Annotated in this window: 96 protein-coding genes, 1 tRNA gene and 5 pseudogenes (2 of these 102 only partly in view); 54 read left to right on the top strand and 48 right to left on the bottom strand. The window is 72.8% G+C overall.

Annotated elements, in window-relative coordinates; genetic code table 11:
* Positions 1 to 796 carry the 3' portion of a DUF3097 domain-containing protein gene (locus OG617_RS03625; RefSeq protein WP_405098642.1) on the top strand. Its footprint begins 20 nt before the window's first position, so only the last 796 of its 816 coding nucleotides appear in the window; its start codon lies off the left edge, out of view; the stop codon is at positions 794 to 796.
* A 167-nt stretch (positions 797 to 963) separates the two neighbouring features.
* Here OG617_RS03625 and OG617_RS03620 read toward each other — a convergent pair whose 3' ends face one another.
* A complete protein-coding gene (locus tag OG617_RS03620; protein ID WP_405098640.1) occupies positions 964 to 2,280 on the bottom strand; it encodes a serine hydrolase domain-containing protein in 1,317 nt (438 codons plus the stop codon).
* A 110-nt stretch (positions 2,281 to 2,390) separates the two neighbouring features.
* Between OG617_RS03620 and OG617_RS03615 the strand changes: the two genes are divergently transcribed.
* From OG617_RS03615 to OG617_RS03600, 4 genes are all read left to right on the top strand, one after another.
* The gene (locus OG617_RS03615; RefSeq protein ID WP_405098638.1) at positions 2,391 to 2,864 is read left to right on the top strand and encodes an NfeD family protein; all 474 of its coding nucleotides are present in this window, start codon (positions 2,391 to 2,393) and stop codon (positions 2,862 to 2,864) included.
* 5 nt (positions 2,865 to 2,869) lie between these two features.
* Positions 2,870 to 3,976, top strand: coding sequence for an SPFH domain-containing protein (locus OG617_RS03610; protein WP_405098636.1), 1,107 nt, complete (start codon positions 2,870 to 2,872; stop codon positions 3,974 to 3,976).
* 151 nt (positions 3,977 to 4,127) lie between these two features.
* The gene (locus OG617_RS03605) at positions 4,128 to 4,946 is read left to right on the top strand and encodes a hypothetical protein (RefSeq protein ID WP_405098634.1); all 819 of its coding nucleotides are present in this window, start codon (positions 4,128 to 4,130) and stop codon (positions 4,944 to 4,946) included.
* Between the two features lie 143 nt (positions 4,947 to 5,089).
* Complete coding sequence (locus OG617_RS03600) at positions 5,090 to 7,276, top strand: transglycosylase domain-containing protein (protein ID WP_405098632.1); 2,187 nt, start codon at positions 5,090 to 5,092, stop codon at positions 7,274 to 7,276.
* Positions 7,277 to 7,348: 72 nt separating this feature from the next.
* On the opposite strand, the pseudogene OG617_RS03595 reads toward OG617_RS03600, so the two are convergent.
* A pseudogene (locus tag OG617_RS03595) lies at positions 7,349 to 7,865 on the bottom strand (thiamine pyrophosphate-binding protein); the annotation flags it as partial.
* Positions 7,866 to 7,921: 56 nt separating this feature from the next.
* Between OG617_RS03595 and OG617_RS03590 the strand changes: the two are divergent.
* Complete coding sequence (locus OG617_RS03590) at positions 7,922 to 8,794, top strand: TrmH family RNA methyltransferase (protein WP_405098629.1); 873 nt, start codon at positions 7,922 to 7,924, stop codon at positions 8,792 to 8,794.
* A gap of 24 nt (positions 8,795 to 8,818) precedes the next feature.
* Here the strand turns inward: OG617_RS03590 and OG617_RS03585 are convergent, their stop codons facing one another.
* Together OG617_RS03585 and OG617_RS03580 are read right to left on the bottom strand one after the other, a co-directional pair.
* The gene (locus OG617_RS03585) at positions 8,819 to 9,856 is read right to left on the bottom strand and encodes a hypothetical protein (RefSeq protein ID WP_405098627.1); all 1,038 of its coding nucleotides are present in this window, start codon (positions 9,854 to 9,856) and stop codon (positions 8,819 to 8,821) included.
* 1,285 nt (positions 9,857 to 11,141) lie between these two features.
* Positions 11,142 to 12,425 carry a serine hydrolase domain-containing protein gene (locus tag OG617_RS03580; protein ID WP_405098625.1) on the bottom strand — a complete coding sequence of 428 codons (1,284 nt, stop codon included), beginning with the start codon at positions 12,423 to 12,425 and terminating at the stop codon, positions 11,142 to 11,144.
* Positions 12,426 to 12,545: 120 nt separating this feature from the next.
* Here OG617_RS03580 and OG617_RS03575 point away from each other — a divergent pair, with 120 nt between their 5' ends.
* On the top strand, positions 12,546 to 14,414 hold the full coding sequence (locus OG617_RS03575) for a PucR family transcriptional regulator (RefSeq protein WP_405098623.1): 1,869 nt from the start codon (positions 12,546 to 12,548) through the stop codon (positions 14,412 to 14,414).
* A 168-nt stretch (positions 14,415 to 14,582) separates the two neighbouring features.
* On the opposite strand, the gene OG617_RS03570 is transcribed toward OG617_RS03575, so the two are convergent.
* On the bottom strand, positions 14,583 to 15,935 hold the full coding sequence (locus tag OG617_RS03570) for a hypothetical protein (RefSeq protein WP_405098621.1): 1,353 nt from the start codon (positions 15,933 to 15,935) through the stop codon (positions 14,583 to 14,585).
* An 87-nt stretch (positions 15,936 to 16,022) separates the two neighbouring features.
* Here OG617_RS03570 and murD point away from each other — a divergent pair, with 87 nt between their 5' ends.
* Positions 16,023 to 17,381 carry a UDP-N-acetylmuramoyl-L-alanine--D-glutamate ligase gene (gene murD / locus OG617_RS03565; RefSeq protein ID WP_405098619.1) on the top strand — a complete coding sequence of 453 codons (1,359 nt, stop codon included), beginning with the start codon at positions 16,023 to 16,025 and terminating at the stop codon, positions 17,379 to 17,381.
* Here murD and OG617_RS03560 read toward each other — a convergent pair.
* From OG617_RS03560 to OG617_RS03545, 4 genes are all read right to left on the bottom strand, one after another.
* On the bottom strand, positions 17,378 to 18,355 hold the full coding sequence (locus tag OG617_RS03560; RefSeq protein ID WP_405098617.1) for an NAD(+)/NADH kinase: 978 nt from the start codon (positions 18,353 to 18,355) through the stop codon (positions 17,378 to 17,380). The two genes, murD and OG617_RS03560, sit on opposite strands and share 4 nt — an antisense overlap.
* A 276-nt stretch (positions 18,356 to 18,631) precedes the next feature.
* Positions 18,632 to 19,237 (bottom strand): DUF6114 domain-containing protein, encoded by a 606-nt coding sequence (locus OG617_RS03555; RefSeq protein ID WP_405098615.1) that lies wholly within the window; start codon positions 19,235 to 19,237, stop codon positions 18,632 to 18,634.
* 1 nt (position 19,238) lies between these two features.
* On the bottom strand, positions 19,239 to 19,868 hold the full coding sequence (locus OG617_RS03550) for a DUF6230 family protein (protein ID WP_405098613.1): 630 nt from the start codon (positions 19,866 to 19,868) through the stop codon (positions 19,239 to 19,241).
* A gap of 230 nt (positions 19,869 to 20,098) precedes the next feature.
* Positions 20,099 to 20,887, bottom strand: a complete 789-nt coding sequence (locus OG617_RS03545; protein WP_405098611.1) for a TetR/AcrR family transcriptional regulator — start codon at positions 20,885 to 20,887, stop codon at positions 20,099 to 20,101.
* Between the two features lie 469 nt (positions 20,888 to 21,356).
* Between OG617_RS03545 and OG617_RS03540 the strand changes: the two genes are divergently transcribed.
* Positions 21,357 to 22,031 (top strand): Tat pathway signal sequence domain protein, encoded by a 675-nt coding sequence (locus tag OG617_RS03540; RefSeq protein ID WP_405098609.1) that lies wholly within the window; start codon positions 21,357 to 21,359, stop codon positions 22,029 to 22,031.
* A 59-nt stretch (positions 22,032 to 22,090) separates the two neighbouring features.
* Here the strand turns inward: OG617_RS03540 and OG617_RS03535 are convergent, their stop codons facing one another.
* Positions 22,091 to 23,110 (bottom strand): hypothetical protein, encoded by a 1,020-nt coding sequence (locus OG617_RS03535; RefSeq protein ID WP_405098607.1) that lies wholly within the window; start codon positions 23,108 to 23,110, stop codon positions 22,091 to 22,093.
* 263 nt (positions 23,111 to 23,373) lie between these two features.
* On the opposite strand from OG617_RS03535, the gene OG617_RS03530 reads away from it, so the two are divergent.
* Together OG617_RS03530 and OG617_RS03525 are read left to right on the top strand one after the other, a co-directional pair.
* Entirely contained in the window at positions 23,374 to 24,681 is a 1,308-nt protein-coding gene (locus OG617_RS03530; RefSeq protein ID WP_405098605.1) for an aspartate aminotransferase family protein, read from the top strand.
* Between the two features lie 58 nt (positions 24,682 to 24,739).
* Complete coding sequence (locus OG617_RS03525) at positions 24,740 to 26,224, top strand: CoA-acylating methylmalonate-semialdehyde dehydrogenase (RefSeq protein ID WP_405104093.1); 1,485 nt, start codon at positions 24,740 to 24,742, stop codon at positions 26,222 to 26,224.
* Here the strand turns inward: OG617_RS03525 and OG617_RS03520 are convergent.
* On the bottom strand, positions 26,196 to 27,569 hold the full coding sequence (locus OG617_RS03520; protein ID WP_405098603.1) for an acyltransferase: 1,374 nt from the start codon (positions 27,567 to 27,569) through the stop codon (positions 26,196 to 26,198). The genes OG617_RS03525 and OG617_RS03520 overlap by 29 nt on opposite strands.
* Before the next feature lie 155 nt (positions 27,570 to 27,724).
* On the opposite strand from OG617_RS03520, the gene ngcE (OG617_RS03515) reads away from it, so the two are divergent.
* The 5 genes from ngcE (OG617_RS03515) to OG617_RS03495 all read left to right on the top strand — a co-directional run bounded on the left by ngcE (OG617_RS03515) (position 27,725) and on the right by OG617_RS03495 (position 32,439).
* Positions 27,725 to 29,140, top strand: a complete 1,416-nt coding sequence (gene ngcE / locus OG617_RS03515; protein ID WP_405098601.1) for an N-acetylglucosamine/diacetylchitobiose ABC transporter substrate-binding protein — start codon at positions 27,725 to 27,727, stop codon at positions 29,138 to 29,140.
* The gene (locus tag OG617_RS03510) at positions 29,137 to 30,045 is read left to right on the top strand and encodes a carbohydrate ABC transporter permease (RefSeq protein WP_405098599.1); all 909 of its coding nucleotides are present in this window, start codon (positions 29,137 to 29,139) and stop codon (positions 30,043 to 30,045) included. The genes ngcE (OG617_RS03515) and OG617_RS03510 overlap by 4 nt, the downstream gene beginning before the upstream one ends.
* Positions 30,042 to 30,956, top strand: coding sequence for a carbohydrate ABC transporter permease (locus OG617_RS03505; RefSeq protein ID WP_405098597.1), 915 nt, complete (start codon positions 30,042 to 30,044; stop codon positions 30,954 to 30,956). The genes OG617_RS03510 and OG617_RS03505 overlap by 4 nt, the downstream gene beginning before the upstream one ends.
* Before the next feature lie 747 nt (positions 30,957 to 31,703).
* Complete coding sequence (locus OG617_RS03500; protein WP_405098595.1) at positions 31,704 to 31,934, top strand: hypothetical protein; 231 nt, start codon at positions 31,704 to 31,706, stop codon at positions 31,932 to 31,934.
* Between the two features lie 289 nt (positions 31,935 to 32,223).
* The gene (locus tag OG617_RS03495) at positions 32,224 to 32,439 is read left to right on the top strand and encodes a hypothetical protein (RefSeq protein ID WP_405098594.1); all 216 of its coding nucleotides are present in this window, start codon (positions 32,224 to 32,226) and stop codon (positions 32,437 to 32,439) included.
* Here OG617_RS03495 and OG617_RS03490 read toward each other — a convergent pair.
* A complete protein-coding gene (locus OG617_RS03490) occupies positions 32,409 to 33,398 on the bottom strand; it encodes an N-acetylglucosamine kinase (protein WP_405098592.1) in 990 nt (329 codons plus the stop codon). The genes OG617_RS03495 and OG617_RS03490 overlap by 31 nt on opposite strands.
* Positions 33,399 to 33,594: 196 nt before the next feature.
* Here OG617_RS03490 and OG617_RS03485 point away from each other — a divergent pair, with 196 nt between their 5' ends.
* From OG617_RS03485 to OG617_RS03460, 6 genes are all read left to right on the top strand, one after another.
* Positions 33,595 to 34,551 carry a MurR/RpiR family transcriptional regulator gene (locus OG617_RS03485; RefSeq protein WP_405098591.1) on the top strand — a complete coding sequence of 319 codons (957 nt, stop codon included), beginning with the start codon at positions 33,595 to 33,597 and terminating at the stop codon, positions 34,549 to 34,551.
* On the top strand, positions 34,548 to 35,297 hold the full coding sequence (locus OG617_RS03480) for a sugar isomerase domain-containing protein (RefSeq protein WP_405098589.1): 750 nt from the start codon (positions 34,548 to 34,550) through the stop codon (positions 35,295 to 35,297). Before OG617_RS03485 ends, OG617_RS03480 begins: the two co-directional genes overlap by 4 nt.
* A 25-nt stretch (positions 35,298 to 35,322) precedes the next feature.
* Positions 35,323 to 36,735 carry an N-acetylglucosamine/diacetylchitobiose ABC transporter substrate-binding protein gene (gene ngcE / locus OG617_RS03475; protein ID WP_405098588.1) on the top strand — a complete coding sequence of 471 codons (1,413 nt, stop codon included), beginning with the start codon at positions 35,323 to 35,325 and terminating at the stop codon, positions 36,733 to 36,735.
* 42 nt (positions 36,736 to 36,777) lie between these two features.
* Positions 36,778 to 37,719, top strand: a complete 942-nt coding sequence (locus tag OG617_RS03470) for a carbohydrate ABC transporter permease (protein WP_396682215.1) — start codon at positions 36,778 to 36,780, stop codon at positions 37,717 to 37,719.
* 12 nt (positions 37,720 to 37,731) lie between these two features.
* Positions 37,732 to 38,688: a carbohydrate ABC transporter permease gene (locus OG617_RS03465; RefSeq protein WP_405098586.1), complete on the top strand. Its 957-nt coding sequence runs from the start codon at positions 37,732 to 37,734 to the stop codon at positions 38,686 to 38,688.
* Between the two features lie 263 nt (positions 38,689 to 38,951).
* A complete protein-coding gene (locus OG617_RS03460; RefSeq protein ID WP_405104092.1) occupies positions 38,952 to 40,637 on the top strand; it encodes a bifunctional 3'-5' exonuclease/DNA polymerase in 1,686 nt (561 codons plus the stop codon).
* Between the two features lie 165 nt (positions 40,638 to 40,802).
* On the opposite strand, the gene OG617_RS03455 is transcribed toward OG617_RS03460, so the two are convergent.
* The gene (locus OG617_RS03455; RefSeq protein ID WP_405098585.1) at positions 40,803 to 41,423 is read right to left on the bottom strand and encodes a TetR/AcrR family transcriptional regulator; all 621 of its coding nucleotides are present in this window, start codon (positions 41,421 to 41,423) and stop codon (positions 40,803 to 40,805) included.
* A gap of 93 nt (positions 41,424 to 41,516) precedes the next feature.
* Between OG617_RS03455 and OG617_RS03450 the strand changes: the two genes are divergently transcribed.
* The 4 genes from OG617_RS03450 (at position 41,517) to OG617_RS03435 (ending at position 46,091) form a co-directional block, all read left to right on the top strand.
* On the top strand, positions 41,517 to 42,527 hold the full coding sequence (locus OG617_RS03450; protein WP_405098583.1) for a hypothetical protein: 1,011 nt from the start codon (positions 41,517 to 41,519) through the stop codon (positions 42,525 to 42,527).
* 92 nt (positions 42,528 to 42,619) lie between these two features.
* The gene (locus OG617_RS03445) at positions 42,620 to 43,213 is read left to right on the top strand and encodes an NTP transferase domain-containing protein (protein ID WP_396674556.1); all 594 of its coding nucleotides are present in this window, start codon (positions 42,620 to 42,622) and stop codon (positions 43,211 to 43,213) included.
* A gap of 204 nt (positions 43,214 to 43,417) precedes the next feature.
* The gene (locus OG617_RS03440) at positions 43,418 to 44,446 is read left to right on the top strand and encodes a phosphotransferase (RefSeq protein WP_405098580.1); all 1,029 of its coding nucleotides are present in this window, start codon (positions 43,418 to 43,420) and stop codon (positions 44,444 to 44,446) included.
* Positions 44,447 to 44,834: 388 nt separating this feature from the next.
* Positions 44,835 to 46,091 (top strand): glycosyltransferase, encoded by a 1,257-nt coding sequence (locus OG617_RS03435; protein WP_405098578.1) that lies wholly within the window; start codon positions 44,835 to 44,837, stop codon positions 46,089 to 46,091.
* 122 nt (positions 46,092 to 46,213) lie between these two features.
* Here the strand turns inward: OG617_RS03435 and OG617_RS03430 are convergent, their stop codons facing one another.
* The 4 genes from OG617_RS03430 to OG617_RS03415 form a co-directional block, all read right to left on the bottom strand.
* Positions 46,214 to 47,023 carry a metal-dependent hydrolase gene (locus OG617_RS03430; RefSeq protein ID WP_405098576.1) on the bottom strand — a complete coding sequence of 270 codons (810 nt, stop codon included), beginning with the start codon at positions 47,021 to 47,023 and terminating at the stop codon, positions 46,214 to 46,216.
* A 143-nt stretch (positions 47,024 to 47,166) separates the two neighbouring features.
* Positions 47,167 to 48,885 carry a serine/threonine-protein kinase gene (locus tag OG617_RS03425; RefSeq protein WP_405098574.1) on the bottom strand — a complete coding sequence of 573 codons (1,719 nt, stop codon included), beginning with the start codon at positions 48,883 to 48,885 and terminating at the stop codon, positions 47,167 to 47,169.
* Positions 48,886 to 48,966: 81 nt separating this feature from the next.
* Positions 48,967 to 50,298, bottom strand: a complete 1,332-nt coding sequence (locus OG617_RS03420) for a glycosyltransferase family 4 protein (RefSeq protein WP_405098572.1) — start codon at positions 50,296 to 50,298, stop codon at positions 48,967 to 48,969.
* Positions 50,299 to 50,437: 139 nt separating this feature from the next.
* Positions 50,438 to 52,381, bottom strand: a complete 1,944-nt coding sequence (locus tag OG617_RS03415; RefSeq protein ID WP_405098570.1) for an amylo-alpha-1,6-glucosidase — start codon at positions 52,379 to 52,381, stop codon at positions 50,438 to 50,440.
* Between the two features lie 42 nt (positions 52,382 to 52,423).
* Between OG617_RS03415 and OG617_RS03410 the strand changes: the two genes are divergently transcribed.
* Entirely contained in the window at positions 52,424 to 55,210 is a 2,787-nt protein-coding gene (locus tag OG617_RS03410) for an MGH1-like glycoside hydrolase domain-containing protein (protein ID WP_405098568.1), read from the top strand.
* Positions 55,211 to 55,234: 24 nt separating this feature from the next.
* Here OG617_RS03410 and OG617_RS03405 read toward each other — a convergent pair whose 3' ends face one another.
* A complete protein-coding gene (locus OG617_RS03405; protein WP_405104135.1) occupies positions 55,235 to 56,224 on the bottom strand; it encodes a transporter in 990 nt (329 codons plus the stop codon).
* Positions 56,221 to 57,108: an ABC transporter ATP-binding protein gene (locus OG617_RS03400; RefSeq protein ID WP_405098566.1), complete on the bottom strand. Its 888-nt coding sequence runs from the start codon at positions 57,106 to 57,108 to the stop codon at positions 56,221 to 56,223. Before OG617_RS03400 ends, OG617_RS03405 begins: the two co-directional genes overlap by 4 nt.
* Before the next feature lie 121 nt (positions 57,109 to 57,229).
* Between OG617_RS03400 and OG617_RS03395 the strand changes: the two genes are divergently transcribed.
* Together OG617_RS03395 and OG617_RS03390 are read left to right on the top strand one after the other, a co-directional pair.
* A complete protein-coding gene (locus tag OG617_RS03395; RefSeq protein WP_405098564.1) occupies positions 57,230 to 57,892 on the top strand; it encodes a response regulator transcription factor in 663 nt (220 codons plus the stop codon).
* The gene (locus OG617_RS03390) at positions 57,892 to 58,977 is read left to right on the top strand and encodes a sensor histidine kinase (RefSeq protein WP_405098562.1); all 1,086 of its coding nucleotides are present in this window, start codon (positions 57,892 to 57,894) and stop codon (positions 58,975 to 58,977) included. The genes OG617_RS03395 and OG617_RS03390 overlap by 1 nt, the downstream gene beginning before the upstream one ends.
* 61 nt (positions 58,978 to 59,038) lie before the next feature.
* On the opposite strand, the gene OG617_RS03385 is transcribed toward OG617_RS03390, so the two are convergent.
* Positions 59,039 to 59,446, bottom strand: coding sequence for a four-helix bundle copper-binding protein (locus tag OG617_RS03385; RefSeq protein WP_396682188.1), 408 nt, complete (start codon positions 59,444 to 59,446; stop codon positions 59,039 to 59,041).
* A gap of 134 nt (positions 59,447 to 59,580) precedes the next feature.
* Between OG617_RS03385 and OG617_RS03380 the strand changes: the two genes are divergently transcribed.
* On the top strand, positions 59,581 to 60,279 hold the full coding sequence (locus OG617_RS03380; RefSeq protein ID WP_396682328.1) for an HAD family hydrolase: 699 nt from the start codon (positions 59,581 to 59,583) through the stop codon (positions 60,277 to 60,279).
* A gap of 438 nt (positions 60,280 to 60,717) precedes the next feature.
* On the opposite strand, the gene OG617_RS03375 is transcribed toward OG617_RS03380, so the two are convergent.
* From OG617_RS03375 to OG617_RS03360, 4 genes are all read right to left on the bottom strand, one after another.
* Positions 60,718 to 60,993, bottom strand: a complete 276-nt coding sequence (locus OG617_RS03375; RefSeq protein ID WP_405098560.1) for a hypothetical protein — start codon at positions 60,991 to 60,993, stop codon at positions 60,718 to 60,720.
* Between the two features lie 47 nt (positions 60,994 to 61,040).
* Positions 61,041 to 61,472, bottom strand: coding sequence for a hypothetical protein (locus OG617_RS03370; RefSeq protein ID WP_396682184.1), 432 nt, complete (start codon positions 61,470 to 61,472; stop codon positions 61,041 to 61,043).
* 231 nt (positions 61,473 to 61,703) lie between these two features.
* Positions 61,704 to 62,405: a VOC family protein gene (locus OG617_RS03365; RefSeq protein WP_405098557.1), complete on the bottom strand. Its 702-nt coding sequence runs from the start codon at positions 62,403 to 62,405 to the stop codon at positions 61,704 to 61,706.
* Positions 62,406 to 62,448: 43 nt separating this feature from the next.
* A complete protein-coding gene (locus tag OG617_RS03360; protein ID WP_405098555.1) occupies positions 62,449 to 63,027 on the bottom strand; it encodes a DsbA family protein in 579 nt (192 codons plus the stop codon).
* Between the two features lie 277 nt (positions 63,028 to 63,304).
* Here OG617_RS03360 and OG617_RS03355 point away from each other — a divergent pair, with 277 nt between their 5' ends.
* The 4 genes from OG617_RS03355 (at position 63,305) to OG617_RS03340 (ending at position 67,829) form a co-directional block, all read left to right on the top strand.
* The gene (locus OG617_RS03355; RefSeq protein WP_405098553.1) at positions 63,305 to 64,852 is read left to right on the top strand and encodes an N-acetylmuramoyl-L-alanine amidase; all 1,548 of its coding nucleotides are present in this window, start codon (positions 63,305 to 63,307) and stop codon (positions 64,850 to 64,852) included.
* 853 nt (positions 64,853 to 65,705) lie between these two features.
* Positions 65,706 to 66,392, top strand: coding sequence for a HEAT repeat domain-containing protein (locus OG617_RS03350; RefSeq protein ID WP_405104091.1), 687 nt, complete (start codon positions 65,706 to 65,708; stop codon positions 66,390 to 66,392).
* Complete coding sequence (locus OG617_RS03345) at positions 66,386 to 67,387, top strand: MerR family transcriptional regulator (RefSeq protein ID WP_405098551.1); 1,002 nt, start codon at positions 66,386 to 66,388, stop codon at positions 67,385 to 67,387. Before OG617_RS03350 ends, OG617_RS03345 begins: the two co-directional genes overlap by 7 nt.
* Complete coding sequence (locus OG617_RS03340; protein ID WP_405098549.1) at positions 67,332 to 67,829, top strand: hypothetical protein; 498 nt, start codon at positions 67,332 to 67,334, stop codon at positions 67,827 to 67,829. The genes OG617_RS03345 and OG617_RS03340 overlap by 56 nt, the downstream gene beginning before the upstream one ends.
* Positions 67,830 to 67,848: 19 nt before the next feature.
* Here OG617_RS03340 and OG617_RS03335 read toward each other — a convergent pair whose 3' ends face one another.
* Entirely contained in the window at positions 67,849 to 69,006 is a 1,158-nt protein-coding gene (locus tag OG617_RS03335; protein ID WP_405098547.1) for a winged helix DNA-binding domain-containing protein, read from the bottom strand.
* A 102-nt stretch (positions 69,007 to 69,108) separates the two neighbouring features.
* Between OG617_RS03335 and OG617_RS03330 the strand changes: the two genes are divergently transcribed.
* Positions 69,109 to 69,867, top strand: a complete 759-nt coding sequence (locus tag OG617_RS03330) for a HipA family kinase (RefSeq protein ID WP_405098545.1) — start codon at positions 69,109 to 69,111, stop codon at positions 69,865 to 69,867.
* Complete coding sequence (locus tag OG617_RS03325) at positions 69,864 to 70,232, top strand: DUF3037 domain-containing protein (protein WP_405098543.1); 369 nt, start codon at positions 69,864 to 69,866, stop codon at positions 70,230 to 70,232. The genes OG617_RS03330 and OG617_RS03325 overlap by 4 nt, the downstream gene beginning before the upstream one ends.
* Before the next feature lie 231 nt (positions 70,233 to 70,463).
* On the opposite strand, the gene OG617_RS03320 is transcribed toward OG617_RS03325, so the two are convergent.
* Both OG617_RS03320 and OG617_RS03315 read right to left on the bottom strand, forming a co-directional pair.
* Entirely contained in the window at positions 70,464 to 71,054 is a 591-nt protein-coding gene (locus tag OG617_RS03320; RefSeq protein ID WP_405098541.1) for an HAD family hydrolase, read from the bottom strand.
* Positions 71,055 to 71,114: 60 nt separating this feature from the next.
* Positions 71,115 to 71,603, bottom strand: coding sequence for a GNAT family N-acetyltransferase (locus OG617_RS03315; protein ID WP_405098539.1), 489 nt, complete (start codon positions 71,601 to 71,603; stop codon positions 71,115 to 71,117).
* 109 nt (positions 71,604 to 71,712) lie between these two features.
* Between OG617_RS03315 and wrbA the strand changes: the two genes are divergently transcribed.
* Positions 71,713 to 72,333 carry an NAD(P)H:quinone oxidoreductase gene (wrbA, locus tag OG617_RS03310; RefSeq protein WP_405098537.1) on the top strand — a complete coding sequence of 207 codons (621 nt, stop codon included), beginning with the start codon at positions 71,713 to 71,715 and terminating at the stop codon, positions 72,331 to 72,333.
* A gap of 94 nt (positions 72,334 to 72,427) precedes the next feature.
* Here wrbA and OG617_RS03305 read toward each other — a convergent pair whose 3' ends face one another.
* Positions 72,428 to 74,377, bottom strand: coding sequence for a chorismate-binding protein (locus OG617_RS03305; RefSeq protein WP_405098535.1), 1,950 nt, complete (start codon positions 74,375 to 74,377; stop codon positions 72,428 to 72,430).
* 281 nt (positions 74,378 to 74,658) lie between these two features.
* Here OG617_RS03305 and OG617_RS03300 point away from each other — a divergent pair, with 281 nt between their 5' ends.
* From OG617_RS03300 to OG617_RS03290, 3 genes are all read left to right on the top strand, one after another.
* Positions 74,659 to 76,071, top strand: coding sequence for an FGGY family carbohydrate kinase (locus OG617_RS03300; RefSeq protein ID WP_405098533.1), 1,413 nt, complete (start codon positions 74,659 to 74,661; stop codon positions 76,069 to 76,071).
* 213 nt (positions 76,072 to 76,284) lie between these two features.
* Positions 76,285 to 78,813 (top strand): nitrate- and nitrite sensing domain-containing protein, encoded by a 2,529-nt coding sequence (locus OG617_RS03295; protein ID WP_405098531.1) that lies wholly within the window; start codon positions 76,285 to 76,287, stop codon positions 78,811 to 78,813.
* Between the two features lie 5 nt (positions 78,814 to 78,818).
* Positions 78,819 to 79,232 (top strand): roadblock/LC7 domain-containing protein, encoded by a 414-nt coding sequence (locus OG617_RS03290; protein ID WP_396682321.1) that lies wholly within the window; start codon positions 78,819 to 78,821, stop codon positions 79,230 to 79,232.
* A gap of 110 nt (positions 79,233 to 79,342) precedes the next feature.
* Here OG617_RS03290 and OG617_RS03285 read toward each other — a convergent pair whose 3' ends face one another.
* Positions 79,343 to 80,845 carry a GH1 family beta-glucosidase gene (locus OG617_RS03285; RefSeq protein ID WP_405098529.1) on the bottom strand — a complete coding sequence of 501 codons (1,503 nt, stop codon included), beginning with the start codon at positions 80,843 to 80,845 and terminating at the stop codon, positions 79,343 to 79,345.
* Between the two features lie 915 nt (positions 80,846 to 81,760).
* Here OG617_RS03285 and OG617_RS03280 point away from each other — a divergent pair.
* On the top strand, positions 81,761 to 84,658 hold the full coding sequence (locus tag OG617_RS03280; RefSeq protein WP_405104090.1) for a glycoside hydrolase family 48 protein: 2,898 nt from the start codon (positions 81,761 to 81,763) through the stop codon (positions 84,656 to 84,658).
* A 282-nt stretch (positions 84,659 to 84,940) separates the two neighbouring features.
* On the opposite strand, the gene OG617_RS03275 is transcribed toward OG617_RS03280, so the two are convergent.
* Positions 84,941 to 85,684: a DUF3159 domain-containing protein gene (locus tag OG617_RS03275; protein ID WP_405098527.1), complete on the bottom strand. Its 744-nt coding sequence runs from the start codon at positions 85,682 to 85,684 to the stop codon at positions 84,941 to 84,943.
* Between the two features lie 85 nt (positions 85,685 to 85,769).
* On the opposite strand from OG617_RS03275, the gene OG617_RS03270 reads away from it, so the two are divergent.
* Complete coding sequence (locus OG617_RS03270) at positions 85,770 to 86,657, top strand: phosphatase PAP2 family protein (protein WP_405098525.1); 888 nt, start codon at positions 85,770 to 85,772, stop codon at positions 86,655 to 86,657.
* Between the two features lie 27 nt (positions 86,658 to 86,684).
* Here the strand turns inward: OG617_RS03270 and OG617_RS03265 are convergent, their stop codons facing one another.
* Positions 86,685 to 87,137, bottom strand: a complete 453-nt coding sequence (locus tag OG617_RS03265) for a YbhB/YbcL family Raf kinase inhibitor-like protein (RefSeq protein ID WP_405098523.1) — start codon at positions 87,135 to 87,137, stop codon at positions 86,685 to 86,687.
* 89 nt (positions 87,138 to 87,226) lie between these two features.
* Between OG617_RS03265 and OG617_RS03260 the strand changes: the two genes are divergently transcribed.
* From OG617_RS03260 to OG617_RS03250, 3 genes are all read left to right on the top strand, one after another.
* Positions 87,227 to 87,898, top strand: coding sequence for a maleylpyruvate isomerase N-terminal domain-containing protein (locus OG617_RS03260; RefSeq protein ID WP_405104089.1), 672 nt, complete (start codon positions 87,227 to 87,229; stop codon positions 87,896 to 87,898).
* Between the two features lie 193 nt (positions 87,899 to 88,091).
* Positions 88,092 to 89,045: an LLM class F420-dependent oxidoreductase gene (locus OG617_RS03255; protein ID WP_405104088.1), complete on the top strand. Its 954-nt coding sequence runs from the start codon at positions 88,092 to 88,094 to the stop codon at positions 89,043 to 89,045.
* 31 nt (positions 89,046 to 89,076) lie between these two features.
* The gene (locus tag OG617_RS03250; protein WP_405098521.1) at positions 89,077 to 89,868 is read left to right on the top strand and encodes an SDR family oxidoreductase; all 792 of its coding nucleotides are present in this window, start codon (positions 89,077 to 89,079) and stop codon (positions 89,866 to 89,868) included.
* A gap of 129 nt (positions 89,869 to 89,997) precedes the next feature.
* Here the strand turns inward: OG617_RS03250 and OG617_RS03245 are convergent, their stop codons facing one another.
* The 5 genes from OG617_RS03245 to OG617_RS03225 form a co-directional block, all read right to left on the bottom strand.
* The gene (locus OG617_RS03245) at positions 89,998 to 92,406 is read right to left on the bottom strand and encodes a transglutaminaseTgpA domain-containing protein (protein WP_405098519.1); all 2,409 of its coding nucleotides are present in this window, start codon (positions 92,404 to 92,406) and stop codon (positions 89,998 to 90,000) included.
* A complete protein-coding gene (locus OG617_RS03240; protein ID WP_405098517.1) occupies positions 92,382 to 93,632 on the bottom strand; it encodes a DUF58 domain-containing protein in 1,251 nt (416 codons plus the stop codon). Before OG617_RS03240 ends, OG617_RS03245 begins: the two co-directional genes overlap by 25 nt.
* A gap of 16 nt (positions 93,633 to 93,648) precedes the next feature.
* Positions 93,649 to 94,650 carry an AAA family ATPase gene (locus OG617_RS03235; RefSeq protein WP_405098515.1) on the bottom strand — a complete coding sequence of 334 codons (1,002 nt, stop codon included), beginning with the start codon at positions 94,648 to 94,650 and terminating at the stop codon, positions 93,649 to 93,651.
* 27 nt (positions 94,651 to 94,677) lie between these two features.
* Positions 94,678 to 97,314 (bottom strand): fibronectin type III domain-containing protein, encoded by a 2,637-nt coding sequence (locus OG617_RS03230; RefSeq protein WP_405098513.1) that lies wholly within the window; start codon positions 97,312 to 97,314, stop codon positions 94,678 to 94,680.
* A 153-nt stretch (positions 97,315 to 97,467) separates the two neighbouring features.
* Positions 97,468 to 98,502, bottom strand: coding sequence for a hypothetical protein (locus tag OG617_RS03225; RefSeq protein WP_405104087.1), 1,035 nt, complete (start codon positions 98,500 to 98,502; stop codon positions 97,468 to 97,470).
* A gap of 25 nt (positions 98,503 to 98,527) precedes the next feature.
* Here OG617_RS03225 and OG617_RS03220 point away from each other — a divergent pair, with 25 nt between their 5' ends.
* Positions 98,528 to 98,812: a hypothetical protein gene (locus tag OG617_RS03220; RefSeq protein WP_405104134.1), complete on the top strand. Its 285-nt coding sequence runs from the start codon at positions 98,528 to 98,530 to the stop codon at positions 98,810 to 98,812.
* A 1,451-nt stretch (positions 98,813 to 100,263) separates the two neighbouring features.
* On the opposite strand, the pseudogene OG617_RS03215 reads toward OG617_RS03220, so the two are convergent.
* Positions 100,264 to 100,446 (bottom strand): annotated as a pseudogene (locus OG617_RS03215) (hypothetical protein); the annotation flags it as partial.
* A 224-nt stretch (positions 100,447 to 100,670) separates the two neighbouring features.
* Between OG617_RS03215 and OG617_RS03210 the strand changes: the two are divergent.
* Positions 100,671 to 100,754 (top strand) — tRNA-Leu (locus OG617_RS03210).
* A 2-nt stretch (positions 100,755 to 100,756) separates the two neighbouring features.
* Here OG617_RS03210 and OG617_RS03205 read toward each other — a convergent pair.
* Together OG617_RS03205 and OG617_RS03200 are read right to left on the bottom strand one after the other, a co-directional pair.
* A complete protein-coding gene (locus tag OG617_RS03205; protein WP_405098511.1) occupies positions 100,757 to 101,446 on the bottom strand; it encodes a zinc ribbon domain-containing protein in 690 nt (229 codons plus the stop codon).
* Positions 101,447 to 101,451: 5 nt separating this feature from the next.
* A pseudogene (locus OG617_RS03200) lies at positions 101,452 to 101,538 on the bottom strand (hypothetical protein); the annotation flags it as partial.
* Positions 101,539 to 101,830: 292 nt separating this feature from the next.
* Here OG617_RS03200 and OG617_RS03195 point away from each other — a divergent pair.
* From OG617_RS03195 to OG617_RS03180, 4 genes are all read left to right on the top strand, one after another.
* Positions 101,831 to 102,667 carry an IS5 family transposase gene (locus OG617_RS03195; RefSeq protein ID WP_405098509.1) on the top strand — a complete coding sequence of 279 codons (837 nt, stop codon included), beginning with the start codon at positions 101,831 to 101,833 and terminating at the stop codon, positions 102,665 to 102,667.
* Complete coding sequence (locus OG617_RS03190) at positions 102,664 to 103,071, top strand: hypothetical protein (RefSeq protein ID WP_405098507.1); 408 nt, start codon at positions 102,664 to 102,666, stop codon at positions 103,069 to 103,071. Before OG617_RS03195 ends, OG617_RS03190 begins: the two co-directional genes overlap by 4 nt.
* A 246-nt stretch (positions 103,072 to 103,317) precedes the next feature.
* The gene (locus tag OG617_RS03185; protein ID WP_405098505.1) at positions 103,318 to 104,157 is read left to right on the top strand and encodes an IS5 family transposase; all 840 of its coding nucleotides are present in this window, start codon (positions 103,318 to 103,320) and stop codon (positions 104,155 to 104,157) included.
* A 267-nt stretch (positions 104,158 to 104,424) separates the two neighbouring features.
* A complete protein-coding gene (locus OG617_RS03180) occupies positions 104,425 to 104,598 on the top strand; it encodes an NUDIX hydrolase (protein ID WP_405098503.1) in 174 nt (57 codons plus the stop codon).
* Positions 104,599 to 104,789: 191 nt separating this feature from the next.
* On the opposite strand, the gene istB is transcribed toward OG617_RS03180, so the two are convergent.
* From istB to OG617_RS03165, 3 genes and pseudogenes are all read right to left on the bottom strand, one after another.
* Complete coding sequence (istB, locus tag OG617_RS03175) at positions 104,790 to 105,554, bottom strand: IS21-like element helper ATPase IstB (RefSeq protein WP_405104086.1); 765 nt, start codon at positions 105,552 to 105,554, stop codon at positions 104,790 to 104,792.
* An 80-nt stretch (positions 105,555 to 105,634) separates the two neighbouring features.
* Positions 105,635 to 106,862 (bottom strand): annotated as a pseudogene (gene istA / locus OG617_RS03170) (IS21 family transposase); the annotation flags it as partial.
* 183 nt (positions 106,863 to 107,045) lie between these two features.
* A complete protein-coding gene (locus tag OG617_RS03165) occupies positions 107,046 to 107,642 on the bottom strand; it encodes a hypothetical protein (protein ID WP_405104085.1) in 597 nt (198 codons plus the stop codon).
* Between the two features lie 298 nt (positions 107,643 to 107,940).
* Between OG617_RS03165 and OG617_RS03160 the strand changes: the two genes are divergently transcribed.
* From OG617_RS03160 to OG617_RS03150, 3 genes are all read left to right on the top strand, one after another.
* Positions 107,941 to 108,681, top strand: a complete 741-nt coding sequence (locus OG617_RS03160) for a glycosyltransferase family 2 protein (protein WP_405098501.1) — start codon at positions 107,941 to 107,943, stop codon at positions 108,679 to 108,681.
* Positions 108,672 to 109,349, top strand: a complete 678-nt coding sequence (locus OG617_RS03155; protein ID WP_405098499.1) for a hypothetical protein — start codon at positions 108,672 to 108,674, stop codon at positions 109,347 to 109,349. Before OG617_RS03160 ends, OG617_RS03155 begins: the two co-directional genes overlap by 10 nt.
* 90 nt (positions 109,350 to 109,439) lie before the next feature.
* Positions 109,440 to 110,663: a glycosyltransferase gene (locus tag OG617_RS03150; protein WP_405098497.1), complete on the top strand. Its 1,224-nt coding sequence runs from the start codon at positions 109,440 to 109,442 to the stop codon at positions 110,661 to 110,663.
* Between the two features lie 235 nt (positions 110,664 to 110,898).
* On the opposite strand, the pseudogene OG617_RS03145 reads toward OG617_RS03150, so the two are convergent.
* From OG617_RS03145 to OG617_RS03120, 6 genes and pseudogenes are all read right to left on the bottom strand, one after another.
* Positions 110,899 to 111,280: pseudogene (locus OG617_RS03145) on the bottom strand (hypothetical protein).
* Complete coding sequence (locus OG617_RS03140) at positions 111,277 to 111,423, bottom strand: LD-carboxypeptidase (protein WP_405098495.1); 147 nt, start codon at positions 111,421 to 111,423, stop codon at positions 111,277 to 111,279. Before OG617_RS03140 ends, OG617_RS03145 begins: the two are co-directional and overlap by 4 nt.
* Positions 111,424 to 111,490: 67 nt before the next feature.
* Positions 111,491 to 112,498, bottom strand: coding sequence for an IS3 family transposase (locus OG617_RS03135; RefSeq protein ID WP_405104084.1), 1,008 nt, complete (start codon positions 112,496 to 112,498; stop codon positions 111,491 to 111,493).
* A 14-nt stretch (positions 112,499 to 112,512) separates the two neighbouring features.
* Entirely contained in the window at positions 112,513 to 112,944 is a 432-nt protein-coding gene (locus OG617_RS03130; RefSeq protein WP_405098493.1) for a hypothetical protein, read from the bottom strand.
* Positions 112,945 to 113,157: 213 nt separating this feature from the next.
* Complete coding sequence (locus OG617_RS03125) at positions 113,158 to 113,409, bottom strand: hypothetical protein (RefSeq protein WP_405098491.1); 252 nt, start codon at positions 113,407 to 113,409, stop codon at positions 113,158 to 113,160.
* Positions 113,406 to 113,690 carry the 3' portion of a transposase gene (locus OG617_RS03120; protein ID WP_405098489.1) on the bottom strand. The gene runs 18 nt beyond the window's last position, so only the last 285 of its 303 coding nucleotides appear in the window; its start codon lies beyond the right edge, outside the window; the stop codon is at positions 113,406 to 113,408. The genes OG617_RS03125 and OG617_RS03120 overlap by 4 nt, the downstream gene beginning before the upstream one ends.

The following is a 113,690-nucleotide window of genomic DNA, read 5'->3' as shown; positions in this document are numbered from 1 at the left end:
GGACGTGTTGGCGGGGGACTGGCGGCGGCGGAAGGCGACCCCCGAGGTGGACGCCGAGCCCGATCTCGTGGTCGAGGACGCCGAGTCCGGGTTCTGCGGCGCGGTGGTCGGCTTCGAGTCCGGCGCGGTGGTGCTGGAGGACCGGCACGGCCGGCGGCGCAACTTCCCGCTGTTGCCGGCGGCCTTCCTGCTCGACGGGCGGCCGGTCACGCTGCGCCGTCCGGCCCGCTCGCCCGTGCCGGCGGCCCGCCGGCGCACCGCGTCCGGCTCGATCGCGGTCGACGGCGTGCGGGCGCAGGTGGCCAAGGCCAGCCGGATCTGGGTCGAGGGCGTGCACGACGCCGCCCTGGTCGAGCGGATCTGGGGCGACGACCTGCGCGTCGAGGGCGTGGTGGTGGAGCCGCTGGACGGCATCGACGAGCTTTCCGCGCAGGTGCGCGACTTCGCCCCCGGCCCGTCCCGGCGGCTCGGCGTGCTGGTCGACCACCTGGTGCCCGGCTCGAAGGAGAGCCGGATCGTGGCCCGGGTGAACTCCCCGCACGTGCTGGTCACCGGCCACCCCTACGTAGACGTGTGGCAGGCCGTCAAGCCGGCCGCGCTGGGCATCGCCGCGTGGCCGGTGGTGCCGCCGGGGCGGCCGTGGAAGGAGGGCGTCTGCGCGGCCCTCGGGGTGGCGGAGCCGGCCGACATGTGGCGGCACATCCTGTCCCGGGTGGACAGCTTCGCCGACGTGGAAACCCCGCTGATCAACGCCATGGAACGCCTGATCGACTTCGTCACCACCCCCACCTCCTGACCCACCCCACCCTCACCCCACCCCACCCCACCCCCACGTGCGGTGATCAAGAGCTTTGCGTCAGGAATCGTGCTGGACCTGACGTAAAGCTCTTGATCACCGGGGCGGGAACGGGTGGGGGTGGGGTGGGGTGGGGTGGGTGGGGTGGGGGTAGGCCGGGGTGGGGGTTAGGGCTGGTTGTCGGGGGTGCGGGTCAGGACGAAAGTGGCCAGGTCGAGGGCGACCGGGTGGCCCGTGGGGTTGCGGAGCACGGTGAGGATCTCGCCGTGCTCCGGGCCGGAGAGGCCCCGCCAGCGGTCCGGGCCCTCCTGGGTGAACCGCATGACCGGGTTGCCGATCGGGCCGGCCCGCAGTTCGCCGGCGGCGGCGTCGGCGCTGAACTCGAACTCGGCGCCCATCCACCACCAGCGGCCGGTTAGCTCGGCCAGCTCGGCCGGGGGCGGGGCGTCGGTCGGGCGCCACGGCTCGACCGGGTCCGGCAGCGCGTCCAGGACGGTGGTCAGCACCTCCCGGCCGAGGCCGCCGACGTGGCCGACCCGCAGGCCGTACGAGTTGGCGAAGCCGACCACGGCGGTGCGGGTGGGGCGGTGCACGGCCAGCCCGGCGACGTACCCGGGCATCGACCCGCCGTGGCCGACGTACACCCGGTCGCCGGCCCGGTTCAGCTCGACGCCGAGGCCGTGTCCGCTGGTCCACGAGTCGAGGTCGCTGATCACCACCGGCGCGCACATCTCGGTGAGTGTCGCCGGGGCGAGGACGGCCGGGTCGGGGTCGGCCAGGAACGCGGCCCACCGGCCGAGGTCGGTGATCGTCGACCAGAGCTGCCCGGCGGGGGCCATCGCCCCGGTGTCGGTGCGCGGCTCCTCCCGCAGCGTGTCGTGCCACGGGTGCACCACGTACCCCCGGGCGAACGGCTCGGCGGCCTGGTACGTGGTGCGGGTCATGCCCAGCGGCTCCAGGATGCGCTGCCGGAGCAGGTCGAACCAGCCTGTCCCGGTGATCGCCTCCAGCACGCCGCCGAGCAGCCCGTACGCCAGGTTGGAGTAGTGGTAGGCCTGGTGCGGCGGGTAGGCGATCTTGTGTTCGCCCACGCCGGCCAGCACGGACGCCAGGTCGCCGACCTCGACCCGCTCCCACCAGGGGCCGTCGGGCTCGCGCTGGAGGCCGCTGGCGTGGCCGAGGAGCTGGCGCAGGGTGAGCGCGCCGACCCCGGTGCCGGGCAGGTGCGCGTCGAGGGGGTCGTGCAGGGCCAGCGTCCCGGCGTCGCGCTGCTGCATGACCAGCACCGCGGTCATCGTCTTGGTGATCGAGCCGAGCCGGTACTGCCGGTCGGCGTCCGGCCGGGGGTGTTCCCCGGCGGCGGCGACGTGGGCCAGTTCGCCGTCGCGCACCACGCCGAGCACGAGCGACGGGGTACGCCCGGCGGACTGTGCCCGGGCGACGGCGGCGTCGACTCCTCGGGCGGTCTCGGATGGCAGCGACACGGTTCCTCCACTGACTCTCGGACGCCGGCGGCGCCTCATGAAACGGCTGCCGCCGAGCTTACTGATCTTGCCGAGGGGCCGCGCGTGCCGCGACGTGTCACTCTTGGGTGGTGGACGCGGTCTTCTGGGTCGTACTGGGTGTGGTGTTGGCGGTCGCCGAGATCTTCACGACGACGCTGTTCCTGATCATGTTCTCGGTCGGCGCGTTCGCCGCCGCCGGGGCCGCGGCCCTGGGCGCGCCGACCGCCGTCCAGGCGCTGGTGTTCGCGGTGGTCTCGGCGCTCACGGTGGCGGTGGCCCGGCCGGCGATCCGCCGGCACGCCCGCTCCGCCGAGGAGAGCGGCGAGCAGGCGTTCGGGGTGGAGGCGATCGAGGGGTCCACCGCCCTGGTGCTGGAGCGGGTCGACGCCGACCAGGGCCTCGTCAAGATCGGCGGGGAGATGTGGAGCGCCCGGTCGTACGACGCGACGCAGAGCTTCGTCCCCGGTCGGCGGGTGCGGGTGATAAAGGTCCAGGGCGCGACGGCCCTGGTGTGGGATGACGACGTTTCCACCTCGGGTGAGCTGCCCGAAGCGAGAGGGTGAAGGGTATGGAATTTGTGACGGTGCTGTTGGTCGCCGTGGCGTTGATCGTCATGGTGACCCTGGTCAAGGCGGTGCGGATCGTGCCGCAGCAGCGCCAGGACGTGGTCGAGCGGCTCGGCAAGTACAAGCGCACCTTGAACCCGGGCCTGAACCTGCTGGTCCCGTTCGTCGACGCGGTCCGTACCAAGGTCGACATGCGGGAGCAGGTGGTCAGCTTCCCGCCGCAGCCCGTGATCACCTCGGACAACCTGGTGGTGTCGATCGACACGGTGCTCTACTTCAAGGTCATCGACGCGGCCCGCGCCACGTACGAGATCTCGAACTTCCTCCAGGCCATCGAGCAGCTCACCGTCACCACCCTGCGTAACGTGATTGGCTCGCTGGACCTGGAGCGGGCCCTGACCAGCCGGGAGGAGATCAACCGGCACCTCTCGGGTGTGCTGGACGAGACCACCGGCCGGTGGGGCATCAAGGTCACCCGGGTGGAGATCAAGGCGATCGAGCCGCCGGCCAGCATCCGCGACTCGATGGAGAAGCAGATGCGCGCCGAGCGGGACCGCCGGGCGGCGATCCTGACCGCCGAGGGCCACAAACAGTCGCAGATCCTGACCGCCGAGGGCGACAAGCAGTCCGCGGTGCTGCGCGCCGACGGTGACCGGCAGGCCCGGATCCTCCAGGCCGAGGGCCAGGCGAAGGCCATCCGGACGGTCTTCGACGCGATCCACCAGTCGAACCCGAGCCAGAAGGTGCTCGCCTACCAGTATCTTCAGGCGCTGCCGCAGATCGCCAACGGCACGGCCAACAAGGTCTGGATCATCCCGGCCGAGCTGACCAAGGCCCTGGAGGGGATGGGCGGCGCGCTGGGCGGGCTGAGCCAGATGGTCGGCGACCAGCCCACGCCCGAGGCGGCCGACCACGCGAGCGCCGTCGAGCGGGAGGCCGCCGAGGCCGCCCAGGCCGCGGCCGCCGCCGCCCGGCAGATCCACGACGAGGTACGCGTCGCCGAGGCGCAGGCCACCGGCGGCCACGGTCCGCAGGGGCTGCCGGCCCCCGAGCCGGTGTCCCCGGGGAGCCTGCTGCAGGACCCGGCCGACCAGCGCGAGCGGGGCTGACGACCACCCGGGCGGGGCCCGGGGCGGAATGCGAATTTCCCTCATGCGGCGCTCCGGCACCTGACACGATCGGTCCGAAGGACGGGTGGTGACCAGGAGCCGGGGCGCCGCGGCGCGTCCCGCCCCGCCGACCAGCGCAGCGAGGTGACGCATGAAGAATCCCGCGGACAAGCTCTTCTCCAGCACCCCGGTGCCCGGTGCGCACGACCCGGCCGGGCCGATCGGCACCCGACGCACCGGGGGCGGGTTCGGGGTGCTGCCGTTCGTCGGCGAGCCGACGCCCGCCCGTCCCGCGACCGACGCCACCTGGGCCTGGTCGCTGCGCCGCTTCGGCCGCGCCGCCGTCTGGCTGCTGCCGGCGTACGCGGTGCTGTACGGCGTGGTCGCGATGGCCAGCGACGGCGGGATGGGCAACGCCCCGTACCCGGCCGACGGGGGGCAGCTCTACCTGATCGGCTGGGTCGCCGCCGTCTGGCTCGGGCTGCTCGCACTGCTGGCCCTGACCGGCCTCCTCGCCGCCACCCGTAGTCGCCGGGTGGCCGCCGCGGGGCTGCTGGTCAGCGTCGCCGGCACCGTGCTCATGCTGCCCTTCGCCGGGCTGACCGAGCAGGCCCCGGTCTTCGGCACCACGGCCCGCACGCTCGTGCTGGTCGGGGCCACCTGCTACACGGTGGGCTGGTTCCTCACCGGATGGGCGGTGGCCCGTTCCGGCATGTTCAGCATCGGCGACGGCACGATGCTGATGATCGCCGCCCCGCTGGTCGGCATCGGCGGAGCGCTGATCGGGTCCTTGCAGACCTTCGGGGCGATCTTCGTGCTGATCGCCGGCATCGGCATCGGGTACCGCTCCGGCCGCCTGGTTCCCGCCGCGATCGCCCGGGACGCGGCCAGCGCCAGCGTCGCCACCGCCACCGCCCCGGGCGGCGGCGCGCCCCGGGGCCCCGGCGGCGGCCCGCTCGCCGCTGGCTGACCCGGTCTCCCGTGGGCCGGTCGCGAGGTTCGTCCCGAAACCCGCCGCCCAGGTGGGGAAGCGCCTGGCAGGACGCGGTGAGTTACCTGACAATCGCCCCCCGAGGTGGCCGGATCGCGGCTTTCGTGGCAATCCTTGGCTCCATGCCGCCACCCCGGTCGCCGCTGTCGCGGCTGTTCACCGTGCTGCTCGCCGGCGTGCTCGCCGGCCTCGTCCTGGCGGTCGCGGCGCTGCCGGGCAACCTGCTGCTCGGCTTTGCCGCGAAGTCGGCGATCGGGTCGTACGCTGTGCTGCCCGAGGCGCTGCGCACCCCGATCACCCCGCAGCGGTCGTACCTTTACGCCAACGACGGCAAGACGCTGATCACCACGTTCTACGACGTCAACCGCACCGACGTGCCGCTGGCCGAGATCGCCCCGGTGCTGCGCCAGGCCATCGTGGCGGCCGAGGACCAGCGGTTCTACTCGCACGGGGGTGCCGACCTGCGCGGCCTCGCCCGAGCCCTGGTCGCCAACGTCAGGGGCGGCGGCACCGAGCAGGGTGGCTCCACGCTGACCATGCAGTACGTCCGCAACGTGCTCAAGACCGACCCGGACCGCACCGCCGAGGAGCGGCAGGCCGCCACCGAGCAGACCGTCGGGCGCAAGCTCCAGGAGATCCGGTACGCCACGGCGCTGGAGCAGCGGCTCAGCAAGGACGAGATCCTCAACGGCTACCTCAACATCGCGTACTTCGGCTCCGGCGCGTACGGCATCGCGGCGGCCAGCCAGCGCTACTTCGCCAAGTCCCCGGCCGAGCTGACCCTGCCCGAGGCGGCCCTGCTCGCCGGCCTGGTCCAGTCGCCGGACGCGTACAGCCCGATCGACGGCGACGCCGACGCGGCGCTGTCCCGGCGCGGGTACGTGCTCGACGCGATGGCCGGCACCGGCGCGATCAGCGCCGAGCAGGCCACGGCGGCCAAGGCGGAGAAGCTGGCGCTGAGCCCCACCCGGCAGCCCAACGGCTGCACCGCCGTGGCGCAGGGCCACGACGACTGGGGCTTCTTCTGCGACTACCTGCGCCAGTGGTGGCTCACCCAGCCCGCGTTCGGCGAGACCGTCGAGGAGCGCGAGCAGGCGCTGCGCCGGGGCGGCTACACCGTGGTCACCTCCCTGGACCCGAAGATCCAGGCCACGGCGCAGCAGCAGGCCACCGCCGTCTACGGGTACGACAACAAGCGGGCCCTGCCGATCGCGGCCGTGCAGCCCGGCACCGGCCGGGTGCTCGCCATGGCGGTCAACCGGCACTACAGCCTGGAGGACAACCCGGACGGGCAGGCCAACCACCCCAACACCGTCAACCCGCTGATCTCCGGCGGCGGCGGCGTCGACGGGTACCAGGCCGGGTCGACGTTCAAGCTGTTCACCATGCTCGCCGCCCTGGAGAACGGCAAGCAGCTCGCCACCGGCTTCGACGCGCCCAGCCGGCTGCCCACCCGGTACGCCGCCGAGGGCGCGGGAAGCTGCGACGGCAAGTGGTGCCCGGCGAACGCGAACCCGCAGTGGATGGACGGCTACCGCACCATGTGGGACGGCTTCGGCCGCTCGGTGAACACGTACTTCGTCTGGCTCGCCGAGCAGGTCGGCCCGGCGAAGGTGGTGGAGATGGCCCAGCGCCTCGGCATCACCTTCCGGGCCGGCTCGGACGCTGCCTTCGCGGAGGACAACGCGGCCAACTGGGGCTCGTTCACCCTCGGGGTGGCCGCCACCACCCCGCTCGACCTCGCGAACGCGTACGCGACCGTGGCCGCCGAGGGGACGTACTGCGCCCCGCTGCCGGTGGTCTCGGTGACCGCCGCCGACGGCGACCGGGTGCCGGTCGGCGACCCGTCCTGCCGCCAGGTGCTCGACGCCGACGTGGCCCGGGCGGCCACCGACGCGGCGCGCTGCCCCGTTGGCCAGCAGACCACGTTCGGCCAGTGTGACGGCGGCACCGCGACCTCGGTGGACCGGATCGTCGGCCGGCAGGTCGCCGGCAAGACCGGCAGCTCGGAGGAGAACGCCACCGAGACGTTCGTCGGCTTCACCCCGCAGGTCGCGGTGGCCGGCATCGCCGCCAACCCGGACGACCCGGGCGACTCGGTCGGCTCGGCCGTGCAGGCGAAGGTGATCGGCGCGGTGGCCCGGACGATCCGTACGGCGGTCGACGGCCAGCCCGTGCGCGAGTTCACCCCGCCCAGCCGGGAGCTGGCCGGCGAGGTGCACCGCCCGGAGCCGCCCCGCCCCACCCCGTCCCGCCAGCAGCAGGACGACCCGGTGAACCCGCTCCGCTGGTCGAACCGCCGCGGCTGAGGGTGCGCGGCGGTGGCCGGCACGTGCTCAGCGCCGGCGGCCTTGCGGTGCGGGGCCTTTTGCGGTGCGGGGCCGTTCAGCCGCCGTCCGGCAGGCCCGGTCCACCAGGTGCCGCACCTGGGAACGGGTCGTCGAGCTGGGCCAGGAACGCCGAGGCGACATCCTTGTAGAGGGCGAGCAGGTCGATCTCCTGGTAGTAGCTGCCGCCCTCGGCGGTCAGCGCGGTGTTCCCGACCAGGGCCACCACCGGCTGGTGGTCCAGCTTCGCGTCGTACAGGCCGTTGAGCAGGTGGACCGCCCCGGGGCCGCTGGTGACCAGGGCGCAGCCGAGCGGGCCGCCGCCGTACTTCACGTGCGCCGAGGCGGCGAAACCGGCGGTCTCCTCGTGCCGCACCTGGACGAACTCCGCCCGCCCGGCGGCGCGTTGCAGCGCCGAGGTCATGCCGTTGATGCCGTCGCCGGGGAGGCCGAAGTACCGGCGTACGCCCCACAGGGCCAGCCGGGCCACGATGTGGTCGGCGACGGTGGCGCCCTTCGGCAGGCCGCCCTGTCCGTCCGGCGTCGGCCCGCCGGCCTGGTTAGCGCTCACCCGTCAGGTCCCTCCGGTCGCGTCCGCTGCCCTCGGGCACGTTCCCCGTCGTACCCGTGGAAAACGCCGCGGGGCGACCGGCGCGCGGTGCCGGCGGCGCGGTCCGGCAGAATCGCCGGGTGCCCGTCCACCAGATCACCGATCCCGACGACGACCGGATCGCCGACTACCGCGCCCTGACCGACGTGGAGCTGCGCACCCGGTGGGAGCCGCCGCACGGCCTGTTCATCGCCGAGGGGGAGCTGGTGCTGCGCCGGGCGCTGCGGGCCGGCTACCCGGCCCGGTCGTTCCTGGTCGACGCCAAGCGCGTCGACCAGCTCGCCGACCTCGACACCGGCGACGCCCCCGTGTACGCGGCCACCCAGGAGGTGCTGGAGCGGGCCACCGGCTTCCACGTGCACCGGGGGGTGCTCGCCTCGTTCCACCGCAAGCCGCTGCCGGACGCGGCCGAGGTGCTCGCCGACGCCCGGCGGGTGGTGATCCTGGAGGACGTCAACAACCACACCAACCTGGGCGCGATCTTCCGGGCCGTGGCCGCGCTGGGGGTGGACGCCGTGCTGCTCTCCCCGTCCTGCGCCGACCCGCTCTACCGGCGCAGCGTCCGGGTCAGCATGGGGGAGGTCTTCGCCGTGCCGTACGCCCGGCTGGCACCCTGGCCGGACGCGCTCGCCGACGTGCGGGCGGCCGGTTTCGCGGTGCTGGCGCTGACCCCCGCGCCGGACGCGGTGCCGATCCAGCGTCTCGACGCCGCCGCCCGGGCCCGCTCGGCGCTGCTGCTCGGCGCGGAGGGGGCCGGGCTGACCCGGGCCGCGATGGACGCCAGCGACGTGCGGGTGGTGATCCCGATGCGGCGCGGGGTGGACTCGCTCAACGTGGCCGCCGCGACCGCTGTTGCCTGCTGGGAGCTGAGCCGCGACGACCCGGCATGAGCGTTCAACACCAGTCAGGAGGTGTCAGCCTTTGATGGAGTTGGGTATCACCGGAACGGAGATCGAGACGCCCGTGCCCTTGGCGAGATCTGGCAACTGGATGCGGGTGATCTGGATCTCGGGGCGCGTGGTCCGCTTTCCGACGCTGTCGGCCTCTCTCTTGACCGGGAAGAACGGCAGGTCCAACCAGAATTTCGCGAACGCACGCCATGCGGCGGTCTCGCGCTCCGTGAGCTCGGCCACCTTGTCGCTGTCGTTGAAGTCCTCGGCGACGTCCTGCTCACCAGCGACGTTGAGCGCCTTGGCGAGGGTGAGCACCATGGCTTCGAACCTGTCGACGGGAATGGCCTTGCCGAGGCCCCATCCATCCCGTGTCCCGTTCAGCCGGATCCGGTCCGCTTCGGTGATGTCCCTGTCCTGCTCTTTGCCGATGATCAGGCCGTTGTTGTCCTTGCCCGTCCACCAGTTGGCGAAGTAAGCGCCCTGGTAACCCTGGCACAGGTAGCGATTCCCGTTCGAGTGGACCTCAAGTACGAATGTGTGGACCAAGGGAAAGGTGCAGTCGAGGAGCAGGATCTGCCCTTGTTGCGGCATTGCGCTGAGAGCCTGCCTCGCCGCTTCGCCCTTGCCGGCGGGGAACGTCAACCGTTCCCCGCTCGTGATCCCGTCCGCGAGTTGGGGGTGGAGTTTTTTCAGCTCGAACAGGATGTTGTCGGAGGTCTTGCCGCAGTTGGCCCAGTTGACGCTGCCCATGGCCATGTTGAAGCCCTCTTTGCTGTGGGCTTTCACCTCCTCCATGTGGCTGGCCCCGAGGAGCCCGCCGGTCTTGATATTGGAGTGAGCGGCACGTACGGCCGCCGGCCAGGACGGGAAGGTTTCCTTCTTTCCCGGCCCGGACCAGGTGATCAACTGGTCGAGAACTGCTTGTTTGGTGGAATTATCGAGGGTGTCCCCGGTTGATTCGGCGAACTTGGTGAATGCGCTCTCAATGTCTTTGGCGTATGGAGCTATCGCGCCCTCGACGCTCAGGTCGGGGATCGGTACCTTGTTGATGTAGAGCAATTCCGCTCCTCGGAGTGACTTCTCGACGTTGGTGTCGCCGACAATACCGAACAGCGACGTACCTTTGCCTCACGAATCACTTTCTGTCCAGAATCCGTCAGTACCCGTCGGGTGTTTGTGGGACTGAATGAACGTTTCCGAGTGACGGGGTGGCTGTCGTTTTAGGCGGTCCGTCTCGGCTCGATGTGGAGGATGACCAGGGTTGCGGTGATCGATGTCCCCGATCTTCCAGGGACGTGGGCTGACCTTGCGGAGGGTTTTGAAGGTCACCTTGAGCAGGCTGTTGCCGTGTTCGCCGACCGCCGCGCGAAGCCGGTTGTGGGCGTGGTTGAACTGCTGCTGGACGTTGGGGTGTCCTATGGGTTTCGTCAAGCGGCGATGGGTGCGGCTGGGCGGAGCCGGTCGATGGCGCCACCGTTCCCCTCTCCACTGTCCACGCGGGGACCGGCGGCAACGGTGGTGCCGCGACGTCACGCCCCGCCTCGCGCCGAACACCGCCCCGCCCCGCCTCGCGCCGAACACCGCCCCGCCCCGCCTCTGTCGCGGCGTGAACTTCGCCTACCGCCCCCTGGATCTTGGACGGTTTCCGGCAACAGGGGACGAGAACTGTCCAAGAACCGCGATTCCTCACGCCGGGGACTTCTGATTTGGGCTCCAAAGATCAACAGCCCTGTTTTACGTCACTCTGCCGTGCGAGGTTATTTCCTGGAGTCGCGGCTTGCTGAGCGGATCGAGGAGAGTGTTAATCGGGATTGCGGTTCCTCTGGTGGCTGCCGCTGAGCCACGAGGAGGCCCGCGCCATCGCCCTGCGGATGAGCCGATGACGCACCGGATGATTCCGCACGTACCGATGCGCCCGCTCTGGCGGTGCCGTAACTGCGGCGCGGAGTGGCCCTGCCAGCCGGCCCGGCTCGGCCTGCTGGTGGAGTATCGGGGCGACCATACGGCCCTGCTGTTCTACCTGAGCGGGCTGATGGCCGAGGCCCGCGCCCAGCTCGTCCAGCTCAACCCCGAACGCGTCCTCAACCTGCAGGAGCGCTTCCTCAACTGGGCGCGGGCCCGAGACTGGGCGGCGGCCCGTGCGGGACTGATATCACGGAGGGTAGCGTTTCGCCCGTGTTCCCTACCGTCCGTGAGGTGCTCGCGTTGGACCCGGTCCGCTATGGCGCGCCCCGCCTGGTCGCCGGGGAGTCCGGTCTGGACCCGCCCGTTCCGGGTCGCGGGACGGGCGTCCCCCTCCCCGCGCCGGCGGCGGGCGGCGTTCCGCCCACCGCAGGCAGCCGGGTCAGGCGGTGAAGTACGTCGGCCAGAAGTCGTGGGTCGGCCAGCTCGTCACGGCGCTCGCCGCCGTCCACAACGCGGAGTCGATCGGGGCGTAGCTCAGCCCGGAGGGATCGTCGCGCCGGTTGAACACCGCCGCCCAGCTCAGCCCGTGGTACGTGCGGACCAGCAGGCTGTACGTACCGGCGAAGCTGCCGGTGTGCCAGATGTTGCGTCCGGTGCCGCCGGTGACCGGGCGGACCGCCCAGCCCATCCCGTAGTACCAACCGTCCGGGTTCACCCCGAGCCCGGCGGGCGTGGCGAAGACCTGCCCGGTCGAGGTGCTGTTCAGCACCGGGCTGCCGCTTTCGAACGCGCGGGCCCAGCGGACCAGGTCGACCGCCGAGGCGAGCCAGCCGCCGTTGGCGTCGTGCAGCCGCATGCTGAACGTGCCGTACGGGGCGTTGACGACCGTGCCGGAGTTGTCCAGCACGGTCTGGCCCGTGTACTGGGACTCGTAGCCGACCTCGCCGCTGTGCCGGCTGATCGTCCACCCGGTCGCCATCCGGGTGATGCCCAGCGGCGCCAGCAGCTTCTGCCGCACGTACGTCTCGTAGGGCAGGCCGCTGACCTTCTCCACGATCCGGCCGGCCAGCAGGTAGCCGTAGTTGCTGTAGGAGACCGTCGAGCCGGGGGCGTGCGACAGCGGCTGGCCGGACATGAACCGGATGACGTCGGCGTGCGTCAGCTCCATCGGCACCCCGAGCGAGCTGGCGATGACCCGGTCCTTGAACAGGGGGTCGAACGCGGTCAGGTCCCGGTTCCAACCGCCGGTGTGCTGGAGCAGCCGCCGGAGGGTGACCTGGGGCAGCCGGGAATCGGTCGCCTGGCCGGCCGGCGGGGTGAACTGGAGGAACTTCGTGATCGGGTCGTCGAGGCCCAGCTTGCCGTCCTGGGCCAGCCGGACCAGCGCGGCGGCGGTCAGCGACTTGGAGAGGCTGGCCACCCGGAACAGCGAGGTCGGCTGGATGAGCTGGGGGGAGTTGTCGCCGTATCCCCGGGCGAGCACCAACCGCCCCTGGTAGGTGACCGCGAGCTGCCCGGCGGATATGTGCCTGGCCTGCATGAACGCCTTCATCGCGTTGTCGAACGCGCTCAGCGCGGCGACCGTGGTGCCGGTGGCGGTCCAGGTGTCCGGCACCGCCTGGGCCGCCGTCGCGCCCACCCCGAGCGCCCCCAGAGCCCCCGCCCCCGCGGCGGCACCCACCAGCTTGCCGAACCCGCGCCGGCTGACAGTTGTCCCGTCCATGCCGCTCCTTCCGATTGGTCGTGGTCGAAAGGCACCGTACTGCACAAGATCGATGTCAGGGGGGCACGGCCGACCGGTTGGTGGTACAGGATCGACGTCACGGACGGTAGCGTGTCGCCCGTGTTCCCTACCGTCCGTGAGGTCCTTGCGTTGGACCCGGTCCGCCATGGCGCGCCCCGCCTGGTCGCCGGGGAAGCCGGCCTGGATCGGCCGGTGCGCTGGGTGCACGTGGCCGAGGTGCCGGACATCGCCACCCTGCTGCGCGGCGGCGAACTGGTGCTCACCACCGGCATCGGGCTGCCCGCCGACGACGACGGCCTGCGCGTGTTCATCGGTGCACTGGCCGACGTCGGGGTCTCCGGTCTGGTGGTCGAGCTGGGCCGCCGGTACGTCAGCGGCGTGCCCCGGGTGATGGCCGCCGCCGCCGAACGGCGCGGCCTGCCGCTGGTGGAGCTGCGCCGGGCCACCCCGTTCGTCCGGGTGACCGAGGCCGTGCACGCGCTGATCGTCGACGCCCAGCTCACCGAGTTGCGGGCGACCGAGGAGATCCACCAGCGGTTCACCGAGCTGTCGGTAGAGGGCGCCGGCCCGGCGGAGGTGGTCCGGCAGGCCGCCGAGCTGTCCGGCTGCCCGGTGGTGCTGGAGAACCTGTCCCGGCAGGTGCTCGCGTACGACCCGGCGGGGGAGAGCGCCGCGCTGCTGCTGGACGGCTGGGAGCAGCACTCGCGGCGGATCAGCCCGGCCGGGCGCACCGCGTACGACCAGGACAGCGGCTGGCTGGTGACCACCGTCGGGGCCCGGGGGCAGGACTGGGGTCGACTGCTGCTGCGCTGGCCGGCCGGCAGCGAGCTGACCACCCCAGCACCGGTCCGCGACGGGGTGCCGGACCCGGAGGCGGGTCGGATCGGGCCGGGCGCACCGCCGACCCGGCTGACCATCCTCGTCGAGCGGGCCGCCTCCGCCCTCGCGCTGGGCCGGCTGATCCGCCGCGACGCGGAGGGGCTGGAGCGGCAGATCCACCGGACCCTGCTCACCGCCCTACTGGACCACTCCCGCCCCGTCGACGAGGTGGCCCTGCGGGCCCGGGCGCTCGGCGTGGCGCTGGAACGCCGGCACCTGGTCGGCGTGGTGGTGCGGTACCGGGCCGACGAGCCGGCCGCCGAGGTCGGCAGCCCGGGCGAGTCCGGCCCGGTCGATCCGGAGGCCGGGCCGGCCCGGCTGCGGGACCTGTCCGAGGCGGTCGGGCAGGCCCTGCGCGAGGCGAAGCTGACCGGGCTGAGCAGCGCCATCGACGACCAGGCCGTCGGCGTGCTGCTCGCCCTGCCCGACGCGGCGGCCGAGGAGCGGGCGTTGGCCGCCTTCGCCGCCGCGCTGCGTCGCAACCGGATGGACGCCGCCCCGCCCCGCCCGCCCGACGCCGTCCCCGCCCGCCCGGGCGTGCCCGCCTCGGGCGTCGGTTCCGCCCGGCCGGGCGGCGTCACCGGCCCCGCGGCCCAGGCCTGGCCCGGTGTACCCCCGCAGGCTCGGACCGCCGGGCCGGCCGCGGTGATCGTCGCCGCCGGGTCCGGGGTGGGCAGCCTGCGGGAGGCACGCCGCTCGCTGGTCGAGGCGCGGCAGGTCGCCGACGCGGCCCGCCGGGACCGCCGGGACCTGCCGATCTTCCGGCTGCCGCACGTCGGGCTGGCCGGCCTGTTGCACCTGCTGCGGGACGAGCCGCGGTTGCAGACGTTCGTCGAGCGCGAGCTGGGCGCACTGCTGGCGTACGACGCCCGGCACCCCCGGGAGCAGTTGCTCGGCACCCTGCGGGCGTACCTGGAGCAGGGCCGGAACAAGTCGGCGGGGGCCGCCGCGGCACACCTGTCCCGGCCCGCGTTCTACGAGCGGCTGGCCCGCATAGCCCGCATCCTCGATGTCGACCTCGACTCCGTGGAGGCGTGCCTCTCCCTACACGTCGCCCTGCTCGCCCTGGACGCCGTCCGCACCCCCTAACCCCACCCCCACTGCCCCGCCCCCACCGCCCCGCCCGGCCCAGCCCGCCCTCCGCGTTGATCAAGAAGTTTGCGTCGGGGATTCGGCCGTTCCTGACCGAAACCTCTTGATCAACGCGGCGGGTGGGGTGGGGTGGGGGTGGGGGTGGGGGTGGGGGTGGGGAGGGGGTCAGGGGGTCAGGGGGGTTAGGGATTTGGTGTAGGGCGGGGGGATGTGGTTGGGGCCGCCGGGGGTGAAGACGTCCGAGTTGGCTGCCGCCGACCAGGCGGTCTCGGGGACCGCGTCGACCAGGGCGCGGACGACCGGGGCCTCGCGCCACTGGTCCTGCTCGGCCAGCAGGCTGAGGGCCACCACCGACTCCTCGACCTCGCCGACGCACTCGAACGGCTTGTGCCCGTCCACGCCCAGCAGCTCCCGGTACCCGGGGATCTGGGCCTCGTCGGCAAGCAGGTCACCGCCGAAGATGTGGATGATCCGCTCGCGCGGCATGAACGGCGCCATGGCCAGGAAGACGAACCGGCACTTCGGGCAGTCGCGGCACCACCGCTCGCTCGCGTCGCGCAGCTTGAACGCGGCGTTGCAGCTCGTCACCACGTCGTCGTACCGGTCGATCGCGGCGAACAGCCGGGCGATGTGCAGCTCGGACAGCGAGCGCAGCAGCGAGAAGTACGGCTCGGTGAGCCCTGCGTGCTCGGCCAGCGCCGCCCGCAGCAGCCCCTCTGCCTCGACCCCCTTGGACCACTGGTGGTTGATCTCGTGCCCGTTCCAAACCAGGTTCGGGTCGGACGCGGACCGCTCGTTGGACATCACCACCGGGCCGAGGCCGTTGAGCACCGCCGTGGCGACCGCGATCAGCGAGTTGATCGCGGTGACCGGGATGTGGCCGTTGCGCGCGCCGGCCGCGTTGAGGTCGAACAGCACCGGGTCGAGCCGCCGTCGGGCGGCCAGGGGGGCCAGCCCGGACGCCTCGTTGACCGAGACGATGACGTGGTTCGGGTTCACCGAGAACGGCACCGGGTCGAAGCCGGCCCGGCGCAGCGCCTCCAGGCTGACGATGGAGTCCTTGCCGCCGCCGACGGCCGACAGTGGGCGCAGGTCGGAGTTGTCGTACTCGCGGGCGGGCGACACCGAGCCCGGCGGGACCTCCGGGACCAGCTCCAGCACGTGCGGGAGCTGGTTGCGGTACGCGTACTCGGCGAGGCCCCTGGTGTAGACGGCGGTGACCAGCTCGGCGGCGGCCGGGCCGAGCGGCGCCGGCAGCGCCAGCCGGGGCGGCGCGGCGGCCTTGTAGTAGCTGACCCCGGCGACGACGTGCAGCAGCTCCAGGACCCGGCCCAGGGTGGCCACCGTCTCGTCCGAGGGCGGCTCGACCGGCAGCGGCAGGGTGATCACCTCGGTGAACCGCTGCTCACCGTCGGGGCCGGTGAGGGCGTAGTCGAACAACGCCTCTCCGGTGGAGAGGTCGATCGAGTAGGACGGGAAGGTGAAGGCGTCCATCCGCCGGAGCTGCTCGTTGGGCACACGCCATACTAGGCCCTGGTTCGTCCGGCCGTGTCCGGCTGCGCCGGACCGGGCCGCCGACCGACCCCAGCCCTGAGGAGATCACTCGTGCGCCTGTCTGACCTGCGCGGACGTACCGTCGCCGTCTGGGGCACCGGCCGGGAGGGCCGGGCGGCGGTGACCGCGATCGCCGCGCACGGCCCGGCCGGCCTGGTCGCCGTGGACGACAGCGCCAACTTCCTCGCCCTGCCGTGGGACGGACTGCTGGCCGAGGCGGCCCCGCTGGTCACCGGCGACGAGGGCCTCGCCCGACTGGCCGCCGCCGACGTGGTGGTCCGTTCCCCCGGGGTGCCGAACACCCACCCGTGGATGGTCGAGCTGCGCCGCCGGGGCGTCACCGTCACCCAGGGCAGCGCGCTGTGGATGGCCGATCACGCCCGGCGCACCGTCGGGGTGACCGGCAGCAAGGGCAAGTCCACCACGTCCAGCCTGATCAGCCACCTGTTCGCCGCGGTCGACCGGCCGAACGTCTTCGGCGGCAACATCGGGGTGCCGCTGCTGGACCTGCCCGAGGCCGACCTGTACGTGCTGGAGCTGTCCAGCTACCAGTGCACCGACCTGACCGACTCGCCCCGGGTCGCGGCGGTCACCGCACTCTTCCCCGAGCACCTGGACGCGCACGGCGGCGAGCGGGAGTACTACCGGGACAAGCTCAACCTGCTGGCGTACGGGCCGGAGACCGTGGTGGTCAACGGCGCCGACCCGCGGCTCGTCGCCGAGCTGGGCGCCCGGCCGGCCGTGCGCGCCGGCTCCCCGGACACCACCCACGTGGCCCCCGGCCCGGACGGCGCGCCCTGGTTCCACCTCGCCGACCGGCCGCTGTTCCCCCGCGCCGTGCTGCCCCTGGTGGGCCGGCACAACGAGGGCAACCTGTGCGTCGCCCTCGCCGTGCTCGACGCCCTCGGCGTGGACGTGGTGGCCCGTAGGGACACCCTCGCCGTGGCGGTCGCCGGGTTCCAGGGGCTGGCCCACCGGCTCACCGAGATCGCCGACCCGTCCGGGTTGACCTTCGTCGACGACACCCTGGCCACCAGCCCGTACGCGGCGATGCACGCGATCGACGCGTACGAGGGGCGGCCGTTGACGGTGATCGTCGGGGGCACCGACCGGGGGCTGGACTACACGCCGCTGCGCGAGCACCTGACCGAGCGGGAGCTGACCGTGCTCGGCATCCCGGAAAGCGGGGAGCGGATCGTGGGCGCCCTCGCCGGGTTGCCGAAGGTGCGTACCGAGGTGGTCGAGGACCTGGTCGCCGCCGTGCGCCGGGCCCGGCAGCTGACCCCGGCCGACGGGGTGGTCCTGCTCTCCCCGGCCGCGCCCAGCTACGGGCGGTTCCGCAACTTCGAGCACCGCTCCGAGGTCTTCGCCGAGGCGGTCCGGGACACCGCCGCCCACGCCGCCGGTTAGTCCGAAGAGGTTGCCTCGTCCCGCGACTCCCGCATCTGCCTGGCGCGCTCCCGCAGGTGCTCGGGTACGAGTTCGAGCAGTTGGTCGGGGCGCAGCGGCAGGTCGAGGAGGCTGAGCTTGACGCGGTTGCGTCGCCCGAGGGCGGCGGCGTCGAACCGGACCACGTTGACGACGTCCGGTCGCAGCCGCAGGGTCACGTGGCCCCTGGGCCCGACCCGGCTGACGGCCGCGCCGTCGAGGGACATCCGTAGGCTCTCGTCCTCGGAGGGGTTGCGGAGCGTGACGGTTTCCTCGCCGCCGAGGACGATGGTGCGGCTGATGCCCGACATGGGCGCCACCGGCGTCAGCCCGATCGCGGGGATCGCCGGGGAGATGACCGGTCCTCCCGCGGCGTAGTTGTAGGCGGTGGAACCGGTGGGTGTGCACGCGATCACCGCGTCACAACGGTAGTAGCCGTGGCGGATGTCGTTGATCTCCAGGTCCAGGCTCACCGCCATCCCTGGACGTTCGCCGGTGAGCACGATGTCGTTGAACGCGGTCGCCGGTCCGAGGGAGCCGGTGTCGCCGTCGACTTCCAGGCAGCTGTGTGGTTCGAGGCTGAACCGGCCGTCGACCATCTCGTCGAGCGCCGCGGGCAGCTGCGCCGGGGAGACCTCGATGAGGAACCCGAGGTTGCCGTGGTTGACGCCGAGCACGGGAGTCTGCCGTCCCGCCATCAGACGCATGGCGCCGAGCATGGTGCCGTCCCCGCCGAGGCTGATCACGGCGTCGACGCGCTCGACGAACTCCTGGTCGTCCATGGCCAGCACGCCGTCGCCCAGCCGCGCGGCGTCGCCCGGACGCGCCACGACGGGTGAGCCGTGCCACGCGGCGGCCCGCGTCACCGTGGCGACCGAATCGCTGACGTCGTTGCGCGGATGAATCACCAGGCCCAGGACGAATGGCTCCCGTCCTGGTGTGGGCACGTCGGTCATGCTTCTCCCGTCCCGGGCGGGCCGGTCTGTCCGCAGGGCCACCCCGATCAGGGCACAGGTTACGCACCGGACGGCCCGGGGGTCCGCATCACCGGGAAAGCCGTCCCCGGTCGGTTCGCTCGCGTAGTGCCTGCTCACCGCGTCGGGGGGCGGGCGCTGGGCCCGCGCACCCGGCTGGCGCGCGTTCCCTGGCCGAAGGCGCCGGACCCAGCCGGACCCGGCCGGACCTGCCGGATCCCGCAGGACCCGGCCCCGGCCGGGGCGTCAACCGGCGTGCTACGTCTGGTCGACCCCTCGCCAGTGTCGCCCGTCGGTCACGGGGGTGGGCTCCGGCACGGTGAGAGCCTCCGGGTCGGTGGGAGCCTCCGGGTCGGAGAAACCCTCCGGGTCGGCGGGGACGTCTGGGTCGCCCACCGGGGCAACTGCGGTCGCGGCGGGGTGGGTCGCCGGGGCGGTGCCGGGGCGGGGCGTTCTGACCGGGGTCCAGGCGAACGCCAGGCAGCCGCCGACCAGCGCGAGCAGCATCCCGACGAAGAACCCGCCCAGGTTGGAGGTCAGCCAGGAGACCAGGGCGAGCACCAGGGAGACCAGCGCGTAGAAGACCCGCTGGGGTGGGTGGGCCACCAGCAGCACGCCGCAGAGCAGCAGGATGACCGGCCCGAGGTAGCCGGCCAGCCCCTGCGGCCCGATGTGCAGGATCACCGGCAGCGGGGCGCGCAGGGTCAGCAGGATCTCGGCGCCGCCGAGGGCGACCAGCAGCCCGCCCCAGAAGGGGCGGCTGCGCCGCCAGGCCCGCCACCGGCCGCCCCGCGTCGCGCCGGCCATGTGCGCCCCGCCACCACGCCCCGCGCCGACCACGCGCGCCCCGCCACCGTCGGTCAACTCAGCATCCTTCGGAGGTGAACCGCATCCGCAGGTTCGGCAGGGTGAAGACTGCGGCCGTGGTCGCGTAGTTGTTCTGCCGCAGGTCGGTGATGGTCACCGTGTCGGCCTGCTGGCCGAAGACCCCCGGGTTGCCCCGGACGCCGGGCACCTGATCCAGCGTGCTGGCGTCCTGCCCGATGTCGATGGACTTGAACGAGGCGTTGCCGGAGAGCTCGTCCGAGTCCACGACCAGGGTGCGGGCGCTGACCGGCTTGCCGTCGCCGCCGGCGGTGAGCTTCATGTACATGCCGCCGAGGTTGATGCTCTGGCACAGGTTGGTGAGTTCGGCCTTGTCGATCGCCGAGACGATCACGACGACCTGGCCGCCCGTGTCGCCCTGGTTGGGGCTGTCCTCGATCATCTGGTCGAGGGTGGCGAACTGCTCGAACCCGGTCCCGCTGAGCTTGTCGGCGGTGACCACGAAGGGCATTCCGGAGATCGCGAACTGGGCGCTGAGCACCCCCTGGGCGGTGAGCATCACCATTCCTGCGGCGCCGGCGCCGACGACGGCCAGGCTGGCCGCGAACCGGCGCCAGCGCACGCCGCTCTGGGGCGGGACCGGCTCGATGGGTACGGTGTCGTCCGACATGACGGCTCCTCTTCGAGATCGATTCGTCCGCGACAATGCGATGAACGCGCCGCGGATCATTGGAGATGATCTGAATTGGTTGCGCGTTGAGCTGTTCGGGTCGCTGCCCCGCGAAGTTACCGCTGAGTAAGGGGCGGGTCAAGATTAATGACCGGTGGAATCGGTGGATCTGCGAAATGCGGCCAATAGTGAGAAACCGCAGCGGTTTCTGATCGTGGCTGGCGGGTCGGTCAGGCGCCCCGCCTGGGCGGGCGGGCCGGGTCGGCCGCGCAGGGGGCCGTGACGCCAGGGGTGGCATCCGCGCCGGCGGTCCGGGCGGCCCGCCCGCCGGCGGCCGGGCCGAGGAACGGTGCCGTCATGGCGTACGTCAGTGCCGGCAGGAGCTGGGGAAGCTCCGCCGTGCGCCCCTGGGCGACCCGCTGCCGGACGGTGGTGTGGATGCCGCCGACCACGGCGGTGACCAGCAACTCGTCGTCCTGTTCGGTCAGCGGGGACCGGGGGCGGGGCGGGTGGAAGAACCGGTGGAACTCCGCCAGCAGCAGGTCCCGCTCGTCCCCGGCGGCCGGGCCGGCGGCGTCGATCTCCACCAGCGCCATCCGGGCGAACGCGGGCACGCTGGCCAGCACCTCCAGTAGGGTCCGCAGGGTGGCCCGGGCGGCGTCCGTCCAGTCCGGCCCGGCCGCGGCGTAGGCGTCATCCATCAGGCGCAGCAGGACGGCGGTGCCGTGTCGGTAGGTGGCCAGGAAGGCGTCCTCCTTGCCGGCGAAGAGGGCGTAGAAGGCGGGGCGGGTCACCCCGGCCGCGCGGCAGATGTCGGTGACCCGGGCGTTGTCGTAGCCCTTCGCCGCCACCTCGTGGACGAGCCCGTCGAACAGTCGGTCGCGCTGGGTCGCCGCCACCACCTCGGCGGACAGGCGGCGCGGGCCGCGTTTGATCGCCCGTTCGGGGTCGCGGCCGGGGCGGGCTCCGGGCAGGGGGGTCGCCCCGGTCGCCGGGTGGGGCGCCAGCGACATTGACATCGACCTCCATGAATCGACGATTGACTTTGCGACCCTCCGGGGTTTATAACTTCACCACGTTGAGTTCCGGTCGTGTCACTCATGGTCATCTTTTTTGATGGTCGCACCGAGCAGCGCCGAAGGAGGGCTCGATGTTCGCCATTATCGCTGACCGCACCCTCGCCCCCAAGGCCGGAAGGGCGCAGGTGACGCGGCTGCGCCGCAGTGCGCCAGCCCGCACCGCCCGCTGACCGTCCGGAAGGACTCGGGCCGCCCGGTGGTTCACCGGTCGCCCGGCCACCGATCCGCGCACGTCGCGCCGCCCCGGCGGCGCCTACCCCGTCGCCGGCCGTCCCCGGCGACGGGCCCACCGGCCGCGACCGTCCCTGCGCGGTCGTCCCCGAGCGGCCGTCCGGTCGCGCCCGGTCCACGCCGGGCACGTTGACCCCGGTCGGCCGCCACCGTCGCACCACCGTCGAAAGGACCCACCATGCCCAGGTTCGGACGCGCCGCCGTCGGCCTCGCCGCCGTCGCGCTGCTCGGCTCCCTCGTCGCGGCGGCCCCCGCCGCCGCGGCCCCGCCCGCCCCCCTCGCCAACACGGTGCTCACCACCGGCAGCGCGGCCGGCACCGCCGCTGCGGTCGGGGACGTGTTGCAGGCCAGCCTGAAGGCCAGCACGACCGCCAACTTCTACTCGACCGCCACCGGCACCACCGGCGTGAAGTGCGCCGCGTCCAGCTTCAGCGCCAAGGTGCTGACCAACCCGGCCGCGCCGGGGACCGCCACGGAGAGCCTCACCGCGCAGAGCTTCACCAGCTGCACCACGAATGTGGTCGGCACGCTCGGGGTGAACAGCGTGACCGTCGACAACCTGCCGTACTCCGTCTCCGTCACCAGCGCCGGCGCGGTCACCCTCACCGGGCCGATCCAGAGCACCGTCTCGCTGCGCACCCTGCTCGGCAACATCATCTGCGTCTACAAGGCCAACGGCAACGTCGTGAAGGGGACGGCGTCCAACGCCACCACCTCGATCGCCTTCGTCAACCAGCCCTTCACCAAGTCCTCCGGGCCGGGCACCTGCTTCTCGGCCGCGTACTTCAGCGCGACGTACTCGCCGATCCGGGACACCACCCAGGCGGGCAGCCCGATCGTCTACGTGAACTGACCCGCGCACCCGGTCCGGGTCGGCGTCCGACACCCCGTCGGGCGTCGGCCCGCGCCGCCTCAGCCCGCGGCGAAGCTCGCGTGCAGGGTGCGCATCGACCGGATCGCCGAGCGGATCTCCTGAAGGTGGCGGCCCGGGGTGAGCGCCGGCTCGGGCAGCCCGGCCAGGTCGGGCACGTCCGGGTCGACGCCGACGGTCTCGATCGCGCACCCGTACGGCACGGCGAGGGTGCGCAGCGCGTCGCAGTGCTGGAACGGCACGTAGATCGGCGCGGTGACCACCAGCACCGGATCGCCCGGCGAGAGCCGCACGTGCTCGGCCCAGAACCGTTGGGTGTCGGCCGTGTGCGCCCGCCGCCGGTCCGGCTCGCTGGACGGGGCGGCGAGCACCCGCACCGGGGGCAGCCCCGCCGGCCGGTAGGTCCGCGAGGACCAGGAGTGGTGCGGGTGCCCGGCGTCCGCCCCGTCGGACGTGGCCGGCCCGGCCACCCGGAACGCCAGCCGGACCGCCGCGTCGAGGGCGTCCACCTCGGTGTCGCCACCCGTCACGCCCGCCTCGGCCAGCGCCCGCAGCTCGGCGTCGGACAGCGGACGGAAGCTGCCCAGCACGGCCACCTCGCCGGCCACCCGCGTGCCGGAACGCAGCAGGTGCGCGGCGTACCCGACCCGGCGCAGGCAGGCGTGCGCCAGCCCGCCGAGGACGACCAGGTGGGCGTACCCGGGGCGGGCCGGCGGGACCGGACGGACCAGGCCGAGCGCGGACGCCGCGGCGAGCACCAGCCCGGCGGTGCGCGGGTCGAGGGCCGGCTCCCGGGCCTCGGGGCGCTCCCGGCCGCCCCGGAAGTCCCAGTGCCGGGCGGAGAAGTCGTCCAGCCACGCCAGCACCGTCGCCAGGTCCCCGGCCGGCCAGTCCCCGCCGAAGCGCGCCACCAGCTCCCGCAGCGGCGGCGACGTCACCCAGGACCGCACGCCGTCGGTGATCTCCTGCCGGGTCGTGCCCGCCCCGCCGCCGGGCAGCGCCACGTCGGCGTCGGCGTGCCGCGGGCGCGGCGTCGACAGGTCGTCCGGGATGATCGGCACCCGCCGGATCGTACCGGCACCCGCCCGCCCCCGGGCCTCGCGATCAGGTCGGCGCGCCGACCGGCCCCGCTGCGGAAAGAGTCGTGCCGGCCGGCTTTGACAACCGGAAACGCCGCTTCGATGCCCGGAGTGCGTCGGAAACCGTGGCCTTCGGTTGACGTGGTGTCAGGCGGCGGCCGGCGGTGCGCTACACAGTGGCAGTTGTCCCCGCGTCGTCCGGGTGGGAGCGTGCGGTGACCGCCAACGCCTGGAGGGTGCGACGAATGACCGACGACCTGCTGGCCCGGCATCGGGCCGTGCTGCCGTCCTGGATGCCGCTCTACTACGCCGAGCCGATCGAGCTGGTCGCCGGCTCCGGTCGCCGGGTCACCGACGCGCGGGGACGCAGCTACCTGGACTTCTTCGGTGGCGTGCTGACCAACATGATCGGCTACGACATCCCGGAGATCCGGGAGGCCGTCGAGCGGCAGCTCCGCACGGGCGTCGTGCACAGCTCCACGCTCTACCTGATCCGCCAGCAGGTCGAGCTGGCCGAGAAGGTCGCCCGGCTCTCCGACATCCCCGACGCCCGGGTGTTCTTCACCAACTCCGGCACCGAGGCCAACGAGGCCGCCCTGCTGGCCGCCACCAACCACCGCCGCTCGCACCAGATCCTCGCGGTGCGCAACAGCTACCACGGCCGGTCGTACGCGGCGATGGGCGCCACCGGCAACCGGAGCTGGTCGGCCAGCGCGCTCAACCCCCTCCAGGTGGCCTGGCTGCACTCCGGCGAGCGGCTGCGCGGCCTGCTGTCCCGGCTCGACCCGGCCGACCGGGTCGACGCGGCGGTGGAGGACCTGCGCGAGGTGCTCGCCACCCAGACCGCCGGCGACGTGGCCTGCCTGATCGCCGAGCCGATCCAGGGCGTCGGCGGTTTCGTGCACGGCCCGGACGGCCTGTTCGCCGCCTGGAAGAAGGAACTCGACGCCCACGGCATCCTGCTGATCTCCGACGAGGTGCAGACCGGCTGGGGGCGCACCGGCGAGCACTTCTGGGGGTACCAGGCGCACGGCGTCACCCCGGACCTGCTCACCTTCGCCAAGGGCATCGGCAACGGCTTCGCCCTGGCCGGGGTGGTCGGCCGGGCCGAGATCATGGAGTCGGTGCCGGCGATCAGCTTCTCCACCTTCGGCGGCAACCCGGTCTCCACGGCCGCCGGCAACGCCGTCCTGGACTACCTGCTCGACCACGACCTTCAGGCCAACGCCGCCCGCACCGGGGCGATCCTCGCCGACGGCCTGCGCGCCGCCGTGGGCGGCCTCGACTGCGTCGCCGAGGTACGCGGCAAGGGGCTGATGCTCGGCGTCGAGTTCGTCCACCCCGGCGGCGTCGAACCCGACGCGACGCTGACCGCGCGGGTGTTCGAGGCGTGCCGGGCCGGCGGCCTGCTGGTCGGCAAGGGCGGCCTGTACGGCAACGTGCTGCGGATGGGCCCGCCGCTGACCCTCACCGAGGACGAGGCCCGCGAGGGGCTGGCCATCCTCGTCGACGCGATCCGCGCCTCGGCGACGGCACCGGAGGCGGCGGCGTGAACCGCACCTCGGCGGCGGCGCCCGGGGCGGCGGCGTGAGCGCGGCGGGGGACGGGCCGGTGACCGGGCACTTCGTCGACGGCAGGCGGGTCGACGGCACGTCCACCCGGCGCGGCGACGTCTTCGACCCGGCGACCGGCCGGCGTACCGGGCAGGTGGCGCTGGCCTGCGCCGCGGACGTGGCGGCCGCGGTGCGGGCCGCCGGGCGGGCCGCGCGGAGCTGGCGGGACGTCTCCCTGGCGAAGCGGACGGCCGTGCTGTTCGCCTTCCGCGAGCTGGTGAACGCCCGCCGGGACCGGCTCGCCGAGGTGATCACCGCCGAGCACGGCAAGGTGCTCGCCGACGCCGCCGGCGAGGTGCAGCGCGGCCTGGAGGTCATCGAGTACGCCTGCGGCATCCCCTCGGCGCTGCGCGGCGGGTTCAGCGAGAACGTCTCCACCGAGGTCGACTCGTACAGCCTGCGCCAGCCGCTCGGGGTGGTCGCGGTGATCTCCCCGTTCAACTTCCCGGTGATGGTGCCGCTGTGGTTCGTCCCGGTCGCGGTGGCCTGCGGCAACGCGGTGGTGCTCAAGCCGAGCGAGAAGGACCCGGGCGCGGCGCTGCTGCTGGCCGAGTGGTTCGCCGAGGCCGGCCTGCCCGACGGGGTGCTCAACGTGGTCAACGGCGACGCCGAGGCGGTCGACGCCCTGCTCGACCACCCCGACGTGCGGGCGGTGTCGTTCGTCGGCTCCACCCCGGTCGCCCGGCACGTGCACCAGCGCGGCACCGCCGCCGGCAAGCGGGTGCAGGCCCTCGGCGGGGCGAAGAACCACATGGTGGTGCTCCCGGACGCCGACCTGGACCTGGCCGCCGACGCGGCGGTCAACGCCGGGTTCGGCTCGGCGGGGGAGCGGTGCATGGCGATCTCCGCGCTGGTCGCGGTGGAGCCGGTCGCCGACGCCCTGGTGGCGCGGATCGCCGAGCGGATGGCCCGGCTGCGCACCGGCGACGGCCGGCGGGGCTGCGACATGGGCCCCCTGGTGACCGCCGCGCACGCGGCCAGGGTGCGCGGGTACGTCGAGGCGGGGGTGGCCGCCGGGGCGGTCCCGGTGGTCGACGGGCGGAACGTCGCCCCGGACGGGGACCCGGCCGGGTTCTGGCTCGGCCCGACCCTGTTCGACCGGGTCACCCCGGACATGTCGATCTACACCGACGAGATCTTCGGCCCGGTGCTCGGCGTCCTGCGGGTCGGCTCGTACGACGAGGCGGTGGACCTGGTCAACGCCAACCCGTACGGCAACGGCACGGCGATCTTCACCAACGACGGCGGCGCGGCCCGGCGCTACCAGCACGAGGTGGAGGTCGGCATGGTCGGCATCAACGTGCCGATCCCGGTGCCGATGGCGTACTACTCGTTCGGCGGCTGGAAGGCGTCCCTCTTCGGCGACCTGCACGCCCACGGCGCCGACGGGGTGGCGTTCTTCACCCGTGGCAAGGTGGTCACCAGCCGGTGGCTGGATCCCCGGCACGGCGGGGTCAACCTCGGGTTCCCCACCCAGACCTGAGCAGCCGCAGCAGCCCCGCCCCGGCCAGGTACGCGACCAGCGCCGGGGCGGGCAGCCCCAGCGGCGCGGGCGTGCTCTTCGGGGTGACGGTGTTGACCAGCAGCCCGCCGAGCACGGCGACGTACCCGGCGACCACCAGCGCGGTCCGGGCCGGCCGGCGACCCGTCGACCGCCCCCCGGCCGGGTGGCGCCGGCCGGCACGTGCCTCGACGGGCCCGAAGACGGCGACCAGGCCGGCCAGCACCAGGGCGAGCAGCAGCAGCCACGGCACCCGCCAGGCGTACCAGGCCGCGGTCCCCGCCGCCGGGGTGGGCAGCAGGCCGACGGCGTCCAGCAGGCCGATCAGCAGCAGGGCGGCGGTGAGATGCCAGAGGAACACGGTCAGCACCACGGAGTTGACGGCGATCACCGCCTGCCACGGGCCCGGCCGGCGCAGCCACCGCCGCGCCGGTTCGCGCAGCAGCAGGATCAGCCCGAGCTGGGCGGTGGCCAGGGCGAGCAGTGCCAGGCTGGGCGGGCCGGTGTTCTCCAGCCGCTGGCCGGGCACGTGCAGCATGGAGACCGGGTACGGCCCGATCGTGGTGAGCAGCAGCAGCGCGCCGAACCCGCCGACCAGCATGGCCGTCGCCGCCCGCCGCGAGGTCGGCAGGGGGTGCCGGGCGCGGTCCCGTCCCGGGTCCCCGGTCGGGCGGGCGTGGGCGTCGTACCAGGCGAAGCCGACCTGGTGCACGGCGAGCCAGCCGGCCAGGTGGTTGCCGGTGGCCAGCGCCGCCGGCCCGGCCAGCCGACCCAGGTCGCCGAGGGCCACCAGCCCGGTCAGCGCCACCGGCACGGCGAGCCCGAAGCGGCGGTGCAGCGCGTGCATCGGCGGGGTGAGGGCCACGACGGCCAGGTAGGGCACGAGGAACCACAGTGGGATGGTGGCGAACCAGACGACCTCACGGACCTGGGCCGGGTCGATGCCCCACAGGTGGGCGCCCGCCGCGCCGACGGCCAGGACCACCAGCAGGACGGTGGTCGGCGGCACCAGCCGGGCGCTGCGGTCGAGCAGCCAGCCGGTGGCGTTGCCGCCCCGGCCCCGGTGCGCGGTCAGCGAGGCGGCGTTGGCGAACCCGCCGACCAGGAAGAACACCGGAAGCACCTGGGCGACCCAGGTCAGCGGGTACGCCCACGGCAGGTCGCTGAGCGCCGAGTGCCCGGTGGGCCGCCCGTCGGCGCCCCGGCCGATCACGGTGACGCCCCAGTGACCGACGACGACCATCCCGATCGCGACCGCCCGGAGCAGGTCGACGTAGCGCTCGCGCCCTGCCGGCGTGCGCTCGGCGAGCTGCCGGAGACGGCGCATGGGCTCAGGCTATGCCAGCCCGGGTCGCCCGGTGGTGATAACGGTTCGGCGGCCAGGGCTTGAAGTCGACGCGCTCCTGCCGTAGAAATTCTTCAGTCGACTTCAGTGACGTGAAGAGAAAAAACAGATCCGCCGGGACGATCCGAGGAGCAACGATGGACAGGCGTGACATCCTGCGACGCAGCGCCGCCGCCGGCCTGCTGGCCACCCCCGCCGCCGGCCTGCTCGCCGGCTGCGCCACCTCCGGTGGCGACGACTCCGCCGACGCCAAGGTGTACAAGGGCACCAAGTCCGCGCAGAACCCGCTCGGGGTCGCCGAGGACGCCCCGCTGGAGGTCGTCATCTTCAACGGCGGCTTCGGCGAGGACTACGCCAAGGCCCACGAGGCGATGTACACCGCGAACCACCCGAAGGCCAAGATCAAGCACTCGGCCACCGCGGAGATCAGCAAGACCCTCCAGCCCCGCTTCGTCGACGGCACCCCGCCGGACGTGGTGAACAACTCCGGCGCCGGGCAGATCGACTTCAACGGCCTGGTCTCCCAGAACGCGCTCGCTGACCTGGGCGAGCTGCTGACCGCCCCGAGCCTCGACGTCCCCGGCAAGACCGTCAAGGACACGCTGCTGCCGGGCGCGGTCGAGGTCGGCTCGTACGACGGCAAGTTCCTGGTGATGAACTACACCTACACCGTCTACGGCATCTGGCACTCCACCAAGCTCTTCGCCGACCGCGGCTGGGAGTACGCCAAGACCTGGGACGAGCACATCGCCCTGTGCAAGAAGATCAAGGCCGCGGGCATCGCCCCCTGGACGTACGCCGGCAAGCACCCCCGCTACATGAGCTGGCCGGTGATCTCCACCGCGATCAAGTTCGGCGGTCCCTCGGTCGCCACCGCGATCGACAACCTGGAGCCGAACGCCTGGAAGTCCGACGCGATGAAGGCCGCGGCCGACGCCTGGTACCAGATCGTCAAGGACAAGTTCATCCTCGACGGCACGCCCGGCCTGGACCACGTCCAGTCGCAGACCGCGTGGTGCCAGGGCAAGGCGGCGTTCATCTCCTGCGGCTCCTGGCTGGAGAGCGAGCAGAAGGCGGTCACCCCGGCCGGGTTCAACATGACCGTCGCGCCCACGCCGAGCCTGGGCAGCGGCGACAAGCTGCCGTTCGAGGCGGTCCGGGGCACCGCCGGCGAGCCGTTCATGGTGCCGGCCAAGGCGAAGAACCTCGCCGGCGGCCTGGAGTACTTCCGCACCATGCTGTCGAAGCAGGGCGCCCAGGACTTCACGAAGAAGGTCGCCAGCCTCACCGTGGTCGCCGGGGCCTCCGACGGCGTCGAGCTGCCGTACGGGCTGACCACCGTGGTCAAGGCCCTGGAGGCGTCCGGCACCAACGGCTTCAACTGGGTCTACAACAACTACTACCGCAAGCTGGAGCGCAACCTGGTCGACGCCGCCTGCGGCGAGTTCTTCAGCGGGCGGATCAGCCCGGCGGAGTTCCTCGACCAGTGCCAGAAGGGCGCCGACTCGATCGCCGCCGACACCTCGATCAAGAAGTACAAGCGGTCGGCGTGAAGCACGGCAGGCTCCCGCTGATCGTCACCTTCCTGGTACCGCCCCTGCTGCTCTACGTCGTCTTCGTCGTGTCGCCGTACCTGCAGGCGTTCCAGATCTCCACCACGGACTGGCTCGGCTACTCGGCCGAGGCCAACCCGGTGGGCATGGCCAACTTCCGGGCCCTGTGGCACGACGACTACGTGTGGAACGCGCTGAAGAACAACGCGATCCTGCTCGCCCTGGTGCCCGTGTTCACCATCGCGTTCGGGCTGTTCTTCGCCACCATGCTCAGCATGGGCGGGCGCCGGGGCCGGGCCGGGGTCACCGGGGTGCGCGGCGGCGCGTTCTACCGCACCGTCTACTTCTTCCCGCAGGTGCTCTCGGTGGTGATCATCGCGGCGCTGTGGAAGGAGGTCTACCACCCCACGAGCGGCCTGCTCAACGGCATCCTGGGGACGGTGGGGGTGTCCGGACCGGCCTGGCTGGGCGACCCGGACTTCGCCTTCTGGTGCGTGCTGGCGGTGATGGTGTGGTCCAACGTCGGGTTCTACGTGGTGCTCTTCGGGGCCGCCATGTCGGCGATCCCGAGGGAGATCTACGAGGCGGTGCTGCTCGACGGGGCGTCCCGGTGGGCCACCCTGCGTCGGATCACCATCCCGCTGCTCTGGGACACCGTGCAGGTCGCCTGGATCTACCTGGCCGTCGCGGCCCTGGACGGGTTCATCCTGGTGCAGCTCATGACCAACGGCGGCCCCAACTTCTCCTCGGATGTGATCGGGGTGCGGATGTACGACACGGCGTTCGGCAGCGAGACCAAGTTCGGCTACGCGTCGGCGATCGGCGTGGTGATGTTCTTCCTGACCCTGTCGGTGGCCGTGCTGGCGCTGCGGGTCAGCCGGCGGGAACGGATCGAGCTGTCATGACCGCTCTGGACAGGCCCGTCGGCGTGGTCGTCGACGGTGACCGGGACGCCCGGGACGCCCGGGAACCCCGGCCGGTGCGCCGCGAGCGGGGCGTCGTGAACTTCCTCTCGCACGGCTTCCTGCTGTTCTGGGGCGCGCTGACCGTGCTGCCGCTGCTGTGGATGTTCATCAGCTCGTTCAAGACCAACGCCGAGATCATCGCCGACCCGTGGGGCCTGCCCGGCGCGCTGCGGTTCGACAACTGGGCCCGGGCCTGGACCGGGGCGCACATCGGCCGGTACTTCCTCAACAGCGCCGTGGTGGTCACCGGCTCGGTCGCCCTCACCATGCTGATGGGGGCCACCGCCGCGTACGTCTTCGCCCGGTACGAGTTCCGGGGCCGCCAGCTCGCCTACTACCTGTTCGTCGGCGGGCTGATGTTCCCGGTCTTCCTGGCCCTGGTGCCGCTGTTCTTCGTGGTCCGCAGCGCCGGGCTGTTCGGCACCTGGACCGGGCTGGTGCTGGTCTACGCGGCGTACTCGTTGCCGTTCACGGTCTTCTTCCTCACCGCGTTCTTCCGCACCCTGCCAACCTCGGTGGCGGAGGCGGCGCTGGTCGACGGGTGCGGCCACTTCCGGCTGTTCTTCCGGGTGATGCTGCCGATGGCCCGGCCGGGACTGATCAGCGTCGCCATCTTCAACTTCCTCAGCCACTGGAACCAGTTCCTGCTGCCACAGGTGCTGCTCCAAGGCGACGAGTCGAAGTGGATGCTCGCCCAGGGCCTGGCCGCCCTGTCGATCAGCCAGGGGTACGCCGGCGACTACGCCCAGCTCTTCGCCGGCCTCACCATCGCGGTGATCCCGGTGCTGGTGGTGTACCTGCTCTTCCAGCGTCAGGTGCAGTCCGGCCTCACCGCCGGCCAGCTCAAGTAGTTGACCGGTTGCCGCCGCGAGCGATTCTGGCGCGGCGTCCCCACCCAACGTGCGGCGGGTCGGCCCGGCGGCCGTGGTCCCGGCCGACCCCGCCGCCGGTCGGCTCACCCGGACTGTCGTCGCTGCCAGCCGGCTCGGGGGCACGCCATCGATCAGGCGTGCATATCGACCCTCCCTTGCCGTGATCCATTGTTCGGCGGCAGGGGTCCTCGCCGACCGTCGCCGTCGCCTGTCGGCCATCCCGGCGGTCACCTACCACTCGGCTTGCGACGTGGCGGTGGGGGACGGCACACCCCGCACCGAATATCGCCTGGTTCGACGCGTGGCGCGACGGCGTGTACGGCGAGGCGTTCTACAAGTACGCGTGGCCCAACGACGGTTCGTCCAATCAGATCGAGCAGGGTCATTGCGTTGTCGCGGGTGCGGTCCCTGGTCGGCCCGGTTACCGTGGCCGGGGCGGAGCTGTGGGCGAGGCGGTCGATGCGGTGCCTTTGGAGCTGAGTCGTTTACGTCATCAACGCCGGTCGGGCCACCGCCGTCGGGTTACCCACCGCCCCGTCGGGTCGTCGCTTGCGGTCGCCGAGCGCGCCGAGGGTGGCTGATGTCGTATCCGACTCAGCTCCATAGGCACCGGGAGGCACACCCGCCGTGGAGCGGCGCCCACACCAGGAACCCCAAACCTCCTGATCGAAGCGCTCCCGCCCGACTTCGCAATCGCCCTGCCAGGGCGAGTGCGACCAGAACCACGTGCACCTGGCCGGTTCGGCCATCGCCCGGGACGCCCCCGAGGACGAGCACGGGTACTCGTCGGTCGCCTGTCACGAGGCGGGGCACCCGCTCGGCTTCAAGGGCCACCAGGGTCCTCCACCGGCCAACCAGCGCGACTGCATGGCGGGCGGGGACATCGGCACCGTCCGGTCGACCGACGCCATCTACAGCGCCCACCACACGTCCGACTTCAACGCCCACTACGACTGAGGGGCAATCCATGCGACAGCGAAACTCACGTGCGCTGGGCGCCGTCCTGACCGCCGCGTGTGCGATCACCCTTTTGCCGGGCTGCGGGGACGGCGCGGCCCGCACGTCGGACGAGGCCGGCGTCAGCGCGTCTGCGGTGGAGCCCCGGGCAATACGCCGTTGAATTCAATGGACGTGTTCGAGCTTGAAGTGCCACGGGGGCGAAAACGTCGACAACGGGCATCCCAAGAATTGCACCGATGACGATCATTTCAGCCATTCCGTCGCGTGCTGGAAACCGTACGGTGACGTGCTCTGGATTTCCAACAACAGCACGCTCGGCAGCACGCTATACCGGCAGGGCACCTGCACCTTCACCTCCAACGGTTGGGGGTACTGCAACAAGGACATGTACGAGGGCAGCCTGATCAAGCTCCGGGTCTGCGACAGTCCCAATTCGGAACGGCGGGCGTGGGTCGTGCTCGACCGGCGCTGTCATCTCGTCGGCGGCACCAGCAGCGGATGAAGCGCCGTCGGGTCGGTGACCTCGGGCAGGTCCCGGGCGGCGAGCCAGGCCGCCGCCGCGGCCCCGTCGCCGGCGGTGCGCAGCGGCGCGTCGGGCCATCGCCGGCCCAGCTCCGCCCGGACCGCCGCAGCCAGCGGGGTGTCGCCGGTGAGCAGGCCGCCGCCGAGGACCACCGGGTCGACAGCGCCGGGCGGACGGATCCGCCCGGCGCTTTCCGCCAGTTGCCCGGCGGCCTCGTCGAGCAGCCCGGTGGCGACCGGGTCGCCCGCGAGGGCGGCAGCCACCACCAGCGGCGCGAGCCGGGCCAGCTCCACCGGCGGCCGGCGGGTGACGGCCTGGACCACCGCGTCCACGGTGTCCCGGGGGCGGGCCGCCACCCGGTCGGAGCCGACCAGTTCGGTGAGCACCTGGGTGGCCAGTGGTCCCGTCGTCCGGCCCCGGTCCAGGCCGGCGAGGAGTCGGCGGACCGCCTCACGGCCCAACCAGAAGCCCGAGCCCGCGTCGCCGAGCAGCCAGCCGTGCCCGTCGGCCACGCGATCCAGCCGCAGGTCGCGGACCTGCGCGGCGATCGCGCCGGTGCCGGCGATGAGCACCGTGCCGTCCGGGCTGGCGGTGCCCGAGGCGTACGCCACCAGAGCGTCGCCGTGCACGGAGCAGGGGCAGCGCAGCCCGGCGTCCCGCCAGGCCTGGTCGAAGGCGGCTTTCCCTGCCGGGTCGGCGAGCAGCCGGCCGGCGCCGGCCAGCCCGATGGTGCCCGCCCGGACCCGGGTCGGGTCCACCCCCGACAGTGCCCCGCGCAGGGCGGTCAGCAGCTCCCCGGCGGCTCGCTCGGCACCGTGGCTGGTCGGGTTGCCCCCGGCGCCCCGCCCGTCGCCGAGGCGTTCCCCGGCCAGGGTGAGGGCGACCGCGCGGGTGGACGTACCCCCGACGTCGAGACCGACCACGACGGTGTCGGACATCGTTGGGCCTCCCTGGACTGCGGTGCGGGCGGGTCCATGCTGGTGGGCCCGGCTGCCGGAGGCAAGACCCAGGGCCCCGTCGGTGACCCTGCTCCAGGTAACGGTTTGAAAACTTCGCCCACAGTCTTGACACCGGGGGGCCTTCAGTAAGAAATTTTACCACTAACAGTTAAGACTCTTTTCCGAAAGGCGTCGCATGGTGGATCACGAGTTGGAGACCCCCGGGGGGACCGCCGTGGTCGACGCCGACACGGCCGACCGGCGGGGCTCGCTCCCCACCGACGGCGTGCTCGCCCGGGTCCGGGCCGGCGCGGGCGAGCTGACCGGTGCCCTTCGCCGGGTCGCCGAGCACGTGCTCAGCGACCCGGAGGCCGCGGCCCGCGCGACCATCGTGGAGCTGGCGGAGCGCAGCGGCACCTCCCCGGCCACCATCACCCGGTTCTGCCGGGCGATGGGCTTCGAGGGGTACGCGGACCTGCGGCTCGGCATCGCCGCCGAGACCGGCCGGGCCCGCTCCGCCGGCTGGACCGTCGACATCGGCAGGGAGATCCAGCCCGGCGACCCCCTGGAGCGGGTGCTCGGCCAGATCATGGCGGCCGACACCCGGGCCATGCACGACACCGCGGCGCTGCTGGACCTGACCGAGGTCGAGCGGGCGGCGGTGGCCATCGCCGGCGCCAGCCGGGTCAACATCTTCGGCGCCTCCGGCAGCGCCCTGGTCGGCGCGGAGATGCAGTTCAGCCTGCACCGCATCGGGGTGGCCGCCTGGGCCTGGAGCGACGTGCACGAAGGGCTGGCCAGCGCCGCGCTGCTGGGCGCCGGCGACGTGGCGCTGGGCATCTCGCACACCGGGCAGACCCGGGAGACCATCGAGATGCTCGCCGAGGCGGGCAGCCGGGGCGCGACCACCGTAGCCCTCACCGGCTTCCCCCGCTCGCCGCTGGCCGAACTGGCGGACATCGTGCTGCTCACCGCCAGCCAGGCCACCACCTTCCGGCCGGACGCGCTGTCCGCCCGGCACCCACAGCTCGTCGTGCTCGACCTGCTGTACATCGCGGTGGCGCAGCGCACCCACGCCCGCGCACACGCGGCCTTCCGGCGCACCGCCCAGGCCGTCGACGGGCACAAGGCGGCAAAGGGGGCCGCCGCATGATCAGCGCACGGGGGTACGCCGCTGCCGTCCGTCCCGTCCTCGACCGGCTCGTCGACTCGCAGGCCGAGGCGGTCGGCCGGGCCGCCGACCTGATCGCCGCCCGCTTGCGTGCCGGCGGGGTGCTCCAGGCGTTCGGCGCCGGCCACTCCGAGGTGTTCGCCGCCGAGCTGGTGGCCCGGGCCGGCGGGCTGGTCCCGACCAACCGGATCACCCTGCACGACCTGGTGCTGCACGGCGGCGCTTCCCGCGACGTGCTCGCCGATCCGAAGCTGGAACGCGACCCGGCCGTCGCCCACCAGCTCTACGCCCTGGCCGCCCCGCGCCCGCGGGACGTCTTCCTGGTCGCGTCCCAGTCCGGCATCAACGGCTCGGTGGTCGAGCTGGCGACGCTGGTCAGGGGCAACGGCCATCCGCTGATCGCGGTCACCTCCGTCGAGCACACCGCGCGGGTCGCCCCTCGGCACCCGTCGGGGCACCGGCTCGCCGACCTCGCCGACGTCGTGCTGGACAACGGCGCGCCGTACGGCGACGCACTGCTGCCGCTCGAGGGCGGCGGCGCGGTCTGTGCGGTCTCCTCGGTCACCGCCGCGCTGCTGGCGCAGCTGCTGACCGCCGAGGTCGTACGACGGTTCCACCAGGCCGGAGAGGTACCCCCTATTTACCTCTCCGCCAACGTCCCCGGTGGGGACGAGCACAACCTCGCCCTCGAGTCGCGGTACGCCGGGCGTCTCCGGCGGACCGCCTGATTCGACACCACAAGGAGAGACAACGATGTCGGTTACCCCCGAGCACCCGGCCGGCCAGAATCGCCGGACCCTGCTACGCCGCGCCGCTGCCGCGGGCCTGCTCGTCACTCCCGCCGCCGGTCTGCTCAGCGCCTGCGCCGGCAGCGAGCCGAGCAAGTCCGACGACTCCGGGGCCGCCAAGAGCAAGGACAACCCGTTCGGCCTGAAGGACGGCAGCGCCGTCAAGGTGGTCGTCTTCAACGGCGGACTGGGCGACCAGTGGGCCAAGGAGGACAAGGTCGTCTTCAACGCCAAGCACGCCGGCGTCACGGTCAACATGAGCTCCACCCAGAAGATCAAGACCGAAGAACAGCCGAAGATGGCGACGCAGCCGAGCGACCTCGTGATGAACTCGGGCGCGGACATGATGGACATCAGCACCCTGGTCAACGAGGGCGCGATCGAGCCGCTGGACGAACTGCTCGCCGCCCCGGCCTGGGACGGCGAGGGCACCGTCGCCGACTCGCTGCTGCCGGGCACCGTCGACGACGGCACCTTCCAGGGCAAGTTCTACGTGGTGAACGTCGCCTACACCGTCTGGGGCAACTGGTACAACGGCGCGCTGTTCACCAAGGAGGGTTGGGAGCCGCCGAAGACGTTCGACGAGTTCTTCGCCCTCGCGCCGAAGATCAAGGCCAAGGGCATCGCCCCGTACGTGCACGACGCCAAGCACGGCTACTACCCGCGCTGGGCGCTGATGGCCACGATCTGGAAGTCCGCCGGCCGGCAGGTCGTCATCGACATCGACAACCTCAAGGAGAACGCCTGGAAGGCCGACGGGGTGCTGCCGGCCCTTCAGGCGTGGGAGAAGCTGGTCAAGGACAAGCTGCTGCTGCCGGGCAACCTCGACCACACCCAGTCGCAGCAGGCGTGGCTCGACGGCAAGGCGGCGTTCATCCAGGTCGGCACCTGGCTGAAGAACGAGATGGCGGCGACCATCCCGCCGGGCTTCGAGATGAAGTTGTCCGACTACTGGAGCCTGGGCGCCACCGACAAGGCACCCAAGGACGTCTTCGCCGGCGCCGGCGAGGGCCTGGTGGTGCCGAGCAAGGCCCCGAACAAGGCGGCGGCGAAGGAGTTCCTGCGGGCCGTGCTGTCCAAGTCCGGCTCCACCAAGTTCGCGGAGCTCACCAAGTCGCTCGCCTCCACCAAGGGCTCCGGCGACGGGGTGCAGGACTCGGCGCTGTCCACCGCCAACGAGCTGATGAAGAACGCGCCCAAGGACCTGATCAAGGCCAAGTTCCCGGACTTCTACGCCGACCTGGACAAGGAGAGCCAGAACCTCTCCGAGGAGCTGATGGCCGGCCGGCTCAGCGCGCAGCAGTTCGTCGACAAGATGCAGGCGGCCGCCGACAAGGTCGCCAAGGACTCGTCGATCAAGAAGCAGACCCGCGCCTGATGGCGGCCATGGACCACTGATCCGAACGAGAGAGTGAGTGGAATGCGGCACGGTGTCGCGCGCTTCGTCACGGGCTTCCTCGCCCTCCCCGTCGCGCTGTACCTCTTCTACGTGGTGTGGCCCTTCGCCCAGGCAGCCGGATACTCGCTGACCAGCTGGGGAGGCTACTCCGACAAGCAGGAGTTCGTCGGGCTGGACAACTACGTCCGGCTGTTCTCCGACGAGCTGATCAGGAAGGCGTTCTGGCACAACGTGTTCTTCCTGGTGACCGTGCCGCTGTTCACGATCGCGCTGGCCCTGTTCCTCGCGTTCCTGCTCAACGTGGGCGGACGCGAGGACAGGGCCGGCATCCGGGGCATCTTCGGCTCCGGATTCTACAAGGTCATCTTCTTCTTCCCGCAGGTCCTGTCGCTCGTGGTCATCGCCGTGATGTGGCAGCAGATCTACCGGTCCGACGGCCAGGGTCTGGTCAACGGCCTGCTGATGAAGATCGGGCTGGTCGACGCGGACAACCCGATCGCCTTCACCTCCGATCCCGAGCCCTTCCTCGGCGTGCCCGCGGTGCTCTGGTGGCTGCTGCTGATCGCGGTGTGGAGCGGCGCCGGCTTCTACATGGTGCTCTTCTCCGCGGCGATGCAGTCGATCCCGAAGGACATCTACGAGGCGGCCATCCTCGACGGCGCGAGCCGGTTCCACACGTTCTTCCGGATCACCCTGCCGCTGCTGCGGGACACCATCTCCGTGGCCTGGGTCTACCTGGGCTTCATCGCGCTGGACATGTACGCCCTGGTCTTCGTCATGACGCCCAGCCAGGGCGGGCCCAACCACGCCAGCGAGATCTTCGCGTCGGTGCTCAACTTCACCGCGTTCCAGAAGGGCCAGTTCGGCTATGCCTGCGCGATGGGTGTGTCGCTGGCCATCTTCACGATCCTGCTGGCCGCGCTCCAGCTCCGGATCACCCGCCGTGAGCGGATCGAGTACTGAGGAGGCTGGACGATGAGCACGGTGATCCACCCGTCCGGTGACCGGACCCGCCCCGAGCGGCGCACCCCGCCCCCCGCGTCCGACGGACTCCTCGGCCGCAGCCGCGAGCTGGGCGGACGCTTCTTCAACGGCTTCTCGCACGTGTTCCTGGTGGTCTGGGCCGTCATGGTGATCTACCCGCTGCTGTGGGTGGTGATGTCGGCGCTCAAGGACGACTCCGAGGTCATCCGCAAGCCGCTGTCGCTGATCCCGGACAAGCTGCACTGGGACAACTTCACCCGGGCCTGGGGGGAGGGGCACCTCGGGGCGTTCTTCCTGAACACGCTGCTGGTGCTGGTCGGCAGCGTCTTCCTGACCATGCTGCTCGGCTCGATGGCCGCGTACGTGCTGTCGCGCTACGAGTTCCCCGGTAACCGGCTGATCTACTACATGTTCCTGTCGGGCCTGACGCTGCCGATCTACCTCGCCGCGGTGCCGCTGTTCAAGGGCGTCTACAACATGGGGCTCGCCTTCCCGCTGCTGGGCCCGAACAAGCACCTCATGCTGATCTTCGTGTACGTGGCCTGGTCGCTGTCGTTCACGGTCTTCTTCATGCACTCGTTCTTCCGGACGCTGCCGAACTCGATCGCCGAGGCGGCGATGGTGGACGGGGCCTCGCACAGCCGGCTGTTCTTCAGCGTCATGCTGCCGATGTCCAAGCCCGGCCTGATCAGCATCGGCATCTTCAACGTGCTGGGCCAGTGGAACCAGTGGTACCTGCCGACGCTGCTGATGCAGTCGGTGGCCGGAGAGCCGAAGAACCAGGTGATCTCCCAGGGTCTGATCGAGCTGTCGGTCAACCAGGGCTACAAGTCCGACTGGTCCGGCCTGTTCGCCGGGGTGACCATGGCGATGCTCCCCGTGCTCATCGTGTACATCGTGTTCCAACGTCAGGTGCAATCCGGCCTGACCGCCGGCGTCGGCAAATAACCCCCCACCCCCACCCCCACCCCCACCCCCACCCCCACCCCCACCCCCACCCCCACCCCGCACGCCACCCGCCCCACCTCGCTCTGCGCGCAAATTCACGGAAAGAGTGCCATTCGATACGGAATGGCCACTCTTTCCGTGAAAGCGGGGGCCAGCCGGCGGCGTGGGCGGCGGCTGGCCCGGCCCGGCCCGGCGGGCGGGTGGGTGGGTGGGTGGGGGTGGGGTGGGGTGGGGTGGGGGGAATGTCGTAGGGGCGAGGCAGAATCACGTCCGTGCTGGTGGCGGTGGTGTCGGACGACCGGGGCGGGGGAGTGTTGCAACCCCTCGACCCCATCGGTCGGCCCACCGCCCCGGCCGAGTCGGTGGCCGACCTCGCCGCCGCCGTGGCCGCCCGGGAGGCCGCGGAGCATCCGCGCTGGGTCTGGGCCAGCGGCGCGGCCGTCTATCCGGCGCTGCTGCGCGCCGGGGTCCGGCTCGACCGCTGCCACGACGTCGAGCTGACCGAGTCGCTGCTGCTCGGGCACGCGGGCCGCTGGGGTGAGCCTCGCTCGTTCGCCGCCGCCTGGGCCCGGCTGACCGGCGCTCCGGTGCCGCCGGACCCGCCGCCCCGGGCGGCCGAGCCGCCGGGCCACGGGCAGGGCGCGCTCTTCGACGCGCTGCTCGGCCCGCCGGGCCCGGGCGTCGAGGCCCTGACCCGGGTGTACGCCGACCAGCTCGCCCGGACCGCCGCCACCGAGCACCCCGGCCGGTTCCGCCTACTGGTGGCCGCCGAGTCGGCCGGCGCCCTGATCGCGGGCGAGATGGGCGCGACCGGGCTGCCCTGGCGTGCCGAGGTGCACGACGAGCTTCTCACCGAGCTGCTCGGCGAGCCGTCCCCGGTCGGCGGCCCGCCCCGTCGGCTGGCCGAGCTGGCCGCCGGGATCGCCGCGGCGTTCGGGCTGCGCCAAGTGCACGCCGACTCCCCGGCCGAGTTGCTCAAGGCGTTCGCCCGGGCCGGGGTGGAGCTGCCCAACACCCGGGCCTGGGTGCTGCGCGGGGTCGACCACCCCGCGGTGCCGTTGGTGCTGGAGCACAAGGAGCTCTACCGGATCTGGACGGCGCACGGCTGGGCCTGGCGGGACGCCTGGGTGCGTGGCGGCCGGTTCCATCCGGAGTACGTCCCCGGCGGGGTGGTCTCCGGCCGCTGGGCCACCCGGGGCGGCGGCGCGTTGCAGATCCCGAAGGTGATCCGGCGGGCGGTGGTGGCCGACCCGGGCTGGCGGCTCGTCGTCGCCGACGCCGGTCAGCTCGAGCCGAGGGTGCTCGCCGCGGTCTCCAGCGACGCCCGGCTCGCCGCCGCGGGCGGGGCCGGCGACCTCTACGCCGCCCTCGCCCGGGACTCCTTCGGCGGCGACCGCGCCCGGGCCAAGTTGGCCCTGCTCGGTGCGATGTACGGGCAGACCGGCGGGATGGCCGTCCCCGCCCTCGCGGTGCTGCGGCGCAACTACCCGACCGCCTTCGCGTACGTCGAGGCGGCGGCCCGCACCGGCGAGGCGGGCGGGCTGGTCCGGTCCTGGCTGGGCCGGACGTGTCCGCCCGGCACGGCCGGCTTCGCCGACGGCGACGACGCCGGGGTCGACCCGGACGCGGCGGCCGATCCGCAGGGCCCCCGGGCCCGGGCGGCCCGCTCCCGGGGCCGGTTCACCCGCAACTTCGTCATCCAGGCCACCGCCGCCGAGTGGGCCTCCACCCTGCTGGCCACCCTGCGGACGGCGCTTGCCGGCACCGACGCCGAGCTGGTCTTCTTCCAGCACGACGAGGTGATCGTGCACTGCCCGGCGGCGCAGGCCGACGCGGTGGCCGAGGCGGTGCGCGCCAGCGGCGAGCGGGCGGCTGCGCTGCTGTTCGGCGACACCCCGGTCCGCTTCCCGCTGGACCTGTCCGTCGTCGACTGCTACGCCGACGCCTGACCGCCACCGTCCCAGGGCCGCTCGCCCCGGTCAGCAGGCTTGCGTCGGGCCGCTGTTGCGTCGGGCCGCTGTTGCGTCGGGCCGCCGTTGCGTCGGGCCGCCCGTTTCCCAGGGGTCGTCGGCGCAGCATGGGTGGGATCAGGGCCGGTCGGGTCCGCGCGTCGGTCAGCCGGCGTCCGTGCGGGTACGCCCATGCAGCAGCGGCAGGTACACCTCGTCGACGATCTCGACGAGCACGTCGTCCGGCGCGCTGGCGACCCCGCGGGTGACGATCTCGTTGCGCAGCAGCGCGAGGGCCACCGTGGCGACCCGGGGGTGTCGGGCCTCGGGTGGCGCCTGCCCCCGGGCGACGGCGCGGTCGAGGACCGCCAGCCAGCCGGCCGTCCCGGCTGCGCCGGCCTGCTCCTGCAACTGGGCCAGCAGCTCCGGCTCCTCGCCGACAGCGGACAGCAGGCCGCGCAGCACCTCGCCCAACGGGGAGGTCCAGTGGCAGTTGGCCCGGCGCAGCAGCTCCAGCGCGTCGCCGCGCAGCTCGCCGGTGTCCGGCGGATCCAGGTTGGCCACGGCGAGCTGCCGGTACGCGGCGACGCCGAGCGCGGCCCGGTTCGGCCAGCGCCGGTAGATCGCGTTCTTGTTGGTGCCGGCCCGCCGGGCGACCCGGTCCATGGTGAGGCCGGTGTAGCCGGACTCCAGCAGCTCGTCGGCGGCGGCGCGCAGGATCGCCTGTTCCAGGGCTGCCCCGCGCCGCCGCGTCGCCCCGGTCCGTTCCGCCCCGTCGCCTGCCATGACGGGTACGGATCGTACCCCAGCTCCCGGCTTGCATCGCTCGCCCCCGGGACTTTAAGGTACGCTGCGTACCCTAAATGAAGGAGGTCGACCATGCGCGGCAGGGGCATCACGTACGACACCGGCTTCGTCGACGCCGGCGAGAGCACCCGCGAGCCGTTCGACCCGGACGTCGTGCGGCGCGAGATGCGCGTCATCCGGGAGGACCTGCACTGCACGGCGGTCCGGGTCACCGGCGGCATCCCCGAGCGGCTGGAGATCGCCGCCCGGCACGCCGCCGACGTCGGGCTGGAGGTGTGGTTCTCCCCGTTCACCTGCGACCTGACCACCGGCGAACTGCTCGACGTCCTGGCCGACTGCGCCGAGCGGGCCGAGCGGCTGCGGCGGCGGGGCGCGGAGGTCGTCCTCGTCACCGGGGCCGAGCTGATGCTGTTCACGAAGGGGTTCCTGCCCGGCGACACGCTCGCCGAGCGGCTGGACGTGCTGACCCGGCCGGACATCCTCCGCGAGGTGCTGCCCGAGGTGCCCGCCCGGCTGAACGCCTTCCTCGGCGAGGCCGTCGGGGTCGTCCGCGCGCGGTTCGGCGGGAAGATCACCTACGCCTCGCTGCCGAGCGAGCGCGTCGACTGGGCGCCCTTCGACTACGTCTCGGCCGACGCGTACCGCTCGGCCGAGGTGGCCGACCGGTACGTCGACGGCATCCGCGCCCTCGTCGCCCAGGGCAAGCCGGTCGCGATCACCGAGTTCGGGTGCACGACCCACCGCGGGGCCGCCGACCTCGGAGCACGCGGCATGTTCATCGTCGAGTGGGACGGCGCCAACGGCGCCCGGCTGACCGGTGAGTATGCCCGCGACGAGAACGAGCAGGCCGATTACCTGCGGGAGTTGCTCGACGTCTTCGCCGCCGAGGGGGTGGACACCGCGTTCTGGTGCACCTTCGCGACGTACAACCTGCCGTACCGCGAGGACCCGCTGCGCGACGTGGACCGGGCCTCGTACGGCCTGGTGAAGGTGTTCGAGGACCGGCTCGGTGACACGTATCCCGACCTGCCGTGGGAGCCCAAGGCGGCCTTCGCGGCGCTGGCCGACGCGTACCATCGCTGAGCCGACCACCGGGGCGATGTGCGGCAAATACCCGTTTCGCCCCGACACTGATCTGTCGGGCGCTCGTTGCACCCGGTGTGCGAATCGCAGGAATGATCATCGCGGCGGGCGGGGGACGCCGCCTCGGCGGCCCGGAGGCATTGCTCCACCAGGGCGGGCAACCCCTGGTGGATCGGATGATCGAGACGATGACCGAGGCGGGCTGCGAGCAGCTCGTGGTGGTGCTGGGCGCGGCGGCGGACCAGGTCCGGCAGACCGCCGACCTGACCCGGGCCACGGTGGTGGTCAACCGCGCGTGGGGGACCGGGGTCGGCTCGTCGATCCGGGCGGGCCTGGCCGCGCTGACCGACGAGACGGTCGAGGCGGTGGTGGTCGTGCCGGTCGACATGCCGGGGCTCACCCCGGCGGCGGTGCGGCGGGTGGCCGCGCTGCCGTACCCCGACGTGCTGGCCTGCGCCACCTACAGCGGGCTGCGCGGGTACCCGATGCTCTTCGGCCGCCGGCACTGGGCCGGCATCGCCACCCTGGCCAGCGCTGACGTCGGCGCCCGGCCCTACCTGCTGGCGCACAAGGACCAGATCGTGGACATCGCCTGCGACTCGGTGGCCGACGGCAGCCGCGTCGACACCCCCGAACTGATGGCCCTGTACGGCCTAACCGTCCCACCCCAACGCGTAGGCGCCTAACCCCACCCCACCCCAGGTCCCCACCCCCAGGCCCTCACGCCGGTGATCAAGAGGTTTGCGTCAGGATTCGGGCCACCGGACGACGCAAACCTCTTGATCACCGGGCTGGGGGGTGGAGGGGGCGGGGAGGGGGCGGGAGGGGAGGGGGCGGGGTGACGATAGGTGTCGTGCGGTGGGTAGGGCTGTTGGACGTAGGGTCGGGCGGTGTCGCGTCCCCCCGTCGACCTCGTGCCCGCCGACGGGCCGGCCGAGGAACTGACCCACAACCCGTTCAACGCGGTGACCGGCGGCATCTGGCGGACCCGCCGCCACGGTCGCCCGGCCGTGCTGAAGCTGATCACCCCGCCGGGCCGTGAGGGTCCGGCGCACTGGGCCGGCAGCGCCGACCCCGGGCACTGGAACTACTGGCGGCGCGAGGTCGAGGCGTACCGCGGCGGCCTGGCCGCCCAGGCGTACGCCGACGCCGGGCTGGCCGCGCCCGAGACGCTGGCGGTCGACGAGCGCCCGGACGGCGGCGTGGCGCTCTGGCTGGCCGATGTCGCCGGGCGGCCCGGCACCGCCGGCACGGTCGCCGACCTCGGCGACGTCGCAGCCCGCCTCGGCGCCGGGCAGGCCGCCTGGCTCGGCCGGGCTCCCGATTACGACTGGCTGGCCCGGGACTGGCTGCACGACTACACCCTGACCCGGCCGGTCGTCGAGCCGGTGCCGTGGGATCACCCGGTCGCCGTGGCCGCGTGGCCCGCGCCGCTGCGCGCCGCCCTGCGCCGGCTCTGGGAACACCGGCACGCGCTGCTGGCCGCCGCCGACAGGCTGCCGCGTACCCTGTGCCACCACGACTGCTGGCCGATGAACCTGGTGTTCGGCGACGCCGGCCCGGTGCTGCTGGACTGGTCGTTCGTCGGCCCCGGGCCGGTCGGCGAGGACGCCGCCAACCTGCTGCTGGACACCTTCCTCGACGGGCTGGTCGACGTCGCCCTGCTCGACGAGGTGGCGGCCACGGTCGTCGACCGGTACGCCGACGGCCTGCGCGGCGCCCTCGACCGGGCCGAGGTCGCCCGCGCGGTGCGGCTCACCGGGGCGGCGAAGTACTTCTGGCTGGCCCCGCTGATGCTCGGCCGGGCTGGCGGCGGCACCGCCCAGAGCTACGACCTGCGCGGCGAGGCCGAGATGTTCGCCGGCCGCCGGCCGCTGCTGGAGCTGCTCGCCCGCTGGGCGGACGAGCAACTCCGCTGAGCGCCCCGGCCGCCGCGCCGGCCGGCCGGTTCCGGCGCGGGGACGGATCAGGAGCCGGCCGGCGGTTCCGGCGCGGGGGAGGGTCAGGAGCCGGTACCAGTGGGCGCTGTCCTTCCAGGACCGGGCCGGGGCGTCGTAGTCGACCCGGTCGGCGGTGGCCGCCCTCGTTGGCGTACCGGAATGGTCGATGACGAAGTGGGTCGCCAAAGGGCGGTCCGCGCGGATCGCGTCCGGCGATGCATGGATGCCCGCTCGGCGGAATCCCTTCGGATCGAATCGTGAGGCGGAAATGAATAACCCTCACGGATGATGGCCCCCGTCGCCCGGCGACGGCTACGTTGTTACGCCCCGACCACACGGAGCCGCCACAATGCCCTCTGGCGCCACAGTGCCAAAAATCTCCGTCATCATCCCCACCTACAACCGCTCCCGTCTGTTGCGCGGCACGCTGACGGCATTGGCCGACCAACGGACATCGGCGGACGTCTTCGAGGTCATCGTCGCCGACGACGGGTCGACCGACGACACCCGCCAGACGGTGGAGGACTTCACCGACCGGCTCCGCCTGCGGTACCACTTCCAGGAGGACCTGGGCTTCCGGGCCGCCGCCGCCCGCAACGCCGGCGCCCGCCTCGCCCGTGGCGAGATCCTGGCCTTCGTGGACAGCGGCATCCTGCCCGGTCCGGACTTCGTCGCCGGGCACCTGGCCGCGCACCGGGAGCCCGGTCCGCCCCGGGCGGTGATCGGCTACACCTACGGCTTCCGTCCCGACCACCCGACCCCCGGTCTGGAGGGGATCCTCCAGACACACACCCCCGAGGAGGTCGTACGCGACTACGGCGCCGACCCGGAATTCCAGGACTCCCGGCACTCCCTCTTCGCGACCGCCCGCTTCTACCTCGCCCGCACGGCGCTGCCCTGGCAACTGTTCTGGACGTGCAACTGTTCCGTCCCGGCCGAGGAGTTCTGGGCCGTGGGCGGCTTCGACGAGGACTTCCGTTCCTGGGGCGCCGAGGACACGGAGCTGGGCTTCCGCCTGTACCGGCACGGCCTGTCGTTCGAGGTCAGCCGCGAGGGCTGGGCGGTGGACACCCCGCACCCGCGCCGGTCGGATCCGGACCTCAGCGACAACCGCAGCAACATGCTCACGTTCCTGCACAAGCATCCCGAGCCGTTGTCGGAGTTGCTGTGGGCCTGGTACTCTAAGCACCTGCCCCAGCTCGAAGACACCCGCGACTGGCACGTCAGGCTGGAACTGCCCACCATCCGCCGGGGGGCCAACCGGGTCCGCGGCCTGGACGTGACGGCGGAACTGGCCCACCTGCGCGACACCCTGCCGCCGGGCACCCGGGTCGCTGTGTTCGGCTGCGGCGGCGTACTGCCGGCCGGGTTCCCGTCCGCCGAACTGTTCGACTACGACGAGACGCTGCTTCAACGGTTGCCCGCCGACCCGACCCACCACGCCATCGGCATCCGCACCGTCCTGCCCGACGACGCCGTCGACGTCGTCCTGGTCACCTCCCGGCTCACCCCGCTGTGGCGACGCTGGCGCACCCACATCCTGGCTGAGGCCCACCGCATCGGCAGGTCCGTGCGCGGGCCGCTGCTGGAGGCCGCCGAGCCCGCGTTGGGCGTCGGAGGCTGACGCCCTTCGACCGAGGACGGCGCCGGCGGGAAGCGGCCGGCGGCGCCGTCCTCGGCCGACCCGCCGGCCAGGTGGGGCGGGTCGGTCCGGTGGCGTCACTCGGGTGGCTGACCGGGGTGCGGTCAGATCTCGATGTTGAACTTCCGCAGCACGGAGGGGGCGACCAGGCCCACGGTGGCCAGCACGGCGACCGCGGTCAGCACGCCGCGCAGCACGATGACCTCGGCCTTGCTGCCGGTGCGCAGGGCGATGCTGTTCGGCAGGCCGACCATCGTCCACATCCGGCGCTTGATCGGGATCGGCCAGAGGATCGGCACCCCGGCACGGGTGATCATGTCGCCGAGGATGTGCACGAAGCAGCCCACCCCGACGGCCAGCCCGATCAGCGGGTACCCCCGGTCGCCGGGCAGGTTGACGAAGGTGAACCAGGCGGCGGCGGCCGAGGTCAGGGTCACGATGACCCAGCCCGCGCGCTCCGCCCACCGGTCGAACAGCCCGCGCAGGGCCAGCCCGAACATGAAGAACAGGATGCCGACCACGGCCCACTTGCCGTACGCGGCGCACAGCGCGGTGGTGCCCCAGCCGATCAGCACGGTGAACGGGATGGTGTGGGTCAGCGTGCGGTGGCCGTTGTTGCGGCGCGGGTCCTTGCTCAGCTTGGTGGCGTAGTAGACACCGAGCGAGATCTTCTCCATCACCTCGGCGGCGAAGAGGCTGACCACCCCGAAGGTGCGGGCCACCGTGGCGCCGCCCTGGTTGCGGGTCACCTTGCCGGACATGTCGAGGTCGGGGAAGAGCGCCCCGCCGGCGCAGACCGCGGTGCCGACCGCCAGCGCCAGCGGCGACTGGTGGTAGTCGGCGAACTGATCGAGCGCCCAGGAGCCGGCCAGCCACACCGCCGCGCCCGACAGCGCGTGGGACGGTCCCATCATGACGCCTCGCCCTCCCCAGGGATCTTGATCCACAAACTACGCCACTCTGGCAGAGCCGCCGCCCGGGGGCAATAACCCGGATGGTCCACAGGGGACATTGTCGGGTGACGGTCAGCGCGTGCCATGTCGTTGGGCACCGTATCTCAGCCCGGGTCGCCGGGCCGGAAGCTGACCCGCACCGTGTCCCGCTCGGTCGCGCCGGTCGGCCAGTCCGAGTCGGGGGCGCTCCAGGCGAGCGACCACGCCCGGGCGTCCTGCGGGATCAGCTGCACCGCGTGCAGCCGGCCCCCGTACGGGGCGTTCCAGGCGGCCTCCCACTCCGACCCCCGGCCGGCCACCGTCTCCAGCCGGATCCTCGCGTACCCGTGCAGGGCGTCCGCGTCCAGCGCGCGGCGTTCGTTCACCCGTAGCTGGGCCAGCGGGGCGGCGTCGGGATCGCTGGTCGGGGCGACGGTCAGCACCCGCCGGGCCGTCGGGTCCTGGAAGCAGACCGCGCCTCCCACCCGGTAGTGCCGCCAGCCCGGCGGCACGGCGAGCCGGAACCCGGCCGGGTCGGCGTACCAGCGCCAGCCGGCCGGCAGCCGGAGCCGCTCGCCCCGGGCGGGGGAGACGGTGGGGGCGGGTTCGCCTGCGGGGTAGGGCCGCAGGCAGGGGAAGGGCGGAGGCGGCACGCGCCCGCCGGGCGACCCTGCTCCGGGCAGCCCAGCTCCGGGTAGCCCTGCTCCGGGTAGCCCCGCTCCGGGCTCGGCTCCGGTCCGGTCCGATTCGGCTTCCGTCCGCCCGGCCTCGGTCCCCGGTGGGGCGCCCCGGTCGTGCTCGCGTTGACCGAGCGCGATCGCGGTGGATATCGCGGCGAGCGCGGCGAACGCCCCGGCCGCCACGGCCAGCGGCCAGCGCCGTCCACCCGTGCTGGATCCACCCGCGCCGGATCCGGCTGGGCGGCCGTGGCCGGCCGGGCTGGACGGCCGTGGGGCGGCACCCGGGTCGAGGACGTCCGGCGGCATCGCCGTGGCCGGCGCGGCGAGGGCCAGGGGGCACGGCTCCCCGTCCCCGGTGCTGGCCGAGGCCAGCCGACGCTGCGTCTCGTCGTGGTCGGTGCGGTCGCGCGGGTCGCGGCGCAGCAGTCCGGCCAGGACCGGGCGCAGCGGGCCGGCGTGCGGCGCCGGGTCGGGCGGCCGGGTGGCCAGGGCGCTCAGCGTCGCCATCGCGGTGCTGCGGGCGTACGGGGACCGGCCCTCGACGGACGCGTGCAGGGTCGCCCCGAGCGACCACAGGTCCGCCTCCACGCTGGAACGCCCCTCGGCGGCCCGCTCCGGGGCGACGAACTGGGGCGAGCCGAGCACCAGCCCCGGCCGGGTCATCACCCCGTCCCCGCCGTCGAACACGGCCAGCCCGAAGTCGGTGAGCATCACCCGCCCGTCGTAGGCGATCAGCACGTTGGCCGGCTTCACGTCGCGGTGCAGCACCCCGGCGCGGTGCGCGGCGCGCAGCGCGGCCAGCAGCGCCAGCCCGATCGCCGCGGCCTGCCTGGGCGACACCGGCCCGGACGTGTCCAGCACGTTCTGCAACGACCGGGACGGGACGTACTCCATGATCAACCAGGGGTCGTCGCCCACCGGCACCACGTCGTACACCCGGACCACGTTGGGATGGTTGAGCCGGGCCGCCGTCCGGCCCTCCCGCAGGGTGCGCAGGCGCAGCTCGTCGCGCTCGTCGTCGGACAACCAGGCCGGCGGGACGACCTGCTTGACCGCGACGTCGCGGTGCAGCACGTCGTCCCTCGCCCGCCACACCCGGCCCATTCCGCCGCGACCCACGATGTCGAGCAGGCGGTATCGGCCGGCGATCACTACCTGCTGCACCGTTCTCCTCACCGCTGGTGGACGTACACCATAGCCAGCGGATCGGCGTGGACCTATCGGACGACAGGTCGGGGAAAGCTGTCAGCGGGCCGGGTGGCCGGCCGTGAGCAGGTTCCCCTCCGGGATGGCGATCCGGGTGCGCCCGGCGGCCAGCCGGCTCGCCGCCCGCCAGGCCTGGAACGTGCCGTGCTCGCGGCGGGCCGCGCCGTAGGCGCTCGCGGTGTGCGCGGCGATGGTCGCCCAGCCGTACCGCTCGCTGACCATGGTGCGGGCCCGGCGGGCCACCCGTCGGGCGAAGACCTCGTCGCCGAGGAGCCGGTCGACCGCGCCGGCGAGCGCGTCCGGGTCGCTGTGCGGGAAGGTCACCCCGGTGACGCCGGGCTCAACGATCTCGGCGAGGCCGCCGGTCGCGGCGACCGCCAGCGGCGCGCCGGCCGCCGCGGCCTCCAGGGCGACCATGCCGAACGGCTCGTAGAGGCTCGGCACCACGGTGGCGTCGGTGGCGGCCAGCATGGCCGGGAGCTGGGTGGAGTTCATGAAACCGGCGAAGCGCACCGTGTCGCCGAGGCGCAACCGGTGCGCCTGGTCCACCAGCTCCTCCCGGTACGGGCCGTCGCCGGCGATCACCACCCGCAGCCCGGGGTGCCGCTCGCGCAGGTACGGCACCGCGTGCATCAGGTGCTGCACGCCCTTCTCGTAGACCAGCCGGCCGGCGTACCCGACCAGGGGGCCGTCCCCGGCGAACCGGGCCCGGGCCGAGGCCACCGCCCGGGGGCGGGCGCGCCAGGCCCGGTCGTCCACCCCGTTGGGGACCACGTCGATCCGGCCCGCCGGTACGTCGAACAGCCGGGTCACCTGTTCGCGCATGTATCCGGAGCAGGTGATCACCCGGTTGGATTCGCCGCTGATCCAGTGTTCGACGCCGTGGATGGTGCGGTTCATCTCTTCGGGGAGCCAGCCTTGGTGTCGGCCTGCTTCGGTGGCGTGGATGGTGGTGACGAGTGGGATGTCGAGGTGGTCTCGGAGGGTGATGGCGGTGTGTGCGACGAGCCAGTCGTGGGCGTGGATGAGGTCGTAGGTGCCGGATTCGGTGGCGCGTAGGGCGGTGCGGGTGAGGGTGTGGTTGAAGGCCATGGTCCAGGCGAGGAGGCTGCCGGTGGTGAGGGGGAAGGTGACGGGGTCTTCGGTGGCGCGGAGGATGCGGACGCCGTCGGCGTATTCCTCGTGGGGTGCGCCGTGGGTGTGGCGGGTGATGACGGTGACTTCGTGGCCGGCGGTGGCGAGGGCGACGGATAGTGCGTGGACGTGGCGGCCGAGGCCGCCGACGAGCACCGGCGGGTACTCCCACGACAGCATCAGCACCCGCTGGCGCCGGGCGGGGTTGATGTCGATCACTTCGGCGTCAGGTGACATTCGGCCCCCTCGGAGTTGTCTCCGGCACGCGTCGGCCGCACCCGCAGACCGGATGCCGCCGACACGCCCTGGATCGGGGCCCATCCTGCCCCCGGCCGGATAACCGGCGGAGACGTCACCGTTGCCGGGATGTAAAGCGCTACCGGCGGACCCGCCGGGCGCGCAGCACCTCGGCCACCGACCACGCCTGGAACGGGCAGCCGGTCGCGCCGTGCGGGGCCGCCCCGTCGGCGGTCTCGCTGACCGAACCCAGCCCGTACTCGGTCAGGTGCGCGTCGACGCCGGTGAACAACCCGTCGACGTCCATCTTCGCCCGCCGGGCGGCGTCCACGTACGGCCCGAGCAGCCACGGCCACACCGTGCCCTGGTGGTAGCCGCCGTCCCGCTCGGCCGGGCCGCCCCGGTGCCGGCCGACGTAGCCGGGGCAGTCGGGGGAGAGGCTGCGCGGCCCGAGCGGGGTGAGCAGCCCGGCGGCCACCCGGCGCAGGGTCGGCTCGTCCGGCTCCAGCGGCGCGTACGGCAGCGACCAGGCCAGCAGCTGGTTCGGCCGCAGCAGGTCGTCGTCGTGGAACGGCGCCCCACCCAGCGGGTACGCGGGCGCGGGCGCGTCCACCACGTCGTGCAGCCAGCCGACCGGCGAGGGGAACCGGGCGGCGAACGACGCGGTGGCCCGGGCGTGCAGCCGCCACAGCTCGGCGGCGTCGGAGCCGGCCAGCTCGGTCAGCTCGGCCAGCCCCGCGAGGCCGTTGACCCACAGCGCGTTGACCTCCACCGGCTTGCCGGTGCGCGGGGTGACCGGCACCCCGTACACCCGGGCATCCATCCAGGTCAGCGCCGTGCCCGGGGCGCCGCCCTGGGTGATCAGCCCGTCGGCCGGGTCGACGGCGATGCCGTACCGGGTGCCGGCCAGGTGCGCGTCGACGATCCCGCGCAGCGCGGGCAGCAGCTCGTCGCCGAGGTCGGTGTCCCCGCTGACGGTGACGTGCCGGCTCACCGCGTGCAGGAACCACAGCGTCGCGTCGACCGTGTTGTACTCCACCCGCCCGGTGTCGGCGGTGTTGGCGAGCATCCCCTCCGACAGGGTCGCCGCGTACGCCCGCAGCAGCTCCCGCCCCTCGTCGGCCCGGTTGGTGCTCAGGAAGAGCCCCTCGTAGGAGGTCATCGTGTCTCGCGACCAGGCGCCGAACCACGGGTAGCCGGCGACCACGTCCGGGCCGGCGGCGGTGCGCACCACGAACGCGTCGGCGGCCAGCGCGAGGGTGGCCTCGACCGCGTCGGCCGGCGCGGCCTGCGCCACCACCCGCCGGTTGCGTCGCCGGGCCGCCGCGACGATCTCCTCCGCCGGGGGCGGCTCGGCGGCCAGGTCGCCGGCCCAGGCCAGCACCGACACCGTGTCGCCGGGGCGCTCCAGGGCGCCGGAGAACCGCCCGGCGTGCCACACGTCCTCGTCGGGGTGCAGGCCCCGCGCCTCCTCCTCGCGGTGGTGTACCCCGACCCACCACTGGCCCTCCGGGGCCCAGTCCGGCCCGGCGAGCCGGAACGCGCCCTCCACCACCGCGCCGCCGTCCACCGGCTCGACCCGGGGCACCGGGCCGTCCGCGCGCCGCTCGCCGTGCGCGTCCCGCCAGGTGCAGGCCGCCGACAGCTCCAGCCGGACCGGCCCGCCGGCGACCAGCCGATGCACCACGGCCACGCACGAGCGCCCGTACGCCATGGCCAGCTCGCGCTCGATCACCACGTCGCCGATGCGCCACCGCCAGCGCGGCAGGCCGTCGGTCAGGTCGAAGCGTTCCAGCAGCTCGAAGCCGCGCGGGTTGACGTCGCCGGAGGACCACTCGTGCGCGCCGAGGCGCAGCCGCGCCCCGGAGGGGAGGACGACCGCCGGGTCCAGGCTGACCAGTCCCAGCCGGCGGGATGCCGGTGTCCGGCCGGGGACCACCAGCAGCCCGTGGTAGCGGCGGGTGCGCAGCCCGCTCACAGTGCCCATCGCGTACCCGCCCAGGCCGTCCGGGACCAGCCACTCCCTGGTGGCCCCGCCGGCCAGATCCCCGCACACCTGGGGGCCGAAACGAATGTCGATCAACTTTCCTCCAGCGGCGGCGAGGTGTAACACGCCACGACGAGAATGGCCGCTGTGGTGAAGTACCCCGGCGGCGTCGAAGATAGGCATGTGATCATCGACCTGCCCCCTGGTCCCGCGTCCGCACCCGACGCCGAGCGGCTCCGGCTCGCCCAGGCCGACTCGGGGGAGCAGGACTGGCGCGCATGGGGGCCCTATCTGTCCGAGCGGGCGTGGGGGACGGTACGGGAGGACTACAGCGAGCATGGCACGGCGTGGGACTACTTTCCCCACGACCACGCGCGGTCCAGAGCCTACCGGTGGAACGAGGACGGCATGGCGGGCGTCTGCGACGACCGGCAGACGTTCTGCTTCGCCCTCGCCCTGTGGAACGGCCGGGACCCGATCCTCAAGGAACGGATGTTCGGCCTGGGCGGGGACGGCGGCAACCACGGCGAGGACGCCAAGGACTACTGGTGGTACCTGGACTCCACGCCAACCCACTCCTGGATGCGCTGGCGCTACCACTACCCCCAAACAGCCTTCCCGTACGACGAGCTGGTCGCTGTCAACGCCCTGCGCGGTCGCGACGACACCGAGTACGAGCTGGTCGACACCGGCGTCTTCGACGACGACCGGTACTGGGCGGTGACCGTCGACTACGCCAAGGCGTCCCCGAGCGACATGTGCGTCGTGGTGACCGTGGCCAACCGGGGGGACACCGACGAGCGGCTGCACGTGCTGCCGTCGCTGTGGTTCCGCAACACCTGGGCCTGGGGGCTGCCCGGCGGCGACCGGGTGCCCCGGATCGTCGGCTCGGGCTCCGGCTCCGGCTCCGGCTCCGGCTCCGGCACCGGCCACGGCTCGGGCTCGGGCCACGGCTCCGGCCCGGACGGCGGGGCCCGGTTGGTCGGCGAGCACTGGGTGCTCGGCCAGATCCTGCTGGAGGGCGACGGCGATCCCGTCCCGCTGCTGTGCGACAACGACACCAACGCCGAGCGGCTCTGGGGGCTGCCCGGCCGCTCGCCGTACCCGAAGGACGGGATCAACGACCACGTGGTCGACGGCGCGGCGACGGTCAACCCGGACCGGGTGGGGACCAAGGGGGCGCTGCACTACGTGCTCGACGTGCCCGCCGGCGGGCGCCGGCAGATCCGGCTGCGCCTGACCCGCACCGTCCCGCCGCCCGGCGGGACGCCGCCGCCCCGGGCCGACCTCGGCGACGGCTTCGACGCGGTGGTGTGGGCCCGGCGGGCCGAGGCGAACCGGTTCTTCGACAGCGTCGTCCCGGACGCCGCCACGGCCGACGAGGCGCTGGTCGCCCGGCAGGCCATCGCCGGGCTGATGTGGGGCAAGCAGTTCTACCACTTCGACGTCAAGCGGTGGCTGGCCGGCGACCCCGGCTCGGCGCCCCCGCCGGCCGGCCGCCGGCACGGGCGCAACAGCCACTGGTGGCACATGACCAGCTTCGACGTGATCTCCATGCCGGACCCCTGGGAGTACCCCTGGTACGCGGCCTGGGACCTGGCCTTCCACTGCGTGAGCATCGCCCGGGTCGACCCGGGCTTCGCCAAGTCGCAGCTCCTGCTCCTGCTGCGGGAGTGGTACCTGCACCCCAACGGGCAGATCCCCGCGTACGAGTGGGCGTTCGGCGACGTCAACCCGCCGGTGCACGCCTGGGCGGCGCTGAAGGTGTTCGAGATCGACGGCTCCCGCGACCACGAGTTCCTCGCCCGGGTGATGCACAAGCTGCTGCTCAACTTCACCTGGTGGGTCAACCGCAAGGACACCGGCGGCAACAACGTCTTCGAAGGCGGCTTCCTCGGGCTGGACAACGTCGGCCCGTTCGACCGTTCGGCGGCGCTGCCGGTGGCCGGGACGCTGGAGCAGTCCGACGGCACCGGCTGGATGGGCATGTACGCGCTCAACCTGCTCGACATCGCCATCGTCCTGACCGAACACGACCCCACCTGGGCCGACACCGCCACCAAGTTCTTCGAACACTTCGCCTACATCGCCGCCGCCGCGTACGAGCAGGGGCTGTGGGACGACGAGGACGCGTTCTTCTACGACGTGCTGCGGCTGGCCGACGGCAGCCAGGTGCCGCTGAAGGTCCGCTCGGTGGTCGGGCTGCTGCCGCTGGCGGCGACCACCCGGCTCACCGCGCGGACCCTGCGCCGGCTGCCCGAGCTGGGCGCCCGGCTGCGCTGGTTCCTCACCAACCGCCCCGAGTACGCCGACGTGATCGGCGCCCGCCGGATCGGCCCGGACGGCAGCCAACAGCGGCTGCTGTCCATGGTCGGCCCGGAGCAGGTGGTCCGGCTGTTGGCCCGGATGCTGGACACCGACGAGTTCCTCTCCGAGTACGGCCTGCGCACGCTCAGCCGCGCGCACCTGGACAAGCCGTTCACCGTCACCCTCGGCGGGCAGGAGTTCAGCGTCGGCTACGAGCCGGCCGAGTCGACCAGCGGCCTGTTCGGCGGCAACTCCAACTGGCGCGGGCCGATCTGGATGCCGACCAACTTCCTGCTGATCAGCGCGCTGCGCGACTACGCCGCGTTCTTCGGCGACGACCTTCAGGTGGAGTACCCGACCAGGTCGGGGGTGAAGCACACCCTCGACGAGATCGCCGACGACCTCTCCGCCCGGCTGATCTCGCTGTTCACCCGGGACGACTGGGGCCGTCGGCCGATCTACGGGGCCGCGCAGCTCTTCCAGACCCACCCGGACTGGCGGGACCTCATCTGCTTCCCCGAGTACTTCCACGGCGACAACGGCGCGGGCCTGGGCGCGTGGCACCAGACCGGCTGGACGGCCCTGGTCGCCGACCTGATCCTCACCCGGCGCCGCTGACCCGGCCCATGGACGGCGTCGCGGTCACGCGACGCGGCGGATGCGGCGGACGGCGAGGAGGAGCAGCAGGGCGGCGACGGCGACGAAGATGCCGGTCTCGATGGCCTGGAACAGCCAGAACCGGGTTCCGGGCTGGTAGAGCTGCCAGTTGTAGGCGCCCGAGGTGATGCCGAGATCGGCGCCGCACGCGGCTCCCGGTCCGGTGGCGTCGGGCGCGCAGGCAATCTGCGCGTTGGCCGTGACCATCTTGCCGGAGGCGTCGCGGATGCCGTAGGACAGGATCCAGTCGCCGGCGGCCGGGTTGGTCTGCTCGGTGGCGTCCTTGATCGGGAAGGTCAGGACGCGGGCGGGCAGGTAGTGCGGCCGGGCGAGCGTCGTCAGGGCGATGCGTAGCCCGAGGAACCCGACGAGCGTGGCGGACATCGCCGGCAGCATCTTGGGCCAGATGGTGCCGGCGAAGATGCCGAGCGTGACTGCGAAGATCGTGTAGCCGATCGGGGCCGTGCCCTGCATGTCGAAGAAGAAAATGTTGAAGCGGCCGTGCTGCCCGGCCTGGCTCATCGGGGTCAGCCACCACGAGACGCCCAGTCCGTAGACCACCGAGGCGACGAGCGCGACGGCGCCGGCGACCCCGAACTTGACCAGTGCCCAGCGTCCCCGGCTGACGCCCTGGGTCCAGACCATACGGTGGGTGCCCTGCTCGATCTCGCGGGCGACCAGCGGCGCACCCCAGAACAGCCCGACCAGCAGCGGCAGGACGAGGAAGAGCACACCGATCATGGTCAGCACGCCGTACTGACCGTTGAACTGGATGGACGCCCTGCCGCAGGTGTCGGCGTCAGCCGGGATCACCGAGGCGGTACCCAGCGCTCGGACACAGTCGTCCAGGCCCAGGTCGGCGAAGGTGTGCCGCATGGCCAGACCGGTGGGGACCATCAACACGGCGAGGAGCGCGAGGCCGATCGCGGTGAACAGTGCTTGCTTGCGGTGCTGCCGCCAGGCGAGCCAGGTCATGCCGGCACCTCCCACGCGGCGTGCGGCCGGGAGTCGCCGTCGCCGAGGTAGGCGAGGATGAGGTCTTCCAGAGTCACGTCGTACGCCTTCCATGCCGGATCTCGCAGCGGAGCGTTCGTGCGGACCAGCAGCGTGGACTGCCGATCGGTGTGCTCGGCCCGCACGACCTGCGCGACCCCGGCGGGCGGCGAACCGCCGTCCCGGGGGCCGACCAGCCGCCGGTGCTCGGTGAGCAGGGCGCTGACGTCGCCGACGAGCCTCACCTGCGAGGCGTGCAGCACGATGAGGTGGTCGCAGGTGCGTTCGAGGTCCGCCAGGATGTGCGAGGACAGCAGCACCGTGGTGCCCGTCTCGGCGACGACGCCCATCAGCGCTTGGAGGAACTCGCGCCGGGCCAGCGGGTCGATGCTGGCGACCGGCTCGTCGAGCAGCAGCAGCCGTGGGCGCTTGGCCATCGCCAGGGCGAGGGCGACCTGGGCCCGCTGACCGCCGGACAGCTTGCCGACCGGCTTGTCGCGCGGGATGCCGATCTGCGCCAGCCGGCAGTGCGCCAGCGCCGTGTCGAAGCGCCGGTTCAGCTTGGCACCCATGGTGAACAGCTCGTCCGCCGTGAAGTCCCGGTACAGCGGCGTGTCCTGGGCCACGAAGCCGACCTCGGATAGGACGGCGATGTCGTCGTACGGCGTCCGGCCGAAGACCCGCACGGCGCCGGCGTCCGGCCGCAGCAGACCGACCGCCAGGTGCAACAGGGTGCTCTTGCCCGCTCCGTTGGGGCCGACCAGCGCGGCCACCCTCCCGGCCGGAAGGCGCAGCGAGCAGTCCCGCAGCGCCCAGGCTCTGCCGTACCTCTTGCCGAGCTGGTCGGTTTCGAGAACGATTTCCATCCGTGACCCTTCCGTCCTGCTGACGCGGTTTGCAGGTTTCGGTTCTACGCGGACGCCGGTGTCATGACGGTGCCGCCGGGTGACACCGTTCTGACACCCGCGCGGTGGCATGGTGGGGATCATGCGCGTGCTGGTGGTCGAGGATTTCGAGGTGCTGGCCCGTACGGTGGGTGTCGGGTTACGCCGTGAGGGCATGGCGGTCGACGTGGTCCTCGACGGCGACGCGGCCCTCGATCACCTGGCCGTGACCCGCTACGACGTGGTGGTGCTCGACCGCGACCTGCCGGGCGTGCCTGGCGACGAGGTGTGCCGGCGGATCGTGGACGAGCACTCGGCGACCCGGGTGCTGATGCTGACCGCGGCCTCGTCGGTGAAACAGCGGGTCGACGGCCTGGGCCTCGGCGCCGACGACTACCTCGCCAAGCCCTTCGACTTCGCCGAGCTGGTCGCGCGGGTGCGGGCGCTCGGCCGGCGGCCGGGCACGGCCGTGCCACCGATCCTGGAATACGGGGAACTCACGCTCGACCCCGGCCGCCGGGTCGCGACCCGCGAAGGACGCCGGTTGGAGCTCAGCCCGAAGGAGTTCGCCGTGCTGGAGTGCCTGCTCGCCGCGCACGGCCGGCTCGTGTCGGCGGAGGATCTGCTCGAACGGGTCTGGGACGAGGCGGCGGACCCGTTCACCACGGCGGTGAAGACCACCATCCGCCGGCTGCGGACCAAGCTGGGCGACCCTCCGATCGTCCACACCGTTCGCGAGGGCGGCTACCGGGTCGGCGAACCGTGATGCACGTCCGGCTTCCCCGGCGGAGCCTGCATGTCCAGCTCACGCTGCTCTACGCCGTGCCCTTCCTGATCTCCGGCGTCGTGCTGCTCGCGATCCCGCTGCTGGGCAACAAGCAGGCTTCCCCGGCGGGTCCGGTCGCGGATCCCGCCGGCGTCCCCGGCGACGGCGGTCACCTGGACCGGCAATTCACCACCTCGGCGTGGGCCATCGCCGGCATGGTGGTGGTCTCCCTGCTGCTCGGCTGGTTCGTCGCCGGCCGGTTCCTGCGCCCGCTGCGCACCATCACCGCCACCGCCCGGGAGATCTCCGCCAGCGACCTGCACCGCCGGCTCGGCCGGACCGGTCTGCACGACGAGTTCACCGACCTGGCCGAGACGCTCGATGACCTGTTCCAGCGGTTGCAGGCCGCGTTCGAGTCGCAGCGGCACTTCGTCGCCAACGCCTCGCACGAACTCCGTACCCCACTCACCGCCGAGCGGACGGTGCTCCAGGTGGCGCTCGCCGACCCGGACGCTCCCGCCGAGACGCTGCGGTCGGCGTGCCACGAGGTCCTCGCGCTCAACGACCAACAGGAACGCCTCATCGAGGCGCTGCTCACCCTGGCCCACGGCGAACAGGGCCTCCAACCGCACACCTCGCTCGACGTCGCCGACACCGCCGCCGAGGTGGTCGCCGCCCGCCATCAGGACGCCGGCCGGCGAGGCATCCGGATGCACACCGCCCTCGATCGGGCACCGGCGACCGGCGACCCCGACCTGATCGAGCGCCTGGTTGTCAACCTGGTCGACAACGCCGTGCGGCACAACGCCCCGGGCGGGTGGGTCGAGATCAGCACGACGACCACCGCGACCGGCGGCGCCATCCGGGTCAGCAACTCCGGCCCGGTGGTGCCGCCCGGCGAGGTCGACGCGCTGTTCCAGCCGTTCCGGCAGGTCGGCAACCGCCGGATCAGGCACCCCGACGGACACGGGCACGGACTCGGTCTGGCCATTGTCCGCGCGATCGCCGAGTCGCACGGGGCGACCCTCGACGCCCGGGCCCGGGCCACCGGCGGTCTCGACATCGAGATCGGGTTTCCCGGATGAATGAGCCGCGGCCGCCGGTCTGCCCCGACCGGTCCAGCCGATCTGTGGCAGGCGGCGTCGGTCAGCCGATCGTGGCGAGCAGGTCCCGGCACGCCTGCTCGCAGGCGCGGCAGGCCTCGGCGCAGATCCGGCAGTGCTCATGTATACCGGCGTGCCGCTCGCACTCGTCCCCGCAGGAGCGGCAGGCGGTGACGCACGCCTCCAGCAGCGATCGGGTGATGTTCGCGTCGTAGCCGGTGTGCCGGGAGATCACCCGGGCGGTGGCGGCGCAGATGTCCGCGCAGTCGAGGTCCGTGCGGATGCACTTGGCGAGCATGCCCACGTTGTCCTCGCCCAGGCAGGCGTCCGCGCAGGCGGTGCACGCCTGGGCGCACGAGGTCAGGGCGTCGATCGTCAGTGCCAGCCGGTCGCGGTCCAGGTTGATCTCGGCCGGGTACGCCTTGAGCATGGCGCTCGTCGTCGCCGTCATCGCGGCTGCTCCTCTCGTCGCGGGCCCGTCCCCTGGCGGTACCCGTTCTGCCCGGCGTAAATCCGCATGCCCCGTTCCCGCGCCGGCACTACGGTGTCCCGGCCGAGTGGGAGGGAAGAACGATGGGACACGCGATGGGGCAGCGCCGGAACGCGCAGGTGATGGTCTTCGACGCCGACGACACGTTGTGGGAGAACAACGTGTTGTTCGAGCGGGTGATTGACGACTTCCTTGACTGGCTGGACCACCCCACGCTCGACCGGGTCGAGATCCGGAAGGTGCTCGACGACGTGGAGCGGGCCAACGCCGTCTCCCACGGGTACGGCAGCAAGGTCTTCCTGCGCAGCCTGGGTGAGTGCCTGGAGCGGCTGCGCGAGCGTCCCGCCACCGACGCCGAGCGCCGGGAGATCGACCTGCTGGCCGAGGCGCTCGTCGCGCACCGGGTCGAGCTGATGCCCGGGGTCGCCGAGACGCTCGACGCGCTGGCCGGGCGGCACCGGCTGCTGCTGCTCACCAAGGGCGACCGCGAGGAGCAGCAGCGCAAGCTGGACGCGTCCGGGCTGCTGCACCACTTCCACGCCGCGCACATCGTCCCGGAGAAGGACGCCGAGACCTACCGGTGGCTGGTCGGGGAGCATGGCTTCGACCCGGCCGGCGCCTGGATGATCGGCAACTCCCCGAGGTCGGACATCCTGCCGGCGCGGGCGGCCGGGATGCGGGCGGTGTTCATCCCGAACGAGAACACCTGGGTTCTGGAGCACGACGACCTCGACCCGACGGATGCCGGGGTGCTCCGGCTGGCCGCCTTCCCGGAGCTGCTCCGGCACTTCTGAGCCCTCGTCCGGCCTTCGTGACCCCCCGGGACGGACCCGCTCCCGGTGGGTACAGCGCCGGGACCGCTGCCCCTGTTACGGGGACGTGCCGGTTTTCGGCATTGACGTCAATCATCCCCACCCGGCGGCGGGAAGCCTTGTCCGACCTGCGGCGACGGACCTAGCCTTGGCCGGCGCTCGCGGCTCGTCGGGGTGAGTCGTGAGCGTGCCGAAATCCGGCGGTGGAGCACCGTGGAGCTGAGTGCGGGCGGGCTGGCTCGCCGCGTTGAGCCCGGCGTGGGCGGCGTGCCGCGCGCCCGTGCTCGTCGCGGCAGATTCCGCTGCCATGCCGGACGACGGCTGGTGGTCAGGGCCGGGGAGTTGCGGACCCGGTCCTGACCCGAGCCGACCCTGCGGGGAGCCTCCGGGTCGCGGGCCGGCGTGGCCGGCAACCGTGGGTCAGGAGATCTCGCCCCGGACGATCGCCACCGCCACCCGGCAGAACTCGTCCATGTCCGGCTGGAAGCCGGCGGCGATGTCCGGGTGCAGCCCGGACCGGGTCTCGTCCAGCAGCCGCTGACAGACCTGCTCGACCGGCTCGCCCGCGTAGCTGACCCGGATCCGCTCGGTGGCCGCCTGCAGGGCCGAAGTCAGCTGATCCTCCAGCGGGCCCCGCAACTTCCGCTGCACGGGGTCGAGCCCGCTCGGGTCGAGCGTGACATGTGGCTCCGACATCGGCGCTCCCTTCGTCGGCGTCCGCGGTACCCCACCTCGGGCGTCGGTCAAACCATGGCCGGCACGGCGGCCACCCGTACCTGGTAGGAGAATTCCTCCGCCGGCTCCTCCAGGTACGACAGCCGGCGGATCTGTCGGTCGTCGGTGTAGAGCGCGACGTCGGCGAGGACCCCGAGGTGGGTCAGGCCGATCGTGGCGACCCGCTTCTTGTTCTGCAGCACCGCGCACACCCCGCCGAGCAGGGTGCTGGCGTCGGAGACGCGGTGCCCCGGCGGACAGCGCAGGGTCACCTCCACCTCCACCGGCCCGTCCAGCGGGGTCCAGCCGGTGCGCTGGGCCGCCGAGCAGGCCGCCAGGAGCAGGGCCCGGACCCTCGTCGCCTGCCGGTGCCCGGCGGCGAAGATGGACAGGGCTTCGGTCTTCACCGGTGGCAGGCCGCTCACCTCGAACGTCAGGGCGAGAGCGCGGGTGTCCTGCACGACGGCACCTCCTCGTCGTCAACGATCCTGCCCAACCGGTGGACCGGCAGCGGGGAGATCGCTCGATTACCCACCGATCGGGCAGGCGGGGCCCGGCCGGAGATGTGTCGACTTCGACGGCGACGCCTGGCGGCCGAGTTGGGCGAACGCTGGGGAAACGCTAGTCGAACCGGTGGACGCTGGGTAGCATCGCCGGGCCCGTGTCGGAACGTTCCTGCCGCCGGGCGGGCGTCAGGGCCTGGGGCGCGGCGCGAAGGCGCAGAACTCGTTGCCCTCCGGGTCGGCCAGCACCCACCAGCCGATGTCGGCGTCGGGCTCGCGCAGCAGAGTCGCGCCGGCGGCGATCAGCCGGGTGGCGTCGGGGCCGGTCAGGTCGACGTCCCAGTGCACCCGGTTCTTCACCCGCTTGCGCTCCGGCACCGGGTCGAAGACCCAGCGGTCCCAGGGGAAGCCGGCCGCGCCGACGACGGACGCGGTGCCCTCCTCGGTCGTCTCCGCCCGGCCGCCGACGATCCCCGCCCACCAGGTGGCCTGGGTGACCGGGTCGGCGCTGTCCACCACCAGCTCGAACGTCCCCGGCCGGGAGCCCTCCCGGGGGGCGAAGGCGCAGAACTGGTTGCCCTCCGGGTCGGCCAGCACCCACCAGCTCACCTCCACGTCCGGCTCGCGGACCAGCCGGGCCCCGGCCGCTAACAGCTCCGTCGGCTCCGGCCCGGCCAGTCGCAGGTCGAGGCGCACCCGGGTCTTGGCGGCGCGCGGCTCGGGCACCCGGTTGACCCAGATCGACTCGGCGCCGGGGCCGCCCCGGGGGTCGATCCGGGCGTCCCCGTCGCCGGTGTCGACCACCTCGCCGTCGAGCACACCGGCCCAGAAGCCGGCCAGCCGGAGGGCGTCGTTGGCGTCCATGCAGAGGTCCTTGAAGCGCGCGATCATCCGGCCATCATGCCGGCCGGGTCCGAAAGCCCGCCCGTGGCGGTCAGCGGCGACCGCGTTTGATCTCGTGGAAGGCCGGCAGTCGCAGCAGCGGCAGCAGCGAGTCCCACACGGTCAGCGCGTCGTCGGTGCCGGGGACCTCGGTCAGGATCGGGCCGTGGATGCCGCGCTCCGCGCCGGGCACCGTCAGCACCGGCGAGCCGATGTCCGGGCCCGCCGAGGAGTACGCCAGCGCGTGCGACTCGCGTACCGCCTCGTCCCAGCGGTCGTCGTCGAGAGCCGGCGCGGCGGCGTCGAGGCCGGCCGCCTCGACGGACGCGTCGACCAGCTTGTCGGAGATCGGGTTGCCGGCGTCGTGGGTGCGCGCGCCCAGTTCGGCGTAGAAGCGGCCGGTGTCGTTGCCCCGGCCCTCGGCGCGCAGCGCCTCCACCAGCCGCAGCGCCCGGCCGGAGGCGGCCATCGCCTCGGCGAACTGCGGCGCCACCTTCCCCTCGTTGAGGATGGCGAGGCTGAACGACCGCCACTCGACGGTCAGCCCGCGGGCGTCGGCCACGGCCACCAGCCAGCGCGAGGTGCGCCAGGTCCACGGGCAGGCAGGGTCGAAGAAGAAGGTGGCGTCCATCCGCCGAGCGTACGGCGGGACCGGCCGGCCCGCAGCGGTCCGCGATCGCCCCGACCGCTGACAGCGGGGACGGTGGGGTGGGTCGCCGGGCTGGTCTGATCTCACCGGCAGGTCCAGGCGGCGCACCGATGGTGTCCAGATGTCCGCCAGGTGAAGGAATTCTTCATCATCGTCAAGCCCGGTGCAAGGTCTCGACATAGACGGACGTCGCGATATATGGTGCGGCGACCCGGGCGACATGATCACAGTCGCCCTTTGTAGGCGACGAGGAGTGACGGTGACTGTTCGGAGACCCCCGCGTCGGGTGAGCCAACTGCTCGGCGGCGCAATGATCCTGATGATCGGCCTGACCGGCCAGCCAGCCCTGGCCGCGCCGCAGCAAGGCGCGGAGACACTCTCCGCAGCCTTCGACAAGGCTGCGGCCCGCTCTGACGTACCGCGTGACCTGCTCGCCGCGCTCGGGTACGCGGAGACCCGGCTGGACGGCCACAACGGCGAGCCCAGCGCCTCCGGCGGGTACGGCGTGATGCACCTGACCAGCAACCCGAAGGTGCGGACCCTCGACGAGGCCGCGCGCCGTGCCCGACTGGACCGTACCGAACTGCGCACCCGTGACGCGGCGAACGTCGCGGGCGCGGCGGCGGTGCTCCGCTCGTACGCCGATCAGGCCGGGCTCACTGCGGCGCAGCGCGACGACGTCAACCAGTGGTACGGCCTGATCGCCCGCTACGGCGGCTCGTCGGACAAGGCCACCGCCCGGCTGTACGCCGACGCCGTGTACGACCTGCTCGGCAGCGGCTTCAGGGCGTCCACGGCCAGCGGCGAGGTTACCGTGGACGGCCGTCCGGTCGCGCCCCAGCGGGGCGACTACGCCGACGTGGCGCCGGTGGGCACCGCCGACATGGGCACCCTGAGCACCGACTACGGTCCGGCGGCCTGGGTGGCGGCGAACTCGTCCAACTACACGGCCTCCAGCCGCGAGTCGTCGTACCCGATCAACTACGTCATCATCCACACCATGCAGGGCAGCTACGCCGGCTCGATCAACTGGTTCCAGAACGCAGCCGCCGGCACCAGCGCGCACTACCTGCTCCGCTCCTCCGACGGCGCGGTGACCCAGATGGTGCGCGACAAGGACGTCGCCTGGCACGCGGGCAACTGGACCTACAACACCCAGTCGATCGGTATCGAGCACGAGGGCTACGTCGACAACGCCTCCTGGTACACCGACGCGATGTACCGGTCGTCGGCCGCGCTGACGCGGTACCTGTGCGACAAGTACGGCATCCCGAAGACCCGCAGCAACATCATCGGTCACAACCAGGTGCCGGGCGCCACGCACACCGACCCAGGTCCGAACTGGAACTGGACCTACTACATGCAGCTCGTCACCGGCACCACCACGCCTCCGCCGACCTGGTCGACCATCGTGGACAACACCACCGCCGGCCGGTTCACCGCGAGCAGCAACTGGGGCACCTCGTCGTACTCGTCGCAGCGCTACGGCGCCGACTACCGGTTCGCCGACCCGGTCGCGGCCAGCGACGCCGCCTGGTACAAGGTGAACATCCCGGCCACCGCCACCTACCGGGTGGAGGTCTGGTACCCGGCCGTCGCCGGCTACAACACCACTACGCCGTACATCGTGGCGACCAGCAGCGGCAACCAGACGGTCAGCGTGAACCAGTCGGCCAACGGTGGTGGATGGCGCTCGCTGGGTAACTTCACCCTGGCCGCCGGGGACGCCAACAAGGTGGGTATCAGCCGGTGGTCCGGTAGCACCGGCCTCGTGATCGCCGACGCGATCCGCATCACCCGCGTCTAGCGCGGCAGCGCGGTAGCCCGACAGGGCGCCAGCGCGGCAACGATGTGCAAGGAAGGGTCCCCTGCTATCAGATTCTCTGTAGCAGGGGACCCTTCCTGCCTACCGCAACGGCAGTTGCCTGGCGGTAGCCGCGTCGCCGGTAGTGGCAGGTCCGGGCTTGGTGTTGACGGTGGCGTCGCGATCGGAATCAGGCTCACACCTGCTCGACGAGACGACGCTGCTCCTTCGCACCCGTCGGCATCCGCGAGCTCGACACCGCAGCAGCGACGACTCCCTGCTGCGCCGGCTAGGAGTCGTCTACGTCTCACCGGATCGCTCCCAGCAGGCATGATCGAACGATCGAGCTCTACCTCGAACGCGAGAAGATCGCGATCTATCCCTACGACCTCTGACCGGCAACCCCCGAGTCAGGGTGATTGTGAAGTCGGGCGGGAGCGCTTCGATCAGGAGGTCTGGGGGTTCCTGGCGTGGGCGTCGCTCCACGGCTGGTATGCCTTTCGGTGCCTATGGAGCTGAGTCGGATACGACATCAGCCGCGCTCGCCGTGCTCGGCGACCGTAGGCGACGACCCGACGGCGGTTGGGTAACGCGACGGCGGTGGCCCGACCGGCGGTGATGACGTGGACGACTCAGCTCCAAAGGCACCGCCCCACGGCATCGACCGCCCCGCCCACAGCTCCGCCCCGGGCCACGGTCCCCGGCCGACCAGGGACCGCACCCGCGACAACGCAATGACACTGACCCCGAGTGTGAACGTCTTCTCGGTAGCGATCGTTCCGTCTTGGGCCCTGCTCGCCCGGGCATCCTGCACTTGACGTTGACACTGTGACAGGGTCTTCACTGGGTGCAGGAGGTGGTCCCCGTCAACTCGACACACCGGAATTCACAGGACACGCGCCTGCTCGACGCGCTGGGCGCCGGAGACTCGTCGACGCGGCTCCAGGCGGCTCTGGCGGTTGGCACGCACGCCGACCCTGGCCTCGTCGATGCGCTCGTGGCACGGTGCGCGATCGAGCCGGACTTCTTCGTGCGCGACATGCTCACCTGGGCGTTGACCCGCCTGCCGTCGGAGATCACGGTGCCCAGACTCCGCGCGGAGCTTCGTTCCGAGCGCGCTCAGGCCCGAAGCCAGGCGTTACATACGCTGTCCAAGATCGGGGACGGGAATGTGTGGCCCGCGATCACGCGGTCGTTGCTGCACGACGCCGACGACGAGGTCGCGCGAAGCGCATGGCGTGCTGCCGTCGTCCTCGTGCCCGCCGGGGAACAGGGAGGGCTGGCCGCGGAGCTGGCCGCACAACTCGGTCGCGGCGACCGGTTTGTGCAACTGAGTCTCAGCCGAGCACTCGTCGCACTCGGAGACGTGATCGAGCCGGCCCTGCGGACGGGACTGGCGAGTGACGACCCGACAGTGCGTGCGCATGCCCGCGCCACGGAGCGGCTCCTACGGGACCCGGATGCCGGTTTCGATCAAGCCCTCGGCGAGGCGATACGGGTCGTCGCGCTCGGCCCGGAACGGGCCGAGGGAACAGCGTGCTGATCGGCGAGGTGGCACGCCGCTCGGGGGTGAGTACCCGGATGCTCCGGCACTACGACTCCCTCGGGCTGGTGCGACCAACAGGCCGCACCGTGGGTGGCTACCGTGAGTACTCCGCCGAGGACATTCGCCGGATCTTCCACGTGGAGAGTCTGCGGTCCCTGGGACTGTCGCTGCGACAGATCGGACGCGCTCTGGAGGATCCCGCCTTCGCGCCGTCCGCACTGGTCGGCGACCTCATCCGACGGACCGAAGACCGACTGAAGCGGGAGCAGGAGCTACTCGAGCGGCTCCGTACGGTCGATGCCTCGGCGCCCTCCGGCTGGCAGGGCGTCCTGCGCATCGTCGAGCTCCTGCACGGGCTCAACTCGCCCAGTGCCGCGCGCCGACAGCAGACCGTCCTGGCCCCGGCCGAGGACGTGCCGGTTCCCACCGAGCTGCTGGCTGGGGCGGTCCTCGCCGAATCCGATCCGAACGTCGCCGGCGCCCTGCGGTGGGCCCTCGCGCGGGCGGGCGGTGACGGTGTGGCGAGCGTGGCGAGCGGCGTGTATTCGGAGGACGTCGACATCCGGCGGCGCGCGGTCCTGGCGATCGCCGAGATGCCCGGTGACGAGGCGACCGCGGTGCTCGCGGACGCGCTCGGGGACTCGGATACGACGGTGCGCAGGCATGCTGCTCTGGCATTGGGTACGCGTGGCGCGACCGCAGCCGTGCCGACACTCGTCGGCATGGTGGTCGAGGGCACGAACGATGTCGAGGCGGCCGAGGTCCTGGGGGCGTTGTCACTGGACCCAGGGTGCGGGGACCGGATCATGAGTGCACTGGTCGACGAGCTCGCCGCACACGCTTCGGACTCCGCGGTGCGGATACGCCTGACCCAGGCACTCGCCGAGATGCCGGCGACCATCGCGCAGGGCGTCCTGCGGCAATTGGCCCACGACGATGACCGGGCTGTCGCCCTCATCGCCTCGGCCCTCGTGGGAGTGCTCGAAGAGTAGTGATGGCGGTGTCCCCGCGTTCGTTATCGCCGGCTTCGCGGCCCACCTCGCCACCGCCCACGGGCACCACCACCATCACGACAACGACGGCATCGGCTTCGGCCCCACCGCCGTCGAACTCGCCCGCGCCCTGACCGCCATGCGCCTCGGCGACCCCCACCGGGCCGTCACCGCCCACCGACAGGCCACCGGCGGCGACGCCTGGCACCAGCTCCCCGCCGAGCACCGGGCCGCCCACCTGATCGACATCACCCGCGCCCATCTCGACCTCGGTGACCCCCGCGCCGCCGGACGCGCCCTCGTCACCGCCGACCGCATCGCCCCCGCCGAGACCCGCACCCGCCCCGCCGCCCACACCGCGCTTACCGCAGTGCTCCGCGCCGGCCCCACCGCCGCCGACGTGGCCCGCCTCGCCGCCGTCGTCGGACTGACCCGGCAATGACCACACCGAACACGGTGGGTCAGGCGGCGGCCCAGTCGACGGCCAGGGGTAGCCCGACGAACGTCGCGTACGCCTCCAGCGCCGCGTCGACCCGGGCCCGGGTGGCCGCGTCGAAGTCGACCAGCGGGCGCACCGCGACCTTCACCTTCGTCTTGGTCAGCGTCCGCTTCCAGGTGCCGGCTACCCGGCCGCCGCGCACCACCGTGGACTGGAAGACCCCGTTGGCGCCGGGGATGATCGCCTGTTTGTGCGCCGCGTCGAGCATCAGCGACCGGTCCTTGTAGCCCAGCAGGTATTCGTCGAAGCCGGGCAGGGTGTGCACGTCGTCGACCGGCTCCCGGGGCGCGTCGAGCAGGGCCGGATCGACCACCGCCTCGACTCCGTCGACCGTCACGGTGGTCAGCGCCGCCCCGGCGGCGGCGATGCCCCGCTTGGCGTCGGCGGCGGTCAGGCCCGTCCAGCCGGCGAAGTCCTTCCGGGTGGTGGGGCCGTGGCTGCGGAAGTAGCGCAGCGCCAGGATGCCCAGCGCCTCGTCGCGGTCGGGGCGGTGCGGGTCGGGCACCCACTCGTCGAGCAGGGTGAAGGTCTGCTCGGTGCCGACGTGCGGGGCGATGCAGGTGACGCCGCGCTGGGCCGCGTACCAGATCAGGTGGTAGCCGCGCTGCCCGGTGGTGTCGATGCCGGCCGCGTTGAGCGTGCCCAGGCATTCCGAGCGGGTCATCCGGACGCCGCCGGCCAGCGCCCCGCCGAGCACGTCGGCGGCCCGGTCGGCGTCTTCCAGGCTGAGGCCGAGGATCGCCCGCCGGGGCCCGGCGGCGTCCAGGATGCGCACCCCGGTCACCTCCAGCATCCAGCGGGCGTCCCGGGACGGCACCAGGTGCACGGTGCCGCGCATCGGCCAGGTGCGCAGCGCCTCCCGACGCTCCAGCGCCGCCTGCACGTCGGCGTGCGTCCAGCCGGGCAGCCGCAGCCCGAGCGACCACATGCCGCTCGCCACGTCCTGCGCCTGCATCGCGCCGAACCACTCGACCACGCCGGCCACGTCGGTGGGCCGGGCGGTGGGGTGGGGGCGCAGCAGCAGGCTGGTCATCCGCAGCGCGAGCGCCTCCGCGCCGGTCAGCTCCGCCGACCCGGCCGGTGCCGCCGCCGTGCGTGTCCTCGCGCCGCTCGTTGCCACGTGGTCAGCCGCCTTCCATCCGGGTCGACGGTCAGCATAGGACCGGGCACCGACACCCACCGGGCCCGCGCGCCCCCGTGCCGGCCCGGTTAGGGTGGGCTCGTGCTCCGTCAGGTCACCGGAATCCGGTATGTCACCCCCCTACGCGAGGGCGGCTCGCTGCCCGGTGTGGTCGAGGCCGACGACCTCGGCACGTACGTGGCGAAGTTCCGGGGGGCGGGGCAGGGGCCGAAGGCGCTGGTCGCCGAGGTGATCTGCGCCGAGCTGGCCCGCCGGCTCGGGCTGGCGGTTCCCCGGCTGGTGGTGCTCGACATCGACCCGGTGATCGGCCGGGCCGAGCCCGACCAGGAGGTGCAGGAGCTGCTGCGCGGCAGCGGCGGGCCGAACCTCGGGATGGACTTCCTGCCCGGCGCGCTCGGCTACGACCCGGTGGCGCACCCGGTCGACCCGGCGCTGGCGTCCCGGGTGCTGTGGTTCGACGCGTTCACCGAGAACGTCGACCGGAGCTGGCGTAACCCCAACCTGCTGATCTGGCACCGCGAGCTGTGGCTGATCGACCACGGCGCCTGCCTGTACTTCCACCACAACTGGCCGCGCGCCGAGGCGGCGGTGCACCGGGCGTACCGGGCCGACGACCACGTGCTCGCCCCGTACGCGAGCCGGCTGGCCGAGGCGGACGCGGACCTGGCGCCCCGGGTCACCCCCGGGCTGCTGGCCGAGGTGCTGGCCCTGGTCCCCGACGCCTGGCTGGCCGGGCCGGACTTCGACTCCGCCGACGCGGCCCGCGCCGCGTACGCCGACCATCTCACCCGCCGGGTGGCGCGCACCGCCGACTGGCTGCCCCAGGGGAGCGCCGCGTGAGAGAACCCTTCGAGTACGCGGTGATTCGGCTGGTGCCCCGGATCGAGCGCGGCGAGCAGATCAACGTCGGGGTGATCCTGTACTGCCAGGGGCGGGACTTCCTCGCGGCGCGTACCCACCTGGACGCCGACCGGGTCCGGGCCCTCGCGCCGGACGTGGACCTGGCCGAGGTCGCGGCGGCGCTGGGCTCCTGGGACCGGACGTGTGTCGGGGACGGGCCGTCGGGGCGGATGAAGCGCGGGGAGCGGTTCCGCTGGCTGGCCGCGCCGCGCAGCACGATGATCCAGACCAGCCCGGTGCACACCGGGTTGACCGCCGACCCGGCGGCGGAACTGGACCGGCTGCTGGACGCCCTGGTCCGCTGAGCGTGCTCCGCACGGACCCGGTCGGACCCGTTCGGAGACGGCGGCGGTCCCCCTGATCGCGCTACGCCGGCCCGTCGCCGGCGGAGCGCGATCCCCCGTTCAGGTCGCCCGGCGCGGGGCGGCGGCCCCCTGGCCGTCGGCGCCGGCCCGCTCAGGATGGCGCTCGCCAGGCCCGCCGGAGCCCGCCGACCATGGAACTTGCGCAAATCTTGAGTGGCCGGTCACTTTCGGTCACCCCCGGCGGGGCTGTGGCACGCGCACCGAGGCCATCCCCGCCGCGGTGGCGGCCTGGATGCCCAGGTCGGCGTCCTCGAAGACCAGGCAGGACCGCGGGGGTACGCCGAGCAGCCGCGCGGCGAGCAGGAACCCCTCCGGGTCGGGCTTGGGCCGGGCGTAGTCCCCGGCGCAGACCAGCACGTCGAACCTGTCGAGGAGGTCGAGCGCGGACAGGGAGGCGGTGACGGACTCGCGGGTGCTGCCCGACACCACCGCGAACGGGATCCGCCCGTGGGCGTCCTCGATGTGCCGCAGCACCCCGGGCACGCCGGCTGCCGTCGGCAGGAGCTGCTGGTACAGGGCCACCTGGCGGGCGGCGACGGCCCCCACCGGCATGGCCAGGCCGTGCCGCTCGTTGAGGTCGGCGACGATGTCGGCCACCGTCCGGCCGGCCCAGGCGTAGAAGAGTTCCTCGGGGAGGTCGCAGCCCCACTCGGCGAGGGCCTGCCGCCAGGTGGCGTGGTGCTGGGGCATCGAGTCGACGATGGTGCCGTCGCAGTCGAACAGGTACGCCTGGAAGTCGCCGTCGGGCAGGGGCAGGATCACCGGCACAGGCTATAGCGCGCCCGTGCCCACCTGTCTCCGCGTGGGGTCGGCCGCCGACGGTCAGAGCCGGCGGTGCATGACGAGCAGGTCGACGTACCCCCGGCTCGGGTGCCGGAAGCCCTCGGGGATCCGGCCGACCACCGCGAAGCCGAGGGACCGCCACAGCGCCACCGCCCGCTCGTTGCTGGCCACCACCGCGTTGAACTGCATCGCCCGGTAGCCCTCGGCCCGGGCCAGGTCCAGCACGTGCGCGCCCAGCGCCCGGCCCACCCCGCGCCCGGCGGCGGCCGGGGAGACCATGAAGCTCGCGTTGGCCACGTGATTGCCGGGGCCGAGCTGGTTGGGGGCCAGCTTCGCCGTCCCCAGCACCGTCCCGGCGTCGTCGACGGCGACAACCGCCCGGGCGGGCGGGCCGGGCAGCCACAGCCGCCGGGCGGTCGCCTCGTCGACGTCCCGGGGCCAGGTGTACGTCTCACCGGCGGCCACGATCCGCCGCAGGAACGGCCAGATCTCGGGCCAGTCGGCGGCGGTGGCCTCCCTGATCAGCATGCGTCGAGCATGCCAGCGCGCGGCCCGGCGGCGGCACCGACCCGGCGTTTGACGTCGCGGGGAACGGGTAGGCGCCGGAGCTGACCTGAACCGAGGAGAGGAACATCTGATGGACGGCCAGATCAAGGTCGCGGTGATCTACTACAGCGCGACCGGCATCACGTACCAGATGGCGGTCGCGGCTGCCGAGGCCGCCGGGGAGGCCGGTGCGGAGGTCCGCCTGCGCAAGGTGCGTGAGCTGGCGCCGGACGAGGCGATCCGCTCCAACTCGGGGTGGCAGGCGCACCGCCTGGAGACCCAGGAGGTCATGGAGGCCGAGCCCGACGATCTGTCCTGGGCCGACGTGGTGATCTTCGGCTCGCCGACCCGGTACGGCATGATCGCCGCGCAGCTCAAGCAGTTCATCGACACCACCGGGCCGCTGTGGGCGAACGGGGCGCTGGCGGACAGGGTGTACTCCGCGTTCACCTCGACGGCGACCACGCACGGCGGGCAGGAGTCCACGCTGCTGTCGCTGCTGACGATCTTCTACCACTGGGGCGGCGTCGTGGTCACCCCCGGCTACACCGACCCGAGCCAGTTCATCGCCGGAAACCCGTACGGCGCCTCGCACACCAGCAACAACGGCGAGGTCGCCCCGGACGCCGTGGCGCTCGGCGCGACGGCGCTGACCGCGAAGCGGGCGGTGCGGATCGGCGCGGCTCTGAAGAAGGGCCTGGCCGCCAGCTGACCCTCTCGTCGAGCGACCGGTGGCCGGACGGGGGCTCTCGTACCCGTTCCGCCCACCGGTCCGTACCCGTTCCGCCCACCGGTCGCTGGCGTCCCTACCCCCGGTCGGCGGGCCCATGCGCCGAACCGGCCGGCGCCGGGTGCGCGTGGGCCGGCGCCCGGCCCGGTGGCACCGACAGCAGGTGCCCGAGCAGGTCGGCCAGCACCGCCAGGCCGTCGCGGCTGAGCACCGACTCGGGGTGGAACTGCACCCCGGCGAAGCCGGGTCCGCGCAGCGCGTGCACCGCGTGGTCGACGGGGTCCCGGGACAGCTCCACCGGCCCGTACGCGGTGGCCACCCGGTCGGCGTCGGCGACGGGGGTGAAGGTGGAGTAGAACCCGACCCGCCGGCTGGTGCCGAACACCGTGACGTCCCGCTGCAACCCCTGGTAGGGCGCGTCCCGGCGGCGCAGCGGCAGCCCGAGCAGCCCGGCCAGGAGCTGGTGGCTCAGGCACACCGCCAGGGTGGGGGCGGCGGCGGCGAGCCGCCCGGCGAGCAGGCCGCGCAGGGCGGCCATCTTCGGCTCGTCCACCGCGCGCGGGTCACCCGGCCCGGGGCCGGCCACCACCAGGTCGTACCCGTCGTCGGCGGCGCGGTGCCACGGGGTCAGCTCGACGGCCAGCCCGAGGGCGCGTAGCTGGTGGGCGAGCATGCCCGTGAAGGTGTCCTCGCCGTCCACGATCAGCGCCCGGCGGCCGGTCAGCCCGGGCAGCGCCAGCGCCCCCGTGGGCCGCTGGTCCAGCCAGAACCGGGCCAGCGGGGCGTTGCGGGCGGCCAGCGCCGCCTGTACCTCCGGGTCGTCGGCGAGCCGCTCGACCGGGCCGGGGCCCGGGTCGGGGGCGTCGGGGCGCAGGCCGAGGGCGGCCAGCACCCCGGCGGCCTTGGCGTGGGTCTCGGCCACCTCGCCCTCGGGCGTGGAGTGGCGCACCAGGGTCGCCCCGACCGGCACCCGCAGCTCGCCGGCGGGGGAGATCTCGGCGGTCCGGATCAGGATCGGCGCGTCCAGGGTCTGCCGGCCGGCGTCGTCGCGGCCCAGCAGGGCCAGCACCCCGGCGTAGTAGCGCCGCCCGGTCGTCTCGTGCCGGGCGATCACCCGGCAGGCGTTCTCCATCGGGCTGCCGGTGACGGTGGGGGCGAACATCGTCTCCCGCAGCACGTCCCGCACGTCCAGGCGGCCCTGTCCGGCCAGCAGGTACTCGGTGTGCGCCAGGTGGGACATCTCCTTGAGGTACGGGCCGACGACCTGCCCGCCGCGCTCGGCGACGCGGGCCATCATCTTCAGCTCCTCGTCGAGCACCATGTACAGCTCGTCGATCTCCTTCGGGTCGGTGAGGAAGCGCAGCAGCGCCGCCCGGTCCGCCGTCCCGCCGTGCCTGAAGGTGCCGCTGATCGGGTTCATCATGACCAGCCCGTCGTCGACGCTGACGTGCCGCTCCGGGCTGGCCCCGACCAGGATCCGCGTCCCGGTGTGCACCACGAACGTCCAGTACGCGCCCCGCTCGCGCAGCAGCAGCCGGCGCAGCGCGGCCAGGGCGGCGACCAGCGGGGAGCCCTGCACCGCGGCCCGCAGGGTGCGGTGGATGACGAAGTTCGCCCCCTCGCCCCGGCCGATCTCCTCGGCCAGCACCCGGGCGACGATGTCGGCGTACTCGGCGTCGGCGATGTCGAACCCGGCGTCGGCGGTGGCCACCGGGGCGTCGGGCAGGGCGGCGAGCGCGTCGGCCAGGGGTAACCGGGCGTGCCCGGCGATCTCCAGGCACTCCAGCGGGGTGCCGTCGTCCACGCAGTCGAACCCGCGCTCGGTGACCTGCCGGTAGGGCACCAGCGCCAGGGTGCGGGGACCGGGCGGCCCGTCGGGCAGCGGGACGTCGGCGAGCCGCTCGACGGGACGTACCGTGCCGGTGAAAAGCTCCAGATGGTCGGCGCCCTCGCGGCGCACGAGCGCGAAGGGGCCGGGGTCGACGCCGCGGGCGACGGCGGCGAGCAGGTCGTGCGGGCTGGTCATCGGGTTTCTCCTGGGGCCGGGCGTCGCCGTCGGGGGCGGCCCTGGGCCGGGGGAGAGAACCGGCGACCGCCTCGTCAGGCGGCCGCGTGGGAAGCTACGCGCGGGGGTGGACCGCCGGGTCGGCGGGCCACCAGCAGGTCGGGTGCGCGGGCATGCGATCACCCTACGCGCGCCGCCGCCCGCCCGGAACCCGATCCCGGGGTACGGGACCAGCCGGCGGCCACCTGCGGTGACGCGGACCGGCGGGCCGCCACGCCGACCGGCGGGTACGGTGATCGACGATGGACATCCTCGCCCTCGACCTGGGCACCTCCTCGGTGCGGGGTCTCGTGCTGGACACCGGCGCGACCCCGCGGCCCGGCGCCCTCGCCCGCCGCAAGATGCGCCTCACCGTCGACGACGACGGCGCCGGCACCCTGGACGGCCTCACCTACCTGGCCTGCCTCGCCGAGTGCCTGGACGAGCTGGCCGCCGGCGGTCACCTGCGCGACGTCGGGCTGGTCGCCGTCTCCGCCCAGTGGCACTCGGTGTTGCCGGTGGACCGGGCCGGCGAGCCGCTCGGTCCGGTGCTCACCTGGCTGGACACCCGCCCGGAGCCGCTGGCCGGCGCGACCGGCCCGGCCGACGAGGCCGCCTACCACCGGCGCACCGGCACCTGGTGGCACCGCTGCTACTGGTCGGTCCGGCTGCCCTGGCTGCGGGAGCGCACCTCGACCCCGCCGGCCCGCTTCATCGGCCTGGCCGGGTTCGTGCTCGGCGCCCTGCTCGACGCGGCCCCGATGTCGGTGTCCGAGGCCTCCGGCACCGGGCTGCTCGACCTGAACACGCTGACCTGGGACGCCGAGGCGTGCGAGCTGGCCGGCGCGGGCCCGGGGGAGCTGCCCGAGCTGGCCCCCGACGGCTGGCGGGGCCGGCTGCGGCCGGAGCACGCCCGCCGCTGGCCGCAGCTCACCGACGCGGCCTGGGCCGCGCCGGTGGGGGACGGGGCCGCCTCGAACGTCGGCTCCGGCGCGGTGGGCCCGGGCCGGGCGGCGGTGACCGTCGGCACGTCCACGGCCGTCCGGCTGGTCCAGGCCGTGCCGGCCGGCGCGGAGCTGCCGCCGCTGCCCGCCGGGCTGTGGCGGTACCGGGTCGACTACGAATACGTGGTCACCGGGGCGGCGTACTCCAGCGGCGGCAACCTGTTCGCCTGGGCCGGGCGGGAGCTGCGGCTGCCCGAGGGCGCCGCGCTGGACGCCGCGCTGGCCCGGATCACCCCGGGCGGCGGGGTGTCGGCCAATCCGCGCTTCGGCGGCGACCGGCCGCCCGGGCAGGCCCCGGCCGGCTCCGGCGAGCTGCGCGGGCTGAGCCTCGACACTGGAGCGGTCGACATCCTCGCCGGACTGATGTCCGGGATCTGCCGGCTGGTCGCCGCCGACCTGACCGAGCTGGAATCCACCGTGGACGGGCCGGTCGAGGTGGTGCTGGGCGGCGGCGCGCTGGCCGCGTCCGGGTGGTGGCGGGAGTCGTTCGCGGCCGTCCTGGCGCCCCGCCGGGTGCGCTACCGGCCCGACCCGGAGATCGGCGCGACCGGCGCGGCCCGGGTGGCGCTTGGCCGGCTGGACGAGCCGGTGGCGCTTCGCGACATCGGCCGGACGGATGAGGTGGCCTCACCGACCCCGTCAGGTCCGCGCGGCCCCCAGTATCCTTCCTGATCTTCTGTTCAGGTGAGCCCGTTGACAGCGCCGGCCTGCCTGGTTGGATGGACCCCGCTCCCCGATGCGGCGGACGCGAGGGCCTAGGAGGCATGTGTGGGCGTAGGTCCCGATCCGGGCGACAGTGGAGTGTCCAGCCACAGTCGGCGCCGGTTCGACGTCCGCGTGGTGCCGCACCGCCGCCGCTCGCCGTTTCGGCTGCGGGACTGGCGAATGGGGACGAAGCTCGTCACGGTGCTCGTCGTCCCCTCGGTGGCGTTCCTGGTGCTGGCCGGGGTGCAGACCCGGGGGCTGGTCGGGCAGACCACCGCGTTGAGCGACTTCGCCCGGCAGGTCGACATCGGCCGGGAGATCACCGCCGTGGTGCACCAGCTCCAGCAGGAACGCGACCGCACCGCTGGTGAGCTGGCCGAGCTGCGCCGGGTCGGCGGCCGGGCCGACCGGGACGCCACGATCGCCGCGCTGCGGCCGTTGCACGCCGCCAGCGACGCCGCCGTGCGGGAGCTGCGGCGGGCGGCCGGCCCGCTGGCCGACGCCGACGCCGCCTGGCAGGTCGCCTACTCGCAGGCGCTGGAGGCGTACGACCAGGTGATCTACATCCGGGCGACCGTGCCCCCGGCGGTGCTGGCCAGCGACACCATCCTCGGCAACTACCACCGGGCGGTCGACGCGCTGCTGACCCTGCTCGCCCAGCCCTCGCCGGGGGAGGGCCAGCGGGTGCTCAACGACAGCGTGCTGCGCTACGTCCAGCTCGCCCGGGTCAAGGAGCTGTCCTCCCGGGTCCGCGCCGAGCTCTACGCCGCCGCCCGCGCCGGCCGGTACGGAGTGGCGGACCAGGTCGAGCTGACCGACCTGCGGGCCCAGCAGCTCACCGCCCTCGGCGCGTTCCGGGTGGCCGCCACCACTGACCAGATCCGCCGGTACGACGCGGCGTCGGCGGAGCCGGACCTCGCCGCCGCCACGAAGCTGGAGGAGCAGAGCCTGCCCAGCGGCGGCGCCGCGCCCCTGGTGCTGAACGCGTCGCAGTGGTGGGCGGCCAGCGAGCTGCGCCAGGATCGGCTGCGACAGCTGGAGGTCGGCGTCCTCGGCGACGCGGTGACCCAGGCCGATGACGCCAGATCCGGCCAGTTGCGGACCACCCTGCTGGTGGTCGGCGGGATCGGCACGGTGCTGCTGGTCGCCCTGCTGATCTCGGTGCTGGTCGGGCGGTCCGTCGCCCGCTCGATGCGGTTGCTTCGCGGCCAGGCGCTGCGGATCGCCCAGATCGACCTGCCCGAAGCCCTGGACCAGCTGCGGCAGGTCAACAGCGGGGTGTCCGACATCGAGGTGCCGCCGGCGGTGGTCCGCTCGCTGGACGAGATCGGCGAGCTGGCCGAGGCGTTCGTCGCGGTGCACCGCAGCGCGGTCAGCGTCGCGGTGGAGCAGGCGACCATGCGGCGCAACGTCAACCTGATGTTCGTCAACCTGGCCCGGCGCAGCCAGGTGCTGGTGGAGCGGCAGCTCGAACTCCTCGACGGCCTGGAACGCGACGAGAGCGACCCGGACCAACTGGAGAACCTGTTCCGGCTCGACCACCTCGCCGCCCGGCTGCGGCGCAACGACGAGAGCCTGTTGGTGCTCGCCGGCAGCGAGTCGACCCGGCGGTGGAACCGTCCGGTGAGTCTCGCCGCCGTGCTGCTGGCCGCGAGCGCCGAGATCGAGCAATACCAGCGGGTACACCGCGAGCAGGTGGCCGACCTGCACATCGTCGGGCACGTCATCGGCGACCTGGTGCACCTGTTCGCCGAGCTGTTGGAGAACGCCACCGCGTTCTCCCGGCCGGACACCGTCGTGCTGGTCGCCGCCCGCCCCGAGGGCCTCGGCGCCCTGGTGGAGCTGACCGACCGGGGGCTCGGGATGAGCCAGGCCGCGCTGGCCGAGGCGAACGAGGTGCTGGCGTCCCCGCCGGCCGCCGACGTCGCGGCGTCCGAGCGGATGGGCCTGTTCGTGGTGAGCCACCTGGCCGCCCGGCACGCGGTGCAGGTGCGCCTGCACCCCCGCGAGGACGGCCTGGTGGCCCTGGTCCGGATCCCGGCGACCCTGCTCACCGGCGCCCCGCCGGCCCAGCTCGACCCGCCGCCGTCGCGGCGGATGCTGACCACCACGCTGGCCCCGACGGCCCGCCCGGGCGGGGCCGTTGCCGCGCGGAACGGCGTCCCAGGGCCCGTGCGGGCCGGCTTCGCCGTTGCCGTCCCGTCGGGGTTCGCCGGGTCCGCGGAGCCGGGCGGCGCCGTCGCGGGCCGGGCCGGCGACGGCGGCCCGGCGGCCCCGGGTGAGCTGCCGGTGGCCGGCCGCCGGCAGCGCCGCGTGACCGCGCCGCGGCAGTCCCGGCCGGTGCCGGTGCGGGCGGATGACGTGCTTGCCCCGGCCGCCGGGGTGCCCGCGGACGGCGGGGGCGGCTGGTGGTCGCGGGAGGGCCCGACCACGGGCGTCGCCCCGGCGGCCCCGGCGCCCCCGGCGGTCCCGGTCACCGGGGGCACCAACGAGCGAGGCCTGCCGGTGCGGGTGCCGATGGCGCAGCTGTCCGCCGTGACGCGGTCCGCCCGGCCACAGAAGCCGACTCCACGGCACGACCCGGACCCGGAAGCCGTCGGCGGCATGCTGTCCCGGCTTTACAGCGGGGTGCGGCGGGCCGAGGCTGAGGAGACCACCGAGATCAGCTTGCCGCCGGCCGGCGGGAGCACCGAAGGGGGACAACAGTGATGACGTTGAGCCAGGAGGCCCGGGACCTGAGCTGGCTGGTGAGCGGGTTCGCGCAGCGGGTGCCCGGTGTGGCGCACGCGATCGTGGTCTCGTCCGACGGGCTGCTGGTGGCGATCTCCGACCACCTGCCCCGCGACAACGCCGACAAGCTCGCCGCGGTCACCTCGGGCCTGATGAGCATCGCCGCCGGGGCGGCGCAGATGTTCGACGACGACATCGTCAAGCAGACGGTGGTGGAGATGGGCCGCGGGTACTTCCTGGTGATGCAGATCCGCGACGGCTCGATCCTGGCCACCCTGGCGGCCGGGGACGCCGACATCGGCGTGGTCGGCTACGAGATGGCCCGGCTGGCCAAGCAGACCGGCGAGATGCTCACCCCGGCGCTGCGGGCCGAACTCCAGCAGGCGCTGCCCCGCTGACCCCGTCCGTCGTCCCGGCCCCGCCCGGCGGGGTCGGGACGACGCGAGCACCGGACGCCACCCGGGCGGGCGCGGCATGGCCGCGCCCGCCCAGGTGGCTTGCCGTCGGGCTAGAGGCCGTTGGCCCGGATCACCTCGCGGTACCAGTGCGCGCTGCGCTTGGGCACCCGGCGCTGGGTGGGGTAGTCCACGTAGATCAGGCCCCAGCGCTGGTCGTACCCCTCGGCCCACTCGAAGTTGTCCAGCAGCGACCAGACGTGGTAGCTCTCCAGCGGCACCCCGTCGGAGACGGCCCGGTGCGCGGCGGCGATGTGGTCGCGCAGGAAGCTGATCCGTCCGGCGTCGTCGACCGTGCCGTCGGCGGAGAGCGTGTCCGCCTGCGGCAGGCCGTTCTCGGTGACGGTCAGCGGGACCGGGCCGTAGTCGCGGGTGACCCGGGTCAGGATGTCGTACATGCCGTCCGGGTAGATCTGCTGCCAGTCCGCCTGCGAGGTGGGCCAGCGCGTGACCGTTGCGCCGTCGCCGGTGACGTAGTACGGGGTGTAGTACTGCACCGCGAGCAGGTCGATCGGCGAGGAGATGATCTCCAGGTCGCCGTCGGCGACGCCCCGGGCGAGCCGGCTGTCGGCGCCGAGGTCGTCGAGCACGTCGGCCGGGTAGCTGCCCTTGAGGATCGAGTCGAGGTAGAGGCGGTTCTCGTACCCGTCGTAGAGGCGCGCGGCGCGGGCGGCCTCGGGGCTGCCGTCGGCGGGGTAGCAGGGGTGCAGGTTGAGCGCGGGGCCGATCCGGCCGGCGCTGCCGGTGGCGCGCAGCGCCCGCACGGCCAGCCCGTGGGCGAGCTGGAGGTGGTGGGCGACCAGGTACGCCGCCCGCGGGTCCTGGAAGCCGGGGGCGTGGTGGCCGAACAGGTAGCCGTTCTGCACCACGGTCTTCGGCTCGTTGATGGTGAGCCAGACCGGCACCTGGTCGCCGAGGCCCCGGAAGACCGCGTCGGCGTACTCGGCGAACCGGTACGCGGTGTCCCGGTTCTCCCAGCCGCCGGCGTCCTGCAACGCCTGCGGCAGGTCCCAGTGGAACAGGGTGGCCATCGGCGAGATGCCCCGCTCGTGCAGCCCGTCGACCAGCCGGCGGTAGAAGTCGAGGCCGCGCTGGTTGACCGCGCCGGTGCCGTCGGCCTGGATGCGCGGCCAGGAGATGGAGAACCGGTAGCTGCGCAGCCCCAGGTCGCGCATCAGGTCGAGGTCGTCGGCGTAGCGGTGGTAGTGATCGGCGGCCACGTCGCCGGTGTCGCCGTTGCGGGTGCGGCCGGGGGTGCGGCTGAAGGTGTCCCAGACGGATTCGCCCCGGCCGTCCTCCTTGGCGGCGCCCTCGATCTGGTACGCCGAGGTGGCCGCGCCCCAGCCGAAGCCGGTCGGGAAGCGCAGCGCGCCCCGGGGCCGGTCGGTCGGGTCGGTGTCGGGGTCCGCCCCGGTTCCGCCGCCGGCGACCGGACCACCGGCGACCGCGGCGCCAGCGGTCGCGAGGGCGCCGGCGCGCGGGCCGGTGCCGGTGGTTCCGGCGGTGGCGGAAAGTGCGGCGGGGCTGAGCAGCCGCCGCCGGGTGAGCATCGACATGGGGCCTTCTCCTTGGGGTGGGTGCCCGCCGCAACCGGCCGGGAGCGCTCCCAGCATAGGGCAGGCGGGGGCGGCCGACCGCGACCGTGCCGGGTCGGCTCTGCTGTGCGGGATGTTTCGGCGCGCGGCCGGTTGCGCGAACGCGCAGGTGAGGTGCTGCCGGGCGGCGGTCGAGGGCACGTGGGCGCAGCCGGCGTGCCGATAGCGAACGAGGCCGGCCGGGCGGCGTGGCACGCCTGGCCCGTCGGCCTCTTTTCCCATCGTGGCAGGGGGTTTAGTGTGGGGACGGGGGAGGGCAACCCCCGTCCCCACCTTCGATGCAAACACGCACGAGTGGAATTGGCGTCCTGCCGTGCGTGCCGCGCGGGAGCCGGGCCACGCGAGTGGCTCTGGTTCCACCTCCCTCCATTGCCGGTGGGTGGTGGCTGGCGGCGGCGTCCGGGCTGGCCCGCCGTCAGCCTTCGGGCAGTGTCTCGGGAGCGTCGCGGAGCGACGACCCCGGTCGACATCTTCCGTGGATCTCCATCGATGGAAGCGCTCCCATCGATGATGCAGCGACTGTAACGCCCGTCACGGGTTTGTGAAAGACCCAAAACGAGATCGAAACATCTACCTGCTTCTTCTCGGCGGCTCCTTGTCGTGGGAGCGCTTCCATGCCAAACTGTCGGCCTACCGCGACGAGGAGCCAGCTCGCGTGAGCGCGGGTCGCCGAGGGCATCCGGTTTCCGGACGGCACCCGAGAGGACGGACGGCCGCTGTCTGCCAGCGCCGATGCTCCCGTCCCGAACCCGGCCGGGCCGGATCGACCACCATCCCGAGCACCTCCGTCCCCCCGTGTCACCCGCACGTGGAGGCGCTCCCGCCGGGGCCCCGCGCCCCGGCCTGGTCCGAGGAGACACCGCGCACATGAGACTCATGGCAAGACGTCGCCGGACGGCGATGCTCGCCGCCGCCACGTTGGCCGTCGGCGGGGTCGCCCTGCCGGCCGGCGCCGCGCAGGCCGCCCCGGCCTGCGACGTGGTCTACGCCACCAACGACTGGGGCAGCGGCTTCACCGCCAACGTCACCATCAAGAACCTGGGCGACGCCATCAACGGCTGGACGCTCAAGTGGACGTTCCCCAACAGCAGCCAGAAGGTGGTGCAGGGCTGGTCGGCGAAGTACAGCCAGACCGGCAGCGAGGTGACCGCGACCAACGAGTCGTACAACGGCAGCCTCGGCACCGGGGCGTCGACCACCATCGGCTTCAACGGCAGCTACTCCGGCAGCAACCCGAAGCCCACCGCGTTCACCCTCAACGGCGTCACCTGCAACGGCACCCCCGCCAACCGGCCGCCCACGGTGTCCCTCGGCGTGCCGACCGGGCCGTTCGAGGCCCCGGCGGACGTGCCGCTGACCGCCACCGCCAGCGATCCGGACGGGACGATCAGCAAGGTCGAGTTCTACCGCAACGGCCTGCTGGTCAACACCGACACCACCGCCCCGTACGGCTACACCCTGGAGGACCTGCCGGCCGGCAGCTACACCGTCCAGGCCAAGGCCTACGACAACGCCAACGGCATCGCCGTCGACGAGAAGGCGTTCACCGTCACCGCGGCCTCCGGCCCGAAGCTGGTGGCCACCCCGTCGGCGGTCAGCGTGAACGAGGGCGGCACCGCCACGTTCAACCTCAAGCTCAGCGCGGCGCCGACGGCCAACGTGCCGGTGACGCTCGCCCGCACCGGCGACGCCGACATCACCGTCACGCCGGCCTCGGTCACCCTGACGCCCGCCAACTGGAACACCGGCGTCACCGTCACCGTGGCCGCGGCGCAGGACGCCGACACCGTCGGGGGCACCGCCACCATCACCGCCTCCGGCACCGGCATCGCACCCCTGGCCGTCACCGCCACGGAGATCGACGACGACGCCCCCGGCGGGGACAACGCCTACATCAAGCGCTTCCTCGACCAGTACGGCAAGATCAAGAACTCGGGCTACTTCAGCGCCGAGGGGGTGCCCTACCACTCGATCGAGACGCTGATCGTCGAGGCGCCCGACCACGGCCACGAGACCACGTCCGAGGCGTTCAGCTTCTGGCTGTGGCTGGAGGCCCAATACGGCCGGGTCACCCAGAACTGGGCCCCCTTCAACAACTCCTGGACGGTGATGGAGAAGTACATCATCCCGTCGCACGCCGACCAGGCGACCGCCGGCGCCGCGGGCACCCCGCAGTACGCCGCGGAGTGGCCGCTGCCCAACCAGTACCCGTCGCAGCTCCAGCCGAACGTCCCCGTCGGCCAGGACCCGCTGCGCTCGGAGCTGCAGAGCACCTACGGCACCGGCGACATCTACGGCATGCACTGGCTGCTGGACGTCGACAACACCTACGGCTACGGCCGCTGCGGCGACGGCACCACCAGGCCGGCGTACATCAACACCTTCCAGCGCGGCACCCAGGAGTCGGTGTGGGAGACCGTGCCGCAGCCGTCCTGCGACACGTTCAAGCACGGCGGCCAGTACGGCTACCTCGACCTGTTCGTCAAGGAGGCCAACGCCCCCGCCAAGCAGTGGAAGTACACCAATGCCCCCGACGCGGACGCCCGCGCCGTGCAGGCCGCGTACTGGGCCCTGACCTGGGCCAAGGCTCAGGGCAAGCAGGCCGACGTCGCCGCCACCGTGGCCAAGGCCGCGAAGATGGGTGACTACCTGCGGTACGCGATGTTCGACAAGTACTTCAAGAAGATCGGCAACTGCGTCGGCGCCAGCGCCTGCCCGGCGGGCACCGGCAAGGACTCGGCGCACTACCTGATGTCCTGGTACTACGCCTGGGGCGGCGCGTACGAGGCCAACCAGAACTGGTCGTGGCGGATCGGCTCCAGCCACAACCACTTCGGCTACCAGAACCCGTTCGCGGCCTGGGCGCTGACCAACGTGGCCGAGCTCAAGCCGCAGTCCCCGACCGCCGTCGCGGACTGGCAGAAGAGCCTCGACCGACAGCTGGAGTTCTACACCTGGCTCCAGTCCGCCGAGGGTGGCATCGCCGGCGGCGCCACCAACAGCTGGGACGGCAACTACGGCACCCCGCCGGCCGGCACCGCCACCTTCTACGGCATGTTCTACGACGTCGACCCGGTCTACAACGACCCGCCGTCGAACCAGTGGTTCGGCATGCAGGCGTGGTCGATGCAGCGGATCGCCGAGCTGTACCTGGAGACCGGCAACGCCAAGGCCAAGGCACTGCTGGACAAGTGGGTGCCGTGGGCGATCGCCAACACCACGGTGGGCGCCAACTGGTCGATCCCGTCGGACATGAAGTGGACCGGCCAGCCGACCAACTGGAACCCGGCCAGCCCGCAGCCCAACACCAACCTGCACGTCGAGGTCACCGTCAAGGGCCAGGACGTCGGCGTCGCCGCCGCCTACGCCCGGACCCTGATCGCGTACGCCGCGAAGTCCGGCAACGCGGCGGCCAAGACCACCGCCAAGGGCCTGCTCGACGCGTTGTACGCGGCCAGCGACGCCAAGGGCGTTTCGATGCCGGAGAAGCGCGGCGACTACAAGCGCTTCGACGACGTCTACAACGCCGCCGACGGCCAGGGTCTCTACATCCCGCCGGGCTGGACCGGGAAGATGCCCAACGGCGACGCCATCGCCGCCGGCAAGAGCTTCCTGGACATCCGGTCGTTCTACAAGAACGACCCCGACTGGCCGAAGGTGCAGGCGTACCTGAACGGCGGCGCGGAGCCGACGTTCAACTACCACCGGTTCTGGGCCCAGGCCGACGTCGCCATGGCGTACGCCGACTACGGGAACCTGTTCCCGAACGGGTGATCCAGATCCTCCGGGTGGGCGGCGCGGCCCGCCCACCCGGAGCCCGGCCGGCCAGGGGGAACCAAGAGGCCGGTCGGCGGACGGCCTGACTTCCGTGGTCAGGTCGGGACGGGCCGGCCGTACGGTCGACGCAGCGAACCGGCCGGCCCGTCCCACCGCCCGAAACCGAAGTTGCCGCGAAAAGGCGCCGGAAAAAGTGGCCGTCGAGGGATCACGTGACGGTCGTCGACGGAGTAACGTACGTCACCGGAGAGGCCGCTCCCCCCGTGGCGGCCTCTCCCTTTACGTCCGGTCCTGGCCTTCGCCCTGGCCCCGGCCTTCGCCCTGGCCCTCGTCCGTCGGGCCGGGCACGGTGACCGGATGCCGCAGCCCCGGGTGCCCCGCCGGCAGCGACCGGCGGATCACCAGCCAGCTCACCGCCAGCGCCGCCGCCACCAGCGGCCAGGTCAGCGCGACCCGCGCCACGACCAGCGCCACCACCTGACCGCCGAGGTAGAGCGGCACGAAGACCGCCAGCCGCAGCACGTACGTGGCCGCCCACACCCAGCTCCCTCGCGAGTACGCCCGCAGCAGCGCCGGGTCGCGCCGCCACCGCCCCCGCTGGCGCAGCATCACCCCCACCACGGCGCCCAGCAGCGGCCAGCGGATCACGATGCTGACGATCCAGGCCAGCGTGCTGGCCGCGTTGGACAACAGTTGAATGAGGAAGAAGTCGGCAGCCCGCCCGGTGCGCAACGCGATCAGCGCGGCCACGCAGACCGCGAGCAGGCCGACCAGCACCGAGCGCGGCCGGTCCCCCCGGCGCAGCCGCCAGCCCGCCACCGCCGTCCCGGCCAGCACGGCGGCGGCCACCCCGCCGACCAGTGAGTGACCGGTGGCCAGCCAGCCGACCGCGAACGCCACCGGCGGCAGCGTCGCGTCGACCGCGCCCCGCCGGCCGCCGAGCAGGTCCGCGAGCGACTCCGGCCGGTCCGCGGGGCGCGGCTCGCGGGTGGACGGCCCTTCGGGCCCGGATGCGGCGGTCACCGGCAACCTCCTGTCGGTCCGCCCCAAACTAGCGCCAGAGTGTCGGCGGGCCACCGGGGGACGCTTCCGGGCGTGCCGCTACGGTGTGCGGGTGCGTGCGACGGCGAGAGGTTGGACGGCAGTCTGGTTGGTCGTACTGGCCCTGGCCCAGACAGCCGCCTTCGTCGTGGTGTGGCGCGCCGCCCTGCACACCGAGCTCGGTCAGTGGGTCGACACGGTGGCGCTGACCGGCAACCGGATCGGCCAGGACACCATCGCCGCACCGGTGAACCGCATCCTCAACACCATGTCGGCCCTGTCGCTGCTGGTGGCGACCGCGGTGATCGGCTTCATCGCCCTGATCCGGCGTCGGGTCGCGCTGGCCATCACGGCCACCCTGCTGATCGCCGGGGCGAACGTGACCACCCAACTGCTCAAGCACTTCCTGGCCCGTCCCGAGTACGGCATCGACCCCGAACGGGCCGTCGCCGGCAACAGCCTGCCCAGCGGGCACACCGCCGTGGCCGCTTCGGTGGCCCTGGCGCTGATCCTGGTGCTCCCGCGTACCGTGCGGGTGCTCGGCGCGTTCGTCGGCGCCGGGTACGCGGCCGTCGCCGGGGTGGCCACCCTCTCCGCCGGCTGGCACCGCCCGAGCGACGCCATGGCGGCGTTCCTGGTGGTCGGGGCGTGGGCGGCGCTGGCCGGGCTGATGCTGCTGGTCACCCAGCGGGAACAGGCCCAGGTGGAGCCGGCCGAAGCCCACCGCGTCGCCGCCATCGTGCTCGGCCTGGCCGGCGCCCTGGCCGTGGTCAGCTCCGCGCTGGCCCTGTCCTGGCTGGTCGACCTGCCCCGGCTGGACCCCGACCAGATGGGCCGCCGGTCGCTCTTCGTCGGCTATGCGGGCAGCGCCGCCGGCATCGCCGGCACCATGGCGATCGTCGCGGCGCTGTTGCTCGCCGTCGTGCACCGGCTCGTCCCCCGGATCAAGGGCTGACCCGGATCAAGGGCTGACCCGCGTGGCTCAGCGGCGGTAGGTGCCGACCATGGTGCCGCTGGCGATCTCCCGGCCGTCCAGCGCCCGGCGCAACTCCTCCGCGGCGGGCGCGGCGGGCAGCTCCAGCGGTTGGTCGAGCGCGTACAGCCGGAAGAAGTAGCGGTGCGCGTCCTCGCCCTGCGGCGGGTGCGGGCCACCCCAGCCGGACGCGCCGAACCCGTTCGGCCACTCCCGCCCGCCGTCGGGCACCGCGCCCTCGGCCACCCCGCCGGAGTCCGGCGTGATGCCGGTGACCAGCCAGTGCACGAACGGCTCCCGTCCCGCGTCCGGGTCCTCGACGAGCAGCACCAGCTCCTGCGCCGAGCCCGGGACGTCGGCCCACTGCAACGGCGGCGAGACGTTCCCGCCGTCGCGGGCGAAGCGTCCCGGCAACTGGTCATGATCGGTGAACGCGGTGCTGCGCAGCATGATGCCGGCCATCTCTTGGCGCCCCTCTCCTCGTCCGGGCCGCGCGTACCCGCCGGGGACGGCGCGAAACGGCAAGTGAGAGGGTGACGCGGGTGATGACCATGCCGACGGTACGGGCGGCGTTCCGCGCCGAGTGCGCGACGCTGGGCGCGGTCCTGCGCGGCCTGGACCCCGCAGACCTGGACCGGCCCAGCGGATGCCCGCCCTGGACCGTACGGGAGCTGATCGCCCACGTATGCACCGGAGCCGGCCGCCTCACCGGCATGCTCGCCGCGCCGGCCCCCGGTGCCGCCGAGGTGGACGCCGCCGGCTACTTCGGCGCGGCCAAGTTCGCCCCCGAGGTCGACCAGGCGCGGATCGACAGCGCCCGCCGGGAGGCCCGCGAGCTGCCCGACCCCGCAGCGGTCGCGGCCGAGTTCGACCGAGCCTGGCAGCCGGCCGACGAAGCGGTGGGTCGCCAGCCGCCCGGCCGGGTGGTTCGCACCCGGCACGGGGACGCCATGGCCCTGGCCGAGTTCCTGGTCACCCGGGTGGTGGAGGTCGGCGTGCACGGCCTCGACCTGGCCGCCGCCCTGGGCCGCGAGCCGTGGCTGACCCCGGCGGCGGCCGAGGTCGCCACGGCGCTGCTGACCGGCGGTCGGGACGTCCCGGCGGAGCTGGGCTGGGACCGGCTGACGCTGGTCAGCAGGGCCACCGGCCGGGTGCCGCTCACCGACCGGGAACGGGCCGTGCTCGACGGTGCCGGGGTGCGCCGGCTCGCCTTTGCGCGTTGAGCCGCCGCCGGGCCGGACCGCGCGTCGCCCGTACCCTCGGGCCCGACGTCGAGGCGGCCCGCACCGTCGGCTGACCGGTCAGGTCGCCCAGTTGGCGGCCTGACCCGCCGCTGCCCGGGCGGCGCGGTCCGGTGGCGTCTTGCCGCGACGCCCGGGCAGCGGGCAGGATCGACCGATGACGAACCGATGGGGCATGACCGTGCCGCTGGGCGGCATTCCGCTGGCCGACCACGCCGCCGTCTACGCGGCCATGCACCGGGCGGGGTTCACCGACCTCTGGTCGTCCGAGGTGGCCGGGTCCGACGCGTTCACCCCGCTGGCGCTGGCCGCCGCGTGGCAGCCCGAGCTGCGGCTCGGCACCGCCATCACCCCGGTCTTCACCCGAGGGCCGGGCCTGCTCGCGATGCACGCCGCCGCGCTCGCCGAGGCGGCCCCCGGCCGGTTCGCCCTGGGCCTCGGCGCGTCCTCGCCGGTGCTGGTGCGGGACTGGAACGCCGTGCCCTTCGACGAGCCGTTCAAGCGCACCCGGGACGTGCTGCGCTTCCTGCGGGCAGCCCTGGCCGGGCAGACCGTCGACGGGGCGTACGACACCTTCGCGGTGCGCCGGTTCACCCTGGAACGGGTGCCGGCCGTGCCGCCGCCGCTGCTGCTGGCCGCCCTGCGCCCGGGAATGCTGCGGCTGGCCGGCGCCGAGGCCGACGGGGTGATCCTCAACTGGCTCGCCGCCGACGACGTGCCGACCGCCCTCGGCGCGCTGGGGGAGCGGCGGGACGGGTTCGAGGTGGTGGCCCGGATCTTCGTCTGCCCCACCGAGGACGCCACGCACGCCCGCGCCCTCGGCCGCCGGCTGATCACCAGCTACCTCACCGTGCCCGCGTACGCGGAGTTCCACCGCTGGCTGGGCCGGGAGGAGACGCTCGGGCCGATGTGGCGGGCCTGGGCGGCCGGGGACCGGCGCGGCGCGGGCGCCGCCGTGCCCGACGAGGTGGTCGACGCGCTGGTGCTGCACGGCTCGCCCGAGCACTGTCGCGACCAGGTGCGCCGCTATGCCGACGCCGGGGTGGACGTACCGGTGCTGGCCCTGCTGCCGACCCCGGAGCAGGCCGGCGAGCCGGCCGACCTGATCGCCCGACTGGGACCGGCCTGACCGCCCTGCCGGGGCGACGGAGGGAGCCGACATGAACCTCACCGACCGGGTGGCGGTGATCACCGGCGGGGCCGGCGGCATCGGCGCCGCCCTCGCCCGCCGGTTCGCCGCCGAGGGCGCGGCGGCCGTCGTGGTGGCCGACCTCGACGCCGCCGGGGCCCGCGCCGTCGCCGAGGAAGTCGGCCCGGTCGCCCACGCCGTGCAGCTCGACGTCACCGCCGAGGAGCAGGTCCGCGCCCTGGTGGCCGACACCGAGCGACGGTACGGCCGGATCGACCTGTTCTGCGCCAACGCCGGGGTCGCCACGGAGGCGGGGCTGGACGCCACCGCCGCCGACTGGGACCGGGCCTGGCGGGTCAACGTGCTCGCCCACGTGCACTCGACGCGGGCCGTGCTGCCCGGCATGCTGGCCCGGGGCCAGGGGTACCTGCTGCACACCTGCTCGGCCGCCGGGGTGCTCACCGCCGTCGGCGACGCCCCGTACACCGCCACGAAGCACGCGGCGGTCGGGCTGGCCGAGTGGCTCGCGATCACCTACCGGGACCAGGGCATCCGGGTCAGCGCGCTGTGCCCGCAGGGGGTGGACACGCCGATGCTCGCCGAAGGGCTGGCCGCAGGGCACCTCGGGGCACGGGTGATCGCCGCCTCCGGCGCGGTGCTCCACCCCGACCAGGTGGCCGACGCGGTGATCGCAGGCCTGGCCGAGGAGCGGTTCCTCATCCTGCCCCACCCCGAGGTCGCGAACTACGCCCGACGCCGCGCCGAGGACCCCGACGGCTGGCAAGCCGGCCTCCGCAAACTGACCCGCCGCCTAAACCCCTGACCCCACACCCCACCCTCCCCCCGGTCGGGCTGGCCCGCGTTGATCAAGAGGTTTGCGTCGCCGATGTGCCCATTCCCGACGCAAACTTCTTGATCAACGCGGTGAGTGGGGTGGGGGTGGGGGGTGGGGTTAGTTGGGCCAGTGGAGGGGGCCGGGGTGGGTTGACCAGAGTAGGCGGCGCCAGCGGGGGCGGGCGGCGCGTAGCGCCGTGACGTAGTCCGTCGCCACGTTCGCTGCCCGGTCGGCCTGTGCCTCGCTGGCGCTGCCCGGGGCGAAGGCGACCTGGTTGAGCAGGATGGCCAGTTCGTCCACGGTGGGCTCCGGGCCGGGGCCGGTCCGGCCCGCCCCGGTGTCGGCATCGGACCCGGGACGGCCCGCGCGGGCCTCGGCCAGGGCGGCGCGGGCCCGCTCGGCCACCTCCGTGGCGGCGAGGTCCCCGCCCACCGGCCGTCCGGCCAACCGCAGCGCGTCGGTCAGCTCCCGCCAGGCGCCGGCTATCCGCCGGCCGGGGTCGCCCGTGGACAGCCGGGCCCGGGACCGCGCCCGACGCAACGCGACCAGCACCGCCAGCGCCGCCCCGACGACGAGCAGCAGACCGGCCGCCCCGCCGCCGACCAGCACCGGCGTCGACAGCCCGCCCGAGTCGACCGGCCGGTCCGGCGCGACCTGCGCCGGCGGGGTGGCCGTCGGCTCGACCGTCGGCTCCGGCACCTCCGACGGGGGCGGATCCTCCGGCGTCGGTCGGAAGTCCTCCTCCACCGGGCGCGGCTCGTCGTCGGGCCGGGGCAGCGGGTCGAACGGCACCCAGCCGAGGCCGGAGAAGAGCACCTCCGGCCAGGCGTACGCGTCGCCGGCCCGGACCGGACCGTCGCCGGCGGCACGGAAGCCCACCACCACCCGGGTCGGCAGCCCGGTCAACCGGCCCAGCAGGGCGAACGCCGCCGCGAACTGCTCGGAGGTGCCCCGCTGGCCACCCGCGTTGCGCGGTCCGAAGAGGAAGAAGTTCAGGTTCGGGTACGCGTGCCCGCTCGGCGCGTCCGCCACCATCCGGTAGTGCTCGGCGAGGAACTGCTCGATCGCCGCCGCCCGCGCGTACGGGGCGCCGTTGTCCTCGGCGAGCTGGCCGGCGAGCCGACGCACCGGGTCCGGCACCCCGTCGGCCACCCGCACCACCCGGGCCACCTCCTCCCCGGCCGGCACGTCCGCCGTGGCGAGCAGGTTGTTGTCCGGCCTCTCCGCCGCCGAGGTGACCGTGTACCGCAGCCCCGGCGTCAGCCCTTCCGGCCGGATCAGCGTCCCCGTCTGCGGGTCGTACGCCACCCGGGCGCCGCTGACCTCGCGCGGGGTGGCCACCGCCGGCAGCAGCCGCCCGCTCAGGGCCGCCACGGTGATCTCCTGCTGGACTGTCTCCACCGTGGCCCCCGGGGCGGGCTCGGCCGCCGGCAGGATCCGCCCCGCGTTGCGGTACGTCGCCCCGACCCGCCAGGTCACCCCGTCGTAGTCGCTGAGCACCGCGAGCCGGATCCGCTCCGACCGGCCCCCATCACCGCTGCCCAGCCTGTCACCGCTGCCCGGCGAGGCGCTCCCGCTGCCCGGCGAGGCGCCGCTCGTCGGGTCGGGCGATCCGGCGGGGGTCGGCACCGGGTCCGGGGCGTCGGCCGGGGCGCCGGGGCGGCGCGTCGTCACGTCCAGCAGCTTCTGCTGCGGGTTCAACGCCCAGCCGGACACGCGGATCAGCGGGTTCTCGTCCAGGGACTCCACCTGCGGCGGCTCCACGTACCGGCGCGGGTCCACCGGCCGGTCGTCGACCCGGCCCGCCACCATCGGGCCGAGCAGGGCGGCCAGTCCCACCACCACGACCAGCCCGGCGGCGGTGGTGGCGGCGAGGCGTACCCGCACCGCCGCCCGCACCCCCGGAGCCAGCCCGGCGGTCGGGTCCGGCCCCGACGGACCCGGCCCCTTGGACGGCACGGCCAGCCCGACCGCGGCGACCGCCGCGAACGCCACCGTCGGCCAGATCGCCGGGTCAGCGTTCGGCCCGACCACGTACAGCGCGGCGGCGTAGAGCAGCGCCGGCGGGAGAAAGCCCAGGAGCACCCGGCCGGCCCGCAGCGCCACCTCCGCAGCCGCCAGCCCGGCCAGCCACGCCGCGACCAGCGGCACCAGCGCCGTGTCCGGCGTCGGCTCGACCGGGATCATCGCGGTCAGCAGCCGGGGAATGCCGTTGCGCGCCGCTTCCGCCGTCACCTCGGCCAGCGAGCCCGACAGCCCGGCCGCGTCGGCGGACAGCTTCAGCGAACACACCGTGAACCCCGCCATGGCGGTCACCGACAGCGGGGCGACCAGCCAGGACGGCAGCCGCCGGGCGGCCACGCTGACCAGCACCGAGCCCACCGCCGCGCCGATCACCAGCCGGGGCAGCAGGCCCCCGGCGTACACCCGGCCCAGCACCACCCCGGTCAGCGCGACCAGCGCGACCAGCGCGAGCGGCAGCGGCACCGCCCGCAACACCCTCACCACCGGCGGACCCCGTCCCACTCGGCCGCGAAAGCGGCCCCGTCGGCCGCGTCGACGACCACCATCCCGGTCGCGCCGGCCGGCGTCGGCTCCGCCGCCCCGAACACCCCCACCACCACCGACGGGTACGCCCCGCGCAGCACGCCGAGGTGCCCCAGGTCGCCCCGACCGCCCGGCCCGGTGAGGAAGACCAGCGTGTCGCCGAGGCGCTGCTGACGCAGCCGGGCCGTCGCCGCGCGCAGCGCCGCACCGGCGTCCCCCGCGTTCAGCCGGACTGCGGCGAGCCGGTCCAGCGGCCCACCCCCGGCTTCGGCAGCCCCGCTCGCCGCCGTGGTGGCCGCCGGCGCGGCGAGCCGGGCCCGCAGCCGGCCCACCACCCGGGAGGCCCACCGGTCCCCGGCCGACGCCGGCAGCCCGTCGTCGGTGGGCTGCTCCGCCGCGACCAGCAATAGCGTCACCGGCAGGTCGGCGCGCAGCGCCGCCGCGACCACCGACGCCGCCGCCTCGCAGGCCGACTCGAACGACTCCGGGTCGGGGTGGGCGGCGGCCCGGTCGTCCAGCAGCACCACGATCCGGGGCAGGCTGGTGTCCACGTTCTCCCGCACCATCAGCTCACCGACCCGGGCGCTGGTGCGCCAGTGCACCCGGCGCAACTCGTCGCCGACCACGTACTCCCGCAACGAGTCGAACGTGATCGACCCGTGCGGCACCCCGTCCACCCGGCCGTCCAGGCTGCGCCCCGCCCCCCTCGGCACCGCCGTCAGTGGGTGGATGCGCGGGTGCACCCACACCGGCACCGTGCCCGAGTACGGGCGGGCCAGCGCCACCAGCCCCAGCGGGTCGCGCCGGGTCACCCGCAGCGGACCGACCGGCACCACGCCCCGCCGGTCGGTCGGCACGTCGTAGCTGATCGTGGTGTCCCGACCGGGGCGCAACCGCAACACCGGCACCGGCACCGTCCGCCCGCCGCAGCGGTCCTCGGCCAGCAGGTTCGCCGCCCGCAGCCGCCCGGCGTTGCGCACCGTCAGCACCATCCGCGCCGGCTCGCCCCGGGCCACCCGGTCCGGGTCGGCGTGCCGGGTCACCTCCAGCCGGGGCCGCCACAGCGCCACCAGCAGGGCGTACCCCACCGCGACGGCCCCCGCCGCGCCGAGCAGCGTCAACTCCGGGTACGCGAACCGGAACCCGACGACGAGCAGCACCACGGCGGCCACGAGCAGCCCGGCGCCCCGGGCGGTGATCCCCACGTCCGTACGGCCCGCCTCAGCCCTGAACCCGGGCCGGGGCGACCTGCCCCGACGGCAGCGGCACCGGCACCGAGGCGACCGCCTGGCGCAGCACCTCGGCGGGGGTCACCCCGCGCACCTGCGCGTCCGAGGTGAGCAGCAGCCGGTGCGCGAACACCGGCTCGGCCAGGGCCTTGAGGTCCTCCGGCATGATCCAGCCCCGCCCGTCGATCAGCGCGTACGCGCACGCCGCCCGGGTCAGCGCGATCACCCCGCGCGGGCTCACCCCCACCCGCACCTGCGGGTGGCTGCGGGTCGCGGCGGCCAGCCGGACCGCGTACGCGTACAGGGGCTCGGCGATGTGCACCCGCCGGGCCATCTGCACCATCTCCCCGACGGTGTCGGTGTCGGCGATCGCCGACAGCGCCTCGGGGGAGCGGACCGTCGCCCCGCGCAGCACCTCCACCTCGACCGCCTCGTCGGGGTAGCCGACGGAGAGCTTCACCAGGAACCGGTCGAGCTGCGCCTCCGGCAGCCGGTACGTGCCGTCCATCTCCACCGGGTTCTGCGTCGCCACCACCAGGAACGGCTGCGGCACGGGGTGCCGGACCCCGTCCACGGTGACGGTGCGCTCCTCCATGACCTCCAGCAGCGCCGACTGGGTCTTCGGCGACGCCCGGTTGATCTCGTCGGCGATGACGATGTTGGCGAACACCGGCCCCGGGTGGAACTCGAAGCCCCGGGTGGCCTGGTTGAAGATCGTCACCCCGGACACGTCCGAGGGCAGCAGGTCCGGGGTGAATTGGATGCGCCGCCACCGCCCCTTGACGGTGGCGGCGATCGCCCGGGCCAGGGTGGTCTTGCCGACCCCCGGCACGTCCTCCAGCAGCACGTGCCCCTGCGCGAACAGCGCCGTCAGCGCCAGCCGGACCACCTGCGGCTTGCCCAGCACCACCGAGTTGACGTTCTCCGCCAGCCGGGCGGCGAGGGCGGCGAAGCCCTGCACCTCCGGCTGGGTGAGCGGTTCGTTGGCGTTCACGGTGGTGCTCCTTGCCTGGTGGAGCGGTCAGCAGGTGGGCAGGACGTTGATGTTGTCCCCACCCTCGAGGTTGAGCCAGGCCCACGGGATGTAGTTCTTCCCGCCGAACTCGACCTGCACCCACCAGGTGCTCTGCTTCTGGTTGTTGTAGATCCAGGAGTCGACGTTCTCGCCCTGCTTGCGGCAGTACGCCTTCAGCCGGGTGCCGGGCTTGGCCCAGCCGGCCTGCTGGTCGTTGTCCTGCCGGGTCACCCGGAAGACCTCGTTGCCGTTGCGGCCGCCGATCTCCTTGTCGCAGTACGTCCGCTGGTCGCCGTCGGGACCGTTGTTGCAGGTCGCGATCCCGTACAGCGGGTCGGTGTCCTGGGCTCGGGTCTCGGTGCCCTTGCCGGCGGCGTTGCTCGCCGTCACCGTGGCCGTGTACTTCGTGCCCGGCGTCAGGCCGGACACGGTCGCGCTGGCGCAGTTCCTCGCCTGCACCGGCGCCTCGCCCGGGACGCTGACCGTGCAGTCCGCCTTTCCGCCGCCGGCGTCCACGGTGAAGGTGACCGTGACCGCCGTGGCCGTCGCCGACGAACCGGTGACGGTGATCCGGGGCTGGGCGACCGTACGGGCGGTGGCGGTGGCCTCCGGGCCGGGGCCGGCCTCGTTGACCGCCTTCACCTTCACGGTGACGTTCTGCCCGTCGCCCAGGCCGTTCACGGTGGCCCGGGTGTCGGTCACCTCGCTGGCCCGGCCGCCCACGTCCACCAGGTACCTCGTCACCGGCCGGCCGTTGGCCGGCGCCGGGGACCACTGCACCGCGACGGTTCCCGGCTGGTCCGCCACCGTCGACGCCCGCAGGTCAACCGGCTGGCCGGGCGCTGCGAACGGCACCACGCTGTTGCTCACCGGGGACGCCGTCGACCCGGCGCCCCGGTCGTTGACCGCGACGACGGTGAACGCGTACTGCGTGCCGTACTCCAGCTCGCCGGCCGGCACCACCAGTTCCCTCTTCGCCGACTCGCCCACCGGAGCGTTCGCGCCGGCCGAGGCCGCCGTCACCGCGTACTTCGCGATGGTGTTGCCCTGACCGTTGGCGACCGGCCACTTGACCAGCACCGTGCCGTCCGGCCGGGCCTCGGCCGTGACGCTGGCTGGCGGGTCCGGCACGGCCGCGGTCGGGGTGACCGGGTTGCTGGCCCGGGCCGGGCCGTCGCCCTTGGCGTTCACCGCGTGCACCGAGAACCGGTACGTCTCGCCGTTGGTCAGACCGGTGATCTCCACCGACCGCTGGTTGGCCCCGACCTCCCGGCGCTGGCCGGCGCCCTCCACCACGTACCGGATGATCTCCGCGCCGTTCGCGGCGGCCGGCCGCCAGCTCACCCGGGCCTGCGCGTTGCCGGCCGACGCGGTGACGCTGCGCGGCGCGCTCGGCTTGCCCACCTTCGGCTTCTTCGGCGGGGGCGGCGGCGGGGGCACCGGCGGCGGGTCGCCGCCGAGCACGTCGTTGGCGTACTTGTTGACCTCGCGGACCTGGTGTTTGTCGTCGACCACCCGGGCGGTCGACGAGTCCGGCGCGTTGATGAACAGGCGGTTCTCCCGCACTTCCAGCTCCAGCGGGCCCGTCGAGCCCTTGCCGCCGATCGTGTCGACGAGCTGGCCGTTGGCGTCGAAGGAGTACACCGCGCCGGCGGCCTCGTCGGCGCAGTAGTAGCGGTCCGCCCAGGCCACCGCTGGGCTGAGCCCGTCGCCCCGGCCCGGCACGGTGAACGCGCGCTCCTCGCCGCCGGCGCCGACCACGTGCACCGTCCGGTCACCGGACACCGTCACCGGCACCTTCGGCCCGCTGGTCCGCGCAGGCAGGGCGCCCGGCCCCGCGATCGCCAGCGGCGTCCGGCTGACCTCGCCGCGCTGCACCCGGACCAGCGCGCCCGACGTGCGGTCGAGCACCGCCACCCCGTCGTCCAGCGTGGAGACGATCAGCTCGTGACTGGGCTCGGCGACCTCGTACGTCTCGACCTTCTTCGGGCTGACGCCGGCGCCGGCCGGCGCGGCCGAGCCCGGCTCGGACGGCAGCTCCGCCGCCGTGACCGCGGAGACGGTGCCCTCCGCCGGGACGGCGATCCAGAGCCGGCCCTCCCCGTCGAACGCCCCGCCGGTGATGCCCGGGGGATAGCGCACCGGCTCGCCGACCGGGGCCAGCGAGCGCGGGTCGAGCTGCCGGACGATGCCCTGCACGGCGTCCACCACGAACGCGGCGTCCTCGTGCAGCGCGACGTTGACCCCCAGGCCGGGGGTGGTCCGGGTGGAGGCGGTGATCTGGAGGGTGGCCAGGTCCAGCGAGCTGACCTGCCCCGTGTTCAGGTCACGCAGGATCAGCAGCCGGTCGGTCTGGATGACCTGCATCGGGTGCCGGCGGGCATCGGGGACCTCCATCCGGGTGTCCACCCGAGCGGTGATGCCGTTGACCCGGGCCATCTCGCTACGCGCCGCGCTCCACAGCCAGCTGCTGGCGTCGTAGTTGGCCACCGCGTTGTCGGCGGCGCCCAGCCCGAGGACGGTGAGCCCCATCGCGGCCAGCAGCGCACCCACCGTGCCGACGGTGACCAGGCCACCGCGCCAGCGGGAACGACGAGTGCGGCCCTCCCGCCCGGTGCTCACAGCGTCGTCGATGGTGGCCACAAGCGGCTGCCTCCCCGTGTCGTCATGCCGGGCGGCGCGCCGGAGACCGGCGACCCTCCCCTGAGCCGGGTGCCATCATATGGCCACCCTGGGACAGGGGAAACCCGCACGGTCCGGCTGTGGACACCCAGCGTGTGCGGTGTGGGTGGCCGGTCAGCTCGGCGTCGGGGCCGGCCCCCGCGCGGTGCAGACCTGCCCGGACGTGGCGAAGGCGTCGGTGGAGTAGACCGCCAGCACGGTGAAGCAGTAGTCCACCCGCGAGTTGAGGCCGTTGACCGTGTAGCCGGTCTGCCCCGGGTCCACGGTGGCCAGCACGCCCAGCTTCTGCCCGGCCCGCCCGCCGGCCACCATGAACGGCACCGCGCCGGAGGACGGATCCGTCCACGTGAGGCTGATCGTGCTGCTGTCGTCGCGCAGCTTCAGGTCACCCGGCGGAGGGCCACTCACCTTCGGACCGGCCGACGCCGACGCCGACGCCGGTGCCGCGCCCGGGGGAGCCGCCTGGTCGCGGCCGAACACCAGCACCGCGACGCCGACCACGATCGCCAGGACCACCAGCACCACCACCGCGACCAGGACCACCGTCCGGCCGCGCCCGGTCCGCTCCTCCTCCTGGTACGTCGGCTGCCAGGCATCCTGCGGCGAGGGGTAGTCGTCGGCGGCCCGCCAGCCGTCCCGCTCGTGCCAGGTCTGCCCTTCCTGTCCCGGCCCGTGTTCGGCCTGCCCGTGTTCGGTCGGCCGCTGCTCGGCCCAGTCCAGTGCGGCCGGTCCCCGCTCGGTCGCGTCGGAGGAGTGGCCCTGATGCGGAGGCGGTGGGACCGGGGGTGGCGCGGCGGCGGACGCGTCAAGCCGCGGCACCGACGGCTCCGGACCGGGTGACCGTGGCGGCGGTGCCAGTGCGGGGCCGATCTCCGGCTCCCAGCCGGCGTACGACGAGCCGTGCTCCTCGGCGGGACGGTCGGACCCGTCCCGCAGGTCCGGGGCCGGGTCGGGGTCGACGGTCGGAGCCAGCGGCTGCGGCGGCGCGGCGCTGCTCCACGGCGGCGCCGTCATGCCCCAGGGCGGCACCGGCGCCCCGCTCACCGGCGGGGCGTTGAAGGGTGGTGCGCTGTACGGCGGGGCGCTGAAGGGGGTGCCGCTCACGGGTGGTGCGCTGTACGGGGTGCCGCTGATCGGTGCTCCGCTCACGGGCGGTCCACTCACGGGGGGAGTCGTGAACGGTGTGATGCCCACCGGTGGCCCGGTCACGGGCGGCATGCTGACCGGCGTGCCGGCCACGGGTGGTGCGCCGATCGGGGGTGTGCGCGGCGGGGCGCTCACCGGCGGGATGCTGACGGGTGGTGAGGGGAACGGGGGCGTGCTGGTGGGTAGCACACCGGCAGCAGCCCTGGCGTCGATCGGGAGCCTGTCCCCCGGGAACGCACCCATCGGACTGCCGTCCGCCGGTTGCCCGCCGACCGTGCTCGCCGCCGACGGTGCGGTGCCCAACCCCTGCTGACTTGGCGGCCCACTGACCGGCGGCCCACTGACCGGTGGCCCACTGACCGGCGTGCCGCTGATCGGTCGTACGGCCGGGGGAGGCGCACTGACCGGGCCTGCCGGGGGACCACTTGCGGGCGGCGCGCTGACCGGGGCGTCGGCCTCCGACGGAACGCCGCGCACCGGGGCAGCCGGGCCGCCGCTGCCCGGCCCGGCCCGTGTACCAGCCGCTCGGGCGACCTCCTCCCGCAGCAGCGCGTCGATCTGTCGTACCTGGATGGTCGGCTTGTCCCAACCTGGTGCCGGGACGGGCGGTGATGCCGGCGGCGGTGCCGGCCCGACGGGCGGGCGCGGCGAGGGCTCGGCCTGCGGCGTGGCCGGTGCGGGTGAAGGTGGGGCGGACGTGGGCCGGCTGCCGCTCGACGCGGGCTGCTGCGGTGCCCACGGGGACACCGGTCCGGCCGGCGCCGGCGCCGGACCGGTGACCGGCGGCTGGGGTGGTGCGACCGGTCCGGTACTCGGAGACGGCGCGGCCGGCGTCGGAGGGTAGGCCTGATGCGGCGGCCCGGGCTGGGCGCTCGGGATCGGTGGTGGGGGACCCAGGGCCGGGGATGCCGGTGGGAGGCCCGGGGCCCGGGATGCCGGCGGCGCGGCGAGCTGGGCCGGTGCCCACCGGGAGCCCGCCTGCTGGGCCGGTGCCTCAACCGGCGTCCTGGGCGGGGGAGCGGGGAGCTGGGGCGCAGGTGGGTGCCCCTGCGTCCCCGATGCGCTGGGCGGCTCGGGACGACGCTGAGCCGGCGGGGCCGGGGCCGGTGCCTGGGCCGGCGGCTCGGGCGGCGGGGCCGGAGCCCGAGGCGGAGGTGAGATCCGCGGCGGGACCTGCTGGGGCGGAGCCGGGACCTGGGGCGGAAGCTGGGCCGGGACATGAGGCGGAGCCGGAAGGTGATGCTGCGTTGCCGGGACCGGCGGCGGAGTTGGCGACTGCCGGGGCGGGGCGGACACCGGCGGCGGCGGGGGCGGCGCGGTTCCCGGCCGGGGCGCGGCGGCCTGCGCGTGCCTCGGCGGCGGGATCATCGGCACCGGTGCCAGGGGCATGGTCGGACCGTCGAGCTTCGGCGGGCCGTGCTGGACGGTCGGTGGGCCGTACTGGGGGATCGTCGGGCTGGGCTGAGGGGCGGTCGGGTGGTGCTGGGGAACGGGGGCCGTCGACGGGGGCGCGGCGGCGCCGAGGTAGTGCCGCGCCTCGCGTACCGCCGGGTGGTCCGCGCCGAGCACGGCGGGCCCCGCGCTGGCGATGCGGGAGTAGTGGCGGCGGGCCTCGTGCCGGTTGCCCAGCTCCTCGGAGACCGAGGCGAGGTCGAGAGAAAGCGCGAGCATCAGCGGGTCCGCGGGATGCCACCGGCGCTCGCCGGCCGCGAGGCATTCCTCCAGTACGCGTCGCGCGGCGGCAGGGTCGTCGGCCTCACGATGCAGGCGGGCCAGGAGGTGCGCGACACGCAGCACCTCCGGATGGTCCTCGCCGTAGCTGACCCGGATCGGTCCGAGCGCGTCGGCCAGCAGCCGGCGCGCGCCGGCGAGGTCGCCGGCGGAGCGCTGGGCCAGCGCCCGATGCTGGAGGGCGGCTAGGGGAGAGGGCTGTGACACGTCAGCCATGCTGCCCGGAGAGGGTGGCTCGACGCCACCCACCCTGCCGGCCATGATCGAGATTGGCCTGCCCCATTCGGGGCCTTCAGCCCCCTGAGCTGGGCAAACGGGCCGGCGGGAAGGTGATGTGCATGATCCACCGCCGCCGTGTACAGTAATGCCCCGTGCGGCCCTCCGGGGCGGTCGACGGGTGGTGAAGCCCCCCAGGCCGACAGGGTAGGCTGAACGAGTAGGTCCGGGTGGCGGAATGGCAGACGCGCTAGCTTGAGGTGCTAGTGCCCGTAAAGGGCGTGGGGGTTCAAGTCCCCCCTCGGACACGTTATTTCCCCACGAAGCGTGATTTCTCTTCGCGTTTCGCGCGATCCCCGTCCCGTTGGGCGGGGATTTTCGCTGTGTGGGTCAGGACGCTCGTCGGGGCGGTGAGCGTGTAGATCGCGGCCTCGGCTTCGATGGTCCAGGTATCGTGGTCGCACACGATGATCATGTTGTGGAGCCGCAGGTAGCCCGTGACGCTGTCCGAATCCTGGTCGCGCATCGCCGGATGGTGCCGACGGAGGCAGCTGTCGTGTCGAATCCTGTCCAGGAGATGGTCTTCCCGGACGTAGAGGGTCTTCTGTCGTCTCGATGAGGTGGGCCGGGCGCTGGTGTTGCCGTGTCGGCATCGGTAGCCGGCGCGGTCGTGGACCCAGTGGGAGTCCATGATTCGGCCGCACACGCCGCAGCAGATCACTCCGGCCAACAAATAGCGGCGGGAAATGCCGTCGGCTGGGGTCGGCGCGGTATGGACTGCCTGGACGGCGACGAAGTGTTCTTCGCTGACCAGCGGAGTGTGTGCGATCTCGCGGGAGATGACCCAGTCAGTGGAGGCGCTCCACCGTCGGATCTCGTGGTGTCGATCGAAGCTTTCCTTGCCAGGGAGGGCATCGCGGTCGGTGCGTTGACGGTTCCAGACCTGCCGCCCGAGTAACGGGGGTTGGCCAGGATCGCCGCGACAGTGGTGAGCATCCATTGGCGGCCGCTGCGGTGGGGGTTACGCGCTGGGTCGGCGCCGGACGGGCACGGGACGCCGTTGTCGTTGAGGGCGCGGGCGATGCTGGCCACGCTCCGGCCGGCGAGCCGCTGCTCGAAGATCCACCGAACGTGGGGTGCGGAGGCAGGGTCGGGCTCCAAGCGGTGCAGGCGCCGTCCCCAGGCGGCGTGGGCGCGGTTCGGATGAGGGCCTGCGTCCACAAGCCGATAACCGTAAGAGGACGGTCTGAAGATCTTTGGTTTGATCTATGGCTTGCGTCTGGTTGGAGGGCTTTCGGCGGGTTCGTCGCATGGCGATCGTTCGATGTCGCGGAAAGGTGAATCGTGGTCGTGACTGTCGGGCGGTAGGCGCGTTAGGCCGGTCATGGGTGATCGGAAGCCGTATCCCAGTGACGTCACCGACGAGCAGTGGGCGTTGATCGGGCCGTTCCTGGACGTGTGGAAGGCCAGGCGCGTCTCGGTGTCGGTCTCGGGTCGTCAGGGTGACTACGACCTGCGGGAGATCGTGAACGCGATCTTCTACCAGAACCGGACCGGGTGTCAGTGGGCGTACCTGCCGCACGACCTGCCGCCGAAGTCGGCGACCTACTACTACTTCGCCCTGTGGCGTGACGACGGCACCGATCAGGTGATCCATGATCTGCTGCGTTGCCAGGTGCGGGAGAAGGTCGGCCGTCGGGAGGATCCGAGCGCGGTGGTGCTGGACACCCAGTCGATCCGGGCGGCGAACCATGTCCCGGCCGCGACGACCGGCAAGGACGCCGGGAAGAAGGTGTCGGGCCGTAAGCGGGGCCTGGCCGTGGACACCCTCGGCTTGATCATCGCGGTCGTGGTGAGCGCCGCCTCGGTCACCGACAACGCCATCGGCATACAACTGCTCGACAAGGTCGTCGAACACACCCCGACGGTGACCCGCGCCTGGGTCGACGCCGGGTTCAAACAGGACCTCGCGCTGCACGGCGCCGTGGTGGGCATCGACGTCGAGGGCGTCAAACGATCCGATACCCGGCCCGGGTTCGTGCCGGTGCGCAGACGGTGGGTCGTGGAGCAGACCTACGGCACGCTGATGCTGCACCGCCGTCTCGTGCGCGAGTACGAGAGCCGCCCGGAATCGGCCGTGTCACGGACGCTGTGGGCCTCGACGGCGAACATCGTGCGCCGGCTGACCGGGACCAACACACCCTCCTGGCGACACCGGTGAACCTTCCCACGGTCCTCGACCTGATCACCGAACGCGAGGCCACCACACGCCAGGCCGCCGACCGGCTCCGCGAGCGGATCACCACCCTCACCGCCGAACTCGCCCAGACCGAGTGTGAACTGGCCGATCTGGTGACCACCCGCACCACCCTACGAGGGCTCACCGCGGCCGAGTTCACCGCCGACGACCCGGCGATAGCCAGCGGCCCCTACCAGCAGATCCTGCACGTCCTCACCGCCGCGCCCACCGGCATGCGAGCGAAAGGCATCTGCCTCGCGCTCGGCGTCGAGCCCTCACCGAAACACGTCGAGAGCACCCGCGCGAAGCTGAAACGCATGGTCAACCGCCACGTCCTGACCGAAGACCAGCCCGGCATATTCACCCTCGCCCCGAAACGGACCTAATCCTCCGAACCGTCCTCTAAGAGGGCATTCAGGTAAGGCGTATGGCAATTTGTCGGCTTTGAGTGTGGCGGCTTTAGGGATGATTCACAGAGATAAGGGGGCATTCAAGCCCGCCGGATTGGCGCTCAAGCTGTCCGTTTAGCTCATGAAGAAGACATGGATTCCGTCTAGTCTAGAAATCCGGTCGACACTCCATGTTGGACGAGTTCCGGGCCCGATGACTTGGTCTGGTGTAGATGCTGCTCCATGAGTGCGCGCAAGGCCTACCCCAGTGACCTGTCCGATGCCCGCTGGGCGCTGCTCGAGCCGACCCTGACCGCCTGGCGACAGGCCCGGCTTGACCGGCGACCCACCGGCCAGCCAGCCACAGTGGAATTGCGGGAGGTCTTCAACGCGATCCTGTACGTCAACCGGACCGGTATCGCCTGGAAGTACCTTCCCCACGACTTTCCGTCGCACAGCACGGTGTACGCCTACTATGCGGCCTGGCGCGACGAGGGAATCCTCGCGCAGATCGGATACGAACTGGCCGGACTTGCGCGAGTGAAAGAAGGCCGTAAACCCGAACCGACCGCCGCCGTGCTCGACACCCAGAGCGTGAAGACGTCCACTAACGTGCCCGTGACCAGCCAGGGAGTAGACGCCGGCAAGAAGATCGTGGGTCGCAAACGCGGAATCATCACAGACGCGCTCGGCATCATCCTCGCCGTGGTCGTCACCGCCGCGAGCCTCTCCGACAACACCATCGGAATAGGCCTGCTCGACCAGGCCAAGAAGGCTCACCCGACGATCACCAAAGCGTGGGTGGACACCGGCTTCAAAAACGCCGTGATCGAACACGGCGCCGCCCTCGGAATCGACGTGGAAGTCGTCTCCCGAAACGCCGAGAAACGCGGCTTTCACATCGTCAAACGCCGCTGGGTAGTCGAGAGAAGCCTGGGCTGGCTGATGCTGCACCGCCGCCTGGCGCGCGACTACGAGGCCCTTCCCGCCAGCTCCGAAGCCATGATCCACTTGGCCTCGATCGACAACCTCACCAAGCGCATAACGGGCGAGGCCACACCAACCTGGCGAGGAACGTACTAGCCTCACAAGCCACAAAAGGCGTAAATCAAACGCCCTCTCATAGGGACGCACCTCCCCGCACGGTGCGCCGGGGCATGTTCTGGGAAGGGCATGGGGGACCGGCGGTAGGGTGCCACTGGCGCCCCTCGCCGGTGGTTGACCGTCGTGCGAGATGCCCGCGCTTTCGCACGTCCCGGTAAGGGGTGATCGTGACTACGAAGCCGACCGTCGCCGCGCTGGCGGTCGTACCGACCGCCTCGGGCCAGGTGGTGTTCGTGCGCCAGCAGCGTGGCCCATACGCGGGGTGGCTGCTGTTGCCGGGAAGGCAAGGTGGAGTTCGGGGAGTCGGCGCACGACGCAGCTCGCCGGGAGACGGTGGAAGAGTCCGGCTTCGAGGTGGGCGAGCTGAGCCGACTGGGGTGTACGAGATCCGCGCCGAGGACGGCTCCTACCACTTCGTGATGTTCGCGTTCCGCGCCGGCAACGCAACGCGGGTGACCGCTGGCGGGCATCACGTAGACGGCGTGTTGCAGGCTCCGGTGGATGAGGTGCAGCCGCATCCGACGGTGATGCAGATCCTCAACGACGCCGTGTCAACGCTTCGGCAATCTGAACCCTGCAAGAGTCGGCGAATTTTGACCCATGGTCTGTGGTCAGTCGCGGCTGGCGCGGTTCTCTTTGGCGAGGAGTTCGCGGCGTTGGCGGGTGCGGTAGGAGTCGCCGGTGAGGGCGAGGACTTCGGCGTGGTGGACGAGGCGGTCGATCATCGCGGCGGCCACGACGTCGTCGGAGAACGTCTCGCCCCAGCGGCCGAAGGGCAGGTTCGAGGTGACCATGACCGAGCCGACCTCGTAGCGTGAGGCGATCAGCTGAAAGAACAGGTTCGCGGCGTCCTGGTCGAACGGGATGTATCCGACTTCATCGATGATGATCAGCCGGTAGCGGCGGATCTTCTTCAGTTCGGCTTCCAAACGGTTCTGTTGATGAGCGGCGCCGATGCGGGCGATCCAGTTGCTGGCGGTGTCGAACAGCACCGAGTAGCCGGCCTGGCAGGCCTTGACGCCGAGCCCGATCGCCAGGTGTGTCTTACCGAGCCCGGGTGGGCCCAGCAGGATCACGTTCTCCGCCTTGGCAACGAACGTGCTGGTGGCCAGGTGCGCCAAGACATCACGGCGCAGCGACGGCAGGTGGTCGAGGTTGAAGTCTTCCAGGGTCTTGACCTGCGGGAAGTGCGCGGTGCGGACCCGCATCGTGGTGCCTTTGGACTCCCGGTCGGCGACCTGACGCTGCAGCAGGGCGGCCAGGTACTCCTCGTGGGACCAGTTCTGGTCACGTGCCTGCTCGGCGAGTTCCTCCCAGACCGCGCCGATGGTGGGTGTCTTCAATACTCTGGTCAGGTAGGAGATCATCGACGGCATCCCGTCCTTGGGTGTGCTGGCCCGCGATGTCGTGGTGGTGGTGCTCACTGGTGGCTCGCTTTCGTCGTGGGGTTGGTGAAGTCGACGCCGAACAGGGCGTCGTAGTCCGGTAGTGCCCGTAGCGCGACGGTGTGGCCGTCGGTGTGGTGGCGCACGGCTGCCTGCCGGCGGTGGTGCTCTTCGGTGAAGGCTTGGCGCAGGCGGTGCGCGGTGGCCTTGTGGACCGGGTCGGTGACGAGGCCGTGTTTGGCCCAGGACCGGTCGTGGTGGGCGATGATCTGGCCGTCGCAGAACACCGTCACGGTGTTCAGTGAGGCGTTCACGTCGACGAGGCGGCCGATCGAGCGCGGGTCGACGGAGTAGTCGACGGTGTCGACGCGGACGTAGTAGTCACGCCCGAGCCGGATGCGGTTGGTCAGGCCGGTCGGGGGTTGCACCGGCGGCAGCGGGATCATCGACAGGTAGTCGGTGGCCAGCAGGTCGACCGGGCGGCCCTGGATCGAACGGACGGTACGGGCGTTGGCACGGACCAGCCAGTCGTCCAACTGGATGTTGAAATCGGCCGGTGAGGTGAACAGCCGGCCGGGGCATGAACGAGGTCTCCAGGAACCCGTTGGCGCGTTCGACCATGCCTTTGAACTCCGGATCGCGGCGGGGAGCCAGTCGGATCCGCGTGGCCAGGGTGCCGGCGAACGCCGCCGCTGGCGCCGAGACCCGTCCGGTCCCACCGATCGCGGACTCCCGGTCCCACACCAGGGTTTTCGGCACCCGCCGCAGCTGCGAGATCAGCTGCCACATCCCGGACAGGATGTCGCCGGCCTGCCGGGACGGGATCATCACGGCGGTCATGAACCGGGAGAACCCCAGGGTGATGACCAGCACCGGTAGCATCGTGCGTGACTGGCCCGCCGCGACCGGGATCGCGGTGTCGGGAAACCACAGGTCGCACTGGGCAATCTCGCCCGGCTCGTAGACCGTCCGGTCGACCGGGTCCACACCGACGTACTCCGGCCGGATGACCGCCAGCCGTTTACGTAACGGCGGCATCGAGTAAGGCCACTTGATCCGCTCGGCGATCACCGGTCCGGGCATCCGCGGCCACTCGGTCAGCAACGCCCTGATCCGCGGCTCGTAGGCGTCCACGATCAAGCCTCGTGGCTCACGTTCGTACTTCGGCGGCCGGTCGCTGGACAACGCGGCCCGCACCGTGTTGCGGGCTACTCCCAGCCGCCGAGCGATCTCCCTGATGGGCACGCCCTCCGCACGATGCAAACGGCGTATCTCCGCCCAGTCCTCCACTTTCAGCACCTTCCTCACATACAGCAGGATGGGTCAGTTTTCGGAGACTCCTGGCGGGTCAGTCTTCAGGAAGCGGCGACACGCCGGCGTTGCCAGCTACCCGGTTCGGGACATTGAGGAGGGCCTGCGCCGGGACGGGATTCTGATGCAGGGGCATCTGGCGGCAGCGACGGGCGCCCTGGCTTGAGGAATTCACTGGCCGGCTCCGGCCTGGAAGTGGTGACGCCGCGTTGGCGGCGCAGGCGGTCCGCCCAATCGACGAGGTGGACGCTGATGCCGATGCTCGTCACGCGCCCGGTCGCGCCGGGCTCGGGCGGCGAGTAGCGCGCCGGAGTAGCCGGTGCCGGTGCCGATTTCCAGCACGTGGTCGCCTTCGCGCACGTTCAGGGCGGTCGAGTCGCGGTGAATGACCTCGGCCGTGGAGCGATGAAGGGTTTCGCCGCGATCGGCGTTGTTAACGTAGAACTGCTCGGTGACGCTGGCGGGCAACGGGTCGGTAGCGGTCACAGGACTCTTTCCGCGGAGGACCGATGAAGCGTGGGCGGTCTCGTGAGGGATTGAGTCGCCGCGGCGGTCGACCTTCGTCAGCTCGGCGCGTTTCGCGGCCTGGTGCGCGGCGTGGAACGCCTCGATGTCGTCGAGCCAGAACCACTCGCGGCCGTCGTGCCGGAAGCCTTCGGGGAAGCCGAACCGGGCGCGGTGGCGATGCCAGTGGTTGACCGTGGAGTACGCCGCACCGGTGTGCGCGGCGACTCCGGCCCGGTCGAGGGCGATCCGTCCGCCGATCATGCGTCGTGCCACGGCCCCATCCTCCGCCCCGGCGGCCCGGCGGCCCGGCCCCGGGGCGTGTCGGGGGCGGCCCGACGTCGGTGCCGGGGCTGACGGATGTGGTTCCCGGACGGCCGGTTTCCGCCCGGTGTGGTTTCGCGTGAGCGTGGGTGTGGGTCCGGCCGAGGCGACAACTCGTAAAGGGACAGTGCACCCCTGTCGACCCCTATTCATGAGTAAGATTCTCCTTTGCGGAGCGTTATCCTCTGACGACGTCGCCGACCTCCGACGGCAAAGTCGTCTGACGGAGAGGATCGCCATGTCATTGCCCACCATCCCCCCGGCGCTGAGCGTGGTGATGCCGACGTATCAGGACCCGCAGTGCCTCGCGCTGACCCTCAGGGCGCTGACCCGACAGACGCCCCCGCCGGAACGCTTCGAGGTGATCGTGGTCCGGGACGGTGGCTCGTCCGACGGGTACGCCGAGGCTCTCGCCGAGGGTGCCGGGCTCCGCCTGCGCGTGCTGGAACTCGTCCAGCGCAAGGGTCGCTCGGTCGCCCGCAACGAGGGGGCACGCCGTGCCGCCGCACCCCTGCTGGTCTTCCTCGACGCCGACTCGTGGGCGGTGCCCGACCTGCTGGAGCGGCACCTGGCCTGGCACAGCATGCCCGGCAATGCGGCGGTGCTGATCGGCCGGCGGGACGAGATCGGCCTGGCGGACCTGCCCGCCGTGCTGGCCGGGGAGTCACGTGCGATCGCGCGCGCCTTCCCGCACGGCGGCGACCTGCGGTTCGGCACGGGGCTTCCGGACGACGGCGGCGACTGGCTCCGGGCCGGCTGGGTCATCGCCTACACGCACAACATCTCGCTGTCCAGCGCGCACTTCGCGCAGGTCGGTGGCTACCGCGAGGCGTTCGGCCTGAGCTACGGGGTGGAGGACGTCGAGCTGTCTTACCACGTCGACCGCAGCCTGCCCGACGGCGTCAACTTCGGCTACGACGACGATGCCCGGGTCGTCCTGCCGCACCACAAGAAATCACCCGCAACTGGATGGAGATGAAGGCCAACTTCCAGCAGGCCGCCCGGCTCTACCCCTGCCTCGAATGGGAGTTCCTGACCGCGGTCATGGGGTACGAGGCGATCCGGCGGATCCTGCACTACCGGGCGCTCATCGACGAGTGCGTCGAGCGGTCGGCCTGCGCCATCGGTCCCGCCGCCGCGCGCCTCGCCGGCCAGTTGCGGGGGCACCGCACGCTCTGGATCGGCACCGGCCGCGCCGAGTCGGGGTTGCCCGCCTCGGCGTTGAGCTTCGACTACGCCGCGCCCATCGGGCGGACCAACTTCCACCTGCTCGGCGTCACCCCACCCATGCCGCCGGGCAGCCTGGACGCGGTGATCAGTGTGGACTTCTGGCGGTACCTGCTGTGGCCGGAACTCTGCCAGTTCATCTCCGCCTCGCTGCTGCTGGCCGGCGAGGTCCACCTGGTCGCCACCGCCGACTCGACGCCGGGGATGTGCGCCGCCGACCCGCAGACGCTCGACTACCTGCGCCAGGCGCAGGCCGCCGCCTGCACGGCCGAGCTGCGCGTGGTCGAGGGGCTCGGCCACGTACTGACCCTGCGGGCCCTCCAGCCCGCGGCCGGCGCCGCGCGCCGGGTACCCGCTCATACCGCCGCCAAGGCGCGACCCACGGCACTGGCGCCGGGGTGCACCGCGACGCGGGGATAGCAGATCGACGGTGTGGCCAAGCCCGACAGCGCTGTCGGGTCTGTCCCACCACGCCCGGATCCACCCGCAAGAGACGGAAAGGCGAGTATCATGCGCGTACTGCTGTCGACTCTCGGGACGCGTGGCGACGTCCAACCACTGGTGGCGCTCGCGTCGCGGTTGAGGGGCCTCGGCCTTCAGGTCCGCCTCTGCGCCCCGCCCGACTTCGCCCGTTGGGTGACCACCTTCAGGATTCCCTTCATACCCATCGGCCCGCCCTGGCGCAGGTCGGCGGAGCCCAGGTCGCGGGCCGCCGTACCCAAACTCTCGCCCGCCCAGGTCCGCCAGCTGGCCGAGTCCTCCATCGGCATCCAGTTCGAGGTGCTGTCGGCCGCCGCCCGGGACTGTGACGTCCTCGTCGCGTCGACCGGCCTCCAGATCGCCGCCCGCACCGTGGCGGAGAAGCGCGGCATCCCGTACGTCTTCGCGGCGCTCTGCCCGGCGGCCCTGCCCTCACCGCACCACCCCCCGCTGCCGCTGCCGGTGCTCGGGGAGGCGCCGGCGCCCGCGTCGGCCGACAACCGCGACCTGTGGGCCGCCAACCTGCGGCACGTCAACGACACCTTCGCCGCGCCGCTCAACGCGCTGCGGTCGGCGGTGAAGCTGGACACTGTAGATGACGTCACCGACCACATCCACACCGACCAGCCGTGGCTGGCCACCGACCCGACCCTGGCACCCTGGCCGGACGCCGCCGATCCGACCGTCTACCAGCCGGGCGCCTGGCTCCTGCCGGATGAGCGGGCCCTGCCCGCCGAGTTGACGACCTTCCTGGAGGCCGGCGGGCCGTGCGTCTACGTCGGATTCGGCAGTGTCGCCGCGCCCCCGGGCCTGCTGGAGACGGCCGTGCAGGCCGTGCGCGCGGTCGGCTGCCGGCTGGTCGTCTCGCGAGGCTGGGCACCGCTCTCGTCGCGAGACCGGACACCCGACTGCCTGGTGGTCGGCGAGGTGAACCAGCAGTCGCTGTTCAAAGAGGTGGCCGTGGTGGTCCACCATGGCGGCTCGGGCACCACGACCACGGCCGCGCGGGCGGGGACGCCGCAGGTTGTCATACCGCAGATGTACGACCAGCACTACTTCGCGCGCCGGGTGTCCACGCTCGGCATCGGCACCATGCATCCCGGCTCGGTGCCGACCGTCGAGTCGCTGACCGAGGCTCTCGGCGCCGCGCTGCGGCCGGAGGTGGCCGCCAGGGCCCGCGAGTTCGCCGGCGTCATACGCACCGACGCGGCGCAGGTCGCCGCGGAGCGGTTGACCGTGGCTCTGGGGGCCTGAGCGGGGCGGCCCGTCCCGCCGGTCGTACGCCGGCGGGGCGGGCGGCCCGGCCCCTCCGGGTTCCTTGCTGCCGGTGCTGTCGGGGCGGGCAGGGCAGGACTCGCCGTAGGATCGGCGGCACGCCCTGGCTCGGGTAGAAGCGGCCGTGTGTCCGCAGCGGGCCCGGAGTGGGCGAGGTGACCGGTCGGGGTTGCACGCACCCTCAGGTGTGCCCGCCGGCCACCGATTTGCCCGGTTACACGTGCGGGCGCAGCAGCCGCCACGCTACCTGCGCCATTCGATCGATACGCAGCGCGGCCAGTTACGCGCGGGTGGCGGGTTTGAGCGCGTCGTACACGGTCAGGATCGCGGCGGCGGTGGTCGCGTCTACCACCACCCCGTCGATCTTGCGGAAGTTGCCGCGCTTCGCCTCGCGCAGCAGCTTGATGACGCGGGGGTCGCCTGCGGTCGCGTCGTCGGACAGTGCGGCGATCTCGGCCAGCCCTTCGCAATCGGGGCGACTGACGAGGCGCGGGTCCTCGGTGATGCGGTTCAGCGGCCCCGCACACCGGTCCGATACGGCGGCGGGCCTTCGCGTGAGTGAGGGCGGGCCACCCGTGCCGTTCTGTGTCGGTCATGGTGCCTCCCTCGCTTGGTCGGGCCAGATGCCGAGCGGGTGGCGGGCGTGGATGGCATTGAGCAGGATGGAGAGGTCGGACATGCCGGTCAAGATCGTGGGGTTGGCGGCGACTGCGTCATAGTCGAGCAGCGCGGCCACCATGGCTTGACACAAGGGGGCGGCGTCGTCGGAACCTGTCAAGTCAACTGAGACAGCTTCTTGATTTTGTTTAGCTTTGTGCTGCTGGTTGGCTGGTCATGGCCGGGATGGTGGCCTGTTCGGGGTCGTGGTTGTCGGGTTTGTTGATCCATGCCCGGTCTGGGAGGCGGGGCGGTTGAGGGCGGCGGCGCCCGAACCGCTTCGGGTGCGCGGCCCAGGCGGCGTCGAGGGTCCGTTGCCGCTGTTCACGGATCTGTCCGGCGGTGCCGTGGTGGACCGAGGCCGGGGTGTGCAAGCCGATCCCGGAGTGCCGGTGTTCGTGGTTGTAGTACGTGTAGAACGCCTCGCAGTGCTGCCGGGCGTGCTGGATCGACCCGAACCGGTCCGGGAAGCTCGGGTCGTACTTCAACGTCTTGAAGCTGGCCTCGATGTACGGGTTGTCATTCGATGTCTTGGGTCGGCTGTGGCTACGGCCGATCTTCAGATCGGTCTGCAGCTGGGTGACGGTCTTACAGGTCATCGCCGCGCCGCGGTCGGCGTGCACGGTCAACTGGTCCGGGTCGACGCGTTCACGGGCGGCAGCGTCGGCGATCAAAGCCTCGGCGAGTTGTCCGTCCTCGTGTGCGGCGACCAGGTGCCCGACGATGTAGCGGGACCAGATGTCGATGACCGTGTAGAGGTGGAACCAGGCGCCTCGGTCCGGGCCGCGCAGTTTCGTGATGTCCCAGGACCAGACCTGGTTCGCCGCGTCGGCGACGAGTTCGGGTTTGGTGCGGGCCGGATGCGTGGCCTGGGTACGGCGTTCGCCGCTCTGCCCGGCGGCCCGCAGGATCCGGTACATGGTGGACTCCGAGCACCACCAGCGGCCCTCGTCGAGTTCGCGGGCCCATACCTGCGCCGGCGCCAGGTCGGCGTAGTCGGGCCGGTTCAGCAGCTGCAGAACCTGCTCGCGTTCCGCCTCCGACAGCGTCGACGGCGGTGGCTTGCGCGGTGCCCGCGGCCTGGAGACCAGCGGTGGTGTGCGGTGCCGGTAGAGCGTTGCGCGGGAGACGCCGGTCAGCCGGCACGCCCCGGCGATGCCCCACGCCGGGGTCAGCGCCTGCTGTGCCTCGACGAGGACGGGTTCGGCATCGGCGCGGAATCCGCGCTCTCGGAGAGTAGTTCCAAGAGCGCGTGCGCTTTTCCCATGATCTGCAACGCGGTTTCGGTCTTGGCCAGCTTGGCCTGCAATCGGGCATTCTCGCGCTGAAGACGGGCAAGTTCGGCGTTCTCGGCCTTCTTCGCTGCCCGTGCGGCCGATTGCCGCCGGTCCGTCAAGCCAGCCGAGGCTCCGGCGTCTCGGACCTTGCGCCAGTCGAGAATGTGTGACCCGTACAGCCGTTCCCGGCGCAGAATCGCCCCGCGAGCCGCCGCGTCCGGGGCCGCGTCGTACTCGTCCAGGATCCGCGCCTTGAACTCCGCGGTGAATGTCCGCCGCTGGGGCCGGGCGTCCGGATCCAGACTCTCGTGGGGCTTCGACGTCATGCTGATGATCTCTCCTCAGGGCCGCCCAGGAACAGTATCCCCTGGTAGGCAGGCTGTCTCACATCAGCGTGACATGGAGGGGTGCTCGGCTGTTCGCCGAAGAGGGCGACCTCGCGGAAGGTGGGCAAGAGCCCGGTTGGCAGGCGGCGTTGACCACCGCGAGACGGCCGAAGCTTTTCCTCCTGGCCTGTTACGCGGTGTCAGGGCCGGCGTTCAAGTCGCAGCGGTGGACCAGAGGGTAGTGTCTAGATCACGTCCCCGGATTTCAGCGACACCGTCGTGAGGGGCGTGGACCGCCCGGATCCGGCCGGCGAGAGCCGCATCCGCCGCCTCCCGGGCAATCCGCGCCTCGGCGGCCGAGCGCCAGTAGTAGTAGTAGCTCGATCGGGACACCCCGATGACCTCGCACAACCGCTTCACGCCGTAGCGCTGCTGGTGGTCGGCGACGAACTGGAAGCGGTTCACCAGCGCGTCTCCCCGGCGAAATACCGGGCCGCCTTCCGCAGAATGTCCCGTTCCTCCTCCAGCTCCCGGACCCTGCGCCGCAACGCGGCGTTCTCGTCCTCCACCGAGCCGGCCGCCGCCGATGCCGCCGGCCCGACCGCTGCCTCCCGACGCTGATCATCGGCGCGGACCCAACTGCGCAACGTCTCCCGATTGACCCCAAGATCGTCAGCGACCTGCGCGATCGTCGCCCCAGGCCGAGACCGATACAACGCGACCGCATCGGCCTTGAACTCGGCGGG

Origin of the sequence: Micromonospora sp. NBC_01412, from assembly GCF_045040215.1 — a bacterium.
In the GTDB taxonomy this organism is placed as follows: Bacteria; Actinomycetota; Actinomycetes; order Mycobacteriales; family Micromonosporaceae; genus Micromonospora; species Micromonospora rubida.
The sequence above is the reverse complement of the archived record's forward strand: the minus strand, read 5'-3'. Positions and strand labels throughout refer to the sequence as shown.

What these genes read in the sequence shown, in the direction of transcription:
- OG617_RS03610 (WP_405098636.1), top strand. Translation starts at nt 2,870, where the DNA reads ATGGAATTTGTGACGGTGCTGTTGGTCGCCGTGGCGTTGATCGTCATG.
- OG617_RS03605 (WP_405098634.1), top strand. Translation starts at nt 4,128, where the DNA reads ATGAAGAATCCCGCGGACAAGCTCTTCTCCAGCACCCCGGTGCCCGGT.
- OG617_RS03600 (WP_405098632.1), top strand. Translation starts at nt 5,090, where the DNA reads ATGCCGCCACCCCGGTCGCCGCTGTCGCGGCTGTTCACCGTGCTGCTC.
- OG617_RS03580 (WP_405098625.1), bottom strand. Translation starts at nt 12,425, where the DNA reads ATGGACGGGACAACTGTCAGCCGGCGCGGGTTCGGCAAGCTGGTGGGT.
- OG617_RS03560 (WP_405098617.1), bottom strand. Translation starts at nt 18,355, where the DNA reads ATGACCGACGTGCCCACACCAGGACGGGAGCCATTCGTCCTGGGCCTG.
- OG617_RS03550 (WP_405098613.1), bottom strand. Translation starts at nt 19,868, where the DNA reads ATGTCGGACGACACCGTACCCATCGAGCCGGTCCCGCCCCAGAGCGGC.
- OG617_RS03545 (WP_405098611.1), bottom strand. Translation starts at nt 20,887, where the DNA reads ATGTCAATGTCGCTGGCGCCCCACCCGGCGACCGGGGCGACCCCCCTG.
- OG617_RS03540 (WP_405098609.1), top strand. Translation starts at nt 21,357, where the DNA reads ATGCCCAGGTTCGGACGCGCCGCCGTCGGCCTCGCCGCCGTCGCGCTG.
- OG617_RS03530 (WP_405098605.1), top strand. Translation starts at nt 23,374, where the DNA reads ATGACCGACGACCTGCTGGCCCGGCATCGGGCCGTGCTGCCGTCCTGG.
- OG617_RS03520 (WP_405098603.1), bottom strand. Translation starts at nt 27,569, where the DNA reads ATGCGCCGTCTCCGGCAGCTCGCCGAGCGCACGCCGGCAGGGCGCGAG.
- ngcE (WP_405098601.1), top strand. Translation starts at nt 27,725, where the DNA reads ATGGACAGGCGTGACATCCTGCGACGCAGCGCCGCCGCCGGCCTGCTG.
- OG617_RS03505 (WP_405098597.1), top strand. Translation starts at nt 30,042, where the DNA reads ATGACCGCTCTGGACAGGCCCGTCGGCGTGGTCGTCGACGGTGACCGG.
- OG617_RS03490 (WP_405098592.1), bottom strand. Translation starts at nt 33,398, where the DNA reads ATGTCCGACACCGTCGTGGTCGGTCTCGACGTCGGGGGTACGTCCACC.
- OG617_RS03485 (WP_405098591.1), top strand. Translation starts at nt 33,595, where the DNA reads ATGGTGGATCACGAGTTGGAGACCCCCGGGGGGACCGCCGTGGTCGAC.
- OG617_RS03480 (WP_405098589.1), top strand. Translation starts at nt 34,548, where the DNA reads ATGATCAGCGCACGGGGGTACGCCGCTGCCGTCCGTCCCGTCCTCGAC.
- ngcE (WP_405098588.1), top strand. Translation starts at nt 35,323, where the DNA reads ATGTCGGTTACCCCCGAGCACCCGGCCGGCCAGAATCGCCGGACCCTG.
- OG617_RS03470 (WP_396682215.1), top strand. Translation starts at nt 36,778, where the DNA reads ATGCGGCACGGTGTCGCGCGCTTCGTCACGGGCTTCCTCGCCCTCCCC.
- OG617_RS03465 (WP_405098586.1), top strand. Translation starts at nt 37,732, where the DNA reads ATGAGCACGGTGATCCACCCGTCCGGTGACCGGACCCGCCCCGAGCGG.
- OG617_RS03455 (WP_405098585.1), bottom strand. Translation starts at nt 41,423, where the DNA reads ATGGCAGGCGACGGGGCGGAACGGACCGGGGCGACGCGGCGGCGCGGG.
- OG617_RS03450 (WP_405098583.1), top strand. Translation starts at nt 41,517, where the DNA reads ATGCGCGGCAGGGGCATCACGTACGACACCGGCTTCGTCGACGCCGGC.
- OG617_RS03445 (WP_396674556.1), top strand. Translation starts at nt 42,620, where the DNA reads ATGATCATCGCGGCGGGCGGGGGACGCCGCCTCGGCGGCCCGGAGGCA.
- OG617_RS03430 (WP_405098576.1), bottom strand. Translation starts at nt 47,023, where the DNA reads ATGATGGGACCGTCCCACGCGCTGTCGGGCGCGGCGGTGTGGCTGGCC.
- OG617_RS03420 (WP_405098572.1), bottom strand. Translation starts at nt 50,298, where the DNA reads ATGTCACCTGACGCCGAAGTGATCGACATCAACCCCGCCCGGCGCCAG.
- OG617_RS03410 (WP_405098568.1), top strand. Translation starts at nt 52,424, where the DNA reads ATGGCCGCTGTGGTGAAGTACCCCGGCGGCGTCGAAGATAGGCATGTG.
- OG617_RS03405 (WP_405104135.1), bottom strand. Translation starts at nt 56,224, where the DNA reads ATGACCTGGCTCGCCTGGCGGCAGCACCGCAAGCAAGCACTGTTCACC.
- OG617_RS03400 (WP_405098566.1), bottom strand. Translation starts at nt 57,108, where the DNA reads ATGGAAATCGTTCTCGAAACCGACCAGCTCGGCAAGAGGTACGGCAGA.
- OG617_RS03395 (WP_405098564.1), top strand. Translation starts at nt 57,230, where the DNA reads ATGCGCGTGCTGGTGGTCGAGGATTTCGAGGTGCTGGCCCGTACGGTG.
- OG617_RS03390 (WP_405098562.1), top strand. Translation starts at nt 57,892, where the DNA reads ATGCACGTCCGGCTTCCCCGGCGGAGCCTGCATGTCCAGCTCACGCTG.
- OG617_RS03385 (WP_396682188.1), bottom strand. Translation starts at nt 59,446, where the DNA reads ATGACGGCGACGACGAGCGCCATGCTCAAGGCGTACCCGGCCGAGATC.
- OG617_RS03380 (WP_396682328.1), top strand. Translation starts at nt 59,581, where the DNA reads ATGGGGCAGCGCCGGAACGCGCAGGTGATGGTCTTCGACGCCGACGAC.
- OG617_RS03375 (WP_405098560.1), bottom strand. Translation starts at nt 60,993, where the DNA reads ATGTCGGAGCCACATGTCACGCTCGACCCGAGCGGGCTCGACCCCGTG.
- OG617_RS03365 (WP_405098557.1), bottom strand. Translation starts at nt 62,405, where the DNA reads ATGATCGCGCGCTTCAAGGACCTCTGCATGGACGCCAACGACGCCCTC.
- OG617_RS03360 (WP_405098555.1), bottom strand. Translation starts at nt 63,027, where the DNA reads ATGGACGCCACCTTCTTCTTCGACCCTGCCTGCCCGTGGACCTGGCGC.
- OG617_RS03340 (WP_405098549.1), top strand. Translation starts at nt 67,332, where the DNA reads ATGACCGGGCTGTCGCCCTCATCGCCTCGGCCCTCGTGGGAGTGCTCG.
- OG617_RS03315 (WP_405098539.1), bottom strand. Translation starts at nt 71,603, where the DNA reads ATGCTGATCAGGGAGGCCACCGCCGCCGACTGGCCCGAGATCTGGCCG.
- wrbA (WP_405098537.1), top strand. Translation starts at nt 71,713, where the DNA reads ATGGACGGCCAGATCAAGGTCGCGGTGATCTACTACAGCGCGACCGGC.
- OG617_RS03305 (WP_405098535.1), bottom strand. Translation starts at nt 74,377, where the DNA reads ATGACCAGCCCGCACGACCTGCTCGCCGCCGTCGCCCGCGGCGTCGAC.
- OG617_RS03300 (WP_405098533.1), top strand. Translation starts at nt 74,659, where the DNA reads ATGGACATCCTCGCCCTCGACCTGGGCACCTCCTCGGTGCGGGGTCTC.
- OG617_RS03295 (WP_405098531.1), top strand. Translation starts at nt 76,285, where the DNA reads ATGGGGACGAAGCTCGTCACGGTGCTCGTCGTCCCCTCGGTGGCGTTC.
- OG617_RS03285 (WP_405098529.1), bottom strand. Translation starts at nt 80,845, where the DNA reads ATGTCGATGCTCACCCGGCGGCGGCTGCTCAGCCCCGCCGCACTTTCC.
- OG617_RS03280 (WP_405104090.1), top strand. Translation starts at nt 81,761, where the DNA reads ATGGCAAGACGTCGCCGGACGGCGATGCTCGCCGCCGCCACGTTGGCC.
- OG617_RS03265 (WP_405098523.1), bottom strand. Translation starts at nt 87,137, where the DNA reads ATGGCCGGCATCATGCTGCGCAGCACCGCGTTCACCGATCATGACCAG.
- OG617_RS03260 (WP_405104089.1), top strand. Translation starts at nt 87,227, where the DNA reads ATGCCGACGGTACGGGCGGCGTTCCGCGCCGAGTGCGCGACGCTGGGC.
- OG617_RS03255 (WP_405104088.1), top strand. Translation starts at nt 88,092, where the DNA reads ATGACCGTGCCGCTGGGCGGCATTCCGCTGGCCGACCACGCCGCCGTC.
- OG617_RS03250 (WP_405098521.1), top strand. Translation starts at nt 89,077, where the DNA reads ATGAACCTCACCGACCGGGTGGCGGTGATCACCGGCGGGGCCGGCGGC.
- OG617_RS03205 (WP_405098511.1), bottom strand. Translation starts at nt 101,446, where the DNA reads ATGGATGCTCACCACTGTCGCGGCGATCCTGGCCAACCCCCGTTACTC.
- OG617_RS03195 (WP_405098509.1), top strand. Translation starts at nt 101,831, where the DNA reads ATGGGTGATCGGAAGCCGTATCCCAGTGACGTCACCGACGAGCAGTGG.
- OG617_RS03185 (WP_405098505.1), top strand. Translation starts at nt 103,318, where the DNA reads ATGAGTGCGCGCAAGGCCTACCCCAGTGACCTGTCCGATGCCCGCTGG.
- istB (WP_405104086.1), bottom strand. Translation starts at nt 105,554, where the DNA reads ATGCCGTCGATGATCTCCTACCTGACCAGAGTATTGAAGACACCCACC.
- OG617_RS03165 (WP_405104085.1), bottom strand. Translation starts at nt 107,642, where the DNA reads ATGATCGGCGGACGGATCGCCCTCGACCGGGCCGGAGTCGCCGCGCAC.
- OG617_RS03160 (WP_405098501.1), top strand. Translation starts at nt 107,941, where the DNA reads ATGTCATTGCCCACCATCCCCCCGGCGCTGAGCGTGGTGATGCCGACG.
- OG617_RS03155 (WP_405098499.1), top strand. Translation starts at nt 108,672, where the DNA reads ATGGAGATGAAGGCCAACTTCCAGCAGGCCGCCCGGCTCTACCCCTGC.
- OG617_RS03150 (WP_405098497.1), top strand. Translation starts at nt 109,440, where the DNA reads ATGCGCGTACTGCTGTCGACTCTCGGGACGCGTGGCGACGTCCAACCA.
- OG617_RS03140 (WP_405098495.1), bottom strand. Translation starts at nt 111,423, where the DNA reads ATGGTGGCCGCGCTGCTCGACTATGACGCAGTCGCCGCCAACCCCACG.
- OG617_RS03130 (WP_405098493.1), bottom strand. Translation starts at nt 112,944, where the DNA reads ATGACGTCGAAGCCCCACGAGAGTCTGGATCCGGACGCCCGGCCCCAG.